Raw genomic sequence first — 112695 nt, forward strand, 5'->3', positions numbered from 1 at the left:
CCGCAAGCGGATGGCGAAGAAGAAGCACCGCAAGCTGCTGCGCAAGACGCGTCACCAGCGTCGCAACAAGAAGTAGAGCATCCGCTCACCGCAAGCGCTCGACCCCGACGGGTCGGGCGCTTTCGCGTTGTCGGGGCACGCGGCGGGGCGGTCGCGCGCGATCGGTGACGGATGCTGCGCTCAGGCCGCGCCGCGCTGCGAGTCGCCGGGCCGGCCGCCGCGCCGCGCCGAGCGCAGCACCTCGCGCGCCTCGCGGCGGATGCGCTTACGGGCAGCGCGGATGCTCGCCGCCCCCGCCGTCAGCACCGGCCAGGCGTGCGCGCGGGCGTGCCGCGCGAGCGCCGAGTCGGGGTTCACGACGACCCGGTTGCCGACGAGCGCCAGCAGCGGGATGTCGTTGCGGCTGTCGCTGTACGCCCAGCAGTCGGCGAGACTCGCCCCGCGCTGGGCCGCGAGCCGCTGGGCGACCTCGGCCTTGTGCTCGCCGTGCATGACGTGGCCGTCGAGCTCGCCCGTGAAGACCCCGTCGACGCTGCGGATGCGCGTGCCGACCGCGCCCGTGAGCCCCAGCCGCTCGGCCATGACCGACGCCATCGCCTCCGGGGTCGCGCTCAGCAGCCACACCTCGTGGCCCTTTGCGCGGTGCTCGCGCGCGAGCGCCACCGTCTCCGGGATGAGCCGCGAGTGGATCGAGCGCTCGTAGCTGTCGACGGCGAGCTGTGCGAGCTCGCCCTCGGTGCGCCCGGCGACGAGCGCGAGGGCCCGCTCGCGCACGCTCAGCTGGTGCTGGCTGTTCTCGCCGACCGCGATGAACCGCGCCTGCGCCCACGCGAAGCGCAGCACGTCGTGCAGCCGGATGAAGCCCTCGCGCCACGCCGCCGTGCCGATGTGGAAGATGCTGGCCCCGCGCATGAGCGTGTTGTCGATGTCGAAGAACGCCAGGATGGGCGTCGTCGAGGGCGGGTCGGCAGCGCTGCCGGGCGTGGTGGACATCCCGTCCAGGATACGTGCGGTCGTAGGCTGAGCGGGTGCCCGCGACGACCGTGACGCTGCTGAGCCGACCAGGCTGCCACCTGTGCGACGACGCGCGCGCGATCGTGGAGCGGGTCGTCGGCGAGGTCGGCGGTGTCGCGCTCGTCGAGCGCAGCATCCTCGACGATGCGGCGCTGCTGGAGCGCTACCGCGACGAGATCCCGGTCGTGCTCATCGACGGCGACGTGCACACCATCTGGCGGGTCGACGAGGCCCGCCTCCGAACTGCGCTGCTGGAGGCATCGTGATCAGGCACACCGTCTGCTGGACCCTGCAGGCCGACACCGACGAGGGTCGCGCCGAGGCGATCGAGGGCATGCGATCGCGGCTCGAGCCGCTCGTCGGCGTGATCCCCGGGCTGCGGTCGCTTGTCGTGCGCGGCGACATCCGGCAGGTCGAGTCGAACTGGCACGTCGTGCTCGTGTCGGAGCACGACGACGCCGAGGCCCTCGCCGCCTACCAGGCGCACCCCGAGCACGTCGCCGTCGGGCCGTACGTGCGCAGCGTCGTCGCCGACAAGGCGTGCGTCGACTACGAGTTCTGACGGTCGGAGGGGTTCGCGATGTGCGGTCGGTACGCCAACACCAAGAGCGGTGAGGAGCTCGGCCGCTACTTCGAGGCCGACGAGGTCGACGAGGTGCGCCTGCCGCCGAGCTGGAACATCAAGCCCACCCAGCAGGTGCCGATCGTCGTCGACACCGTGCCGCGCGACCTGGCCGGCTCGGGCGGCTCGGCGCCGGTCACGCGGCGGGTGACGGCGGCGCGCTGGTCGCTCGTGCCGCGGTTCGCCAAGGAGCTCGCCTCGAAGTACCCGACGTTCAACGCGCGCAGCGAGACCGCCGCCGAGAAGCCGACCTTCCGCTCGTCGGTCGTGCGCAGCCGCGCGATCGTGCCCGCCGACGGGTACTACGAGTGGCTGACGGTCGGGAAGACGAAGACCCCGTACTACGTGACGGACCCCGTCGAGGGCGAGCTCGCCTTCGCGGGGCTGTACTCGTGGTGGCGGGCGCCCGTCGCTGAGGGGGCAGAACCGAGGCCGTGGATGCTGACCGCCACGATCCTGACGCGGGCGGCGGCGGGGCCGGCGGCGCGCATCCACGATCGCATCCCGGTCATGCTGCCGCGCTCCGAGTGGGATACCTGGCTCGACCCGACCATCGCCGGCGACCACGCGCTCGTGCAGCACGCGGTCGCGGCGTCGCAGCCGGTCATCGAGCGGCTCGCGCTGCACGAGGTCGCGCCGCTGCGCGACGACGGGCCGCACCTCGTCGAGCCGGTCAACCCGCTGTGAGCCGGGCCGGATGGGTCTGGGCGCTCGCGGTGCACGGGGCGCTCGCGCTGCTCGGGGTTTCTCGCGTCGCCAGGTGGAGCATGCACCACTGAACACGGCACGCACGGCGCTTCACGGCGTGGGGTGTGCCGTCTTCAGCAGTGCGTGCGAGCCCGGTGCGTGGTCGGAGCGGCGATGGGCCAGCGCAGGGGCGGCGCGGCCCGCGCCCGCGCCAGGGCGCGAGCGCCGCAATGCCCGTCAGGGGGCGGGGCAGGCGCCCCAGAGCCCGCGGCCGGCGTCGCGGGCCGCGCGCTCGGCGGCCTGCAGCTCGGGCCAGTAGCGGTCGTTGGGCTCGACGAGCAGCGCCTCGGCGTAGCCCTGCTCGACGAGGGCCAGGTTGATGAGGGTGCCGTCGGCGGTGAAGAGGTAGAGCAGTTCGCGCTCGTAGCGATCCTGCGGGTCGCGGTCGTAGGCGTACCCGACCTCGGTGCCGGGCGGCGCGAGCGCCTCGAGCGCGGCCGTCGCCTCCGGGCCGTAGCACTCGAGCGGGTCGCGCAGCTCAGGCGTGTCGAGCCCGATGAGCCTGACCCGCAGCTCGCGGCCCTCGACGAGCATCCGCACGGTGTCGCCGTCGGTGATCGAGACGATCGTGCCCGTCGCGGTCGCGTCGCCGGCGGCGGGCGCGAGCGGTGCCGACGGCCCGGCCCCGCTGTCCTGGCGGGGCAGCTCGGCGGGCAGCAGCGAGCAGCCCGACACCGCCGCGAGCGCGAGCAGGGCGGCAGCGGCGCGGGCGGTCGGGCGGGGCACGCTGTGAGGCTACCGGGGTGCATCCGACATCGAGGGCGCCGGTCGTATGCTGACGCCGACGGAAGGACCCGCCGTGACCGACGACCGCTCACAGGGCATCGACCCCCGCTTCCCCGAGGTGTACCAGCGCGCCGGGGCCGACGCCCCCGTGGTGCTGCCCCAGCGCCGCGTCGCGGCCTCCGCCGTGTCGGGCCCGGTGCTCGATGAGGGGATGGCGGCGCCGAGCGCCGCGCCCGGCTCGAGCGACGCGGCGGCGATCGGCTCGACGGCGCGGGTGCCGCGGTCGGAGCGCGGCTTCGAGCTCGTTGTCGTCGGCAACCCCTGGCTGCGCGCACTGTGGATCGTCGGCGGCGTGACGCTGCTCGCCGGCATCGGGGCGATCCTCTACGCGCAGAACGCCTTCCTCGACGCGAGCACCGAGGGCTTCGACCGCGCGGCGCTCGTGCTGCCGACGATCGCGAGCGAGCTCAGCGGGCCGCTCGTCACCGGCGGCGTGCTCGCGCTCATCGCGGCGACGAGCCTGCGCATCGCTGCGTGGCGGCCTCGCGGCTACCGCGAGCTCGCCGCCGTCGAGCCGTCCGGCGCCGCCGAGTAGCGCCGCCGCCCGCCGCTCAGGTCTGGCAGCGCGGGCAGACGAACGTCTGCCGCTCGGTCAGGGCGTCGTCGCCGAGCATCCCCATGCGGATGCGCGTGCCGCAGCGTCGGCAGGGCTCGTGCTCGCGGTGCGCGACCCAGAGCCGGCGCCCCTTGCGGGTGTCGCCCGTCGTGACGCGTTCGACGCGATCGCGGTTGGCGCGGATGAGACGCACGGCGAGGTCGAGCACCGCCGCGGCATCCGTCTGCCCGATGGGGGTCTCGGGCAGGATGCCGCGCAGGAACAGCACCTCGTTGCGGTAGTCGTTGCCGAGCCCGGCGACGGTGCGCTGGTCGAGCAGGGCGAGCCCGATCGGCCGGTCGGGGTCGGCGGTGAGGCGGCGCAGGGCCTCGTCGCGGTCGAAGCTCGGGCCGAGCGGGTCGGGGCCGAGGTAGCCGACGACTTGCTGCTCGTCGCGAGTGGGCACGAGCTCGAGCTCGCCGAGCGCGAAGCCGACGGCCTGCCAGCCGGGGTCGGGTGGGCCCGCCGGGTCAGCGGCGTCGGCGCCTGCGCCCACCGGCGTCCCCACCTCGAGCACCATGCGCGCCTCGAACGCCGGCCGCCGCCACCGGCTGCCCGGCCGGTAGACGTGCCACGAGCCCTCCATCTTGAGGTGCGAGTGCACGGTGGTCTCGCCGATGCGCATGAGCAGGTGCTTGCCGATCGCGACGACCTCGTGCACGCGCTGCCCCGACAGGTCGACGGTCGCGAACGCCGGCACGCGGATGTCGCACCGCGTCACCTCGCGCCCGGCGAGCACCTCGTGCAGGCGCCGTGCGGCGCGATGGACGGTATCGCCCTCGGGCACGCGATCACACCCTCAGTCGCAGGCCCTGCGGCGTCGCGACGAAGCCGGCCTCCTGCAGGGCATCCGCGAAGACCGTGCCGAACACGCTCGCCCCGTTGACCCGTTCGATGCGCAGCGAGCGCAGCCGGGCGCGCACGACGGCGGCGATCTCGCCGGCCGCCGCCGCGAGCGTCGCGGGCTCGTCGGTGAAGGTCAGCACGCTCTTGCCGCCGCGCTCGAGGTAGGCGACGAGGTGCCCGTCGACGAGGGCGACGAGCGCGCCCGCCTTGCGCCCGGGCCGGTGCGCGGGCTGCCCCGCGGCGGGGTCGTCGGCGGCGCCCGGCCAGGGCAGAGCCGCGCCGTAGGGGTTGGCGGGGTCGGTCGCGGCGAGCACGAGGGGGGCCAGGGCGGGGGCCGCATCCGCGTCGCGCGAGAAGGCGCGCAGGCGGTCGACGGTCGCGGGTGTGCCGAACTGGGCGGCGCCGAGGTGCTCGACGAAGTAGCCGCGGCGCACGCGACCCGATTCCTCCATGCGGCTGAGCACCTTGTAGAGCAGCGCGAAGCCGCCGCGCACGCCCTCGGCCTGCACGGCTCCGCGCGTGACGACACCGTGCCGCTCGAGCAGGCTGTCGGCGAGGTGCGCGCCGCGCCGCGTCGGGTCGAGGTCGCGCTCGGGCAGCAGCGACCAGCGCCCGACCGTCGAGGGCGGGCCCGAGCGCGGGGGCAGCGTCGGGCGGGCGTAACCGCGGTAGGCGCGCGGCCGGGGCGCGCGCGCCGTCGCGGCCTTCTTCGCGCCGCCGAGCATCGCGCGCACGGGCGCGAAGGTGTCGTTGGTGATGAGCCCCGCCCAGACGAGCTGCCACAGGTCGTCGGCGAGGCGCGCGTCGTCGGTGGCGCCGGTCGCGTCGGCGAGCTGCCGGAAGAAGAACCCGCCGCCGCTTGCGAGCACCGCCAGGATGCCCTCGTGCCGCTCCGCGCTCTCGGCATCGACGTCGAGCGGCGTCACCTCGCCGAGGCTCAGCGGGGCCAGATGCGGCAGGTGGATGCTCACCCAGCCGTCGCTGCCCGGCAGGTCGCCCGCCCCCGCCCACACCAGCTCGCCGCTCGCGGTGAGCTCGTCGAGCCACGCGGGGGAGTAGTCGCGCACGCGGCTTGGCAGCACGAGGGTCTCCCACGCCGAGGCCGGCAGCGCCACGCCCTGCAGCTGCTCGGCCGCCTGCAGCACCCCGTCGATGCCGCGCAGGGCGCCCCCGCCCCCGCCGCCGCCGGCGCCAGCACCGTGGCCGACGTGCTGCCACGCGGGCAGGAAGCGCCCGAGCGCTCCGGCGCTCACCGGCTCGATCTCGGCGCGCAGCGCGGCGAGGCTGCGCGTGCGCAAGCGACGGAGCACCTCATCGTCGACCCACTCGGTGCCGCTCGACCCGGGGCGGAACTCGCCCTCGATGACACGGCGGTCGCTCGCGAGCCGGCGCAGGGCATCCGTCACGACCGCGATGCCGAGACCGAGCCGGTCGGCGACGTCGTGCGACGTGAACGGACCGTGCGTGCGGGCGAAGCGCGCGACGAGGTCGCCGAGCGGGTCGGGCACCGGCTCGAGGAACGCGCTCGGCACGCCGTGGGGGATGGGCGTGCCGAGGGCGTCGCGCAGGCGCGCGGCGTCTTCGACCACGGCCCAGCGCTCGACGCTCGCGCCGCCCGCGTCGCGCGCCGCGAACCGGAAGACCCGGTTCGCGCGCGCGAGCTCGCCGAGCCAGCCCTCGACCTCGGCGCCGTCGACCGAGCGGGCTTGGAGCTCGTCGACCGCGTGCGGGCCGAGGATGCGCAGCAGGTCGACGACCCCTTCAGCGTCGCGAGCGCGGCGGTCGGGGGCGAGGCGCTGCAGCTCGGCCTCGGTCTGCGCGATCACCTCCGGGTCGAGCACCTCGCGCAGCTCGGCGCGGCCCAGCAGCTCGGCGAGCAGGGCCGAGTCGATGCTGAGTGCGGCCGCGCGGCGCTCGGCGAGCGGGCTGTCGCCCTCGTAGAGGAACGCCGCGACGTACCCGAACAGGAGCGAGCGCGCGAACGGCGAGGGGCTCGGCGTCTCGACCTCGACGGTGCGCAGCTCGCGCTGCTCGATCGCGCGGGCGATGCCGGTGAGGCCGGGCAGGTCGTAGACGTCGCTCAGCACCTCGCGCAGGGTCTCGAGCACGATCGGGAAGCTCGGGAACTCGCGCGCGACCTCGAGCAGCTGACTCGCTCGCTGGCGCTGCTGCCACAGCGGCGAGCGCTGCGAGGGGTTGCGGCGCGGCAGCAGCAGGGCGCGCTGCGCGCACTCGCGGAAGCGCGCGGCGAAGACCGCCGACCCGCCGACCTCGCTCGTGACGAGCGCCTCAAGCTCGGCCGGGTCGAAGAGGAAGAGGTCGGCGCCGGGCGGCTCGGCTTCCGTGTCGGGCAGCCGCACGACGATGCCATCGTCGGCCGCGATGGCCGCGCCGTCGAAGCCGTGCCGCTCGCGGATGCGGGCCGAGATCGCGAGCGCCCACGGCGCGTGCACGCCGAGCCCGAAGGGGGAGTGCAGGATGACGCGCCAGTCGCCGAGCTCGTCGCGGAAGCGCTCGACGACGAGCGCCGCATCCGTCGGCAGCTGGCCGGTCGCCTCGACCTGCTCGCGCAGCAGCGCGTCGAGGTTCTGGATGGCGCGGTCGTCGAGGCCGGCGGCGCGCAGGCGCTCGTGCCGGGCATCCGGTGCTGCCGCGGCGAGCTCGCGCGTCGTCGCTCCGAGCGCGCGGCCCAGCTCGGCGGGGCGGCCGAGGCCGTCGCCCTTCCAGAACGGCACCTTGCCGGGCACGCCGAAGGCGGGGGTGACGACGACGCGGTCGTGCGTGATTTCCTCGATCTTCCAGCTCGTCGCGCCGAGGGCGAAGACGTCGCCGACGCGCGACTCGTAGACCATCTCCTCGTCGAGCTCGCCGACGCGTCGACCCGCGCCTTCGCCGGCGAGGAAGACCCCGAACAGCCCGCGGTCGGGGATCGTGCCGCCGCTCGTGACCGCGAGCCGCTGCGCGCCGGGGCGGCCGGTGAGCTGACCGCTCACGCGATCCCACACGATGCGCGGTCGCAGCTCGGCGAAGCGGTCGCTGGGGTACCGGCCGCTCAGCAGGTCGAGCACCGCCTCGTACGCCGACCGCGGCAGGGTCGCGAAGGGTGCGGCGCGGCGCACGACCTCGAACCACTCGTCGAGGTCGGCGGGGTCGAGGGCGACGTGCGCGACCGTCTGCTGCGCGAGCACGTCGAGCGGATTCGCGGGCACGCTGAGCTGCTCGATGCTGCCGGCGAGCATCCGCTCGCTCGCGACCGTCGCGTGCAGCACGTCGGCGCGATGCTTCGGCACGATGACGCCGCGACTCACCTCGCCGACCTGGTGCCCGGCGCGGCCGAGGCGCTGCAGGCCGCTCGCGACGCTCGGCGGCGACTCGACCTGGATCACGAGGTCGACCGCGCCCATGTCGATGCCGAGCTCGAGGCTGCTCGTCGCGACGACGCAGCGCAGGCGGCCCGACTTCAGAGCATCCTCGATCTCGGCGCGCTGATCCTTGCTGACCGAGCCGTGGTGGGCGCGGGCGAGCAGCGGCTCGGCGCCCGCGGTGCTGCCGGCCTGCGCCATCGTCGCCGCGGGCACGCTCGGCGCGGGCAGCGCGAGCTCGAGTCTCTCGGCGTAGATCTCGTTGAGCCGCGCCGTCAGCCGCTCGGCGAGCCGACGCGAGTTCGCGAACACGATCGTCGACCGGTGGGCGAGCACGCGGTCGACGATGTCCTCCTCGACGTGCGGCCAGATCGACGGGTTCGCGGTGCCGCCCGCCGCCGAGCCCTCGTCGTCGACGGGGCCGACGGGCGGCGGCTGCGTCATGTCGTCGACGGGCACGACGACGCGCAGGTCGAACGTCTTCGCCGCGGGCGGCTGCACGATCGTGACCGGCGCGCGCCCGCCGAGGAACCGCGCGACCTCCTCGACCGGCCGCACCGTCGCCGACAGCCCGATGCGCTGCGCGGGCCGTGCCAGGCGCGCGTCGAGCCGCTCGAGGCTCAGCGCGAGGTGCGCCCCGCGCTTCGTGCCGGCGACCGCGTGCACCTCGTCGACGATGACGGTCGTGACGCCGTCGAGCGTCTCGCGCGCGCTCGAGGTGAGCATGAGGTACAGGCTCTCGGGGGTCGTGATGAGGATGTCCGGCGGCGACTTCGCGAGCGCCCGCCGGTCGGCCGACGGCGTGTCGCCCGATCGCACGCCCACGCTGATCGCGGGCGCGGGCTGCCCGAGCCGCGCCGCGGTCTGCGTCACGCCGATGAGGGGCGAGCGCAGGTTGCGCTCCACGTCGACGCCGAGGGCCTTGAGCGGCGAGATGTAGAGCACGCGCGTGCGCCGGCGCTCGTCCTCCGGCGGCCGCTCGACGGTGAGCCGGTCGATCGACCACAGGAACGCCGCGAGCGTCTTGCCCGAGCCGGTCGGCGCGACGACGAGGGCGTGCTGGCCGCTCGAGATCGCCTCCCACGCGCCGAGCTGCGCCGGCGTGGGCGCCGGGAACGCGCCCTCGAACCACGTGCGGGTGGCCGGGGCGAACCGGTCGAGCACGCGATCGAGGTCGGGCGAGGTCATCGGTTCATTGTGCCGGTGACGGCCGACAGCATCCCCGGCCGGTTCTCAGTCGGCGGCGGGCCGCTCGGCGCCCCCGTAGAACGGGCGCAGGAAGGCGAGCACGTCGGTCAGCTCGGCCTCGTTGATCGCGTGGCCGAGGCCCTCGTAGATGCGGTCGGTGAGGGTCGCGTGGCGCGGCAGCCACTCGTGGGTGTGCTCGACGAGCGGCGGCGCGATGACCTCGTCGAGGGTGCCGCGGCCCCAGAAGACGGGCGGCTGCTGGGCGAGCATCCGGTCATCGGCGGGAGCCTCGCCGGGCACGACGAAGCCAGCGAGACTCACCGCGAAGGCGAAGCGCTCGGGCGCGTGCCGCAGCAGCTGGATCGCCATCGACCCGCCCTGGCTGAAGCCGAGCAGCCCGACGCTCGAGGCGCGCTGCCGGTCGAGCCAGGCGAGGATGCCGCGCGCGGCCGCGTCGGCCTGCGGCGCCCGGTCGTCGGTGATGTCGTACCAGGCGTAGCCGAGGCTCGCGCGCAGCGGAGCGCGCAGGCTCGCGATGACCGGCTGCAGCGGCAGGTACTGGGCGAGGCCGAACAGGTCGCCCTCGTGCGAGTTGTAGCCGTGCAGCAGCACGAGCAGCGGGCGCTCGGCGCGCTCGTGCTCGGGCGCCGACCAGAGGATCGCGGACTCGTCGATGAGCTGGATGCCGGTCATGCGACGAGTCAACACCACGAGGCCGGATGCCCGGCTGGGGTATGAATGAGGCATGGCCTCCACGCGCACCCCCGACCCGAACCCCGGCTGGCTGTCGGACGACGAGCTCGAGCAGGTGCGCCGCCGCCTGCCGCTGCTCTACGTCGAGGCCGTGCCGGTGCGCGTCGACGGGCTCGGGCAGGTGACCGAGGTGGGGGTGCTGCTGCGCGTCAACGCCTCCGGGTCGATCACCCGCACGCTCGTGTCGGGCCGCGTGATGTTCGGCGAGACGCTGCGCGACGCGCTCTTCCGCCACCTCGAGAAGGATCTCGGGCCGATGGCGTTCCCGCAGCTGCCGGCGTCGCCGGTGCCCTTCCAGGTCGCCGAGTACTTCCCGCTGCCGGGGGTGTCGCGCTTCAGCGACGACCGCCAGCACGCCGTCTCGCTCGCCTACGTCGTGCCGGTGACGGGCACGTGCGACCCGCGACAGGACGCGCTCGAGCTGACCTGGCTCACGCCGGAGGAGGCCGCGTCGCAGCGGGTCTCCGACGAGATGGAGGGCGGCCGCGGCGTGCTGCTGCGGGCCGCGCTCGCCTCGGTGGGCGTGCTGCCGTAGGGCGGAGCCGGGCGGGCGGCCGGCGCTGCGCGGCCGGCGCTGCGCGGTGCGCGGTGCGCGCTCAGCGCACCATCCGCGAGCAGTGGGCGTCGTCCCACGGCGCGTACGGATGCCCGAGGCCGTCGAGCGCGAATCCGTGCTTCTCGTAGAAGCGTCGCGCCCGATGGTTCGCGGTGACGATCCACGCGTAGGCGGGTCGGTCGTCGAGCACGCCGTAAAGCAGGCGGGCACCGAGCCCGGAGCCGTGCGTGCTCGCGAGCGTGTAGAGCGAGTCGAGCTTCGTCGGCCGCGGGGCCTCGGGGTCGTCGCTCGGCGCGCTGCGGGCGAAGCCGACGAGCTCGGGGGCGCCACCGGTCGGGCCGCTCGCGAGGTCGTGCCGTTCGGCGACGAGGGCGATCGACCCCGGAAGGGTGGCGTCGGCCGAGCCCGCGGCGAGCATTCCCGCCCATTCGTCGGCGAGGGATCCGGCGCTCGCCGCGGCGAGGAACCGGTCGCTCAGCACGCCGGTGTAGGTCTCGAGCCAGCACGCGTGGTGCAGGCGCCCCAGCGCGGCGGCGTCGTCGAGGGTCGCCGGGCGGATGCGGTACTCGGGCACCCCGAGAGCCTAGGACCAGCGGGCTCGGCGCCCGCTCAGGGCCTTGAGCCCTGGGGGAGCGCTGCGCATCGACCGTGCTCTCCTGTCGTCGAGGCGTGAGGTCCCTCGATCTCGACACTCCTCGATGACGGTCGGAGGTCGGCCGAGGGCGAGGGTCGGCGGCCCCGAGCCCGACCTTCGCGACGCTCACGATGTGGAGGAGTGTCGAAATGCGATTTCGTCATTCCTCCACATCGTGAGTGCGCACACGGTGGAGGGGTTCGGGTCGCGCGGACGCTCAGCGCACCAGGTGGATCTCGATCAGGTTCTCGAAGCGCGGCAGCTGCTCGGTCGTGCCGTCGTGCGCGAACCCGCTGCGCTCGGAGAAGGCGCGCGCTCGAGGGTTGCGATCCGACCACGCTCGAGGATTCGCCAGTACCCGACCGGCCCCGCGAACGCGAGCGCGCCCGCCTCCTGGAGGGGAGACGGGCGCGCGGAGCGTGAACCGGTGCGACTAGCGCCCGCGGCGCTGGCCTCCGCCGTTCGAGCGCACGACCTGGCCGACGCGGATGCCGCCGCCGGCCGAGCCGTTGCCGTGGCCGCCCTGGCCGCCGGCGGGCGCCGAGGCGCGGCGCGAGCCCTGGCGGGTTCGCGGCGCGGCGGGCGACTCGGTGTGACGGTGGGCGTCGGCACGGTGCGGCGCGGCGTCGGTGCGCGGCGCCGACGAGCGGCCTGCGGTCGCCCCCGGCGCGGAGGCCGTCGCGGTCACGGCCGTTCCGGTGCCGGCAGCGGCGCCCTGGCCGCGCCCGCGCCCGCCGCGCCCGCGGCGCGAACGACCCGAACCGGCCGAACCGGTCGAGCCGTCAGCGGCGTTCGAGCCCGAGCGCGCGGCGCGCTTGCGCTGCGCGTTCGCCCCCTGCGAGGAGCCCCCGCCCTGCACGGGCGGACGCAGCACGGCCGGGAGCGCGTCGGCGGCGACGCGGGGCGCGATCTCGCCGATGAGCGCGACGACGGCATCCGATGCGGCGGTCACCTGCTGCGGCTGCACGCGGATGTCGGCCTTCTTCAGCAGCGCGGCGGTGTCGCGACGCTGCTCGGGCAGCACGAGGGTGACCACGTCGCCCTCGGCGCCGGCGCGGGCCGTGCGGCCCGAGCGGTGCAGGTAGGCCTTGTGCTCCATGGGCGGGTCGACGTGCACGACGAGCTCGATGTCGTCGACGTGCACGCCGCGCGCGGCGACGTCGGTCGCGACGAGCACGCGCACGCTGCCCTCGCCGAACGCGGCGAGGTTGCGGTCGCGCGCCGGCTGCGACAGGTTGCCGTGCAGGTCGACGGCGGGGATGCCCTCGGCCGTCAGCTGCTTCGCGAGCTTCTTCGCCTGGTGCTTGGTGCGCATGAAGAGGATGCGGCGGCCGGCTCCCGAGGCGAGCGCCGACACGAGGCGCTTCTTCTCGTCGACGCCCGACACCTCGAACACGTGGTGCGTCATCGCGGCGACGGGCGAGTTCGCCTCGTCGACCGAGTGCAGCACCGGGTTGTGCAGGAACTGCTTGACGAGCTTGTCCACGCCGTTGTCGAGCGTGGCGCTGAACAGCAGGCGCTGCCCGTTCGCCGGCGTCGCCTTGAGGATGCGCGTCACACCGGGCAGGAAGCCCAGGTCGGCCATGTGGTCGGCCTCGTCGAGCACGGTGATCTCGACCGCGTCGAGCGAGACGAAGCCCTGTTGCATGAGGTCTTCGAGGCGGCCGGGCGCGGCGACGACGATGTCGACGCCGCGCTGCAGCTGCTGCACCTGCTTGTTCTGGGAGACGCCGCCGAAGATCGTCATCGCGGTGAGGCCGTAGGCCTTCGCGAGCGGCTCGATCGTGGCGCGGATCTGCGTGGCGAGCTCGCGGGTCGGCGCGAGCACGAGGCCGAGCGGGCGCATCGGGCGCCGCGGGGCGCCGGTGCGCGAGCCGATGCGCGCGACCATCGGGATCGAGAACGCGAGCGTCTTGCCCGAGCCGGTCTTGCCGCGGCCGAGCACGTCGCGGCCGGCGAGCGTGTCGGGCAGCGTGTCGACCTGGATCGGGAACGCCTCGGTCTTGCCCTGCTCCGCGAGAACCTCGACGAGGGGGTACGGAACGCCGAGCGCGCTGAAGGTGGTGTCAGTCATGAAGGTGGTGCCTTTCGAGCATGCGCGACCCCCGGCATCCGCGACCGAGCGGTCAGGATGCGGAGCGCACGCCGTGGGCGCACGCGGTCGGGAATCGAAGTGGCGACGGCGGCGAAGGCCGACATCGTTCGCCGTGAGAAAGTATCGAACCGCGGTGCGCGAGTCGGTGCGCGAGGTGCGGGATGAGTAAGCGTTCTACGACGCGGGCCGGCCGGGTTCAGCCGGGCCTCTGCGTCCACCGTAGCAGGTCGCCCTCTCGGCACCCCGAGGGAGCCTGCCGACCGGTCAGGAGAAGGCCGGGATGCCGGTGATCTCGCGCCCGATGATGAGGGACTGGATGAAGTCGGTTCCCTCGTAGGTGTGCACGACCTCCATGTCGGTGAGGTGGCGCGCGACGTGGTTCTCGAGCAGCAGGCCGTTGCCGCCGAGCAGGTCGCGCGCGTCACGGCAGAGTGCGCGAGCGTGCTGCCCGGTGAACATCTTCGCGAGCGACGCCTGCTCGTTCGTGAGTCGGCCCTGGTCCTGCAGCCCGGCGGTGCGGAACACCAGCAGCTGCATCGCCGTGAGATCGGCGAGCATGTTCGCAAGTTTGTTCTGCACGAGCTGGTAGCTCGCGATCGGCTTGCCGAACTGCACGCGCTCGTGAACGTAGGCCGCCGCGGCCTCGTAGGCGGCGAGGGCGTGGCCCAGCGCCTCCCAGGCGACCGTGCTGCGCGTGCGATTGAGGATGGTGGAGACGTCGCGGAACGACGTCGACTTCGCGAGCAGATTCTCGACCGGGATGCGGACATCCGTGATCTCGATGTGGGCCTGCTGGATCGCCCGCTTGGCGATCTTGCCGGTGATGGCGGTGGCGCTGTAGCCCTCGGGGTAGCCGTCGGGACCCTTCTCGAGGATGAACGCCTTGACCTTCGCGTCGGCCTCGTCGCGCGCCCAGATGATGACGAGGTCGGCGACGTGACCCAGGCCGATCCAGCGCTTGGCGCCGTTGATCACGTACTGATCGCCGTCGCGGCGGGCGGAGGTCTCGAGCTTGACCGAGTCGGACCCGTGGTCGGGCTCGGTCAGCGCGAACGCGCCGAGCTTCCGCAGGGCGGCCATGTCGGGCAGCCAGCGCTGCTTCTGCTCCTCGCTTCCGAGCAGCGAGATGCTGCCCATGGCGAGGCCCGAGTGCACGGCGTTGAAGGTGTTCACGCTGCCGTCGCCACGCGAGAGCTCCATCGCGACGAGCCCCGCCTGCAGCCGTGTCATGCCCGGTGCGCCGTAGCCCTGGATCGCGGTGCCCGCGATGCCGAGCCGACCGAACTCGGGGAGGATCTCGTAGGGGAAGTCGGCCTTCTCCCAGTACTCGTTGATGATCGGCAGCACCTGCCGGTCGACGAAGCCTCTTACCTTCGCGACGAGGGTCCGGTCGTCGTCGTTGAGGTAGTCATCGACGGCGTAGAAATCCGAGTTGATGGTGCGCGCGGTCGTGTCGCTCATGGGTCTAGTCGCCTCGTGTCGGTGCGGTCAGGGTGGAATGCTGCAGGGCCGGCGCAAGCTCGTCGCCGCGCAGCCAGCGACGGATCGCCTCGCCGTGCTCATCGAGCCGGGGAGGGGCGCTGCGGTAGCTCGCGGGCGTGCGCGAAAAGCGCATCGGGTTGCGAACGCCCGGCAGAGCGCGATCGCCGGTGCCGGAGACGACCACGGGGTCGAGCCCGATGCGCTCGGCGAAGGCGAGTCCGGCGCCGACGTCGAGCGACGGGGCGCAGGGGAGTCCGAGCGCGCTCAGGCGCTCGAACCACTCGGTGGCGGGCGCGGCCGCGAGCAGGCCCACGATCACCGGGCGCAGTTCGTCGCGGTGCGCGCTGCGCTCGGCGTTGGTCGCGAAGCGCGGGTCTGTCGGCAGCTGCGGTGCGCCGAGTGCGGCGCACAGTGTGCGGAACTGCGCGTCGTTGCCGATCGCGAGCACGAGGTCGCCGTCAGCCGTGGGGAAGGGCGCGTACGGGTAGATGCTCGGGTGGTCGTTGCCCATGCGCGTCGGCACCCGGCCGCTCAGCAGGTAGCCGCCCGTCTGGTTCACCATGCCCGAGAGGGCTGACGACATGAGGTCGAGCTCGACGTGCTGACCCTGGCCGGTGCGCTCGCGGTGATACAGCGCGGAGGTGACGGCGATGGCCGTGTGCAGGCCCGTGATGACGTCGAACACCGCGACACCCGAGCGGAAGCCCTCGGTCGTGGGCGACCCGGTGAGGCTCATGAGCCCCGAGAGCGCCTGCACGAGCAGGTCGTAGCCTGGCAGATCGGCGCCGCCCGCGGTTCCGAAGCCCGTGATGGAGGCGTAGATGACCGACGGGTTGGCGCGCGCGACCGACTCGTAGTTGAGGCCGTAGCGGGCCAGCCCTCCCGGCTTGAAATTCTCGGTCACGACGTCGGCGCGCGCGGCGAGCTCCTGCGCGAGCTCGAGATCGCCTGCGTCGCGCAGGTCGAGCACGATCGACTGCTTGTTGCGGTTGATCGAGAGGTAGTAGGTCGATTCGCCCTCGTAGGAGGGGGGCATCCAGCTCCGGGTCTCGTCGCCCAGTGAGCTCTCGACCTTGATGACGGTCGCGCCGAGGTCGGCCATGAGCATCGTGCAGTAGGGACCCGCGAGCACACGGCCGAAGTCGGCGACGAGCAGACCCGCGAAGGGTCCGGTGGCGGGGGATGCTCCCTCGAGCTCGCCGCCCGGCAGATGCTGCGCCATCGTCGTCCTCCTACCTCAATCGGCTTCCTCAGGCTGGCAGGCGAGCGTTCATGCCGTCCAATACCTAACGGTGGTGGCACTGATGCGCTAGTGGAATAATCGGGGGATGGACATCCCGCAGATCCGCGCCTTCCTCGCGGTCGCCGACGAGCTCCACTTCGGACGGGCCGCCGAGCGGCTGCACATGGCCCAGCCTCCGGTGAGCCGCAGCATCCAGCAGCTCGAGCGCGACCTCGGGGCGAGGCTGTTCGAGCGCAGCACGCGCAGGGTCACCCTCACCTCGGTCGGGGAGGCGCTCGTGGGCCCGGCGCGCGAGGTGCTCGACGCGCTCGAGCGCGTCGGCACGGTCGCCCGCGCGGCCGGCCTCGGCGAGATCGGACGGGTGCGGCTGGCCTACGCGGGGGCGTCGTCGAACGTCATGGTCGGTCAGCTGGCGCGCGCCGTGAAGCAGAACCACCCGGGCATCCAGCTCGAGCTTCTCAGCCAGAACTTCGCCCAGCCTGCGATGCAGCGGCTCGTGCGCGGCGAGATCGACATCGCGCTGGGTCGCTGGGATCACTTGCCCGACACCGTGCGTGCGCGCGTCATCGCCGTCGAAGAGCTCGTGATCGCCGTCCCCGAGACGCACCGGCTCGCCGACCGCGAGAGCGTCTCGATCGCCGAGCTCGCGGGCGAGCACTTTGTCTCGTTGCCGCGGCAGACGGGGTCGCTGCTGATCGATCGCCTGCGCCACATGACGCGCGAGGCGGGCTTCACCGCCGACATCGTGCAGGATGCTCCCGATTCGTGGACGGTCATGTCCCTGGTCTCGGCGGAGGTCGGATGCTCCCTCACTCTCTCGTCGGTCATCGACAGCATCGCCGACCCGCACCTGCGCTTCCTGCGCCTGTCGGACCCCGTGGAGCCGGTGCTGCTGCGCATGGCGTGGCGCGCCGACAGCGACGATCGGGCCCTGCACGCCGTGCTGCGCCTGTCGGAGGGCGTGCTGCCGACCCCCTCCGGCTGACGGCGGGCGAGCATCCGGGTATCAATAGGGCGGTCATTCGGTATTGGAGAGAATCGGCGGGCGGTGCGACCGTGGTAGCCACGGGATTCATCAACGGCGAGGACACCATGCACGCGTTCGCGATCTTCGAGGGCGACCACAGCGTCACCGACATCGAGCTGCCTACCCCTGAGCCGACGGGGGCCGAGGTGCTCGTGCGCGTCGTGCGCTCCGGGGTCTGCCACACCGACACGCACCTGCGCGAGGGGTACTACGACCTCGGCAGCCGCGGCCGACTCAACCTCGTCGATCGCGGTGTCACGTATCCGCTCGTGCTGGGCCACGAGGTGGTCGGCGTCGTCGAGGCCGTCGGGGCCGATGCGACCGGCGTCGCGGTCGGCGACCGCCGCCTCGTCTACCCGTGGATCGGCGATGGCACGTGCGAGGCATGCCGCGCGGGCGACGAGAACCTCTGCCCGAGCCCCCGCAACCTCGGCGTCGCGCGCCACGGCGGCTACGCGGATCATCTGCTCGTTCCGCACTCCCGGTATCTTCTGGATGTCGCGGGGCTCGACGAGCGCTGGGCCGCCACCCTCGCGTGCTCGGGGCTCACCGCCTACAGCGCGGCGCGGAAGGCCATGCCCGCCGACACCCAGCTGCCGGTCGTCGTCATCGGCGCGGGGGGAGTCGGTCTCATGGCGATCGCATCGCTGCGTGCGCTCGGCCACGAGGCCGTCATCGCGGTCGACCTGCAGCAGCGGAACCTCCAGCTCGCACGCGAGCTCGGCGCCACGGATACGGTCTCGGCGGCCGAGCCCGAGCTCGAGGCGGCGATCCTCGCCCGCGCCGGCGGCCCCGTGGCCGCCGTCATCGACTTCGTCAACAACTCGGTCACCGCGCCCGTCGCCTTCAGCATCCTCCGCAAGGGCGGCACGATGATGCAGGTCGGCCTCTTCGGCGGCGAGCTCGTCATCCCGACCGCCCTGCTCGCGCTCAAGGTCCTCACGATCCGAGGCAGCTTCGTCGGCTCCCTCGGCGAGCTCGGCGAGCTCGTCGAGCTCGCCAGGACAGGCGTCCTGCCGTCGATCCCGATCATCGACGAGCCGCTCACCGCCCACGCGGTCGAGTCGGCGCTCGATCGGCTCGCCGCGGGGGGCGTGCCCGGCCGCATCGTTCTCAGTGCCTAGTCCGCTCGTGCGGGTCGCCGCGCGAACGCGCGATCCTCGGCCGTCGATGGAGGGGTCGGCGCTCTCGTCGTCGGTGGCTCAGGCGCCGTCGGCGTAGTCGAAGAAGCCGCGCCCCGACTTGCGACCCAGCTCGCCTGCCGCGACCTTATCGCGGAGGATCTGCGGAGGTGCGAAGCGCTCGCCGAGGGCGGCGTGCAGGTACTCAGCGATGCCGAGGCGCACATCGAGCCCCACGAGGTCGGTGGTGCGCAGCGGCCCCGTGGCGTGGCGATAGCCCAGCACCATCGCCGCGTCGATGTCCTCCGCCGAGGCGACGCCCTCCTCGAGCATGCGCATGGCCTCGAGCGCGATCACGAGCCCGAGGCGCGAGCTCGCGAATCCGGGAGCGTCGTGCACGACGATCGGCGTCTTGCCGAGAGCGGCCACCCAGCCGCGCGCGGCGTCGGTCAGCTCGGGTGACGAGCGGCTGGTCAGCACGAGCTCGACGAGGGCCGACGGCGGCACGGGGTTGAAGAAGTGGAGCCCGCAGAAGCGCTCGGGCCGCTGCAACCTGTCGGCGAGCCCTTCGACCGAGAGCGACGAGGTGTTCGTCACCAGCCAGGCGGAGGGGGCGATGATCGACTCGGCGCGGGTCAGCGCGTCGACCTTGAGGTCGGTGAGCTCCGGCACCGCCTCGACCACGAGCGCGCAGTCGGTGAGCGACGCGTAGAGGGTCGACACGACGAGCCGCGCGAGCACGACCTCGGCGTCGATCGCAGCATCGCGCGCCGCTGCCTTGGCGACGCCGTCTGCTAGCCGAGCGCGCGCGCTCGCCGCGGCATCCGCGTCGCGCTCGATGACCGTGACGGCGCTGCCGCCCTGCGCGAAGACCTGAGCGATGCCGGCGCCCATGCGGCCGCCGCCGATGACGCCGACGGTGGCGGGTAGGGAGACGGATGCTGCAGTCACGATGACTCCTTCGATCGCGAGAGGAACGCGTCCATGCGGGCGGCCTTCGCCTCGGACTCGAAGAGGATCGCCTGGGCGAGCTCGTCGACGAGCGGGTGGGCGGAGCGAGGCGCGGCGAGCACGCGCTTGGTGAGGCGGATCGCGAGCGGGTCCTGCTCGGCGATGCGGTCGGCGATGGCCTCCGCCGCGGCGAGAAGCTCGTCCGGTGCGTGCAGCGAGGCGACGAGACGGCAGGCGAGCGCCTCCTCTGCCGAGAGACGGCGCCCGGTGAAGAGGATCTCCTTCGCGAGCGGCTCGCCCACGAGTTCGGCGAGGCGCCAGCTGGCACCCGCGGCGGCGAGGATGCCGAGAGCGGTCTCCGGGTTGCCGAACACGGTGCGCGGGGAGGCGATGCGGATGTCGGCCGCGTACGCCAGCTCCGCGCCACCGCCGATCGCGACGCCGTCGACGGCGGCGATCACGGGCATGGGCAGGCGCGCGATGCGGGAGAACAGCTCCGAGTTGATCCCCAGCAGCGCCTCGTCACGGCCGCGAGCCCGGAGCTGGCGGATGTCGGCGCCTCCGGCGAAGACGCCGCGCTCCGGCGTCGAGGTTCCCGTGATAATCAGAATGCGGGGGTTCTGCTCGAGCGCGGCGCAGACCTCATGCAGCTCGGCGACCATGACGTCGTTGATGGCATTGCGTGCCTCGGGGCGATCGAGGGTGACGACGACGCGGTCGCCGGCCTCGCGGATGCGCAGGGTGGTCATTGGCTCAGGCTGACACGCGCGATCCATGCACGTCCAATACCCGATGCGCCCGTGATCCATGCGTCCGGGGCATCGACCCGTGGCCCGATCGGTATTGGACGTCGGACTCGTGCACGACGACGCTGGAGTCAGGACATCCCGCCTCGGGCGCGCACGCGCACGGCCAGACACCGCGACGCCGCGGAGGAGCACGGAGACACCATGGGCGCGTACCGCACCATCAATCCCGCCACGGGCGAGACGCTCGCCGAGTTCCCCGTCGTCGACGATGCCGAGGTCGACGCCATCGTCGCCCGCTCGTTCGCCGCCTACCGCGCCCTGCGCGCGATGCCGCTCGAGCAGCGCACGGGGATCCTGCGGCGCACCGCCGAGCTTCACCGCGAGCGCATCGACGAGTTCGCGCGCATCCTCACCCTCGAGGTCGGCAAGCCCATCACGCAGGCGCGCGGCGAGGTCGAGCTCGTCGCCTCGATCTACGAGTACTACGCCGACCACGCAGCGACCTTCCTCGCCGACGAGCAGCTCGCCATCGTCGGCGGCGGCGAGGCGCTCGTGCGCACCGAGGCCATCGGCCCGCTGCTCGGCATCATGCCGTGGAACTACCCCTACTACCAGGTCGCTCGCTTCGCGGCACCGAATCTCGCTCTCGGCAACACGATCATGCTCAAGCACGCGCGCAACTGCCCGCAGTCGGCGCTCGCGATCGAGCGCGTGCTCCACGACGCCGGGCTGCCGACCGACGCCTACATCAACGCCTTCATCGACAGCAGCCAGGTGCCCCGCATCATCGCCGATGACCGCGTGCGCGGCGTCTCGCTCACCGGCTCCGAGGCGGCCGGATCGGCTGTCGGAGAGGTCGCCGGGCGGCACATGAAGCGCGCCGTGCTCGAGCTTGGCGGCTCCGACCCTTTCATCGTGCTCGACGACGCCGATATCGACGTCGCGGTCGCGGCGGGCGTGCGAGGCCGCGTCGCCAACGCCGGACAGGCATGCACCGCCTCGAAGCGCTTCATCGTCGTCGATTCGGTTTACGAGGAGTTCACGTCGAAGTTCATCGCCGCCATGACCGCGATCACCCCCGGCGACCCCGAGTCGGGCGACACCTTCCTCGGCCCACTCTCCTCCGCAGCCGCCGGCGAGGAGCTCGACGAGTTCGTGCAGGATGCCCTCGCGAAGGGCGCGACAGTGCACGTGGCGCCGGGCGCCCGCCGGTCGGGCGCCTTCTACCCTCCGACGGTGCTCACCGAGGTGACGCCGGGCATGCGCGCGTACAGCGAGGAGCTCTTCGGCCCCGCCGCGGTCGTCTACCGAGTGCCCTCGCCGCAGGCCGCGGTCGAGCTCGCCAACGAGTCGCCCTTCGGCCTCGCCAGCAGCATCTTCACGACCGACCAGGACGCGGCGCGTCGCATCGCCGGGGAGCTCGAGGTCGGCATGGTCTGGATCAACAGCACGAGCCGCAGCGCGCCCGACCTGCCCTTCGGCGGCGTGAAGCGCTCGGGCGTCGGTCGCGAGCTCGCGAAGTACGGCATCGACGAGTTCGCGAACAAAAAGCTCATCCGCACTCCCGCCTGACGGCGACTCAGGCGCTGAGGTCGGTCGTTCCGTCGAGCCCGTACTGCCGCATCTTGCGGTAGAGGGTGGTGCGGCCGATGCCGAGCGACTCCGCGGCGAGCGAGCGGTTCCCGCCCGCGGCGCGCAGCGCGGCGTCGATCGCCTTGTACTCCGAGGCGGCGATGCCGTAGAGCTGACGCGTCTGAGCGCGCATGTCGGGGGTGAGCGCCGAGAGCTCGAGCGCTCCGTGAAGCGAGAGCGCGGCGGCCCGACGCAGCTCGTGCACGAGTTCGGCGACCTCGCCGGTCCACTGCCAGCGCACGAGGGTCTGCAGCACGGCGGGCGGGACCGTCAGACGATGCTGAGCTGCGATCTCCTCCGTGATGGCGACGATGCGCTCCGGGGCATCGACGAGCGAAGGGATGCACACCTCGCGACCGTGCCCCGTGACGAGCGACTGCACCGCGGCGTCGGCCGAGCCGGTGGTGAGCGTCATCGCGAGGATGCCGTCGGGACGAGTATCCGCCGCATCGATCACCGAGCGCAGCCAGGCGCGATCATCGGCGGTCAGCTGCTCGACATTGCGCAGGACGATGGATGCGCCGTCGGCGAGCTCGCGCACCAGGCGGCTGCGCACCGAGGGCCGCCGCACCTCGATCGCGGGCAGCGTTCGGGGTGCGACGCCGTCGCGCCCCGTGAGCCAGGCGGTGGCGAGATGAGCCTTGCCCGAGGCGGCCGGCCCGCTGATCGACACCGCGTGCGATCCGGCCGACGCGGCGTCGAGCACGCGGCACAGCGCGGCCGTCGTGCCGGGGCAGCTGCTGGCCTCGGCGGCCGCCTCGATGGTCTGCTCGAGCTCCACGATGTAGAGGCTCTCGCCGTCGGCCCCGACGAGGCGGCGGGCGATGCCCGTGCGGCCCGACACCGAGACCGAGCGGTGCTGGCCGTTCCAGTCGTTGCCCTGCAGCTCGTCCCAGAGCACCACGTGCGTGCTCGCTGAGAGCAGCGGCAGAGCGCCGGTCGTGCTCATGAGCCCCGAGCGGCTCAGGGCGATCACGGGAACGCGGGGAGAGGTGCCGACGAACTCCGCCAGGAGCGCGCCGAGCCCGCCGGAGGTGGCGGCCTCGGCGATCGAACCCTCGACCTGTCGGGCCGCCTGGCGGGCGATCGCGAGCATGCTGAGGTCAGAGTTGTCGAGAGGAGCGGCGAGAGAGATCGACCCGACGACGCGTCCGGAGACCGGGTCGCAGATGGGCGCCCCCGCGCACGCGAGCGACTGCAGCGACTCGTTGACGTGCTCGGCGCCGCGCACGAAGAGCGCCGCGCGTTCCTCCATGGCCGTGCCGAGGCCGTTGGTGCCGAGCGCGGCTTCCGAGAAGTCGAACCCCTCGGCCGCGTGGGCTCTGTCGAGCTGCCGCGCGTGCGAGCGCTCGCTGACTCGACGGGCGATGATGCGCCCGCTGCGGTCGCTCACGAACAGCGCCACCTGCATGTCGGCGAGAGATTCGTTCCAGCGGTCGAGCACGCCCTCGGAGGCTCGGATGAGCCGCTCGGCCGCCTTGGCGGCGGGTCGCGGGGCGGGCGGGGCCGAGAAGTCGGTTCCGGCGCTCTGCGAGATGGTGCGACGCCAGCTGCGTTCGATCGACTCGGGGATGCCCAGAGAGCGGGGAGCAGGACCACCGGCGCCGAGGCCGCCTTCGAGCAGAAGACGCCGCGCAGCGATGACGCGCTCGGCCGAGTACGTCTGTGGTGACATGGGGTCCTCGCCTCGTCGCAAGAATCGGGATAACTCAGCATCGCCCACCGATTGCGTCGACTCCAATACCAGACGACGGCGCGATCGATGCACTGTTCGCATCAGTGCACATGCCGCGGGCCCGGCTCGAGATGAGCCGGGCCCGCGGGCGGGGTGAGCGAGTCAGGCCGCAATGGCCGCGCGCGGGGCGATGAGCCCCTCGAAGCCCTTCTCCTTGACCTCGGCGAGCACTCCGCGGTACGCCCCCATGCCGGCCAGGTAGAACATCACCGTGTTCTTCTTGCCGGGGATGTTGGCGCCGAAGATCCACGAGTCGGTCTTGGGGAACAGCGTGTAGTCGGCGATCGTGCGGCAGAGTACCGTCCACTCGTCCTCGACCTCCTGCGTCGCCTCGATGACCGAGCCGGTGCGCTCCGCCTCCTCGATGAGCGAGGAGATGAACTCCACCTGCACCTCGAGGGCGGGCACGAGGTTGGTGAACGGGCCGTTGGGGCCGAGCACCATGAACATGTTGGGGAAGCCGGCCGTCGAGATACCGAGATAGCTCGTCGGAGCATCCGCCCAGTGCTCGTCGACCGTCATGCCGCCACGGCCGCGGATGTTCATGCGGCGGTAGTTGCCGTCGACCGCGTCGAAGCCGGTCGCGAAGACGAGCACGTCGAGCTCGTGCTCGACCCCGTCGGCCGTGCGCACGCCCTTGGGCGTGATCTCGACGATCGGGTTCTCCTTGATGGAGACAAGCTTCACGTTCTCCTGGTTGTAGACGTCGTAGTAGTTGTGGTTGCAGAGCGGGCGCTTCGCGTACGGCAGCGTCGGGGTGAGCAGGCGCGCCGTCTCCGGGTCCTTCACCGTCTCCTTGATCTTGCGACGGATGAAGTCGGCCGCGGCCTCGTTCGCCTCCTCGCTGATCGCGATGTCGTTGAAGGTGCCGAACATGAAGTAGAAGCCGTTGCCGCGATCCCAGGCCGCCTGGAAGATGCGCTCGCGCTCCTCGGGGGTGACGTCGGTCGTCGCGATCGTCGACTCCTGGAAACCGAAGGCGACGCCGGAGTTGCGCACCTGCTCCCAGATCTCGGGGAAGCGGCCCTTGACCTCCTCGACCTCGCCGGGCTCGACGGGGCCGTTGCCCGAGGGCACGCTGTACTGCGCATTGCGCTGGAACACCGTGAGGTGCTCCACCTGTCTGGCCGCCGCGACGATGAACTGCGTTCCCGTCGAGCCGGTGCCGATGACGCCGACGCGCTTGCCCTCGATCGACAGGTCATCGGGCCACTGAGCGGTGTGCACGAGGCGACCCTCGAACGTGTCGATACCCGGGATGGCGGGAATGTTCGTCGCCGCGAGCAGGCCGAGCGCGGTCACGACGTAGCGTGTCGTGAACGACTCGCCCGCTGCGGTGCCGATCGTCCAGATCTCGGCGTCCTCGTCGAAGACCATCGAGGTGACCTCGGTGTTCAGCTGGATGTCCTTGCGCAGGTCGAACCGGTCGACGACGTCCTCGAGGTAGGCGAGAATGTCGGGCTGGTTGATGTACTTGCGCGTCCAGTTCGAGTCGGCGAGCAGGCCGTCGTCGAACGAGTAGCGGTAGTACGGGCTCTCGGTGTCCGACATGGCGCCGGGGTACTTGTTCCAGAACCAGGTGCCGCCGATGCCGGAGCCCTTCTCGAACGCGCGCACGCGCATCCCCTGCTTGTCGCGCAGGAGGTGCAGCTGGTAGATGCCGGCGAAGCCGGCGCCGATGACGATCGCGTCAAAGTCCGTGGTGACCGTGTGTGACATGAACAAACTCCTTTGTCTGCTGTGCGGGTGGGTGAGGGTCAGGAGCGCAGCCAGGCGCCGATGCTCTTCAGCTCGGCGTCGACGGCGGCGTCGCGGCCGGCGAGGAACGGGTACACGTGCTGCTGGCCCTCGGCGATGTGGAGGGTCACGTCGACGCCCGCGGCCGACGCGCGCTCGTGCAGGCGGGTCGCGTTGTCGACGAGCGACTCGACGCCGCCCGCGTTGATGTACAGCGGCGGATAGCCCGTGAAGTCGGCGTACAGGGGGTTGGCGATCGGGTCGTTTGGCTCGGTCGCGCCGCCCAGGCGGCCGGCAATCATGCCCTCGAGCAGCGGCACCGTGATGAGCATGTCGGTGGCGTCGTTGGTGACGAGGGTCTCGCCCTTGTTCTCCATGTCGAGCCACGGCGAGAAGGCCACGACGTGACCGGGCAGCGGCTTGCCCCGCGCCTTGAGCGCGAGGGGGATCGCCACCGCGAGGTTGCCGCCGGCCGAATCGCCGATCGTGGTGATGTCCTCGGGGCGAATGCCCCGCTCGACGAGTGCCATGAACGAGGCCACGCCGTCCTCGACCTGGGCCGGGTGCGGGTGCTCGGGGGCGAGGCGGTAGTCGAGCACGAACGTCGTCATGCCGGCGGCCTTCGCGACGTGCGCGGCGAGCTTGCGGTGGCTAGAGGCCGAGCCAACGGCGAAGCCGCCTCCGTGGGTGAAGAGCAGAACCTTGCTGCGGTCGGCACCGGCCGGGAAGGCCCAGATGCCGGGAACGCCGCCGACGGTCTCCTGCTTGTAGGTGACGTCCTCCGGCTCGACGGTCGGCTGGTGCCACTCGTCGAAGATGCTGCGGAAAAGGCGCATCGTGAGCTCGCTGGTCACCATGATGTTCGACCAGTCGGCGTAGAGATCGCGCAACGGGCTCTCGACGATCACGGTCTGAGCGGTGGTGGATGAGGTGGACATGAGGCAACTCCTTCGTCGCGGTGTCGAGGTCGCACGTCGGGGCGGGTGTGACGGTTCCCCGGTGCGTACTCTCACGATGCGGGCCCGCGCGACGGGAGCAGTGTTCCGATATGGAACACGGTCGAGCTCGCCTCAGCTGCGGATGCGTTTCTTCGGGTGGGCTAGGTCCTCGCGCCGGGAATAGAGACAGCGCGGGGGCAGGACCTCGGAGACTGCGGAGCGGGTGAGACGGCTTCGGGCGATCCGCATTTTCAGAAGGACCGCGCGCAGGTCTACAGGTTCACGCGGAGTACGAGGTCGTGCGCTGTCGCGGGCGCTTCCGCTCGATCGACGGCAGCCCGTGGGCGCAGTTCGAGGTGCACCGACGTGAACCCGTCGGCGAACGCGCGCAGCTCCTCCGCCCCGAGCATCGTGTCCCCAGGCGGGCGGGCGATGCCCAGCTCGAGATCGCGGATGTCGTGCAGCACCAGCAGAAGCATGCCTCCGGGCCGCACAGCCGCCGCGAGGCCTCGGTACAGCGGCTCTCGCTGCGAGGGGATGACATGGAGGTACTGACCCGAGACCAGATCGAAGGCCGACTCGGACGGAGGATCGACGGCGAGATCACTTCGATCGAACGACGCAAGGTCGCTGACGCCGAGTCGTGCAGCCTCGGCACGAGAGCGCTCGATTGCTACCGCCGAGAGGTCGTAGCCGGTGACGCGCCAGCCCCGCCGTGCGAGCCACAGGCTGTCGCCGCCCTCGCCGCAGCCGGCATCGAGCGCACGCCCGGCCGTCAGCCGAACGGCCTCCGCCTCGAGCACCGGATTCACGCGCCCGCTCCAGAGCCGCTCGCTCACGCCGTACCGCGCGTCCCAAATCGCGGCCAGTTCATCCGAACTGCCGGCCGCAGCCTTCACGCGAGCACCGCGCGCCCGTCGCCATACCGCTCGCCGACCGGGATCTCGACCTCGACGACGTTGCCGGGCGGCGCGAGCGGGCACGCCCACGCCGGGTCGTACGCGCACGAGGGGTTGTAGGCGAAATTGAAGTCGATGACGACCGACCCGGGCGAGCGCCCCGGCCCCAGGTCGGCGCCCTTCACGGTGTCGAGCACGTAGCGTCCGCCGCCGTAGGTGCCGCCGGCGACGCGCGACAGCGCGTCGCGGACGGGCACGAACAGTCCGCCCCCGTACGAGCGCAGCCGCCACACGTCGAGCGTGCCGACGCCGGCCACGTCGACGAGGCCGATGCGCTCGAACGGCACGACGCCGTCGGTGCCGGTGGGCACGTCGAGCGACGCGGGCGCGGCATCCTCGATCACGCACTCGAACCGCCACGCGCGGTCGTAGGGCTTCACGCGCAGGCCGGTGAAGCGCTCGCGGTCATCGGGCAGCAGGGGTGAGGCGGGGTGCTCGAGGAAGAGCCGGTCGCGCTCGCGCCGCCACAGGTCGTGCGCGGCCTCGAGGTCGGTCGCGCGGCGCACCTTCTCGTAGAGGCGGAAGGTCGCCCGCCGCCAGCTGGCGACGTCGAGCGCGGTGCCCGCGTCGCTCACGAGCGGCCCGCGAACTGCGCGCCCCAGCTCGGCGCGAGCCGCCGGATCTTCGCCGCCCGCAGCTGCCAGAACACGGCGAACCCGACCCAGACGAGCGGCGTCAGCACGCCCGCGCCGACGTCGAGCCGGTCGCGGAACCGCGTGCGCCCGTCGGGCAGCGCCGTGATCGCCATGCGGTGGTGCCAGCGTCGCACGATGCGCATCGGCCCGGCGACGGGTCCGCCGCGGTCGTGCACGATGCGCGCGACCTGGCCGTCGCGGAGCATCCGCGTCTCGTCGCCGAGGTCGATGAGCTGCTCGCCCATCGGCACGAGCCCCAGCAGCGACAGCCGCACCCGGTGGCGACCGCCCGGCCAGCGCTCGGGGAATCCGCCGGGCTCGAGCGACTCGGCGCGCGTCCACGGCCCCGACACCGCGCGGAACACCGCCGGCGAGTGCACCGCCTCCCACGCCGCGTCGGGCGGGCAGTCAAGCACGAGATCGAGCGTCACACGCATGCGCCCAGTCTGGCCTCCGTGGCTACCATCGACCTGTGACCGACCGCCCCGCCGCCGACCCCGCCCGCCCCGACGCGCAGGAGCGCTACCAGGTGCGCTTCGACGTCGGGCTCGACGGCGCTCGCCGCATCGGCGACTCGGCGCACCTGCTGGTCTGGTGCGACGCGATCGCGACCGAGGAGGTGCCGGTAGATGCCCTGCCCCACCGTCTCGAGGTCGTCGACGCGCGCCTCGGCGCGGCCTCCGCGATCGCCCAGCGCCTGCTCGAGCTGCAGGCCGCGCGCGGCGAGCGCACGATGGTCGCGGTCGTCGCGGCGGGAGCCCCGCTGGAGGGTCCCGACGGCTTCCCCGTCGAGGACGTGCTGCTCGCGGGTGCCGTCGTCGACGCGCTCGGCGCGGTCGGCATCGACGCCACGAGCCCCGAGGCGGCCGCAGCGGCTGCGGCGTTCCAAGGTCTGCGCGGCGCCGTCGGCCACATGCTCACCGCGTCGGTCGCCGGTCGCGCCCTCGCCGAGGCGGAGGGCCCGGCCGCGCTGCCCGCCGCCCGGGCGCGCCTCGAGAGCGCCGAGCTGGTCGTCCTGCGGGAATTCAGCCTCTCGGCCTAGCGTTCCTCCGGTCAGGCACCCGCGCCAGCGCTCGCCGCTCGCGCCCGACCGCAGGAGGCACCATGAAGGCCCACGTCAACGGCACCGTCATCGCCGAGGCCGACGAGAGCGAGCTCATCAGGATCGAGGGCAACTGGTACTTCCCGCCGTCGAGCGTGAAGAGCGAGCTGCTCGAGCAGAGCCCCACCCCGTACACCTGCCCCTGGAAGGGCGAGTGCCAGTACTTCACCGTCGTGGTCGACGGCGAGCGCCTGCAGGATCGCGCGTGGAGCTACCCGACCCCGTACCCGAGCGGCATCGAGCGCGTCGGCAAGGACTTCTCGAACTACGTCGCCTTCTGGAAGGAAGTCCAGGTCAGCGAGTAGCGCCTGGGGCGCGGCGGCGGATGCTCGGCGCGAGCGTCACGCCGCCCTGGTGTCGACCCACGCGATGAGGTGCGCCCGGTCGAACCGGCGCGAGCACCGGCCGCACGACAGCGGCTTGGCCGGCCGCCGGAACCGCACGTGCTCGTGCCCGCGAGGGCAGGTGCCGCGCCAGCGCGCGCGCTCCTCGGCGATCGGGCCGGAGTGCGTGCGCCCGCCGACGTAGCCGAGGTCGCGGGCGACCGCGCGCCACTCGGGCCCGTGCCCGGTGCCGGCCCCGGCGAGGGCGTGGGCGACCTCGTGCAGCAGGATCTGGTGGATCTCGTCGTCGTCGAACCGCGCGGCGAGGTGCCGTGAGACGGTGATGCGTCGCCGGGTGTAGTCGCACTGGCCTGCGCGGCGCGTGGCGTGGTCGAAGCCGAAGCTCCACGAGCCGTCGAGGTGCAGGCGCAGCAGGGCCTCGGCCCAGACGCGCACCCGCTCGAGATCGCTCACGCGTTCAGGGTACGAGCCGCCGCCGACAGCGTCGTGCAGCGCGAGCCCGCCCGCCGCAGGGTGCGCGATGTTCGTTTTGCGAATACTGTTCGCTTCGACGGGAATCCCCCAGGGGATGCGCGCCGAACCTCCTCACGGGTACAGTCGCCTGAACCGTGAGGAGGTGTCACATGTCGTTGCATCGCCGCCTGGGCGGAGAAGCGGGCATCGCCGCGCTCGTCGACGACCTCTCGGCACGGGTGAAGGTCGACCCGATCATGGGCCCCTACTTCCGCGACGTCGACGAGGCCGCGCTGAACCGGCACCGCGCGATGTTCCTCTCCGCCTTCCTCGGCGGCCCCGAGTCGTACACGGGCAAGACGCTGCCCGAGGCGCACCACCCCTTCCGGCTCTCCGACCGCGAGTTCGACGCCTTCCTGCGCGTCATGCGCGAGACGCTCGACCACTCGACGGTGTCGTTCCTCGACCGCCGGCGCATCCTCCGCTCGCTCGAGCGCCTGCGCACCGACGTCGTGAGCCGCGGCGTCACGGTGGGCCCCGGCGCGCCGAGCTTCGGCGGCCCGCACGACAGCGTCTGAGCCGCAGCGGCCGCTGGCGCCTCAGTCGCGCCGCGTGAACAGGCTCGTGCTCGGCGCCGGAGAGCGCACCGCCGTCGCGTCGGTCACGACAGGCGCGCCCGCGATCCAGTGCTCGAGCTCGCGGCCGCTCGTGACGGTCGCCGGATGCGGCCCGCGCGCCATGAGCCGGGGCATCCACTCGAGCGGCAGCGCGCTCGGCGAGGCGATGAGCACGACGTTGCCGAAGCGGCGCCCCTTGAGGATGCCCGTCTCGGCCAGCGCTGCGACGTCGTCGAACACCATGCCGAGCGTCGCGGCCTGCCCCCGTGCGAAGGCGAGCCCCGGCCCGTCGGCGATGTTGACCGCGACGATGCCACCCGGGGCGACGAAGCGCGCGACGGCCGAGTAGAACTCGAGGCTCGTCACGTGCGCCGGGATGCGCGCCCCGCTGAACACGTCGACCACGACGAGGTCGACGGCGCCGTGCAGGGCGGCGGGCAGGCGGTCGAGCACGGCCCGGGCATCCCCGTACCGCACCCGGATGCCCGCGCGCCTCGGCAGCGGCAGGTGCTCGCGCACGAACGCCACGAGCTCCTCGTCGAGCTCGACGACCTGCTGACGCGAGCCGGGCCTGGTCGCCTCGATGTAGCGAGGCAGCGTCAGCGCCCCGGCGCCGAGGTGCAGCGCCGTCATCGGCTGACCGGGCTCGCCCCACTCGTCGATGACGTGGCCGATGCGCTGCACGTACTCGAAGAACAGCCGGCTCGGGTCGTCGAGGTCGACGTGCGACTGCGGGGTGCCGTCGACGACGAGCGTGTAGCTGCCGTCGGCCCAGCGGTCGGGTTCGATGACGGCGCGCATGCCGCTGCCGCGCAGCGTCGTCTCGGCGACGGGGGAGGCCATGCCCGCAAGCGTGCCACAGGCTCACGCGGCGGATGCTCGGCTGGACGTGTGGGAGGTGCGCGGTTATAGCGCAGAGGGGCAGATCGGTCAAGAATCCGACTGGACACGGCGGGGCGAGCGCACCTAGTATTGAGGTTTGCGCTCCCCAACAACCTCAGCCGTCATATGGCGGTCGGCTGACGTGCCCCGAGTATAGCGGCGGGGTGGGCCCCATAGGCGGCCCTCAACGGGTTCTTCGCGTGATCACTCGACCGTGTTCATCTGTCGCCGCGGCGACGGTTTTCGGGCTTCGACGCCCACGGAGGTTAGTTCCTTGGCTGCTTCGCGCACCGCTAAGAATTCCCAGTCCCCCCAGAACGGCCGCAACGCATCGCGCCTGTCGTTCGCCAAGATCAGCGACACGCTGACCGTCCCCGACCTGCTGGCCCTGCAGACCGAGAGCTTCGACTGGCTCGTCGGCAACGAGGCCTGGAAAGCGCGCGTCGACGAGGCCCAGGCGGCCGGTCGCACCGACGTGCCGACCCGCAGCGGCCTGGAGGAGATCTTCGAGGAGATCTCTCCCATCGAAGACCTGGGCGAGACCATGCAGCTCTCGTTCACGAACCCGTACCTCGAAGAGCAGAAGTACTCGATCGATGAGTGCAAGGAGCGCGGCAAGACCTACGCCGCGCCGCTCTACGTCGAGGCCGAGTTCATGAACCACATGACCGGTGAGATCAAGACGCAGACGGTCTTCATGGGCGACTTCCCGCTCATGACCGAGCGCGGCACCTTCATCATCAACGGCACCGAGCGCGTCGTCGTGTCGCAGCTCGTGCGCAGCCCGGGCGTCTACTTCGAGCGCGCGATCGAGAAGCTCTCCGACAAGGACGTGTACACGGCGCGCATCATCCCCAGCCGTGGCGCGTGGCTCGAGTTCGAGGTCGACAAGCGCGACCAGGTCGGCGTGCGCATCGACCGCAAGCGCAAGCAGTCGGTGACCGTCTTCCTCAAGGCGCTCGGCATGACCACCGAGGAGATCCGCGAGGCCTTCGCCGGCTTCGACTCGATCGAGCAGACCCTCGAGAAGGACGCCGTCCTGACGAAGGAGGAGGCGCTCAAGGACATCTACCGCAAGCTGCGTCCGGGCGAGCAGGTCGCCGCCGAGGCCGCGCGCGCGCTGCTCGACAACTTCTACTTCAACCCCAAGCGCTACGACCTCGCGAAGGTCGGTCGCTACAAGGTCAACCGCAAGCTCGGCATCGACGCGCCGCTCACCGACTCGGTGCTCTCGGTCGACGACATCGTGGCGACGATCCGCTACATGGTCTCGCTGCACGAGGGCCGCACGACCATGCCGGGCGTCCGCGACGGCAAGCCCGTCGAGCTGCGTCTCGACGTCGACGACATCGACCACTTCGGCAACCGTCGCATCCGTGCGGTCGGCGAGCTCATCCAGAACCAGGTCCGCACCGGTCTGTCGCGCATGGAGCGCGTCGTGCGCGAGCGCATGACCACGCAGGACATCGAAGCGATCACGCCGCAGACGCTCATCAACGTGCGCCCGGTCGTCGCCGCGATCAAGGAGTTCTTCGGAACCTCGCAGCTGTCGCAGTTCATGGACCAGAACAACCCGCTCGCGGGCCTGACCCACAAGCGTCGCCTCTCGGCGCTCGGCCCTGGTGGTCTGAGCCGCGAGCGCGCCGGCGTCGAGGTGCGCGACGTGCACCCTTCGCACTACGGCCGCATGTGCCCCATCGAGACCCCGGAAGGCCCGAACATCGGCCTCATCGGCTCGCTCGCCTCGTTCGCGCGCATCAACGCGTTCGGCTTCATCGAGACGCCGTACCGCCGCGTCGTCAAGGGCAAGGTCACGGAGCACATCGACTACCTGACCGCCAGCGAGGAGGACGACTTCGTCGTCGCCCAGGCCGGCGCGCCCCTGAAGAAGGACGGCTCGTTCGCCGAGGAGCGCGTGCTCATCCGCAAGAAGGGCGGCGAGGTCGAGCTCGTCCCGGCCGACCAGGTCGACTACATGGATGTCTCGCCGCGCCAGATGGTGTCGGTCGCGACCTCGCTCATCCCCTTCCTCGAGCACGACGACGCCAACCGCGCCCTCATGGGTGCCAACATGCAGCGCCAGGCGGTGCCGCTGCTCCGCTCGGAGTCGCCGCTCGTCGGCACCGGCATGGAGGGCTACGCCGCGATCGACGCCGGTGACGTGATCACCGCGACCGCGGCCGGTGTCGTCAGCGAGGTCTCGGCCGACGCCGTGACCGTGCAGCTCGACGAGGGCGGCACGCAGCAGTACTTCCTGCGCAAGTTCGACCGCTCGAACCAGGGCACGAACTACAACCACCGCGTCATCGTGAACGCCGGCGACCGCGTCGAGGTCGGCGAGGTCATCGCCGACGGCCCCGCGACCGAGAACGGCGAGCTCGCGCTCGGCAAGAACCTCCTCGTGGCGTTCATGTCGTGGGAGGGCCACAACTTCGAGGACGCGATCATCCTCAGCCAGAACCTCGTGAAGGACGACACGCTGTCGTCGATCCACATCGAGGAGTACGAGGTGGATGCTCGCGACACGAAGCTCGGCAAGGAGGAGATCACTCGCGACCTGCCGAACGTGAGCCCCGACCTGCTGGCCGACCTCGACGAGCGCGGCATCATCCGCATCGGCGCCGAGGTGCGCCCCGGCGACATCCTGGTCGGCAAGGTCACGCCCAAGGGCGAGACCGAGCTCAGCGCCGAGGAGCGCCTGCTGCGCGCGATCTTCAACGAGAAGTCGCGCGAGGTGCGCGACACCTCGCTCAAGGTGCCCCACGGCGAGCAGGGCACGATCATCGGCGTCAAGGTCTTCGACGCGCAGGATGGCGACGACGAGCTCGGCTCGGGCGTCAACCAGCGCGTGGTCGTCTACATCGCCCAGAAGCGCAAGATCTCCGAGGGCGACAAGCTCGCCGGCCGCCACGGCAACAAGGGCGTCATCTCGAAGATCCTGCCGGTGGAGGACATGCCGTTCCTCGAGGACGGCACCCCCGTCGACATCGTGCTCAACCCGCTCGGCGTGCCCGGCCGCATGAACTTCGGCCAGGTCCTCGAGATCCACCTCGGCTGGGCCGCGTCGCGCGGCTGGAAGGTCGACGGCACCCCGGAGTGGGCCGCGCGCCTGCCCGAGGTCGCCCGTGAGGCCGCGCCCGGCACGAAGGTCGCCACGCCCGTCTTCGACGGCGCGAGCGAGGAGGAGATCGCGGGTCTGCTCGACTCGACGATCCCGAACCGCGACGGCGTGCGCATGATCGACTCCACCGGCAAGGCCCGTCTCTTCGACGGCCGCACCGGCGAGCCCTTCCCCGACCCGATCTCGGTCGGCTACATGTACATCCTGAAGCTGCACCACCTCGTCGACGACAAGATCCACGCGCGCTCGACGGGCCCGTACTCGATGATCACCCAGCAGCCGCTCGGCGGTAAGGCGCAGTTCGGTGGCCAGCGCTTCGGTGAGATGGAGGTGTGGGCGCTCGAGGCCTACGGCGCGGCGTACGCGCTGCAGGAGCTCCTCACGATCAAGTCCGACGACATCCTCGGCCGCGTGAAGGTCTACGAGGCGATCGTCAAGGGCGAGAACATCCAGGAGCCGGGCATCCCCGAGAGCTTCAAGGTGCTCATCAAGGAGATGCAGTCGCTGTGCCTGAACGTCGAGGTGCTCTCGGCCGACGGCACCGCGGTGAGCCTGAAGGACACCGACGACGAGGTCTTCCGCGCGGCGGAGGAGCTCGGCATCAACATCTCCTCCCGCTTCGAGTCCTCGTCGATCGACGAGATCTGATCCGGGTCTCTCCCGAGACACTGACGACTGTTTACGAAAGAGAAGAATCCATTGCTCGACGCAACCACTTTCGATGAGCTCCGGATCGGCCTGGCGACCGCTGACGACATCCGTCGCTGGTCGCACGGCGAGGTCAAGAAGCCCGAGACGATCAACTACCGCACCCTGAAGCCGGAGAAGGACGGCCTCTTCGGCGAGCAGATCTTCGGCCCGTCGCGCGACTGGGAGTGCTCGTGCGGCAAGTACAAGCGCGTGCGCTTCAAGGGCATCGTCTGCGAGCGCTGCGGTGTCGAGGTCACGAAGTCGTCCGTGCGCCGTGAGCGCATGGGCCACATCGAGCTCGCCGCCCCCGTCACGCACATCTGGTACTTCAAGGGCGTGCCCAGCCGCCTGGGCTACCTGCTCGACATGGCGCCGAAAGACCTGGAGAAGGTCATCTACTTCGCCGCGTACATGGTCATCTCGGTCGACGAGGAGGGTCGCCACGCCGACCTGCCCGGCCTCGAGAACGAGCTGCGCCTCGAGATCAAGACGCTCGAGGGTCAGCGCGACTCGATGATCGCCGAGCGCCTGCAGCGCCTCGAGGGCGAGCTCGCCGAGCTCGAGGCCGAGGGCGCCAAGGCCGACCAGAAGCGCAAGGTCAAGGACGCCGGCGAGAAGGAGATGTCGCAGGTCCGCAAGTCGTTCGACGAGCAGATCGCGCAGCTCGAGCGCGTGTGGGAGGACTTCCGCACGCTCAAGGTCGGCGACCTCAAGCCGGAGGACGCGGTCTTCCAGGAGCTGCAGGACCGCTACGGCCTGTACTTCGAGGCGTACATGGGCGCCGAGGCGATCAAGCGCCGCCTCGAGTCGTTCGACCTCGCCGCCGAGAGCGAGCTGCTGCACGAGCAGATCGCGGGCGGCAAGGGCCAGAAGAAGATCCGCGCGATCAAGCGCCTCAAGGTCGTCAACTCGTTCCTGCAGACGGGCAACTCGCCCGCCGCGATGGTGCTCGATGTCGTGCCGGTCATCCCGCCGGAGCTGCGCCCCATGGTCCAGCTCGACGGTGGCCGTTTCGCGACCTCCGACCTCAACGACCTGTACCGCCGCGTGATCAACCGCAACAACCGTCTGCGTCGACTGCTCGACCTGGGCGCGCCGGAGATCATCGTCAACAACGAGAAGCGCATGCTGCAGGAGGCCGTCGACGCGCTGTTCGACAACGGCCGCCGCGGTCGCCCCGTCACGGGCACCGGCAACCGTGCGCTGAAGTCGCTGAGCGACATGCTCAAGGGCAAGCAGGGCCGGTTCCGCCAGAACCTGCTCGGCAAGCGCGTCGACTACTCGGGTCGTTCGGTCATCGTCGTCGGCCCGCAGCTCAAGCTGCACCAGTGCGGTCTGCCGAAGCTCATGGCGCTCGAGCTGTTCAAGCCCTTCGTCATCAAGCGCCTCATCGACCTGGGCCACGCGCAGAACATCAAGAGCGCCAAGCGCATGGTCGAGCGCTCGCGTCCGCAGGTGTGGGATGTGCTCGAGGAGATCATCCGCGAGCGCCCCGTGCTGCTCAACCGCGCGCCCACGCTGCACCGCCTCGGCATCCAGGCCTTCGAGCCGCAGCTCGTCGAGGGCAAGGCCATCCAGCTGCACCCGCTCGTCTGCGCCGCGTTCAACGCGGACTTCGACGGCGACCAGATGGCCGTGCACCTGCCGCTGTCGGTCGAGGCTCAGGCCGAGGCCCGCATCCTCATGCTCGCGTCGAACAACATCCTCAAGCCGTCCGACGGCCGCCCGGTGACGGTTCCGACGCAGGACATGATCATCGGTCTGCACCACCTCACGACCGTCCGCGAGGGCGCCGTGGGCGAGGGCCGCGCGTTCTCGTCGATCGCCGAGGCGATCATGGCGATGGATCAGGGCACGCTGCACCTCAACGCGACCGTGCGCATCCGCCTCTTCGGCGAGAAGTTCGAGAACGGCCGCGAGCTGAAGGAGACGACCCTCGGTCGCGCTCTCTTCAACGAGCTGCTGCCGGCGGACTACCCGTTCATGGAGAAGGTGGCCGACAAGGGCGCGATCTCGCAGCTGGTCAACGACCTCGCCGAGCGCTACCCGAAGGTCGTCGTCGCCGCGACGCTCGACAAGGTGAAGGACGCCGGCTTCCACTGGGCCACGCGCTCGGGAGTGACCGTCGCCCTCAGCGACGTCATCACGCCGCCGACGAAGAAGGAGATCGTCGCCGAGTACGAGAAGAAGGCGGCGAAGATCCAGGGCCAGTTCGAGAAGGGCCTCATCACCGATGAGGAGCGCCGTCGCGAGCTCGTCGCGCTGTGGAGCGAGGGCACGAAGGCCGTCAACGACGCCATGCGCGCCAACTTCCCGGTCGACAACACCATCAACCGCATGGTCACCTCGGGCGCCCGAGGCAACTGGCTGCAGGTCGGCAACATCGCCGGTATGCGCGGTCTGGTGTCGAACCCGCGCGGTGAGATCATCGCGCGCCCGATCATCAACTCGTACCGCGAGGGCCTGTCGGTGGCGGAGTACTTCATCGCCACGCACGGTGCTCGCAAGGGTCTCGCCGACACCGCCCTCCGCACGGCCGACTCGGGCTACCTGACGCGTCGACTCGTCGACGTCGCGCAGGACGTCATCATCCGCGAGGACGACTGCGGCACCAGCAAGGGCCTCGAGTTCGCGATCGCGCACGACGTCGACGGCACCTGGGTGCGCGATGAGAACGTCGAGAACCTCGTGTTCGCGCGCACGCTCGCCTCGGACGCCGTCGCGGCCTCGGGCGAGGTCATCGCCTCGGCCGGCGCCGACGTCGGCGACGTGCTCATCGACCAGCTGGTCGCGGCCGGCGTCAGCTCGATCAAGGTGCGCTCGGTGCTCACGTGCGAGTCGGCGGTCGGCGTCTGCGCCGCCTGCTACGGCCGCTCGCTGGCCACCGGCACGCGCGTCGACCTCGGTGAGGCCGTCGGCATCATCGCGGCGCAGTCGATCGGCGAGCCCGGCACGCAGCTCACGATGCGCACGTTCCACACGGGTGGCTCGGCCTCGGCCGACGACATCACGCAGGGTCTGCCCCGCGTGACCGAGCTCTTCGAGGCTCGCACCCCGAAGAGCGCGAGCCCCATCGCGGAGAGCGCCGGTCGCATCACCATCGAGGACGCCGAGAAGCAGCGCCGCGTCATCCTCACCCCCGACAACGGGGACGAGGAGGTCGTGTACGCGGTCTCGAAGCGCTCGCAGCTGCTCGTCGAGGACGGCCAGCACGTCGAGCTCGGTCAGCAGATCTTCGAGGGCCCGGTCGACCCGAAGGAGGTGCTGCGCGTCAAGGGCGTGCGCGCCGTGCAGCAGCACCTCGTCGAGGGCGTGCAGGGCGTCTACCGCTCGCAGGGTGTGCCGATCCACGACAAGCACATCGAGGTCATCGTGCGCCAGATGCTGCGCAAGGTCACCGTCGTCGACCACGGCGAGACCGAGCTGCTGCCCGGTGAGCTCGTCGACCGCTCGAAGTACAACGAGATCAACCGCGCCGCGCTGGCCGAGGGCAAGAAGACCGCCTCGGCCCGCCAGGAGGTCATGGGCATCACCAAGGCCTCGCTCGCGACCGAGTCGTGGCTGTCGGCCGCGTCCTTCCAGGAGACCACCCGCGTGCTCACGCAGGCGGCCATGGAGGGCAAGCGCGACCCGCTGCTCGGCCTGAAGGAGAACGTGATCATCGGCAAGCTGATCCCGGCCGGAACCGGTCTCGCCGCCTACCGCAACGTCTCGGTCGAGGCGACGGAGGAGGCCAAGGCCGAGCGCTACCCGAACCGGATCTTCGCCGACGACTCGTCGTTCAGCGAGGCCGACCTCTCGTTCGTCGACTTCGACTCGTTCTCGAGCGACGACTACACGCCGGGCACCTACAACTAGGCGCACCGGAGCACTCCACCCGAACGGCCCCCGTCACGCGACGGGGGCCGTTCGGCGTCTCCGGGCACGTCGACCGCGCGGGGCGGGTGGTGAGCGCTCCCCATCGCAGCGATCCGAGCATCGCTCTACGATGACCGGAGCCCTAACGACAGCAGTGACGGAGCACGAGTGCGCGAGAACCCCGAGGCCGAGCAGGCCGACGCGCTCGGCGTCGTCTCGGCAGCGCCCGGCCGCCGCGCCGCCGCCTTCGCCCTCGACGCCGCCGTGTGGGTCGCGCTCAGCATCCCCACGATCGTCGGCGCGGTGCTCGCCCTGCCGCTGCTCGCCGGTGACGCGATCGACGTAGCCCTCCCGGCCCTCCTCGTGGCGATCGGCGTCGGTCTCACCGGGCTGTTCGGCATCGTGCAGCTCGTGCTGCACGGTCGCCGCGGCATCACGCTCGGCAAGGCCGCGCTCGGGCTGCGGTCGGTGCGCGAGGCGACGCTCGGCCCGGTCGGCTTCTGGCGGGTCGTGCTGCGGGCGCTCGTGCTCTCGGCCTCGAGCCTCGCGCTCGTCGTGGTCGGGCCGGCGCTGCTGTTCGCCTCGGGCCTGCGCGACCCTCGGGGCCGCAGCCTGCTCGACCGCCTCGCCGGCGCCCGCGTCGTCGACGCGCGCTCCGGGCTCGACCCCTTCGACGCCCGCGCTCTGCGCCTCGCCCGGCGCGAGCTCGAGCGCCCGACGGGGGTCGCCTCACTCGCGCCCCGCCCGCTCGACTCGCGCGCCGCCCGCCCGTTCGACGTCGGTGCCGCGCGCGAGCGGTCGTCGGCGGGCGTGGTCTCGGTGGCGTCCGCGAGCTGGACGGCCCCGCCGCTGCGCGACGCGGCGCCAGCGGCTGCGGCAGCCCCGACCACCGCGCCGGCCCCTGCCACCGCCCCGCCCCTGTCCCCGGCCGTCCCGCCGCGCACCGTCGTCCTCGAGTTCGACGACGGCACGACCGTGCCCGCCCCCGCCGTCGGCCTGCTCGGCCGCGCGCCCGAGGCCGCCGCGGGGGAGCGCGCCGACCTCCTCCTGCCGCTGCGCGACCCGAGCATGCAGCTGTCGAAGACGCACGCCGCCTTCGGCGTCGACGCCTCGGGGTTCTGGATGCTCGATCGCGGCTCCTCCAACGGCACCGTCGCGCACACCCCGGCCGGCGATCGCGCGCTCACGCCGGGCGAGCGCACGAGCATCCCGCCCGGCAGCACGGTGCTGGTCGGCGGCCGCAGCTTCCGCGTGGTCGCCGCATGACGTCGTCCGCCCCGCGCCCCGCCCCCTGGAGAGGTCGTCCGTGAAGCTCAAGCTCGCCCTGCGTCGCACCGGCGCGCCCGACGTCGACGTCGTCGTGACGGCCGACGCTACGGCGACGGTCGCCGACCTGGCTCGCGCGCTCATCGAGAGCGACCCGTCGGGCGCCTCGCGCGCCGCCGCGACGTCGGCGCTGACGCTCGCGGTGGCGCCGCCGGTCGCCGAGTCGCTCGCCCCGCTCGAGCCGCAGCTGCTGCTCGCCGACGCGCCGCTCGGCAGCGGCTTCCACGCCGCTGTGGTGCCGCACGCGCCCTCGGGGCGCGATCGCTCGGTCGCGGCGATCCTCCGCGTGGTCTCCGGGCCCGATGCGGGGCGCGAGTTCCCGCTCGCCCGCGGCCACAGCGTCGTCGGCCGTGACCCGGCCGCCGAGGTGGTGCTCTCCGACCCGCTCGTGTCGAAGCGGCACGCGCGCATCGAGGTCGAGTCGGGCATCGAGCTAGTCGACCTGAACTCCGCCAACGGCCTCGTCATCGACGGCGGCCGCGTGCCGCGCCTGTCGGTGCAGCCGGGGCAGGTGGTGACGCTCGGCGACTCCGAGGTCGCGTTCACCCGACTGGCCTCGGCCACTGACGACGCGGCGGCGGATGCTGTGCTCGAGCGCGGCGGAGCGCTCCTGTTCAACCGCTCGCCCCGCGTCGAGGTGCGCTACCCGGGCACCGAGTTCCCGCACCCGGCGATCCCGAGCGAGGCAGACCCTCGGCTCTTCCCGTGGCCGATGATCATCGCGCCCGTGCTGCTGGGGCTGGCGATCTTCAGCGCGACGGGCCGGTGGCTGTCGCTGCTCGTCGTGGCGATGGCGCCGATCATGCTGCTCGGCAACTTCCTCGGCCAGAAGCGGCAGCAGGGGGTGAAGCTGCGGCAGGAGATCGAGACCTTCGACGAGCAGATCGAGCGCCTGGAGGACGACCTCGTCGAGCAGGAGGCGATCGAGCGCGAGCGCCGCGACGCGGAGGCGCCGGCGACGGCGACGGTCTTCGACGAAGCCATGCGGCTCGGCCCGCTGCTGTGGACTCGTCGCCCGGAGCACTGGAGCTTCCTGGCGCTGCGCCTCGGGCTCGGGCGCGCCCGCAGCCGCAACTCGATCGCCGCGAGCGCCGACCCGAAGGGCATCGCCCAGTTCTCGCGCCAGGTGCAGGCGCTGCGCGAGCGCTTCGAGGTCATCGACGACGTGCCTATCGTCGAACTGCTGCCGAGCGCGGGCGCCCTCGGCGTCGCCGGCCCCGCCGAGCTCTCCGCCGACGCCGTGCGCGGCCTCGCAGTGCAGCTGTTCGGGCTGCACGCGCCGCACGAGGTCGTGACGGCCGCGATCGTCAGCCCCGCCTGGGCGCGCGAGCTGGAGTGGCTGAAGTGGCTTCCGCACGCCTCGACCGCGCGATCGCCGTTCACCGAGCTCGCTCTCGCCGACAGCCCCTCCGCCGGCACGGCCATGCTGAACGCGCTGGAGGAGCTCGTGCTGCAGCGCTCGAGCGGCACGCCGAGCCGCCGCGGGCCGCTCAAGACCGATGACACCGCGCAGGCGCTCGGCGCTCGAGTGGGCGAGAACCTGCCGCGCGAGCTCGCCGTGCCCGGCGATCTCGCGATCGTGCTCGTCGTCTCCGGCGACGCCCCCGTCGACCGCGCACGGCTGACGCAGGTCATCGAGCGCGGCGCCGACGTCGGCGTGTACGCGATCGTGCTCGCGCCGACCGTCGAGTCGCTGCCCGCTGCCTGCCGCACCTTCGTCGACGTGAGCGGCGGGCTCGACCGCGCCGTCGTCGGCTCGGTGCGCGCTGGCGAGCGCGTCGACGACGTCGCCGTCGAGGGCGTTTCGCGCACCTACGCCGAGCTTTTCGCCCGCCGGCTCTCGCCCGTGGTCGACGCGAGCAGCCTGACCGACGACGCGAGCGACCTGCCGAGCTCGGTCTCGATGCTGACCCTGCTCGGCCCCGAGCTCGCCGCGCAGCCCGCCGCCGCTCTCGAGCGCTGGCATCAGAACGGCTCGGTCATCGACCGCGTCTCGCGCGGGCAGCGTCCTCGCCTGAAGCGCGCGGGCACCCTCAAGGCCTTCGTCGGGCAGGCGAGCCCTGACGCGATGACGCTCGACCTGCGCACGCAGGGCCCCCACGCGCTCGTCGGCGGCACCACCGGCTCGGGCAAGAGCGAGTTCCTGCAGGCGTGGGTGCTCGGCATGGCGGCGGAGTACAGCCCCGACCGCGTCACCTTCCTCTTCGTCGACTACAAGGGCGGGTCGGCATTCGCCGACTGCGTCGAGCTGCCGCACTGCGTGGGCCTCGTCACCGACCTGAGCCCGCACCTGGTGCGCCGTGCGCTGACGAGCCTCCGCGCCGAGCTGCACCACCGCGAGCACCTGTTCAACCGCAAGAAGGCCAAGGATCTGCTCGAGCTCGAGAAGCGACAGGATCCGGAGACGCCGCCCGCGCTCGTGATCGTCATCGACGAGTTCGCGGCGCTCGCCGGCGACGTGCCCGAGTTCGTCGACGGCGTGGTCGACATCGCCCAGCGCGGGCGCTCGCTGGGCATCCACCTCATCATGGCCACGCAGCGACCGGCGGGCGTCATCAAAGACAACCTGCGCGCCAACACCAACCTGCGCGTCGCGCTGCGGATGGCCGACGAGAGCGACTCGAACGACGTCGTCGGCGACCCCGTCGCCGGCACGTTCGACCCGGGCACGCCGGGGCGCGGCATCGCCAAGACCGGCCCCGGTCGGCTCGTGCCGTTCCAGTCCGGATACGCCGGCGGCTGGACGAGCGACGAGCCGGAGGCGGCGGGCGTGCGCATCGCCGAGCTGCGGTTCGGCGCCGCGACCGCGTGGGAGGCCGACACGGCGGGCGGACAGCTCGAGGAGGAGCTCGACCTCGGCCCGAACGATCAGAAGCGCCTCGTCGCCTCGCTCGTCGCCGCGGCGGCCGGCGCGGGCATCCCCGCCCCTCGTCGGCCGTGGCTCGACGAGCTGCCCTCCACCGTCGACCTGCGCGCGCTGCCGCTCGATGGCGACGCGCGCATCCCGCTCGGGCTCGCCGATATCCCGGAGCGGCAGCAGCAGGCGCCCGTGGTCTTCGAGCCCGACACCGACGGGCACCTGCTCGTCTACGGCACCTCCGGCTCCGGCAAGTCGACGGCGCTGCGCTCGATCGCGATCGCCGCCGGTGCGCGCCCGGAATCCGGCGCGACGATCGTCTACGGCGCCGACTTCGGCACCGGCTCACTGCGCTCGCTCGAGGCGCTGCCCCACGTCGGCTCGATCGTCGCCGGCGACGACGCCGAGCGCGTGCAGCGCCTGCTGCGCACCCTGCGCTCGATGCTGGATGACCGCGCGCGCCGCTTCTCGGAGGTCAACGCCGCGAGCCTCAGCGAGTACCGGCGCCTCACCGGGCGCACGCACGAGCCGCGCATCCTCGTGCTCATCGACGGCTTCGGCGCGTTCAAGCAGGAGTGGGAGGCCACGACCGCGCGCGCCCCGTTCTACGGCATCCTGCTGCGGGCGCTCGGCGAGGGGCGGCCGCTCGGCATCCATGTCGTCGCCTCCGCCGACCGCTACGGCGCGGTGCCCACCGCCGTCAGCGCCAACGTCAGCAAGCGCATCGTGCTGCGCCTCAGCGACGAGGCCGCGTACGGCATGCTCGGCGTGCCGAAGGACGTGCTCGACGAGCGCAGCGTTCCCGGCCGCGCCATCGTCGACGGCTTCGAGACGCAGCTGGCCACCATGGGCGGCACCGTCAACGTCGCCGAGCAGTCCGCGGCGACCGAGGCGCTCGCCGCCGAGCTGCGCCGACGGGGGGCGACGGATGCTCCCGCCATCGGCGCACTGCCCACCGAGCTGCGCGCCTCCGACCTGCCCGCGCAGGTCGGAGGGCTGCCCGTCATCGGCATCGCCGACGACGAGCTCGGCCCCACGGGCTTCGAGCCGATCGGCACCTTCGTCGTCGCCGGGCCCCCGCGCAGCGGCCGCACGTCCGCGCTGCGCGCGCTGCTCGCCGCCGTCGAGCGGGCCGAGCCCGACGTCGAGCTGTTCCACATCGGCGGGCGGCGCGCGGCGCTGCGCGACGAGCGCACGTGGGCGGGCGCCGCGTCGAGCATCGACGACGTGCGCACCCTGGCCAAGCAGCTCGCACCGATCGTCGCCGAGGAGGGGGCATCCGCCCGCATCGTCGTCGTGATCGAGAACCTGCCGGAGTTCGGCGACACCGACGCCGAACGGCCCCTCAAGGAGCTCATGCAGGCCATCAACCGCAGCGAGCACCTGCTCATCGGCGAGGGCGAGGTGAGCCTCATGCAGAGCGGCTACGGGCTCATCGGCGAGCTCAAGGCGGGCCGGCGCGGCATCGTGCTGAAGCCCGAGACGTACGACGGCGACGCGATCTTCAAGGTGCCGTTCCCGCGCGTGCAGCGGCACGAGTTCCCGCCGGGGCGCGGCATCTTCGTCGAGAACGGGCGGGCGGTCACCGTGCAGCTGCCGCTCGTGCCGTGAGCGGGCATGGGGAGTGCTGCCGATGTCGCCGGCCGAGCCGAGCTTCTAGCGTGGAGGAGAACATGAGGGAGGGACGAGGATGAGCGCCGACGTCGATCTGGACCTGGACGACCTGCAGGAGACCGTGACGGCACTGCGCGTGGTGGTCGACGACTTCGCGACGATCGCCTCGACCGTCGACGGCGTGCGCAGCGCGATCGGCACGCCGCACGGTCGTGGCGCGCTGCGCGACAGGGTCGGTGACTTCGAGAGCGGCTGGAACGGCAATCGAGAGGTGATCCAGGAGAACCTGCAGGGCGTGCTCGACCACCTGCAGGGGCTCATCGACGGGTTCCGCGAGACGGATGCGGCGCTCGCCGCGACGGGGGAGTGAGGCGACCATGACGTTCAAGCCCGAGACCGGCACGGCCTGGCTGCGTTCGCCCGTGAGCGGACGCCCCTGTCTGACCGTGGAGGGCGACGCCGACGCGATCGAGGAGGCCGGCGAGGCCTTCCGCGCCGTCGGCGCCGCGATGCGTCGAGCCGCGCGCGAGCTGGGAGCCCTGAGCCGGGAGGAGCGCTACGTCGCTCAGGGCTTCGCCGCTATCCGCGACGAGGCGGGTCAGGCGGAGACCGACCTCGAGCGCACCGCGCGCCGCTACGTCGGCGAGGACGGCACAGGGGGCACCGCGAAGGCGCTGTGCGACTACGCCTCCGCGCTGCGCGTCGTCCAGTTCCTCGCCAGCGAGGGGCACGTCGAGGCCATCCGCTCCTCGCACGAGGCGCTCGAGGCGCGACGCGACGAGGCCGCTGCCGCGCGCAGCTCGCTCAACCTGCTCGAATCACCGCTGTCGGCGAGCGAGCCGTCGGAGGGCCAGCTCGCCCGGGCGGAGAACGCCGTCGAGGCGGCTGATCGGGCGGCTTCGGGAGCCGAGTCCCTCCTCGAGGGCCTGTGGGAGAACTTCGACAGCGCGCTCTCCACGTGGGAGAGCGCCTACGACGACGCCGTCGCCGCGATCGACGACGCCATCGACCTCTCCGACATCGACGACAGCTGGTGGGAGGACGCGCTAGACGTCGTCATCACGATCGCCTCCGTCGTCGGCTTCGTGGCGGCCGTGCTCGCGATGATCGTCGCGGCGCCCTTCGCGGCGATCCTCGCGACGATCGCGACCATCGCCGGCCTGCTGGTCCTCGTCGCGACGCTCGTGATGGCGATTGGCGGGCGCCGGAAGGACGGCGTCGACGTCGCGCTCGCGGTCGTCGGTGTGCTGCCCTTCGGCAAGGCGCTCGCGACCGGCCAGGGGTTCCGCGGCGCGCTGGGGCTCACGACCGCCTCCAGTCGCACCGCGGCGACCGCGGTGGCCGGCCGCACGGCGATCGTCGACGATCTCGCGCGATGGCAGGCGCACGGCACTCGGCACGCCGACGTCCTGGCCGGCGTCGGCAACCGCGCGGCTCGCGCCGCGGCGGCCGGGGGACTGGCCGACGACTTCCTCCGCTCGCCGATGCCCGTCTGGACCCAGCGACTGCTCACCGGCATGCGGACGGGGGGCACCGGTTTCGACACCGACGCGTTCCGCATCGCGAGCCTGCTCGACGAGGGCTGGGCGGCCGGCGGTCAAGCGGGGCCGCGAAGCCTCGCCTGGGCCGCGGACAACGCCATGCCCGGCCTGCTGGACCAAGGCGTCAACGTCTGGAACTTCGGCATGGGGGCGCTTGACGTCGCCACGCTCGGAGACGGTCGTGACGTTCTCGACGGCGTCGCCGACGCGGTGACCGGCCGGTGACGGGGCAGGTCGCGCCGACCGCCTGGTCGATCCTCGCTCCGCCCGGGTGGCGCCGGATGCGCGCCGGCGAGCTGCGCCAGGGAGACCCGCTCGGGGAGTTCGTGCGTGCCGCTCGCGAGGCCGGTCGCGCCGACCTCGTGCTGCAGGCGCGCTCGCTCGTCGCCGAGCTGCGCTCGCAGGCGAGCGCGAGTGCGCTCGTCGAGCTCTACCTGCCCGCCACCGCGGAGGCGGCGGAGCTCGCGCCCGCCTCGCTCACCCTCTCGCGCTACCGCACGGAGGAGGGGGTGCAGCCGCGCGCCGCCGCCGTGCGCATGGCGAAATCCCGTCCGGTCGAGGAGGTCGACGACGCCGGGGCGCTGCAGTTCCGCTTCCGCGCGGAGTCCTCGCGTGGCGCTGACCAGGGCGTGCACGGAAGCCACCTGCTCTGCGTGCTGCCGAGGCCGGGCTCCGCCGACGGCCTGCTCGCCACCTTCACCGCGCTGCACGATGGCTCCGGCGCGGATGCCCTGCTCGCGCTCGGCGAGGTCATGCTCTCGAGCTTCACCTGGAGGTCGTGATGCTGCACGCCCCGATCACCGTCGACCGCGACCGGTGGCTCCGCGTCCCGCTCGACTTCACCGATGAACCGTGGCCAGACCAGCTGGCGTGGGCCCGCTGGTTGGCGATCGAGACGCAGCCGGAGGCGCCCGAGCGCCGCGAGCGCATCGAGCGGCTCGCCCTCGCCTTGGCCGCGCTGCCGAGCGCCGGCGTCAGTGCGCGCTACTGGCACTACCCCTGCGACGGCGAGCCCGGCCCGGCGCTCGACGTCGCCGTCTCGCGCCCCGATCCGGTGCGGCTGCTCCGCCCCGTTCCGCCTCGAGCGGTCGTCGAGCCGATGGAGCTGCCGCTCGAGCTGCCCGGCTTCGACGACGCCGCGCGTCGCCGCAGCCTGCTCGCCACGGGTGATCAACCGGATGGCCCCGTGCTCGCCGTCGTCGAGTGGGCCGCGCGGGTCGACGGCGTCGTCGTCGACATGCTCGCCGCCGATACTGACCCGGCGCGGCTCTCGCGCCTCGTGGTCGACGGCGACGCGCTGCTCGCCGGTCTCGACGGTCGCGCCCTCGCGGCGATGGTCGAGGCGTGAGCGAGCGCGACCTCGCGCTCGTCCGCGCTCGCGTCGCCGCGCTGCCGCCCGGCGCGCGCGGCGAGCGCGCTCTCCGACTGGGCCGCGCCATCGCCGCCCGCACGGTGCTGAGGGACGACGACACTCTCGAGCGTCCCGGCGCCCGCACCGACTTCGCGACGACGCCCGCGCGATGGCTCGTGCTCGCAGGCGCTCTGCTCGCGGCGGGCCTCGTCTCCGGCGCCACGCACCTCGGCGGCCGGGGCGGTCGACTCGAACCGGAGCTCGGCGCCGCGATCGGAGCGGGCGCGGCCGTGGTCGCCGCTGCGCTCGCGCTGAGTGCTCGTCGCGTCCGCGATCGGATGCCCGGCGAGGTGCGGCGCATCCTCCGACCGATCCTCGTCACGGCCTCCATCGCGGCGCTCGTGGGCGCGGTGCTCGGCGTCGTGCGGCTCTCGCTCGGTGAGTCGGATGAGCCAGGGCACATGCTCGCGGCCTCCGCCGTGCAGGTCGCGTGCGCCGTGCTGCTCGGCGCGCTCGCCCTGCGCGAGCCTCGGGCATCCCGTCGATCGGGGGCGCAGCGCCGTGGGCTCGACGCGGACGACTGTCGGCGGCTGCGCGAGACCGACCCCGACCGAGCGCAGCGGCTGCGCGACGCGGAGATCCAGGCGCTGCTCGCGCTCGTCGCGCTCGGCCGGCTGAGCCCGGCACAGCGCGACCGAGCGTCGGCTGAGATCGATGCGCGTTGGGGAGCGAGTGGGGAGGGCTCCCCATCGACGTGAGGAAAACTGCGACGTTAGCGTGAACGCACCACAGGCGCCCACGGGGCGGATGACCGACAGAGAGAAGGACGACCATGGCTGACTTCAAGGCCACCTACAGCGAGATGGAGCGCATGTCGAGCCGCCTGGAGGCCGGCCGCGAAGACATCGCCGAGATCCTCCGCCGCCTCCAGAGCGAGGTCGAGGCGCTCACGAGCGACGAGTTCCGCACGCAGCAGGCCTCGGGCAAGTTCAACGACGGCTACCGCGAGCTCACGAACGGCCTCGAGTCGGCCATCGAGGGCATCCGCGACATGGGCGAGTCGCTGAGCAAGATGATGCGCGCCATCCAGGACACGGACGCGGCGCTCGCCGGCAACTGACGCACCGCGCACACACGGAAGGAGTCGGGCGACCTCGGTCGCCCGACTCCTTCCGCGTCTGGGGCCTCTGGCGGAGGCGATCGATGTTCGACGAGCGAACATCTCTCGCCGTCCGCCCCCATCCGGGGACTGCTGGGCGCGGAGTGAAACCGGTTCACTCGAGGTACCTCGACCCGGAGGCCCCGATCATGCCCGAGCTCCTCATCCGCGACCGCGCCACCCTGCGCGCGCCCGTCGCCCTCCAGCCCGCACCGGGCGCGCAGGCCCCCGCGCGCCCGGTGCGCGACCCTGGCTTCACGCTCATCGAGCTGCTCGTCGTCGTCGCGATCATCGGCATCCTCGCGGCGATCGCCATCCCGGTCTTCCTCATCTACCAGGAGGGGGCCCGCGGCAGCGCCGTCGAAGCCGCCCTCGTCACGGCGAAGACGAAGATCGTCGCCGCGGTCGTCGAGGGCGATGGCGCCGAGCCGAGCGCTGCCGACATGACCGAGATCCTCGAGGGCGACGGCGACCCCGCGATCGACGTGCAGCACTTCGGCGACGTCGACGGGTGGTGCCTCGAGGGCACGCACACGCAGGCCAGCGGTACGTGGGCCGTCGACGGCACAGGTGGCGTCGTCGCGGGCGCCGGATGCTCGCCCGCGGGTGCCCTGATCCCACCCGCCTGACCGCCCCGGGCATCCCCTGTTGCTCGTGGGGATGGAGTGACGGGAGTGCTCCTCCCGAACGGGGGACTACTGGCCCCGTGCCCCGCTGACGTACCGTCACTGCGGGGGGCGGCAGCGTCATTGGCGTCCCCACGATCGTGCAGGAGGGGGAGCCGACGGTGCCGTCATTGACCGAGGTGCTGATCATCCGCGGCATCATGCCCATCGAGACGCTCGACGTTATGAGCGATGATCCGCTGGCCGAGGCGCACATCATCCAGATGTTCATGGACGAGGGGCGCGTGACCCCCGGCCAGATCGCCTCCGCGCGCGCCGAGGTCATGGGCCTGTCGTTCGTCGAGCTCAGCGAGTACCCCATCGACCGCACGGCCGTCGCGCTCGTGCCGGCCACCCTCTGTCGCCGCCACAAGGTGCTGCCCATCCACATCGCCGGCGAGATGCTCACCCTCGCGATGGTCAACCCCGACGACGTCTTCGCCCTCGACGACGTGCGCGCCGCCACCCGCATGCGCATCGTGCCGATCGTGGCGGAGGAGAGCGACCTCATGGAGGCGGTGGAGAAGTTCCACCGCGCCGACAGCGAGCTCAACGAGCTGTCGACCGTGCTCGAGGAGGAGAACAAGCCGGAGGACCTCACGGCGGTCGCGATGCGCGACGCCGACGCCGACGATGCGCCGATCGTGCGCTTCGTGAACCTCATCATCGGCCAGGCCATTCAGGACAGTGCCTCGGACATCCACATCGAACCGGGCGAGCACGAGCTGCGTGTGCGATACCGCATCGACGGCGTGCTGCACGAGATGCAGGCCGCGCCCCGCTCGGTCACCAACGGCGTCATCTCGCGCCTGAAGATCATGAGCGACATCGACATCGCCGAGCGCCGCAAGCCGCAGGATGGCCGCATGTCGGTCAGCCACGGCGGCCGCCAGATCGACCTCCGCGTCGCGACCCTGCCGACGGTGTACGGCGAGAAGGTCGTCATGCGCATCCTCGACAACAACGCCACGCGCCGCGACATGAGCGAGCTGCAGCTGCTCGACCACAACTTCGAGGTGTTCAAGAACTCGTACACGAAGCCGTACGGCATGATCCTCGTCACGGGCCCGACCGGCTCGGGCAAGTCGACGACCCTCTACACGACGCTGCACGCCGTCGCGAAGCCCGAGATCAACGTCATCACGGTCGAAGACCCGGTCGAGTACCGCATGGCCGGCATCAACCAGGTGCAGGTCAACCCGAAGGCGGGCCTGACCTTCGCGAGCGCGCTGCGCAGCATCCTGCGCTCCGACCCCGACGTCGTGCTGCTCGGTGAGATCCGCGACAAGGAGACCGCGCAGATCGCCATCGAGGCCTCGCTCACGGGTCACCTCGTGCTCTCGACGCTGCACACGAACGACGCTCCGAGCGCGATCACGCGACTCATCGAGATGGACATCGAGCCGTTCCTCGTCGGCTCGGCGCTCGACTGCGTCGTCGCCCAGCGTCTCGCGCGCCGCCTCTGCGACCGCTGCAAGGCGCCGTACCAGGGCGACACCGAGCAGATGGCGTTCGGCGTGAGCCTCGCGCAGGCCTTCGGCGAATCGGGGATGTCCGCCCCCGGCGCCGAGGAGCGCGTGCCCGGCACCGACCTCGCCTTCGCCTCCGGGCCCACGCTCTACAAGCCGGTCGGCTGCTCGGCCTGCTCGAACACCGGCTACCGCGGCCGCCTCGCCCTGCACGAGGTCATGGCCGTCACCGAGGAGATCGAGCGGCTCGCCGTCGCCCGCGCCTCGGCCGCCGAGATCCAGAAGGTGGCGCTGTCGCAGGGCATGCGCACCCTCCGCCAGGACGGATGGGAGAAGGCCAAGCTCGGCCTCACCTCCGTCGACGAGATCATGCGCGTCGTCGCGTGATGACCGCCCGACGACCCGACGCGCCGTGAGGAGCACCCCATGACCGACAGCCCGATGCACGACATCCCGATGGAGCCCGGCGAGGACGACCTGGCGTTCCTGCGCCGCGTCGCCGCGTCGATGCCGGTGCCGCCGGCTGCTCCGGCTGCCGCGCCGCCCGTCGCGCCGCCGGCCGCGGCCCCTGACTGGGATGCCCTGGCCGCCGCCGCGGGAGCCGCACCCTCCCCGGCCCCCGTGGCCGCGCCGAGCGCCGCCGACATCGTCGCCTCCGCCAGCGCGCTGCCGCTCAACGTGCCCGCGTCGGCCCCGCCGACGATGCCGCCGCCCGGGGCTCCCGTCGCGGGTGCGGCGTTCGACGCGCCGCCGCCGGCCGCTGCCTCGAGCCTGCCCGCGCCCCCGCCCGTCGGGGCAGCGCCGCTCTCGGCTCCGCCGCCTGTCGGTGCGGCCCCGCTCAGCGCGGCCCCGCCGGCCGGGGCGCCGGTGGTCGCGCCTCCGCCATTCGCGGGCGCAGCATCCGCCGCCGCGTCGGTCGAGCCGGTCGTGCCGCTGCCTCCGGCGTCGGCGCGCAGCGATCGCAGCGCCGTCGAGTGGGAGCAGCCGACGACGGTGCGCCACGGCGACCCGAAGGGCGACCCCGAGCTGCTGGCGTGCCTGCACGAGCTCGTCGCGACGCGCGGCTCCGACCTGCACGTGTCGAAGAACGCGCCGCCCATGGTGCGCATCGACGGCACGCTGCGGCCGGTGCAGGCGACCGGCATCTGGGATGCCGACCGCGTCGCGCGCGCCCTCTACTCGATCGTGACGCCCGCGCAGCTGGCGCAGTTCGAGGAGAAGCAGGAGCTCGACTTCGCGTTCCCACTCACTGAGCAGTCGCGCTTCCGCGTCAACTTCTACCGCCAGCGCGGCACGATCGGGGCGGCCTTCCGACTCATCCCGACCGAGATCAAGAAGCTCGACCAGCTCGGCGTGCCCGAGGTCGTCGGCCGCTTCTCGACCCTGCCGCGCGGCCTCGTGCTCGTCACCGGCCCGACCGGATCGGGCAAGTCGACGACGCTCGCCGCCCTCATCGACCTCGTCAACGAGACCCGGGCCGACCACATCATGACGGTCGAGGACCCGATCGAGTTCGTGCACAAGAACAAGAAGTCGCTCGTCAACCAGCGCGAGGTCGGCGCCGACACGCACTCGTTCCAGAACGCCCTCAAGCACGTGCTGCGGCAGGACCCTGACGTGATCCTCATCGGCGAGCTGCGCGACCTCGAGACCATCTCGACCGCGCTGACCGCCGCCGAGACCGGTCACCTCGTCTTCGCGACGCTGCATACGCAGGATGCCGGGCAGACGATCGACCGCATCATCGACGTCTTCCCGCCCTTCCAGCAGGGGCAGGTGCGGCAGCAGCTCGCCGCGACCCTCCAGGGCGTCGTCTGCCAGACCCTCGTCAAGAAGGCGAGCGGGCAGGGCCGAGCGGTCGCGACGGAGGTGCTCGTCGCGACGCCCGCCATCGCGAACCTCATCCGCGAGGGCAAGACCTACCAGATCGGCTCGGCCATGCAGGCCGGCCGCGGGCAGGGCATGCACACGATGGATCAGCACCTCGCCGAGCTCGTGAACGCGGGCACCATCACCATCGGGGCGGCGCGCGAGAAGGCGCACGACCACGACACGCTGCAGCGCCTCGTCACCCGGCAGGACGGCGCGGCGTTCGACCCGGCCGCCGACTTCGAGCGCATGAACGCGGGAGGCAACTGATGAGCATGACCGTCTCCACCTTCACCTACCGGGGGAAGGACGCTGCGGGCAAGAAGGTCAGCGGCACCGTCGACGGAGCGTCGGAGGCGGCTGCGACGATGCGCCTGCGCTCGATGGGCATCCAGCCCGAGAGCATTCGCGCCGCCGGCACGGGCCTCAACAAGGAGATCAACCTCGGCGGGTTATTCCAGAAGAAGGTCGGGCTGAAGGATCTCGCCGTCATGAGCCGGCAGCTCGCGACCATGATCTCGTCGGGCCTGGCGCTCATGCGGGCGCTGTCGATCCTCGCCGAGCAGAGCGAGAACCCGAAGCTGCGCGAGACCATCGACCAGGTGCGGAAGGACGTCGAGAGCGGCCTGTCGCTCAGCGACGCGATCGCCAAGCACGAGCTCATCTTCCCGCCGCTGTTCATCAACCTCGTGCGGGCGGGTGAGACGGGCGGCTTCCTGGAGGACTCGCTCAAGTCGGTCGCCGAGAACTACGAGAAGGAGGTGAAGCTGCGCGGCACGATCAAGTCGGCGCTCACCTACCCGGTCGTCGTGCTCATCATGGCGATCCTCGGCATGATCGGCATGATCGTGTTCATCGTGCCGGTCTTCAAGAACATGTTCGAGGGGCTCGGGGGCGAGTTGCCGCTCCCGACGCAGTTCCTGGTCGTCCTGTCGGAGTCGGCGGTCTTCTGGTTGCCGGTCCTCATCATCGGGATCATCGTCTTCACGGTGTGGTGGGGCCGCAACAAGCACAGACCCGAGGTCCGCAACGTCGTCGATCCCCTGAAGCTCAGGGCGCCCGTCTTCGGCGAGCTCGCCAAGAAGATCGCGATCGCCCGGTTCACCCGGAACTTCGGGACGATGATGAAGTCCGGCGTGCCCATCCTGCAGGCGCTCTCGATCGTCGGTGCGACCTCCGGCAACTACGTCATCGAGAAAGCCCTCGTCAACGTGCAGGAGAGCGTCAGGCAGGGCAAGAGCATCGCGGCCCCGCTGTCCGACGAGCCAGTGTTCCCCTCGATGGTGACGCAGATGATCGCGGTGGGTGAGGACTCGGGCTCGCTCGAGTCGATGCTCGAGAAGGTCAGCGACTTCTACGACGCCGAGGTCGAGTCGACGACCGAGCAGCTCACCGCGCTCATTGAGCCGCTCATGATCGCCTTCATGGGCGTCCTGCTCGGCGGCATGATCGTCGCGCTCTACCTGCCCGTCTTCAACATCTTCACACTCATCAACTGAGTCGTCAGGACGGTCTGTCCTCACAAATGCCGACCCCCGCTCGGGTCACCCCCCTACTGGGGAATGGGCACTGAGGCGGGGAAAGGCGAGAGTTTCACCAAGGGGGGCAGTTTCTCTGGGGGCCCACCTGCTCAATCAGTTCACCTGAACAGGAATGGAAGAAACCATGATCAAGCTTCACGACAAGCTCGCGGAGATCCGCGCAGCGCGCGAAGAGGGCGAGAAGGGCTTCACGCTCATCGAGCTCCTCGTCGTCGTCATCATCATCGGCATCCTCGCCGCGATCGCCATCCCGGTGTTCCTCGGCCAGCAGGAGCAGGCGCGCCTCAGCGCCGTCGAGTCGGCGCTCACCAACGCCAAGACCGAAATCGTCGCGCTGCTCGTTGCCGACGCTGACGGCGCTCTCGCCTCCGCGGACATCGCGCCCGTGCTCACGAAGTACTCGACGGACGGCGTCACCCTCACCGAGGGCTCCCTGACCGCGACGACCTTCTGCATCGACGGTGCCCACGACGGGTCGACCGCAGTTCGCTCCGTGAGCGACTCCGGCGGCGTGAAGGACACCAGCTGCTAGTCGACTAAAACGACTCGCCGTGGGGCGCCGGGGACACCCGGTGCCCCACGATCGATTCTCGAGACAGACGATCCGGACGATCTGGCAGAAAGGGGGGGCGGCTGTGAGGGTCCGCAATTGCAGGTTCGCGTCTGACGAAGACGCCGGCTTCGGCCTCGTCGAGATCGTCGTATCGATGTTCCTTCTCGCTTTGCTCGCCGTCGCCTTCCTGCCGCTCCTCATCGAGTCGCTGCGCGTCACTGTGGTGAACGCCAAGGTCGCCACCGCGACGCAGATCCTGAACGAGCAGCTTGACGCCATCGCGCTCCTGCCGCGTACGTGCGCCGCCTTCAACGCCTACGAGAGTGCCACCATCCCGACCGTGACCGATAGTCGCGGCACCGTCTACCAGGCAGCCCGAGATGTCACCGGTTGTACGCCGGCCTCCTACCCCGCCGCAGTGACGATCACCCTCACGGTGTCCGTCGTCGGGGAGCCGTCCATCGGTTCGCGCGCGGTCACCCGCGCTGTGGTCGAGAGCCTCAACTGATGCGCCGGTCCGAACGTCGCGATGACAGCGGCATCACTCTCGTCGAGCTGCTGATCTACATCATGCTCGCGGTCGTCGTGCTCACGATCGTCGGGTCGATACTCATCAACTCCTTCCGTGCCCAGGCGCAGGTGCGCGACGGCGCTGAGTCCGCCAGCACCGCACAGCTCATCGCCGAGTCGGTCGGCCAAGGCGTCCGCAACGCGAGCGCACTGGAGGTCACCACTCCGAGCGCGGGAACCACCATGCTCCGAACCAGGTCCGTCGACGGATCGGCGAGCGGCACGTGGTACTGCCAGGCCTGGGTCTGGTCAGGAGGCGAGCTCCGCACCTCGCGCTCCTCGACCGCGATCGCGGCGCCCGACGCCGCGACACTGAGCACCTGGACGCTCCTCGCGTCTGGTGTGGCCGCCGTCGGCTCGACCCCCATCTTCTCCGTCGGCACCGACGAGCGCTCCCTCGACCTGTCGCTCACCGTCGCGAACGGCGAGACTGTTCCCATTCTCATCGACTCGGTGATGGTTGCTCAGCAACCCATACCCGCCACCGGAAAGGTGACCGCGCCATGCTTCTGAGCAGGATCAATCGTCTGCGCAGCGAGGAGCGCGGTAGCGCGCTTATCGCGGTGCTGGCTCTCGCTGGCGTCACGGCGATCATCGCCGTCACGGTAGGCAGTGTGTCGGTCAGTAGCCTCCGCTTCAGCAACGACTCCATCGCGATCGTCGAGGCGAGGGCCGCGGCGGAGGCCGGCGTCACGGCGGCCGAGCTCGCGCTCACCACGACGACGGGATGCTCCGCCGCGTCCGGTGTGTTCACCTCCACCACGACGCCGAAGTACCGGGTCGAGGTCTCCTACGACCGCGGTGCCGGCTGGGTCGACGGTTGCCCCACGAACGACGCCACGCAGGTGCGCTTCCTCTCGACCGGCTTCGCGAACCGCACGGTCTTCGACGGCTCGCGCGTGGAGGACGGCCGTGTCGTCGAGGCCGTCTACCAGTTCATCCCCGAGTACGTCGAGGTCCCCGACATCGACCCGGCCGTCTACGCCTACTCGATCGACGGCGTGCTCAAGAAGTTCGTGCTCGACTCCGCTGACCGCTCGATCGCGGCCGACGTGCAGATCAAGACCGGCGACTTCGAGTGCTCGAACAACGCGAGTGTCTCGGGTGACGTCGTGCTCGCCAACGGGGCGGCCGACCTCACCTCCTGCACGATCAACGGAACGCTGCACGTCACGAAGGGCGCCGGCATCGACGGTGCGAGCCTCATCACGGGCGACGTCATCGCGGGCGGCGCCGGCGTCACGGGCACGAACCCGACGGTGCGCATCGAAGCCGGTACACGTGTCAACGGCAGCGTCTTCGCCGGCGGCAACGTCAGCATCCTCAGTGGTTCGGGGTCGACCGTGAGCGGCAACGTGACCGCGACGCGCGACACCAGTACGAGGGTCATCGTCGCGAACGGCTCGACGGTGTCAGGCAACGTGCTGTCCTCCGGCACCATCCAGCGAAATGGCACGATCGGTGGCACGCAGTCGACGGCCGTGACGGGCCTGCAGGCCCCTGTGGCACCGCGCGTGCCCGACTGGACCGACCTGCCATGGAATGTCAGCTCGACCGCCGACTTCCAGTCGACCACCTGGTATCAGCAGGGCTTCACGAACCTTGTCACCTGGCCCGCCGGGGACTGCACGATCGGCAGCGGTGACGCTCGCTGGTCAGCGCTCGGTTCTTACACAACACCGACGGTGGTCGACGCCACCCGGTGCACCAACGGGATCATCACGCGCAACAACCTGTCGCCGAACATCTTCCTGCAGACGAACATCGTCTTCATCGCCGATAAGTTCCAGTTCGACAAGCTCTACTTCGAGTCGTCGGTGGCCTCGACCAACCGCAAGCTGTACTTCATCGTGCCCGACAACACCGCTGACGCCCTGCCGACGTGCACGGGCGAGGCCGGCAACATCTACCTCACGAGCGAGGCCGACATCCGGCCGTCGGTATCGGCGTTCATGTACTCGCCGTGCGAGATCCAGTCCGACCGCAACGGTCTGCGCGGGCAGCTGTACGGGGGTGTCATCAACTTCGACCAGCAGGCGCAGATGACGTATGTACCCACCTCGCCTCCCGGGGTCGACTTCAGCGCGAGCCTTCCGCCAGTGCTCGAACTCGTCGGCGCCTACCTCGGCGACCGCTTGAGCATCCGCGAGGTCGCGTCCGGTGGGTGATGCGGCGGCGGCGCTGCTGATAGGGGGGTCAGCGGCGTTCGGCGCCCTCATCGGTTCCTTCCTCAACGTCGTCATCCACCGCGTGCCCGCGGGCCAGTCGGTCGTGCATCCGCCGAGCGCGTGCCCGCACTGCGGCAACCGCATCCGGCCCTACGACAACATCCCGGTCGTCTCCTGGCTGGTCCTGCGCGGGCGCTGCCGCGATTGCGGCGCGCGGATCCCGGTTCGCTACCCGCTGGTCGAGGCGGGCACGGCGGTCGCCTTCGGTCTCGTCGCCTGGTGGATGCTCAGCCCGCTGAGCGCCGCCAGCGATGTCGTCTCGGCCGCGGGCTCGTGGGGTCTGCTCGCCGGCGCCCTGCTGCTGATCGCCCACCTGTGGCTCGCCGCGGTGAGCATCGCGCTCACGGCGATCGACCTCGAGACGCATCGCCTGCCGAACGTCATCGTGCTGCCCGGCTACGGTGTCGCCGCCGTCGGACTCGGCCTGCCCGCGCTGCTCGCCGGCGACCTCGAGCGTCTGGGGGTCACAGCCGCGGGTGCCGGCATCCTGTTCGCCGCCTACGCCGCCATGGCGATCGCCTGGCCGGGCGGCATGGGCATGGGCGACGTCAAGCTCGCTGGCGTGCTGGGCGCGTTCCTGGGCTTCGCGGGCTGGGCGGCGCTCGCCGTCGGAGCCTTCGCCGCCTTCGTGCTCGGCGGCGTGGTCAGCATCGCGCTCCTGGCGACCCGACGCGTCTCGCGCAAGGGGGGCATCCCCTTCGGGCCCTGGATGATCGCCGGCGCGTGGGTGGGCCTCGTATTGGGGGCATCGATCGCAGCCCTCTATCTGTCATTGTTCGGAATTGAACTCAGCTGAGGGGGGCTTGAGCATGAGCAGTCATGTCGTGGGGGTCGATATCGGCCAGACCGCGATCCGTGCCGTCGAGGCGAAGGCGTCGAAGAGCGGCCCGATCGAGGTGCGCGCCTATCACGAGGCGGCGCTGCCGGACGGTGCGGTGCGCAACGGCGAGATCATGGAGCCGACGGCGGTCGCGACGATCCTCAAGAAGATGTGGGTCGACGCCAAGTTCGGCACGAAGGACGTGCTGCTCGGCATGGGCGACCAGAAGGTGGTCGCGCGCGACCTCGTGATGCCGAAGCTTTCGCACCAGGAGATCCGCGACCTGCTGCCGCTGCGCGTGCAGGAGCTCATCCCGATGCCCGTCGCCGAGGCGATCATCGACTTCTACCCGGTCGCGGATGCTCCGCCCACCGATGAGGGACCCGCCGTGCGCGGTCTGCTCATCGCCGCGTACGCCGACGCCGTGACCACCAACGTCAACGCCGTGCGCCGAGCCGGCCTGCAGGTCGTCGGCGTCGACTTCGTGCCCTTCGCGCTCCAGCGCTCGGTCGGCCTCGCGAGCGAGGGCGTCAGCGCGATCGTCGACGTGGGCGCCACGACCACGAACGTCGTCGTCGCGCACAACGGCGTGCCCGACTTCGTGCGCATCATCCCGGCCGGCAGCGACGACGCCACGCGCGCGCTCGTCACGCAGCTCGAGGTGCCCCGCGACCAGGCCGAGAAGCTGAAGGTCGCGCAAGGGCTCCACCCCGAGATCGTCGCGCCGAACGACGCCAAGAGCGCCGGCATCATCCTCGACGTCACGCGCGAGCTCATGACGAGCATCATCAACACGCTGCGCTACTACTCGACCACGCACGAGAACGCGCGCGTCGAGCAGCTCGTGCTCACCGGCAACGGGGCCCGCCTGCGCGGCCTGCCCGCCGCGCTCGCGCAGTCGACGGGCATCACGCTCGTCGCGCCCGCGCCCTTCTCGCGCGTCAAACTGCCGAAGACGCTCGCGGGCTTCGGTGTCTCCGAAGCGCTGCGCGCCGGCACGGCCATGGGTCTCGCGATGGGGGTGCAGGCATGAGCAAGCAGCAGGTGCAGGAGCTGCAGCTCGGCGGGGTTCCCCGCGCCAACCTGCTGCCCGCGTCCGCGCGCGAGGCGATCCGCCGCCGCCCGATCGTGCGACGTCTCGTGATCGGCGTGATCGGGGTCGCGCTCGTCGTGGCGCTGGCCGTCGCCGCCGTCACCGTCTACGCGTTCACGGCCCAGGCATCGCTCCAAGCGGAGCGCGACCGCTCGAACCTGCTGCTGGCGCAGCAGGCGGAGTTCGCCGAGGCCCGCGCGATCGACGCCGCCCTCACGGAGACGACCAACTCGCGCATCGTGGCGACCGCCGCCGAGATCGACTGGGAGAACCTCATGGCCCAGATCCGCGGCACCCTGCCCGCGGGCGTGCTGCTCGTCTCGGTGGACGGCGAGCTGACGACGCCTGACGCGGTCGGCCCCGGCGGCGAGACTGACGGAGGTGCGGAGGGCGAGCCCGAGCCCCTGCGCCAGGATTCGGTCGCGAGCATCCGCATCAATGCCACCAGCCCGACCGTCCCCGACGTCCAGGCGTGGCTGCGCGACCTCGAGACGGTGACGGGCTTCGCCGGCATCGCACCGCCGACCTCGGTCGTCGGCAGCGAGGGCGCGAGCTACACCGTGACGATCGAGTTCCTCCTCAACGAGGAGGCCTATCTCGGGCGGTACGCGCCCGAAACCGACGAGCCGACGGACGAGTCGGCCGACGCGAGCGAGGAGGGGGAGTAGCCATGTCGATCCTGAGACTGTGGATCATAGGCGCCGCCTTCGTCGCCGCGCTGCTGCTGCTCGGCGGCTGGTTCCTCGGCGTGCAGCCGCGACTGGCCGAGGCCGCCGCGGCGAACACCGAGCGACAGGGCGTCGCGACCGTCAACGCGCAGTACGAGGCCGTGCTCGTCGAGCTCCGCGAGCTCTCCGAGAACCTGCCGCAGCTCGAGCGCGAGCTGGAGGATCTGCGCGTCGAGATCCCCCAGGCGCCGGAGCTCTCGACCCTGCTCGGTCAGCTCAACCAGCTCGCCGAGGCGTCGGGCGTCGCTCTCAACGAGGTGAACGCCGATCCGCCGGTGCTCATCGCGGCCGAGCAGCTCGAGCCGCTCGGCATCACCGATCTCGTCGGCATCCCCGTGCGCGTCGGTGCGATCGGTCCGCCCGAGGGCCTGGCGGAGTTCATGAAGGCGGCGCAGTTCGGCCCGCGACTCATGTGGGTCGGTCGGTTCTCGACCGGCGACGACGCCGACACCGGCAAGGTCACGCTTGAGGGCTACATCTTCGTGCTGCCGGAGGAGGGCGCGGCGCTGCCCGCGGTCGACGCCGGCGCGGTCGAGGGCGAGCAGCCTGCGACCGAGCCCAGCGAGCAGCCGAGCTCCGAGCCGAGCGCCAGCCCGTCGCCGTAGCCTGGGAGGATCGCGCTGACGACGAAAGGCTGACGATGACCGAGCACGACCGCGCCGCTGACGCGACCCCGGAGGTCCCGACCGCACCGGAGTCCGCGCCGCCGGCGGCGTCGGCCGAGCCGGTGGTCGCCGCGCAGCCCGCCGAGGCCGAGCATCCGCAGGAGCCCGCCCGCGACCACGCGGCCGCGCCAGCCGCCGTCACCGACGCGGCCCCGCAGCCCGAGCGCGTCGTCTACGTGCCCGCCCCGCAGCCGCCGCGCAAGCGCGGCTCGCGCGGGTTCGGCGTCGGCGTCGCGCTCGCCTCGAGCCTCGTGTTCACGATCCTGTACGGCGCGCTCGCGGCGCTCTTCATCGGCATCGGCGGGCCGACGGCGCTCGCCGAGCGCGTGCAGGTCTTCGCCACGACGCCCAGCTTCTGGATGCCCGTCATCGCCTTCACCGTCGCCTACGTCGTGCTCGTGCTGATCACCAATCGCGCCGGCTGGTGGGCGCACGTGCTCGGCGGGTTCGTCGTGGCGGCGCTCGTCTACCTCGTCTTCCTGGCCTCCACGGTGCTGAGCGCCGAGGCGACCGGGGCGAGCCCCGCGCAGCTGCAGCAGTTCCTGCTGCTGCAGGTCACGAACCCGCTCGGCTGGGCGGCCGCGATCGCGGCGCGCGAGGTGCCGATCTGGGTGGGCGGGCTCGTCGCCCGCCACGGGCGCCGCGCGAAGGCGCACAACGCGGAGGCGCGCGCCGCCTACGAGCGCGAGCTCGCCGAGGCGAGGGGCACGGTGCCGTCCGTGGCTCCGGCCGTTTGACCCCGCACGGCCCTGCGCCTATTCTTGACTGCGTGTGTGCATTCGCACGCGCTTGTGCTGTGCCGTGAGAGCGGTGCGGGCGGCGCGAGGCGGAGCATCCGCATGAAGGGTCACTGACGACCGCGCCTCTCGCAGCATCGCCCGCGACGCCTCGAGAGCCGTCGAGCCACACCCCCACGGCATGTCCGCCACCGATCCTCATCGATCATCGTCGGATTCCGCGTGAGCCCGTCATCGCCACGGCGAGTCGGGGAACAACCAACCGCAACCGCTGTCACCGTGCAGCATTTCCAAGGAGCAACTTTGCCCACTATTCAGCAGCTGGTCCGCAAGGGCCGCACGCCGAAGGTCGTCAAGACCAAGGCGCCGGCGCTCAAGGCCAACCCGCAGCAGCGCGGCGTGTGCACCCGTGTGTACACGACCACGCCCAAGAAGCCGAACTCGGCGCTCCGCAAGGTCGCGCGCGTGAAGCTCTCGAACGGCACCGAGGTCACGGCCTACATCCCCGGTGAGGGCCACAACCTGCAGGAGCACTCGATGGTGCTCGTCCGCGGCGGTCGTGTGAAGGACCTCCCCGGCGTTCGCTACAAGATCGTGCGCGGCGCGCTCGACACCCAGGCCGTGAAGAACCGCAAGCAGGCGCGCAGCCGCTACGGCGCGAAGATGGAGAAGAAGTAATGCCTCGCAAGGGTCCCGCTCCGAAGCGCCCCGTCGTCGCCGACCCCGTCTACGGGGCGCCGATCGTCAGCCAGCTCGTCAACAAGATCCTCCTCGACGGCAAGAAGGGCCTCGCCGAGCGCATCGTCTACGGTGCGCTCGAGGGCGTGGCCGCCAAGTCGGGTCAGGATGCCGTGGCCGTGCTCAAGAAGGCGCTCGACAACGTGCGCCCCACCCTCGAGGTCCGCTCGCGCCGCGTCGGCGGCTCGACCTACCAGGTGCCCGTCGAGGTCAAGCCGCACCGCGCGAACACGCTCGCGCTGCGCTGGCTCACGAGCTACGCGAAGGCTCGTCGCGAGAAGACGATGACCGAGCGCCTCATGAACGAGATCCTCGACGCTTCGAACGGCCTCGGCGCCGCGGTGAAGCGCCGCGAGGACACGCACAAGATGGCTGAGTCGAACAAGGCCTTCGCGCACTACCGCTGGTAACAGCACGGTGAGGCGGGGGCGGGCCGCACGACGGCCGCCCCCGCCGCCCCGATTCTCTCGACACGACCGGAGGAACCCCCCGTGGCACTTGACGTGCTCACCGACCTGAAGAAGGTCCGCAACATCGGCATCATGGCCCACATCGATGCCGGCAAGACCACCACGACCGAGCGCATCCTGTTCTACACGGGTGTGAACCACAAGATCGGTGAGACCCACGACGGCGCCTCGACGATGGACTGGATGGCGCAGGAGCAGGAGCGCGGCATCACGATCACGTCGGCCGCGACGACGTGCTTCTGGAACGGCACCCAGATCAACATCATCGACACCCCCGGTCACGTCGACTTCACCGTCGAGGTCGAGCGCTCGCTGCGCGTCCTCGACGGCGCCGTCGCCGTGTTCGACGGCAAGGAGGGCGTCGAGCCCCAGTCGGAGACCGTGTGGCGCCAGGCCGACAAGTACGACGTGCCCCGCATCTGCTTCGTCAACAAGATGGACAAGCTCGGCGCCGACTTCTACTTCACCGTCGACACGATCGTGAAGCGCCTCGGCGCGAAGCCGCTGGTCATCCAGCTGCCGATCGGGTTCGAGTCGACCTTCACGGGCGTCGTCGACCTCGTCGAGATGCGCGCCCTCGTGTGGCCCGGCGACGCCAAGGGCGACGTGACCATGGGTGCCTCGTACGAGATCCAGGAGATCCCGGCCGACATGAAGGAGAAGGCCGAGGAGTACCGCCAGGCCCTCCTCGAGACCGTCGCCGAGTCGGATGACGCGCTGCTGGAGAAGTTCTTCGGCGGTGAGGAGCTCACGGTCGCCGAGATCAAGGGCGCCATCCGCAAGATGACGATCGCCTCGGAGATCTACCCGGTGCTCTGCGGCTCGGCGTTCAAGAACCGCGGCGTGCAGCCCATGCTCGACGCGGTCGTCGACTACCTGCCGAGCCCGCTCGACGTTCCCGACACCGTCGCGCACGACCCGCGCGACGAGGAGAAGGAGATCGTGCGCAAGGCCGACGCGAAGGAGCCCTTCGCGGCCCTCGCGTTCAAGGTCGCTGTGCACCCGTTCTTCGGCCGTCTCACCTACGTGCGCGTGTACTCGGGCACGATCGAGTCGGGCGCCCAGGTCGTCAACTCGACCAAGGGCAAGAAGGAGCGCATCGGCAAGATCTTCCAGATGCACGCCAACAAGGAGAACCCCGTCGAGAGCGTGACCGCCGGTCACATCTACGCGGTCATCGGCCTCAAGGACACGACCACGGGCGACACGCTGTGCGACCCGAACCAGCAGGTCGTGCTCGAGTCGATGACGTTCCCCGAGCCGGTCATCGAGGTCGCCATCGAGCCCAAGACGAAGGCTGACCAGGAGAAGCTCGGCACGGCGATCCAGAAGCTCGCCGAGGAGGACCCGACGTTCCGCACCGAGCTCAACCAGGAGACCGGTCAGACGGTCATCAAGGGCATGGGCGAGCTGCACCTCGACATCCTCGTCGACCGCATGAAGCGCGAGTTCAACGTCGAGGCCAACGTCGGCAAGCCCCAGGTGGCCTACCGCGAGACGATCCGTCGCACTATCGAGAAGTACGACTACACCCACAAGAAGCAGACCGGTGGGTCGGGTCAGTTCGCGAAGGTGCAGATCTCGCTCGAGCCGCTCGAGGTCACCCCGGAGACGAGCTACGAGTTCGTGAACGCCGTCACCGGTGGTCGCGTGCCGCGCGAGTACATCCCCTCGGTCGACGCGGGCATCCAGGACGCGATGCAGGTCGGCGTGCTCGCCGGCTTCCCGACGGTGGGCGTCAAGGCGACGCTCGTCGACGGTGCAGCGCACGACGTCGACTCCTCGGAGATGGCGTTCAAGATCGCCGGCTCGATGGCCTTCAAGGAGGCCGCGCGCAAGGCGAACCCCGTGCTCCTCGAGCCGCTCATGGCGGTCGAGGTGCGCACCCCCGAGGAGTACATGGGCGACGTCATCGGCGACCTGAACTCCCGCCGCGGTCAGATCCAGTCGATGGAGGACGCGACGGGCGTGAAGGTCGTCCGCGCCCTCGTGCCGCTGTCGGAGATGTTCGGATACGTCGGCGACCTGCGCTCGAAGACCTCGGGCCGCGCGGTCTACTCGATGACGTTCGACAGCTACGCGGAGGTCCCGAAGGCTGTCGCCGACGAGATCGTCCAGAAGAGCAAGGGCGAGTAGCCACTCGACCTCAACGGGGCTCGCAGAGCCTCGCTACGATAAACACACACCAAATCGCAGAGCATCCGAGACCACGGATGCCTGCAGACGAGTCCTGAGGAGGACCCACAGTGGGTAAGGCCAAGTTCGAGCGGACCAAGCCGCACGTCAACATCGGAACGATCGGTCACGTCGACCACGGCAAGACCACCCTGACCGCCGCCATCTCGAAGGTGCTTGCCGACAAGTACCCCTCGGCGACGAACGTGCAGCGTGACTTCGCGTCGATCGACTCGGCTCCCGAGGAGCGTCAGCGCGGTATCACGATCAACATCTCGCACGTCGAGTACGAGACGCCCAAGCGTCACTACGCTCACGTCGACGCCCCCGGTCACGCCGACTACATCAAGAACATGATCACGGGTGCCGCGCAGATGGATGGCGCGATCCTCGTGGTCGCCGCGACCGACGGCCCCATGGCCCAGACGCGCGAGCACGTGCTGCTCGCCAAGCAGGTCGGCGTGCCGTACCTGCTCGTCGCGCTGAACAAGAGCGACATGGTCGACGACGAGGAGATCCTCGAGCTCGTCGAGATCGAGGTGCGCGAGCTCCTCTCGAGCCAGGGCTTCGACGGCGACAACGCGCCCGTCGTGCGCGTCTCGGGCCTGCAGGCCCTCGAGGGCGACGAGAAGTGGACCCAGTCCATCCTCGACCTCATGGACGCCGTCGACGAGTCCATCCCGGACCCGGTGCGTGACAAGGACAAGCCGTTCCTCATGCCCATCGAGGACGTCTTCACCATCACCGGCCGTGGCACGGTCGTGACGGGTCGCGCCGAGCGCGGCACGCTCGCGATCAACTCCGAGGTCGAGATCGTCGGCATCCGCCCGACGCAGAAGACCACGGTCACGGGTATCGAGATGTTCCACAAGCAGCTCGACGAGGCCTGGGCCGGCGAGAACTGTGGTCTGCTCCTCCGCGGCACCAAGCGCGAGGACGTCGAGCGCGGCCAGGTCGTCGTGAAGCCGGGTTCGGTCACCCCTCACACCAACTTCGAGGGCACCGCGTACATCCTCTCGAAGGACGAGGGTGGCCGTCACAACCCCTTCTACACGAACTACCGCCCGCAGTTCTACTTCCGCACCACCGACGTCACCGGCGTCATCTCGCTGCCCGAGGGCACCGAGATGGTCATGCCCGGCGACACCACCGACATGACGGTCGAGCTGATCCAGCCCATCGCCATGGAGGAGGGCCTCGGCTTCGCCATCCGTGAGGGTGGCCGCACCGTGGGCGCCGGCACGGTCACGAAGATCATCAAGTAGTTCTTCGCACCATCGCGAGCGGGGGTCGGGCTTTTGCCCGGCCCCCGCTTCGTCGTTCCCGGCTCCGTGCGGTGCGGCATCGGGGGCGATATGGTCGCCGCAGAGCATCCGTCATCAGCGGATGCCCGGCGAAAGGCTGATCGCATGGGCGCGCGCATCACGGTCGAGGTCGTCTCGATCCTCCTCATCACGGTGCTCATCGCCGTGCTCGGCTACGCCCTCGTGTTCGGCGCCGGCGAGGGCGACGTCGCCTACCGGCTCGAGGAGGCGCTGCGGTTCCTGCTCGGCCCGACCGGGATCGCCGTCGGGGTGTGGGCGGCGCTGCTCGTCGTCTTCGCGATCGTGCTGCGACGCCGGCCGACGTGGGTGCGGGTGCTCGTGCACCTCGGCTCGCTCGTCGTGGCGAACCTCGTCAACGTCGGCGTGCTCATCGGCATCGCCTCCACCTCGCTCGACTCGTGGTTCGGCCTCGTCGTGGTGATCGCCGCGACCGCCGGGCTCGTCCTCTTCGTCGCCGCCGTGATCGGGGTGCTCGTGACCGAGCTGCTCATCCTGCGGGCGCTGCCTGTGCGCGCGGCACCGGCTCCGGCCGCTGCGGCGACCAGCTAGCGCCCGGTGAGGCGTGCCGTGAGGGCGTCGGCGGCCGCGCGTACCGCGCGGGCGAGTGCGGCCTCGGTGCGAGCATCCACCGCCTCGCCCCGATAGGTCAGGCCGATGCCGGCGCTCGGGTAGCCGCTGCGATCGGTCGCCGCCGCCGCGACGGAGGAGTACTCGGGCGTGATCTCGCCGTGCTCCCCTGCCCAGCCGCGCCCGCGCGCCTCGGCGAGGATGCCGTCGAGCTCCCGCAGCGTCGACGGCCCGATGCCGTGTCGGGTGATGAGCGCGTCGCGGTGCGGGTAGAGCGCGCGCACCTGCGCGGCGGGCAGGGCGGCGAGCATCGCGCGGCCAGTCGCCGTGAGGTGCGCGGGCAGCCGCACGCCGACGCGAGCGACCGTCGTCGGGGCCCGCGGGGCGGAGGCCTGGCCGACGTACGACACGTCGGAGCCGCTCAGCACCGCGAGCTGCGCAACGGTCGGCACGCCCGCCTCGGCGACGAGCCGCTCGATGAGCGAGCCCGCGAGCCGCGCGAGCCGGCTCGCCTGCAGCACGCTTGACCCGATCTCGGCGACGACTCCGCCGAGCCCGTACGCGCGAAGCTCGGGGTAGTGCACGACGTAGCCCTCCTCCTGTAGCACTCGGATGAGCTGGTACGTCGACGACCGGGGCAGCCCGAGGTCGCGCGCGATGGTCGACGCCGGCACCGGGTCACTGTGGTGGGCGAGGTGCGTGACGATGCGCAGCGCGGCGCGCGCGGCGGGAACGTCGGTCACGGCGCCCTCCTCCCCGCGGCGACGGCGTGAACATCGTCTGAAATCTCAGACACTTTATCGCGCGGGGCGCTGACCGCGGCGCGCACGGCCGCGAGCATGGCCCCATGCGCATCACCGTCGGCCATCGACCCCTCACCCGCGACGAGGTCGTCGCCGTCGCGCGCCACGACGCGGCCGTCGAGCTCGCAGCGGATGCCCTGGCCGACATGGCCGCGACCCGTGCGCTCATCGAGGGGCTCGCGCACGACCCCGTGCCCCACTACGGCGTCTCGACGGGGTTCGGCGCCCTCGCGACCACGCACATCCCGCTCGCCAAGCGCGCCGAGCTGCAGCGCTCGCTCGTGCGCTCGCACGCGGCGAGCTCGGGCGCCGAGGTCGAGCGCGAGGTCGTGCGCGCCACGATGCTGCTGCGCCTTGCGACGCTCGCGACCGGCCGCACCGGCGCGCGACCGGTGGTCGCCGAGACCTACGCCGCGATGATCAACGCGGGGCTCACGCCGATCGTGGGGGAGTACGGCAGCCTCGGCTGCTCCGGCGACCTCGCGCCGCTCGCGCACTGCGCGCTCGCCGCGATGGGCGAGGGCTGGGTCCGCGACGCCGCGGGAGACCGCGTGGCCGCCGGCGACGCGCTCGCGGCGGCGGGCATCCGCCCCCTGCAGCTGCAGGAAAAGGAGGGCCTCGCCCTCATCAACGGCACCGACGGCATGCTCGGGATGCTCTGCCTCGCCCTCGCCGACCTCGACGTGCTCGTCGCCACCGCCGACCTCGCCGCGGCCATGAGCGTCGAGGGCCAGCTCGGCACCGACGCCGTGTTCGCGTCGGAGCTGCACGAGCTGCGCCCCCACCCCGGTCAGGCGACGAGCGCCGCGAACCTGCGCGCCGCCCTCGCCGGCTCAGCCGTCGTCGCGAGCCACCGCACCGACGATTGCACGCGCGTGCAGGACGCTTACTCGCTGCGCTGCGCGCCCCAGGTGCACGGCGCCGTGCGCGACACGATGGCGCACGCTGCCCTCGTCGCGAGCCGCGAGCTCGCGAGCGCGATCGACAACCCGGTGGTCACGCTCGACGGCCGGGTCGAGTCGAACGGCAACTTCCACGGGGCTCCCGTGGCGTACGTGCTCGACTTCCTCGCGATCGCCGTCGCCGACCTCGCGAGCATGAGCGAGCGGCGCACCGATCGGTTCCTCGACACGGCTCGCAATGCGGGGCTGCCGCCGTTCCTCGCGCACGACCCGGGCGTCGACTCGGGACACATGATCGCTCAGTACACGCAGGCCGGCATCGTGAGCGAGCTCAAGCGGCTCGCGAACCCGGCGAGCGTCGACTCGATCCCGTCGAGCGCGATGCAGGAGGACCACGTGTCGATGGGCTGGTCGTCGGGCCGCAAGCTGCGCCGCGCGATCGACGGGCTGAGCCGCGTCGTCGCGATCGAGGCGCTCACCGCCGCGCGGGCTCTCGACCTGCGCGGGCTCGAGCCGGCGCCGGCGACGGCCTCAGTCGTCGCCGCCCTGCGCGCCGAGGTCGAGGGCCCCGGCCCCGACCGCTATCTCGCGCCCGAGATCGAGCGCGCCGTCGCCCTCACCCAGAGCGGTGCGCTGCTCGCCGCCGCCCGCTCGGTCGTTCCCGAGCTCGTCTGACCCGTCACGCACGAAAGGCCTCTCATGAGCATCCTGACCAGCACCCCCGCAGGCGGCACCGACGCCGCCGCCGCGACCACCGCATCCGGCCCCCGCCCCGTGCGCGCCCACCGCGGCACGCAGCTGCACACGCTCGGCTGGCAGCAGGAGGGCGCTCTGCGCATGCTGCAGAACAACCTCGACCCGGAGGTCGCCGAGCACCCCGACGAGCTCGTCGTCTACGGCGGCACCGGCAAGGCGGCCCGTGACTGGGCGAGCTTCGACGCCCTGCAGCGCACCCTCGCGACCCTCAAGGGCGACGAGACGATGCTCGTGCAGTCGGGTCGCCCGGTCGGCGTCATGCAGACGCACGAGTGGGCGCCGCGCGTGCTCATCGCCAACTCGAACCTCGTCGGCGACTGGGCGAACTGGGACGAGTTCCGGCGACTCGAGCAGCTCGGGCTCACCATGTACGGCCAGATGACGGCAGGCTCGTGGATCTACATCGGCACGCAGGGCATCGTGCAGGGCACCTTCGAGACCTTCGCCGCGGTGGCCGAGCAAAAGTTCGGCGGCACCCTCGCCGGCACGATCACCCTCACCGGCGGGCTCGGCGGCATGGGCGGCGCCCAGCCCCTCGCCGTCACCATGAACGGCGGCGTCGCCCTGTGCGTCGACGTCGACCCGAGCCGCATCGCCCGCCGCATCGAGCACCGCTACCTCGACGTGCGCGCCGACTCCCTCGAGCACGCGCTCGAGCTGGCGATCCAGGCGCGGGATGCTCGGCGCGCGCTCTCCATCGGCATCGAGGGCAACGCCGCCGCGGTCTTCCCCGCGCTGCTCGCGATGGGCGCCCCCATCGACATCATCACCGATCAGACGAGCGCGCACGACCCGCTCGCGTACCTGCCGCTCGACCACACGATGGACGACTGGCACGCGGCGCGCGAGCGCGACCCGATCGGGTTCGCGGCCGCCGCGCGCGCGTCGATGGCGGTGCAGGTCGAGGCGATGGTCGGGTTCCAGCGCGCCGGGGCCGAGGTGTTCGACTACGGCAACAACATCCGCACCGAGGCTCGCGCCGCCGGGTTCGCCGACGCGTTCGCGTTCCCCGGGTTCGTACCCGCGTACATCCGCCCGCTCTTCGCGCAGGGCAAGGGCCCGTTCCGCTGGGCGGCGCTGAGCGGCGACGCGAAGGACATCGCCGCGACCGACCGTGCGGTGCTCGAGCTGTTCCCCGAGAACGAGAGCCTGCAGCGCTGGATCCCGATGGCGCAGGAGCGCATCCGCTTCCAGGGCCTGCCCGCCCGCATCTGCTGGCTCGGCTACGGCGAGCGCGACAAGGCGGGCGAGCGCTTCAACGACATGGTCGCCTCGGGCGAGCTCAGCGCGCCCGTCGCGATCGGCCGCGACCACCTCGACTCGGGCAGCGTCGCGAGCCCGTACCGCGAGACCGAGGCGATGCTCGACGGCAGCGACGCGATCGCCGACTGGCCGCTGCTCAACGCGCTCGTCAACACCGCGAGCGGGGCGACGTGGGTGTCGATCCACCACGGCGGCGGAGTCGGCATCGGCCGCTCGATCCACGCCGGGCAGGTCGTCGTCGCCGACGGCACGGCGCTCGCCGCGCAGAAGGTGCAGCGCGTGCTGACGAACGACCCGGGCATGGGCGTGATCCGCCACATCGACGCCGGCTACACCGAGGGCGAGGGCGTCGTCGAGCAGTACGGCGTGCGCATCCCGATGCGGGAGGGCGCGTGACCTCACTCGCGCACGACCCGCTCTGGCCCCGCGCGGGCGACTGGCCGGCCTGGGCGGCGGGCGCGCGGGCGGATGCGGTGCTGCTGGGCATCCCCACCTGGCGCACCTCGCTCACGCCGGGCGGGGCGCACACGACTCCGGCGGCGATCCGGGATGCTCTGCGCTCCTACTCCGCCGACGCGCTCGCCCGGCCCGACGGCTCGGCCCTCGTCGTGCTCGACGCCGGCGACGTGCCCGAGCCCGACGGCGAAGGGGAGGCGGCCGCGACCGCACGCGTCGCCGAGGTCGCGGCCACCGCATCCCTCGTCATCGTGCTCGGAGGCGACAACGCCGCGACGGTGCCGACCGCCCTCGGGGCGTGGGGCGACGCGATCGCGACCGCGGGCCTCGTGACGCTGGATGCTCACCACGACCTGCGCGACGGAACCAGCAACGGCTCGCCGGTGCGACGGCTGCTCGAGGCCGGGCTCGCGGGCACTCGGGTGAGCCAGCTCGGCATCGAGCCGCTCGCGAACTCGCGCGCCTACGCGGAGCGCGCCGCCGAGAACGGCGTCACCGTCGTCACCCGGGCCGAGCTGCTGCGCACCCCGATCGAGGCCGCGATGACCGCGGCGCTCGACCGCGCCGCGTCGGCGGGCGGCCCCGTGCACGTCGACCTCGACCTCGACGTCTGCGACCGCAGCGTCGCCCCCGGCTGCCCGGCGAGCGTGCCCGGCGGCCTCAGCGCGATCGAGCTGCGCACGGCCGCGCGGCTCGCGGGCGCGCATCCGGCCGTCACGAGCATCGACCTGACCGAGCTCGACGCCGCGCGTGACACCGCCGACCAGCGCACCGTGCGCCTCGCCGCGCTGTGCGTGCTCGAGGCGCTCGCGGGGCTCGCCGCACGACCGGTCCACGCGTGAGCCGCGCCCGCGAGAGGATGCCCGCATGAGCAGCGTCGTCGTCGCGAACATCGGCGAGCTCGTCATCTTCGAGCCCGAGCGGCCGATCCGCCACGATGCCGCCGTCGTGCTCGTCGACGGCGTCGTGCAGTGGGTGGGTGACGACGCCGACGCGCCGCCCGCCGACGCGCGCGTCGACGCGCGTGGCGGGGCGGTCATCCCCGGATTCGTCGACAGCCACAGCCACCTCGTCTTCGCCGGCGACCGCGCGGCCGAGTTCGAGGCGCGCATGGCCGGGCGGCCGTACATGGCGGGCGGCATCCGCTCCACGGTCGCCGCGACGCGCGCCGCGAGCGACGACGAGCTGCGCACCCGGCTCACGACGCTCGTCGCCCAGGCGCGAGCGCAGGGCACGACGACGCTCGAGATCAAGAGCGGCTACGGCCTCACCGTCGCCGACGAGGCCCGCGCCCTGCGCCTCGCGCGCGAGGTCACCGACGAGACCACCTTTCTCGGCGCCCACGTGGTGCCGGCCGAGTACGCCTCCGACCGTGGCGCCTACGTCGACCTCGTCTGCGGCGACATGCTCGCGGCGTGCGCGCCCCACGCCCGCTGGGTCGACGTCTTCATCGACTCGGGCGCCTTCACCGTCGACGAGGCGCGGCGCATCCTGCTGGCGGGGCGGGATGCCGGACTCGGGCTGCGCGTGCACGCCGGCCAGCTCGCCGCCGACGGCGGAGTCGCCCTCGCCGTCGAGCTCGGCGCCGCGAGCGTCGACCACTGCACGCACCTCACCGACGCCGATGTCGACGCGCTCGCCGACTCGAGCACGGTCGCGACCCTGCTGCCCCTCGTCGAGTTCTCGACCCGACAGCCGTACCCGGATGCCCGGCGCCTCCTCGACGCGGGCGTCGCCATCGCGATCGCGACCGACTGCAACCCCGGCTCCAACTTCTCGTCGTCGATGCCGCTCGCCCTCGCTCTCGCGGTGCGCGAGATGGGAGTCACCCCGCTCGAGGCCCTCGCGGCCGCGACGGTGGGCGGGGCTCGCGCCCTGCGGCGCTCGGATGTCGGGCAGATCACCGTCGGCTCGCGCGGGGGAGTCGTTCTGCTCGACGCGCCGTCGCACGCGTGGCTGGCGTACCGGGTCGGGGTGCCGCTCGTGCGCGAGGTCGTCGGCGGCGTGCGGTAGCCCGGGCGCGTGCGGGCGCCGGCTTCGCCGAGCGCGGGTGCGGGTCGGCTCCGAGTAGCTGCGCCGGCTTCGCCGAGCGCGGTTGCTCGCTGGTTCGGACGTGACGCTCGAGCCGACAACCGGGGGCCGGGACGGCCCCCGGGGCGATGTCGCCGTGGAGGCCAGAAATGGCCTCCACTTTGAGGCGACACGCCCGGGTTGCAGCAGTTTCCTGCCTGTGGCAGACTCTTCTAGTTCCACACGCCGTGCTTCGTCGCACGGCTCACTGCCAGGCAGTGCATAGGACGAGCAGCTCGCAGGTGCGGGCCGCGATGAGCCTAGGCCGCAGGCAGCAGAACACGACTTAAACCGACACCCATTCGACCCGGGGATATCCCTGTGTCCGGCGAGGGCGACACGCCCGAGCGCGGGGGTCGGTGACGAGCAGAGGTCCAACCCAGCGAGGAACCCGGGTCGGGAGCGATCCCGAACCGGCTTGCGGCAGCAGATCGATGTTTGACAGAAGAACAGTGGTGCGACAGCGAGAGCGCTCCGCGCAGATGGGCCCGTCAGGGTGCATCACGTCCAAGAAGGAAGAGAGTTGAGCATGGCGGGACAGAAGATCCGCATCCGGCTTAAGTCGTACGACCACGCTGGTCTCGACGCATCGGCGCGCAAGATCGTCGACACCGTGACCCGTGCGGGCGCCACCGTGGTCGGCCCCGTGCCGCTGCCGACGGAGAAGAACGTCGTCGCCGTCATCCGGTCGCCCCACAAGTACAAGGACAGCCGCGAGCACTTCGAGAAGCGCACGCACAAGCGTCTCATCGACATCATCGACCCGACGCCGAAGGCGGTCGACTCGCTCATGCGCCTCGACCTGCCCGCCGACGTCAACATCGAGATCAAGCTCTAAGGAACCCCCTATGTCTGCAACCAAGACGACCAAGGGTCTGCTGGGCACGAAGCTCGGCATGACCCAGGTGTGGGATGAGAACAACAAGCTCGTTCCCGTCACCGTCGTGGAGATCGCCCCGAACGTCGTGACGCAGGTGCGCACGGTCGAGAACGACGGCTACGCCGCCGTCCAGATCGCCTACGGCGCGATCGACCCGCGCAAGGTCACGAAGCCCCTCACCGGCCACTTCGAGAAGGCCGGCACCACGCCCCGCCGCCACCTCACCGAGGTCCGCACCGCTGACGCCGCCGAGTACACGCCCGGCCAGGAGCTCGCGGTCGACATCTTCGAGGCGGGCCAGCTCGTCGACGTCGTCGGCACGAGCAAGGGCAAGGGCTTCGCCGGTGTCATGAAGCGCCACAACTTCAAGGGCGTCTCGGCTTCGCACGGTGCGCACCGCAACCACCGCAAGCCCGGCTCGATCGGCGCCTCGTCGACCCCCAGCCGCGTCTTCAAGGGCATGCGCATGGCCGGCCGCATGGGTGGCGAGCGCGTGAGCGTCCTGAACCTCAAGGTTCACTCCGTCGACCTCGAGAAGGGCCTGCTGCTCATCAAGGGCGCCGTTCCCGGTGCTCGTGGTCGTCTCGTCTTCGTCCGCAACGCCGTGAAGGGAGCGTAACCGCGATGGCTACCTCGCTCGACGTCGTCGACGCCGCCGGCAAGAAGACCGGTTCGGTCGACCTGCCCGCCGCCGTCTTCGACGTGCAGACCAATGTCCCGCTGCTTCACCAGGTGGTCGTGGCCCAGCTCGCCGCCGCCCGTCAGGGCACCCACTCGACCAAGGGTCGCGGTGAGGTCTCCGGCTCCGGCGTGAAGCCCTTCAAGCAGAAGGGCACCGGCCGCAGCCGTCAGGGCTCGGTGCGTGCGCCCGAGCACCGCGGCGGTGGCATCGTCCACGGTCCGACGCCGCGCAACTACGCGCAGCGCACCCCCAAGAAGATGATCGCCGCGGCTCTGCTCGGCGCCCTCTCCGACCGCGCGCGCGGCGAGCGCCTGCACGTGGTCGAGTCGTTCGGCACCGACGCGCCCTCGACGAAGGCCGCTGCGGCCGTCATCTCCTCGCTCACCGCGGGCCGCAACGTGCTCGTCGTGATCGAGCGCGACGACGAGGTTAGCCTCAAGAGCGTGCGCAACCTCAAGAGCCTCCACGTCATCACCCCCGACCAGCTCAACGCCTACGACGTGCTGGTCAGCGACGACATCGTGTTCACCAAGGGCGCCTATGACGCCTTCGTGAGCGCGAAGACGAAGAAGGAAGAGGTCGGCGCATGAGCATCCACGCTGTCGCTCAGAACAAGGACCCGCGCGACATCATCATCGCGCCCGTCGTGAGCGAGAAGAGCTACTCGCTCATCGACGACGGCAAGTACACCTTCCTGGTGGACCCGCGTGCGAACAAGACCGAGATCAAGCTCGCCATCGAGAAGATCTTCAACGTCAAGGTCGCCTCGATCAACACGCTGAACCGCCCGGGCAAGACCCGCCGCACCCGCTTCGGCATCGGCAAGCGCAAAGACACCAAGCGCGCCATCGTGACCCTGAAGTCGGGCTCCATCGACATCTTCACGGCCGTCGGCTAGGCAACGGAGAGACACAGACATGGCTATTCGCAAGTACAAGCCCACGACCCCGGGTCGTCGCGGCTCGTCGGTCGCCGACTTCGCCGAGATCACCCGATCGACGCCCGAGAAGTCGCTGCTGAAGCCGCTGCCGAAGACCGGTGGCCGCAACAACACCGGCCGCATCACGACGCGTCACATCGGTGGTGGCCACAAGCGCCAGTACCGCGTGATCGACTTCCGTCGCAACGACAAGGACGGCGTCAACGCCAAGGTCGCGCACATCGAGTACGACCCGAACCGCACGGCGCGCATCGCGCTGCTGCACTACGTCGACGGCACGAAGCGCTACATCCTCGCGCCGAACAAGCTGTCGCAGGGCGACATCGTCGAGTCCGGTCCGTCGGCCGACATCAAGCCCGGCAACAACCTGCCGCTGCGCAACATCCCCGTGGGCACCGTCGTCCACGCCATCGAGCTCCGCCCCGGCGGCGGCGCGAAGATGGCCCGCTCGGCCGGCGCCTCGGTGCGTCTGGTCGCGAAGGACGGCCCCTACGCCCAGCTGCGTCTGCCCTCGGGCGAGATCCGCAACGTGGATGCCCGCTGCCGCGCCACGATCGGCGAGGTCGGCAACGCCGAGCAGTCGAACATCAACTGGGGCAAGGCCGGCCGCAAGCGCTGGAAGGGCGTGCGCCCGACCGTCCGCGGTGTCGCGATGAACCCGATCGACCACCCGCACGGTGGTGGTGAGGGCAAGACCTCCGGTGGTCGCCACCCGGTCAGCCCGTGGGGTCAGGCCGAGGGCCGCACCCGTCGCCCCAACAAGGAGAGCGACAAGCTCATCGTCCGTCGCCGCACCGTCGGTAAGAAGCGCTAGTAGGAGTCGAGAAGCATGCCTCGCAGTCTCAAGAAGGGCCCGTTCGTCGACGACCACCTGCTTCGCAAGGTCGCCACGCAGAACGAGGCCAACACCAAGAACGTCATCAAGACCTGGTCGCGCCGGTCGATGATCGTCCCCGCGATGCTCGGGCACACGATCGCCGTGCACGACGGCCGCAAGCACATCCCCGTGTTCGTGACCGAGACCATGGTCGGGCACAAGCTCGGCGAGTTCGCGCCCACCCGCACCTTCCGCGGTCACGAGAAGGACGACAAGAAGGGTCGTCGCCGGTAACCCGGCGGCGTGAAGAGGAGTACAGACATGGTGGAGTCGATCGCCCGCGTGCGACACATCCGCGTGACGCCTCAGAAGGCTCGTCGCGTCGTCGACCTGATCCGTGGCAAGCAGGCCATGGAGGCGCTTGCCATCCTGAAGTTCGCGCCGCAGAGCGCGAGCGAGCCCGTCTACAAGCTCGTCGCGTCGGCCGTCGCCAACGCCCGGGTCAAGGCGGACGCTGCCAACGCCTACCTCGACGAGCAGGACCTCTACGTGGCCCGCGCCTTCGTCGACGAGGGCACGACGCTCAAGCGGTTCCAGCCGCGAGCGCAGGGCCGCGCGTTCCGCATCAACAAGCGCACCAGCCACATCACCGTCGTGCTCGCCACGCCGGATGAGGCCGCTGTCGCGGGCTCGGGCACGAAGAAGAAGGCGAGCAAGTAGTCATGGGTCAGAAAGTCAACCCGTACGGTTTCCGTCTCGGCATCACCACCGACCACGTGTCGCGGTGGTTCTCGGACAGCACCAAGCCCGGTCAGCGCTACGCCGACTACGTGGCTGAGGACGTCAAGATCCGGCGGATGCTCACCACGAGCCTCGACCGCGCCGGCGTCGCCCGCATCGAGATCGAGCGCACCCGCGACCGCGTCCGCGTGGACATCCACACGGCTCGTCCCGGCATCGTGATCGGCCGCCGCGGCGCCGAGGCCGAGCGCATCCGCGCCGACCTCGAGAAGCTCACCGGCAAGCAGATCCAGCTCAACATCCTCGAGGTCAAGAACCCCGAGGCCGAGGCTCAGCTCGTCGCGCAGGGCGTCGCCGAGCAGCTCAGCGCCCGCGTGGCCTTCCGCCGCGCGATGCGCAAGGGCCTGCAGGGCGCGCAGCGCGCCGGCGCCAAGGGCGTCCGCATCCAGGTCTCGGGCCGTCTCGGCGGCGCGGAGATGTCGCGCTCGGAGTTCTACCGCGAGGGCCGCGTGCCCCTGCACACGCTCCGCGCGAACATCGACTACGGCTTCTACGAGGCCAAGACCACCTTCGGCCGCATCGGCGTGAAGGTCTGGATCTACAAGGGCGACATCACCAACAAGGAACTCGCTCGCGAGCAGGCGGCCCAGAAGTCGTCGCGCCCCGAGCGTCGTGACTCGGACCGCGGTCCGCGTCGCGGTGGCGGGCGTCCCGCCGCCGTCGAGGCGCCCGTCGCGGCCGGAGCGGAAGGCTAAGGAACCATGCTGATTCCCCGCAAGGTCAAGTACCGCAAGCAGCACCACCCCAAGCGGAGTGGCGCGGCGACCGGTGGCACCGAGGTCACGTTCGGCGAGTTCGGCATCCAGGCCCTCACGCCCGCGTACGTCACGAACCGTCAGATCGAGTCGGCGCGTATCGCGATGACCCGTCACATCAAGCGTGGCGGCAAGGTCTGGATCAACATCTACCCCGACCGTCCGCTCACGAAGAAGCCCGCCGAGACCCGCATGGGTTCCGGTAAGGGCTCGCCGGAGTGGTGGGTCGCCAACGTCAAGCCGGGCCGCGTCCTCTTCGAGGTCGCGGGCGTCAACGAGCAGCTCGCTCGCGAGGCCATGACCCGTGCTATTCACAAGCTGCCCCTCAAGGCACGCATTATCAAGCGCGAGGAGGGCGACGCGTAATGGCGATCGGATCCAAGGAGCTCGCACCCGCGGAGCTCGACACCTTCGAAGACGAGCGTCTCGTCGACGAGCTGAAGAAGGCCAAGGAAGAGCTGTTCAACCTGCGCTTCCAGGCCGCGACGGGTCAGCTCGAGAGCCACGGCCGCCTGCGCGCCGTGAAGCGCGACATCGCGCGCATCTACACGGTCATCCGCGAGCGCGAGCTGGGCATCCGTGCCACGCCCGCCCCGGTGGAGGCCCCGGCGAAGCCGGCCAAGAAGTCGGCGAAGAAGGCGGAGGCCGCTGAGGCTCCCGCTGCCGAGACGGAGGAGAAGAACTGATGGCTGCCGAGAAGAAGGCCGCTGCCGGCCACGAGTCGGCCGAGCACGACGTTCGCGACGAGAACGCGCGTGGCTACCGCAAGGTGCGCCGCGGCTACGTGACCAGCGACAAGATGGAGAAGACCATCGTCGTCGAGGTCGAGGACCGCGTGAAGCACCCGCTGTACGGCAAGGTCATGCGCCGCACCTCGAAGGTCAAGGCCCACGACGAGCAGAACGGCGCCGGCATCGGCGACCTCGTGCTCATCGCCGAGACCCGCCCCCTGTCCGCCACGAAGCGCTGGCGCCTCGTCGAGATCCTCGAGAAGGCCAAGTAGGCCTTCGCCTGCTTGTCCTTATAGGAGAGAGAAATGCTGCAGCAGGAATCCCGGCTCAAGGTCGCCGACAACACCGGCGCCAAGGAGCTGCTCACGATCCGCGTGCTCGGTGGCTCCGGCCGTCGCTACGCGGGTCTCGGTGACGTGATCGTCGCCACCGTCAAGGACGCGATCCCGGGTGGCAATGTGAAGAAGGGCGACGTCGTCAAGGCGGTCGTCGTTCGCACGGTCAAGCAGACCCGCCGCCCCGACGGCTCGTACATCAAGTTCGACGAGAACGCCGCCGTGATCCTGAAGAACGACGGTGACCCCCGTGGCACCCGCATCTTCGGGCCGGTCGGTCGTGAGCTTCGCGACAAGAAGTTCATGAAGATCGTCTCGCTCGCCCCGGAGGTGCTCTAACCATGGCGAAGATCAAGAAGGGCGACCTCGTCCAGGTCATCAGCGGCGCGACCCAGGCGCGCGGCGGCGACCGCGGCAAGCAGGGTCGCGTCATCGAGGTGCTGACCGAGAAGAACCGCGTCGTCGTCGAGGGCATCAACCTCGTCACGAAGCACGTGCGCGTCGGCCAGACGCAGCGCGGCACGAAGACGGGCGGCATCGAGACGCACGAGGCGCCGATCCACATCTCGAACGTGGCCGTCGTCGACCCCAAGACCAAGAAGCCCACGCGCGTCGGTCACCGTGAGGAGACCGTCGAGAAGAACGGCGTGAAGAAGACCGTGCGTGTGCGGTACGCCAAGAAGTCAGGTGAGAAGCTCTGATGACAACCACCACTGCAGCGCAGGCTGGCAAAATCCAGCCGCGCCTGAAGCAGAAGTACCGCGGCGAGATCAAGGCCGCGCTGACCGAGCAGTTCGGCTACACCAACCCGCACCAGGTTCCCGGTCTCGTGAAGATCGTCGTGAACACCGGTGTCGGTGAGGCCGCCCGCGACAGCAAGGTGATCGACGGGGCCGTCAAGGATCTCACCGCGATCACCGGTCAGAAGCCGCAGGTCACCAAGGCCCGCAAGTCGATCGCGCAGTTCAAGCTGCGCGAGGGCATGCCCATCGGTGCGCACGTCACCCTCCGCGGCGACCGCGCGTGGGAGTTCCTCGATCGCCTGCTGTCGCTCGCGCTCCCGCGCATCCGCGACTTCCGCGGGCTGAGCGACCGCCAGTTCGACGGCAACGGCAACTACACCTTCGGTCTCCAGGAGCAGAGCGTGTTCCACGAGATCGACCAGGACAAGATCGACCGCGTCCGCGGCTTCGACATCACCATCGTGACGACCGCGAAGACGGACGACGAGGGCCGCGCCCTGCTGCGCGCGCTCGGCTTCCCCTTCAAGTCGGCCGACGCCTCCTAAGGCACTCCATCACCGGCCCTCCGGGGCCCCGATCGGACAGGTCCGCGTTCGTGGAACGGGCGCGGAAACCGGACGAGAACAGGAACACTCATCATGACGATGACAGATCCGGTCGCAGACCTGCTGACCAGACTGCGCAACGCCAACTCCGCCTTCCACGAGTCGGTGTCGCTGCCCAGCAGCAAGCTCAAGACCAACATCGCCGAGATCCTCAAGCGCGAGGGCTACATCTCCGACTGGAAGGTCGAGGACGCTCGCGTCGGCTCGACCCTCACCCTGTCGCTGAAGTACGGCCCGAACCGCGAGCGCTCGATCGCCGGCATCAAGCGCGTGTCGAAGCCGGGCCTCCGCGTCTACGCCAAGTCGACCGAGATCCCTCACGTGCTCGGCGGCCTCGGCGTGGCCATCCTGTCGACTTCCTCGGGTCTGCTGACCGACCGCGAGGCGATGCAGAAGGGCGTGGGTGGGGAAGTCCTCGCCTACGTGTGGTGATCTGACATGTCGCGTATCGGACGCATGCCCATCGACATCCCCGGTGGTGTCACGGTCACGGTCGACGGCCAGGCCGTCACCGTCAAGGGCCCCAAGGGCGAGCTGTCGCTCACCGTGGCCAGCCCCATCGAGGTCCAGGTGGAGGAGAACCAGGTTCTCGTCACCCGCCCGGACGACGAGCGCGCCTCGCGCTCGCTGCACGGCCTGACCCGCACCCTCATCGCCAACAACATCGTGGGCGTGACGCAGGGCTACAGCAAGGGCCTCGAGGTCGTCGGCACCGGCTACCGCGTGCAGGCGAAGGGCGAGAGCGTCGAGTTCGCGCTCGGCTTCTCGCACCCCGTCACCGTCAACCCGCCCGCCGGGATCACCTTCACGGTGGAGGGCAACAACAAGCTCACCGTCAGCGGCATCGACAAGCAGGCCGTCGGCGAGGTCGCAGCGAACATCCGCAAGATCCGCAAGCCCGAGCCGTACAAGGGCAAGGGCGTCCGCTACGCGGGCGAGGTCGTTCGCCGCAAGGCCGGAAAGGCTGGTAAGTAATCATGGGTCTCGGAACCAGGGGCAAGAGCAAGTCGGCCGCGAAGGACCGTCGCCACGCCCGTCTCCGCAAGCGCATCGCCGGCACCGCCGAGCGTCCGCGTCTCGTCGTCACCCGTTCGGCGCGCCACGTCTTCGTGCAGATCGTCGACGACACCAAGGGCCACACCGTGGCCAGCGCCTCCACCATGGAGGCCGACCTCCGCACGTTCGACGGCGACAAGACCGCCAAGGCCCGCAAGGTCGGCGAGCTCGTGGCCGAGCGCGCGAAGCAGGCCGGCGTCGAGTCGGTCGTCTTCGACCGCGGTGGCAACCGCTACGCCGGTCGCGTCGCCGCGATCGCCGATGGAGCGCGAGAGGCAGGGCTGAGCCTGTGAGCGAGGCAGAGATCAACAACAAGGAGCAGACCGTGGCGGCAGAGGCCCCCGTGGAGACCGCCGCATCGTCGGAGCCGTCGACCGAGCCTCGCGAGGCCCGTCGCGGCAGCCGCGAGCGCAACCCCAACCGCGACCGCGGTGCGCGCGAGACCGAGAAGAGCCCCTTCCTCGAGCGCGTCGTGACGATCAACCGCGTCTCGAAGGTCGTCAAGGGCGGCCGTCGCTTCAGCTTCACGGCCCTCGTGGTCGTGGGTGACGGCAACGGTCTCGTCGGCGTCGGCTACGGCAAGGCCCGCGAGGTGCCGACGGCGATCTCGAAGGGCGTGGAGGAGGCGAAGAAGAACTTCTTCCGCGTGCCCCGCGTCGCCGCGACGATCCCGCACCCCGTGCAGGGCGAGGCCGCTGCCGGCGTCGTGCTGCTGCGTCCGGCCGCGGCCGGTACCGGTGTCATCGCCGGTGGTCCGGTGCGCGCCGTGCTCGAGTGCGCCGGCATCCACGACGTGCTGAGCAAGTCGCTCGGCTCGTCGAACACGATCAACATCGTGCACGCGACCGTCGAGGCGCTCAAGCAGCTCGAGGAGCCGCGTGCCGTCGCCGCTCGCCGCGGTCGCGACTTCGAGGACGTGGCTCCGGCTCGCCTCGTGCGCGCCGAGGCGCTCGCGGCGCAGGCTGCAGCCGGAAAGGCAGGTGCGTGATGGCCTCGCGTCTGAAGGTGACCCAGATCAAGTCTGTTATCAGCGAGAAGCAGAACCAGCGCGACACCCTGCGCAGCCTGGGCCTCAAGCGGATCGGCGATGTCGTCGTCCGTGAGGACAGCCCGGCCAACCGCGGGTACGTCCGTGCGGTCGCTCACCTCGTCAAGGTCGAGGAGATTGACTAATGACCGAAGAGAAGAAGGACGCGGCGGCGCCCAAGAAGGCGCCCGCCAAGGCCGCCGCTGAGAAGGCTCCCGCGAAGAAGGCTCCGGCGAAGGCCGCTGCCGACAAGGCTCCGGCTGCGGAGAAGGCTCCGGCCAAGAAGGCTCCGGCGAAGGCCGCTGCCGACAAGGCTCCGGCTGCGGAGAAGGCTCCGGCCAAGAAGGCTCCGGCTGTGGAGAAGGCTCCGGCCAAGAAGGCTCCGGCGAAGGCCGCTGCCGACAAGGCCCCGGCCGCCGAGAAGTCTCCCGCTGCCAAGGCTCCCGCCAAGAAGGCCGCGCCCAAGAAGGACGAGTCGACCGAGGTCGCGCGCCCGCAGGTGCTCAAGGTCCACCACCTCCGCCCGGCTCCCGGTGCGAAGAAGGACCGCACCCGCGTCGGCCGCGGTGAGGGCTCGAAGGGCAAGACCGCCGGTCGTGGCACCAAGGGCACGAAGGCCCGCTACCAGGTGCGCCCCGGCTTCGAGGGCGGCAACCTCAACTTCGTGATGCGCCAGCCCAAGCTGCGCGGCTTCACGAACCCGTTCCGCGTCGAGTACCAGGTCGTGAACCTGTCGACGCTGGCCGAGCTCTACCCCAAGGGCGGCGACGTCACCGTGGGTGACCTCGTGGCCAAGGGCGCGGTGCGCAAGAACGAGAAGGTCAAGGTTCTCGGCGACGGCGACATTGCGGTTAAGCTGAACGTGGCAGTCGACAAGGTCTCGCGCTCCGCGGAGCAGAAGATCGTCGCGGCCGGCGGTTCGATCAACTAGCCGCTCGGGCGGCCCCTTCGGGGGCCGCCCGGCTTCGGCCCATCCGGGCCACAGCATCTCGGGCTGCCGCGCGCGGGGTGCTCTTGCTGTTCCTCAACGGGAGGCCTCGTGTTCAGAGCTATCGGGCGGATCTTCCGCACGCCCGACCTCCGCCGGAAGATCGGTTTCACCCTCGGAATCGTCGCGCTCTTCCGTCTGGGTTCGTTCATCCCCGCGCCGTTCGTCGACTTCGAGAACGTCCAGATCTGCCTCCAGGGCAACGCCGACGCGACCGGGCTGTACCAGCTCGTCAACCTCTTCAGCGGCGGAGCGCTCCTCCAGCTCTCGATCTTCGCGCTCGGCATCATGCCGTACATCACCGCGTCGATCATCACGCAGCTGCTGCGCGTGGTCATCCCGCACTTCGACACCCTCTACAAGGAGGGTCAGGCCGGCCAGGCGAAGCTCACGCAGTACACGCGCTACCTGACGATCGCGCTGGCCATCCTGCAGTCGACGACGCTCATCACGGTCGCCCGTGCTGGCGCCCTGTTCCCGACGACCTCGGGCGTCGCGGAGTGCGGCCAGCTCATCACCGACACCAGCTGGTACGCCATCCTGCTCATGGTCATCACGATGACCGCCGGCACCGGCCTCATCATGTGGCTCGGCGAGCTCATCACCGAGCGCGGCATCGGCAACGGCATGTCGCTGCTCATCTTCGTCTCGATCGCCGCGACCTTCCCCTCCGCGCTGTGGGCGATCGCGCAGGCGCAGGGCTTCGACATCTTCCTGCTCGTCCTCGGCCTCGGACTCCTCGTCATGGCGGCCGTCGTGTTCGTCGAGCAGTCGCAGCGTCGCATCCCCGTGCAGTACGCCAAGCGCATGGTCGGTCGCCGCACGCTCGGCGGAAACAACACCTACATCCCGATCAAGGTGAACATGGCGGGCGTCGTGCCGGTCATCTTCGCCTCGTCGCTGCTGTACCTGCCCGCCCTCGTGGCGCAGTTCAACCAGCCGGCCGCCGGTGAGACGGCGCCGGAGTGGGTGGTCTGGATCCAGAACAACCTGGTCTCCGGCGACAACCCGATCTACATGATCGTGTACTTCCTGCTCATCGTCGGGTTCACCTACTTCTACGTGGCGATCACCTTCAACCCGGAGGAGGTCGCGGACAACATGAAGAAGTACGGCGGCTTCATCCCGGGCATCCGCGCCGGTCGCCCCACGGCCGAGTACCTCGACTACGTGCTGACGCGCGTGACGCTGCCCGGCTCGCTGTACCTGGGCCTTGTGGCACTCATCCCGCTCATCGCCCTCGCGACGGTGAACGCGAACCAGAACTTCCCGTTCGGCGGCGCGAGCATCCTCATCATCGTCGGCGTGGGCCTGGAGACGGTGAAGCAGATCGACGCGCAGCTGCAGCAGCGCCACTACGAGGGGCTCCTCAAGTGAGCGCGCGGCTGCTGCTCATCGGCCCGCCCGGCGCGGGCAAGGGCACGCAGGCGGTGCGGCTGCGCGAGATGCTCGGCGTGCCGGCCATCTCGACGGGTGACATCTTCCGCGCGAACGTCCGCGACGAGACCCCGCTCGGCGTGCAGGCGAAGGCCTACATGGACGCGGGCGACAACGTGCCCGACTCGCTCACCAACGATCTCGTGCGCGACCGTCTCGAGCAGGCGGACTGCGCCGCGGGCTTCCTGCTCGACGGGTACCCGCGCACGCTCGACCAGGTCGCCTTCCTCGACGCCTTCCTGGCCGAGCACGGCACGGCGATGGATGTCGTGGTCGAGCTCGTCGCGGATCCTGACGTCGTCGTCGAGCGGCTTCGTCAGCGCGCGCTCGAGCAGGGGCGCAGCGACGACGACGAGTCGGTCGTGCGGCACCGCCTCGAGGTCTACCGCGAGCAGACCGCGCCCCTCATCGGCGTGTACGAGCAGCGCGGGCTGCTCGTGAAGGTCGACGGCATCGGCGAGATCGACGAGGTCACCCAGCGCATCTCCTCGGCGCTCGCCGAGCGCGGCGTGGTCGTCGCGGGCTGAGGTCCGCGCATCCACCGCTCGATCGAGTTGCCCCCGGGCCCCTCTACCACCTAAGCTTGACCCTTGGTGCTTACGGCACGCCTTCGGCGTGTCGACGTGGCGTGTCGCTTGTGCAGTCGACGCGGACCTCCACGGTGCCGGTATGCGCACGACCAGCGAATCCCCAACTTTTAGCGACGAAGAGGCTATGGCCAAAAAAGACGGTGTCATCGAAATCGAGGGCGCAGTGATCGAGGCTCTGCCCAACGCGATGTTCCGCGTTGAGCTGACCAACGGTCACAAGGTGCTCGCCCACATCTCGGGCAAGATGCGCCAGCACTACATCCGCATCCTCCCGGAGGACCGCGTGATCGTGGAGCTGAGCCCCTACGACCTGACCCGCGGCCGGATCGTCTACCGCTACAAGTAAGGGATCGCTGCACAAGGAACGGCCCGGGGAACCACCCGGCGCACGAGGCCAGCGAACCGAATGAAGGAAGAACCATGAAGGTCAACCCCAGCGTCAAGCCCATCTGCGACAAGTGCAAGGTGATCCGCCGCCACGGCAACGTGATGGTCATCTGCGAGAACCCCCGGCACAAGCAGCGCCAGGGCTGATGCGGCGCCGCCCTGCGCGGCCCGCTCCACGAGCTCATAACTGAATATCTCCACTAGGCAGTTCCAGACGCCGCGCGAGCGGCTGACACCTCGGGCGGGAGGCCCGGGCACCGGAGCTGCTCCACACCTCCCCGTTCCTCAGAAGGAGCCGTCATGGCCCGTCTTGCCGGAGTCGACATCCCGCGCGACAAGCGCGTCGAGGTCGCCCTCACCTACATCTACGGCGTCGGCCGCACGCGTGCGACCGAGACCCTCGCCGCCACGGGCATCGACCCGAACATCCGCGTGAAGGATCTGACCGACGACCAGCTCGTCGCCCTCCGCGACCACATCGAAGGCACCTACAAGGTCGAGGGCGACCTCCGCCGCGAGGTCGCCGCCGACATCCGCCGCAAGGTCGAGATCGGCTCGTACGAGGGTCTGCGTCACCGCCGTGGCCTCCCCGTCCGCGGTCAGCGCACGAAGACCAACGCTCGCACCCGCAAGGGCCCGAAGCGCACCGTCGCCGGCAAGAAGAAGGCCGGCCGCAAGTAGCCGACTGCCGGGCGCGCGATCGCCCGGCGCCACGAACTCAGGAGAGAGAAGAACATGGCAGCACCCAAGTCGGCCGCTCGCAAGCCGCGCCGCAAGGAGAAGAAGAACATCGCCGTGGGCCAGGCCCACATCAAGTCGACGTTCAACAACACGATCGTGTCGATCACCGACCCCACCGGGGCCGTCATCAGCTGGGCCTCGTCCGGCGGCGTGGGCTTCAAGGGCTCGCGCAAGTCGACCCCCTTCGCCGCGCAGCTGGCCGCCGAGTCGGCCGCCCGCCAGGCGCAGGAGCACGGCATGAAGAAGGTCGACGTCTTCGTCAAGGGCCCGGGCTCGGGCCGCGAGACCGCGATCCGCTCGTTGCAGGCCGCGGGTCTCGAGGTGGGTTCGATCAGCGATGTGACGCCGCAGGCGCACAACGGCTGCCGCCCGCCGAAGCGTCGCCGCGTCTGACCTCGTGGTGATCCCCGCGGCCATCGTCGCGGGGGTCACGGCGGTGCGCGCCCGTCGCGGCGCGCACCGCGCTCACCGAGGTCAAGCGCGCAGCACAGGACTTCGATAACTCAACACACTCGACGGGCCAGCCACTCGTCGGAAACAAGTGTCATATGGCGGACACTTTGCCGAAAGGAATCCATCGTGCTCATCGCACAGCGTCCCACCCTCACCGAGGAGAGCGTCTCCGACTACCGCTCGCGGTTCATCATCGAGCCGCTCGAGCCGGGCTTCGGCTACACCCTCGGCAACTCGCTTCGCCGCACGCTCCTGTCGTCGATCCCTGGCGCCGCGGTCACGAGCATCCGCATCGACGGCGTGCTCCACGAGTTCAGCACCATCCCGGGCGTGAAGGAGGATGTCACCGAGATCATCCTCAACATCAAAAACCTCGTCGTCTCGAGCGAGCACGACGAGCCGATCACCGCCTACCTGCGCAAGACCGGCGCCGGCGAGGTGACGGCCGCGGACATCTCCGCCCCCGCGGGCGTCGAGATCCACAACCCGGAGCTCGTCATCGCGACGCTCAACGACTCGGCCAAGTTCGAGCTCGAGCTCACGATCGAGCGCGGTCGCGGCTACGTCAGCGCCACCCAGAACCGCAGCGAGTTCAGCGAGGCCGGCCAGATCCCGGTCGACTCTATCTACTCGCCCGTGCTCAAGGTCACCTACCGCGTCGAGGCGACGCGTGCCGGTGAGCGCACCGACTTCGACCGCCTCGTCGTCGACGTCGAGTCGAAGCCCGCCATCACGCCGCGCGACGCGATCGCCTCGGCCGGCCGCACGCTCGTCGAGCTGTTCGGTCTCGCCCGCGAGCTCAACACGCAGGCCGAGGGCATCGAGATCGGCCCCGCGCCGGTCGACGCCGTTCTCTCGACCGAGCTGTCGATGCCCATCGAGGACCTCGACCTCTCGGTGCGCAGCTACAACTGCCTCAAGCGCGAGGGCATCAACACCGTCAGCGAGCTCGTCGCCCTCTCGGAGACGCAGCTCATGAACATCCGCAACTTCGGGCAGAAGTCGGTCGACGAGGTCAAGGACAAGCTCGTCGAGATGGGCCTCTCGCTCAAGGACGCGGTTCCCGGATTCGACGGCGCCCACTACTACGGCGGCAACGAGGACGACTACATCTAAGGGTCCGTCGTCCCCGACAGCCCCGCAGCACCTGACACGAAAGAACACTGATCATGCCTAAGCCCACCAAGGGTCCGCGTCTCGGCGGTGGCCCCGCCCACGAGCGTCTGCTCCTCGCGAACCTTGCCACCGCGCTGTTCACGCACAAGAGCATCACGACGACCGAGACGAAGGCCAAGCGCCTGCGTCCGCTCGCCGAGCGCCTCATCACGTTCGCCAAGCGCGGCGACCTGCACGCTCGCCGTCGCGTCATGACGGTGATCCGCGACAAGAGCGCCGTGCACGAGCTCTTCACGCAGATCGCTCCGCTCGTCGCCGAGCGCGAGGGCGGCTACACCCGCATCACCAAGGTCGGCTACCGCAAGGGCGACAACGCCCCCATGGCCGTCATCGAGCTCGTGCTCGAGCCGGTGAACCCGAAGCCGAAGTCGGCGAAGAAGGCCAAGGCCGCGGAGGCGCCCGCCGCTCCCGCCGCCGAGGAGCCCCAGGTCGACGAGACCGAGGTCGAGTCGACCGACGAGGCCGCCGTGGAGGAGGCCCCCGCGGCCGAGGCGACCGAGGAGTCGACCGAGGGCGACGCCGACTCGAAGTAGTCCCGCACCCCGCGTGCCACGGAGGGCCCCGTCCGAACGGACGGGGCCCTACGCTGTTCCGCATGACGGACGACTCCTCAGCTCCTCTGGCCGCCGCCGACGAGCGACGGCCGCCGCTGCGGCTGCGAGTCGCCGACCCCGGGGAGGTGCGGCTCCCCGAGCCCGAGCCGGGCATCCGCTGGCGCAGGGGCACCCGCGACGACGCCCCCGCGATCACGAGGCTGTTCGAGGCGATGAGCCGCCGCGATCACCCCGACTGGAGCGAGAGCCTCGAGGAGGTGCTCGAGCAGTTCGGCCACTCCTGGATCGACCTCGAGCACGACAGCGCCCTCGCGGTCGACGACGACGGCGCGCCCGTCGCCTGGGGTCTCGTCGTGGAGACCCCCGAGCCCGAATCGATCGTCCGCGTCATCCTCAGTGGCGGCGTGCACCCCGAGCACCGCGGTCGCGGCCTGGGCCGCAGACTGCTGGCGTGGCAGCGGGCCCGCGCCGAGCAGCGTCTGTCGCGCAGCGACAGCATCCTGCCCGCCTGGGTGCTTGCGTACGCGCCCGAGCGCACCCCCGAGCACGGTCGGCTGCTCGAGCACGCCGGCTTCCGCGCCGCCCGCTACTTCACGAGCCTCAACGCCGTGCTCGCGCGGGCCGAGCTCGACCGCCCGCTGCCCGACGGCGTGCGCATCGAGTCGTTCACCCCGCAGCGCGACGAGCAGCTGCGCCTCGCGAAGAACGCCGCCTTCGCCGATCACTGGGGCAGCCAGCCGGCGACCGTCGAGGGGTGGGCGTCGATGCTCGCCCTGCCGAGCGTGCGCCGCGACCTCAGCCGCGTCGCCGTCGTCGGCGACGAGGTGGTCGGCTTCGTGCTCGTCGAGATCAACGAGGACGACTGGGAGCGCCAAGGCTACACGGGCGCCTACATCGGCCTCGTCGGCACGCGGCGCGAGTGGCGGGGCCGCGGGCTCGCCAGCGCGCTGCTCGCCGACAGCATGCGGGCCATGCGCGACCGCGGGCTCGAGCGCGCCGTGCTCGACGTCGACACCGAGAATCCGACGGGAGCCCTCGGCGTCTACGAGCGCCTCGGCTTCGTGGCCACGACGCGGGATGCCGCCTACCGCATCGAGTTCTGACCCTCGCCTCCGCGGGCGACCCGCGGCGCCGCTCAGCTGCGGTCGAGCGGATCCGCGAGGTAGTCCGCGATGCGTGGCAGGGTGGCGAGCCGGGTGAGCGGCGCCTCGAGCGCCTCGGCGTAGACCCGGCCGCCCGTCGGGCCCGGGTGGATCTGGTCGCCAGCGAGCAGGTCGAGCCTCGGCTGGATCGCGCTGCGCCAGTCGCTCAGCTCGACCGCGCGGTACCGATCGGCAAACGCCGTGAGGGCCGCGTTGACGCCGTCCGTCCAGCCGCGCGGCGCCTGCGTCGTCACGAGCACGAGCTCGCGCTCTGGGCCCAGGATGTCGCGCACCTCGTCGAGCGTCGCGGAGTCGATCGGCCCGTTCGTGCCGAGGGCGACGACGACGATCGGGCGCAGCGCGCCGTTCGCGGCATGCTCCCGCAGGATCCGCGGGGCCTCCCGCATCTGTCGCGACACCGCCGCGTCGATCGCGATGCCGGGGAAGCGCTCCTGCAGCGCCGGCGCCGAGGCGAGCATGACGGAGTCGCCGATGGCGAGGATCTCCTCGCCGGACGGAGTCGACGGCGGGGGAGTGGGTGCGGTCGTCACGATCGGCTGCGGCGGCACGGACGGCGCGGGCGTCGCGCTCGGCTCACGCAGCGCCGCCTCGCCCGCGGCGATCGCGGCCGCCGCGCTCGACGAGCCGGGCGACTGCACGACCGCGGCCGCGCCGCCCGCCACGCAGGCGGTGACGAGCGCTCCCGCGACCGCGAGCCGGCGCGTGCGACCCTCCGGGCGCCGGAGGAGGGCGAGACCGTGGCGGCGCACGGGCTGCTCGAGCCAGCGGTACGAGGCCGCCGCGAGGGCGACGCTCGCGGCGAGGGCGACGGCGCCGAGCATCCACCCGCTCGCCCCGGAGCGCTCGACGCCGGGCAGCGCCGCGCCCAGCAGCACGATCGCGGGCCAGTGCCAGAGGTAGAGGCCGTAGGAGCGCTCGCCGATCCAGCGCGGCAGGGGCGCGTCGGCCACCGCCGCGGCGCGGCCGCGCGGGTGGTCGAGCGCCACGAGCAGCACGACGGTGAGGGCGGTGACGGTCGCGATGCCGCCGCGGTAGGCGGCCGCGTCGTCGATCGCCAGCAGGGCGGCGCCGCCGACGACGCCGAGGGCGCTGAGCGCCGCGACGGCGTCCGCCACGGGGGCGGGGATGCGCGCCAGCAGGTCGCGGGTGCTCGACAGCGGCGAGCGCGCGATCGCGAGCGCGGCGCCGGCGAGCAGCCCGAAGCCGTGCGTGAGCGTCGAGTAGTACGCGGTCGACGCCGCGCCGGGGTCGACCGCGGGGTCGCCGGCGAGGAGCGCCATCGCGAGCGCGGAGGTGACGGCGAGCGCGAGTACGACGGCCGTGCGCCAGCGGCGGCGCGGCACGAGCAGCAGGGCTAGGAGCGCGAGCGGCCAGAGCAGGTAGAACTGCTCCTCGACGGCGAGCGACCAGGCGTGGCGCAGCAGTTCGGGGTCGGACTGCTCGAGGTAGCTCGCGCCCTGCGCGATCGCGAACCAGTTGCTGGAGAACGAGGCGGCGCCGAGCAGCTGCCAGCCGATGCCGACGAGCACGTCGCCGCCGATGAGCGCGGCGAGCGCCGCGGAGACGCCGAGCATGACGGCCAGGGCCGGCAGCAGGCGGCGAGCGCGCCGTGCCCAGAACCGCCGCAGGTCGAGGCGACCGTGACGCTCGTGCTCGGCGAGCAGCAGGGCGGTGATGAGGTAGCCGCTGACGACGAGGAAGACGTCCACGCCGACGAACCCGCCCGGCGCGAGGCCCGGGAACAGGTGGTAGGCGAGGACGAGCACGATCGCGAGCGCCCGCACCCCGTCGAGGCCGGGGAGCCGATCGCGCGTGCTCGACACGGCGGATGCGCTGCTCATGTCCCCTCCAGGGTCGCCCGGTGCCGCCGCCGAGGCCAAATCGACCCGCCGTAGACTCGCGACGTGACCGCCGTTCGCCTGCGCCTCGACCTCGCCTACGACGGCACCGACTTCTCCGGCTGGAGTCGGCAGCCGGGCCTGCGCACGGTGCAGGGCGAGCTCGAGGCAGCGCTCGCCACGGTGCTGCGGCACGCCGACGGCGATCCGCCGCAGCTCACCGTCGCGGGGCGCACGGACGCCGGCGTGCACGCCACCGGGCAGGTCGCCCACATCGACCTCTCGCCCGCCCAGTGGGAGTCGCTGCAGAGCCCGCACCGCTCCTCTCCCCGCCGCGCGGCCGCGGTGCACTCCCCGGAGGGCTCGCTCGTGCGGCGGATCAACGGCATCGCGGGGGTCGCGGGCGACCTGGTCGTGCGCTCGGCTCGCGTCGCGCCCGAGGGCTTCGACGCACGCTTCTCGCCAGTGTGGCGCCGGTACGAGTACCGACTGGCCGACGAGCGGGCCGAGCGCGACCCGCGTCGCCGCACGCACACCCTGTGGTACCCGGCCGCCCTCGACGGCGAGGCGATGGATGCTGCGGCGCGCTCGCTCGTCGGCCTCCACGACTTCGGCGCGTTCTGCAAGCCCCGCCCCGGCTCCACGACGATCCGCACCCTGCTCGACTACGCCTGGCGGCGCGACGACGCCGGTGTGCTCGTCGCCGAGGTGCGCGCCGACGCCTTCTGCCATTCGATGGTGCGGGCCCTCGTCGGCGCCGCCGTGGCTGTCGGGCTCGGCCGGCTCGACGCCGAGCGCCTCGTCGCGATCCGCGACGGGGCCGCCCGCACGAGCGACTTCCCGGTGGTCGCGGCCAAGGGGCTCACGCTCGAGGAGGTCGGCTACCCCGCCGAGGGCGAGCTGGCCGCGCGGGCCGAGCAGACGCGGGCCAAGCGCGAATTGACCCCCCGACCCGCGTGACCTAGGCTTGACCCTTGGTGCCCGTCGCCGACGGGCATCCGGTTGAGCCCTCCACCGGGGCGTTCCCCGCGACTCTCGCGCGGAACCACCCACCGGAGCGGGATTCACGAACACCTCGACAGAAAGCACGTACTGTGACGCGCACGTTCAGCCCCAAGCACGCTGACGTCCAGCGCGACTGGGTCCTCATCGATGCAACCGATGTCGTCCTGGGTCGTCTGGCCAGCCACGCCGCCGCCCTCCTCCGCGGCAAGCACAAGCCCACCTTCGCCCAGCACATGGACATGGGCGACTTCGTCATCATCGTCAACGCCGACAAGGTCGCGCTGACCGGCTCGAAGCTCGCGCAGAAGAAGGCCTACCGCCACTCGGGCTACCCGGGCGGCCTCACCGCCACCTCGTACTCCGAGCTCCTGGAGAAGAACCCGGAGCGCGCCGTCGAGAAGGCGATCCGCGGCATGCTGCCGAAGAACAGCCTCGGCCGTGCCCAGCTCAAGAAGCTGAAGGTCTACGCCGGTGCCGAGCACCCGCACGCTGCCCAGCAGCCCAAGACCTACACCCTCGACCAGGTCGCCCAGTAGCGACCGCCTGACGACTTCAAGGATCGATACCGTGGCGAACGACATCACCAACGACGCAGCTCCTGAGAGCTACACGACCGAGTCCCCGGCGGCCGCGGCGCAGACCGCGCCCCGCGCCGTGCTCAACGTCTCGGGCCAGGCCGTGGGCCGCCGCAAGCAGGCCATCGCCCGCGTGCGTCTGGTTCCCGGCTCGGGCACCTACTCGGTCAACGGGCGCACGCTCGAGGACTACTTCCCGAACAAGCTGCACCAGCAGCTCATCAACGACCCGCTGACGGTGCTGCAGCTCGGCGGCGCCTACGACGTGACCGCCCGTATCACCGGCGGCGGCCCCTCGGGCCAGGCGGGCGCCCTGCGCCTCGCCATCGCGCGCGCGCTCAACGAGATCGACCGCGAGAACAACCGCCCCACCCTCAAGAAGGCCGGCTTCCTCACGCGTGACGCCCGCGTCATCGAGCGCAAGAAGGCCGGTCTCAAGAAGGCCCGCAAGGCGCCTCAGTACTCGAAGCGCTAAGCCGCTCCGACGCTCACGCCGATCGACATGGGTCGACTGTTCGGCACGGACGGGGTCCGGGGGCTGGCCAACGGTGATCTCACCGCTGACCTGGCCCTCGGCCTCGCCCAGGCCGCTGCCCTCGTGCTCACGCAGGGCCGTCATGCCGACGAGCTGCGTGCGCAGGGCAAGCGCCCGCGCGCCATCGTCGCGCGCGACCCCCGCGTCTCGGGCGAGTTCCTGACCGCGGCCGTCGCCGCGGGTCTCGCCTCCTCGGGCATCGACGTGCTCGACGCCGGCGTCATCCCGACGCCCGCCGCCGCCTTCCTCGTGGGCGACATCCACGCCGACTTCGGCGTCATGATCTCCGCCTCGCACAACCCCGCGCCCGACAACGGCATCAAGTTCTTCTCCTTCGGCGGCGTGAAGCTGCCCGATGAGGTGGAGGACCGCATCGAGGCCGCCATGGCGGGCGAGAAGCTCGCACCGACGGGTGGCGGCGTGGGCCGCATCCGACGCTTCGCCGACGCGGAGGACCGTTACGTCCTGCACCTGCTCGGCACGCTCGACGTGCGCCTCGACGGCCTGCACGTCGTCATCGATTGCGCGCACGGCGCCGCGGCCGGCATCTCGCCGCAGGTGTTCGCCGACGCGGGCGCGACGGTCACCGTCATCGGCTCCGACCCTGACGGCCTCAACATCAACGACGGCGTCGGCTCGACGCATCTGGAGCTGCTGCAGCAGACGGTCGTCGAGCTCGGCGCCGATCTCGGCATCGCGCACGACGGCGATGCCGACCGCTGCCTCGCGGTGGATGCCCGGGGCCAGGTCGTCGACGGCGACCGCATCATGGCGATCCTCGCGGTCGCCGAACAGCAGCGCGGGCTGCTCGTCGACGACACCCTGGTCGTGACGGTCATGAGCAACCTCGGCCTGAAGCGCGCGATGGCCGAGCGGGGCATCCGCATCATCGAGACCGGCGTCGGCGACCGCTACGTGCTCGAGGCGCTCGCCGAGCACGGGCTCAGCCTGGGCGGCGAGCAGTCGGGCCACATCATCTTCAGCCGGCACGCCACGACGGGCGACGGCATCCTCACCGGCATCCAGCTCGCGGCCGAGATGGCCCGCACGGGCAAGACCCTCGAGGAGCTCGGGCAGGTCATGACCGTGTTCCCGCAGGTGCTCATCAACGTGCGCGGTGTCGACCGCACGGCGCTCGCCGGGCACGAGGGCGTCGCCGCGGCGGTGGCCGAGGTCGAGGCCGAGCTCGGCGACTCCGGGCGCGTGCTGCTGCGCGCGAGCGGCACCGAGCCGATGGTGCGCGTCATGGTCGAGGCGGCGACCGAGAAGGTCGCGCAGGCCATGGCCGAGCGCCTCGCCGACGTGGTGCGCGAGCACCTCGCCGTCTAGGAGGGCGCGCCTCGCCCCTCAGCGCACGCGCGCGACGATCTCGCCGTGCGGCATGAGCATCCAGGCGTCGGGGTGCGCCGCCCAGGCGAGCCACGCCTGCGAGATCGCCTCGAGCTCGTCGCGCGTCGCGAGCCCGTGGCGCACGGCGTCGTCGGCGAACGACGACGACACGACCCGCTCCGCCCACAGCCCGCCCCACCAGGGGCCGTCGCCGTCGGCGGTGAAGAGCCACGTCGACGCCGTCGCGGTGACCTCCTCGAAGCCCGCGGCGTGCGCCCACTGCAGCAACCGGCGGCCCGCCCTCGCCTCGCCCCCGTTCGCGAGGGGGATGCTCACCGACAGCTCGAGCCAGCGCGCGAGCTCCGGCGACAGCGGGTGCAGCAGCACCCCGCCGGCATCCTGGTCGCGCGCCGCGACGACGCCGCCGGGGCGCACGACGCGCGCCATCTCGCGCAGCGCGCCCACCGGGTCGCCCAGGTGCTGCAGCACCTGGTGCGCGTGCGCGATGTCGACTGAGCCGTCGTCGAACGGCAGCGCGTAGAGGTCGCCCTGCTCGAACCGCACGGCCAGCCCGGCCTCCTCGGCGAGCTCGCGGGCGAAGGCCACGGCCGTCTCGGCGCCGTCGAGCCCGACCACGCGGTCGGCGCCGAGGCGGCGCGCGAACTCGAGCGTGATGCTGCCGGGGCCGCTGCCCACGTCGACGAGCGAGGCGCCGGGGGTGAGGTGCGGCTCGAGGTAGGCGGCGGAGTTCGCGATCGTGCGCCAGGCGTGCGCGGCGAGCACGCTCGGGTGGTGACCGTGGGTGTACTTGACCATGCGGGGTTCCTCGGGCCGGGTGTCGGGTCAGATCTTGCGCAGCAGCACCGTCGAGACGGCGTGGTCGCTCTCCTTGCGCAGCACGAGCGAGGCGCGGGCGCGCGTCGGCAGGATGTTCTGCACCAGGTTCGGCTCGTTGATCTCGCGCCAGATCTCGCGCGCCTTCGCGACCGCCTGCTCGTGCGTGAGCGCGGCGTAGCGGTGGAAGTAGCTGCGCGGATCGGCGAAGGCTCCGCGCTGCAGGGCGAGGAAGCGGTCGACGTACCAGGCCTCGATGTCGCTCGTGCGGGCATCCACGTAGATCGTGAAGTCGAACAGGTCGCTCACCGCGAGGGAGGCGCCCGGCCCGGGCGGCTGCAGCACGTTCAGGCCCTCGACGATGAGGATGTCGGGCCGACGCACGACGATCTCGGCGTCGGGCACGATGTCGTAGCTCAGATGCGAGTACACCGGCGCGCGCACCTCGTCGGCGCCCGACTTGATCCGTGAGACGAACCGCAGCAGCGCGCGACGGTCGTACGACTCGGGGAACCCCTTGCGGTGCAGGATGCCGCGGCGGCCTAGCTCCGCGGTGGGCAGGAGGAAGCCGTCGGTCGTGACGAGCTCGACGCGGGGCGTGTCAGGCCAGCGGGAGAGCAGCTCGCGCAGCAGGCGCGCGATCGTCGACTTGCCGACCGCGACCGAGCCGGCGACGCCGATGACGAACGGCGTGCTCGACCCGGGCTCGCCGAGGAACTCGCGCGTCGCGTCGTGCAGTCGCCGCGCGCCGACCGCGTAGAGCGAGATGAGCCGACTGAGCGGCACGTACACCTCGGCGACCTCGCGCAGGTCGAGCTGGTCGCCGAGCCCGCGCAGCTGCACGAGCTCGGTCTCGGTGAGCGGCTGCGGTGTCGAGGGCGCGAGCGCGGCCCAGCGCCGCCGATCGAGCTCGACGAAGGGGGAGTTGTCGCGCGCTGCGCTCGCCTCGGACATCGGCTCCACAGTACTGCCCGGTCAGGGGCCGTTCGGGCCGCGGCGCCGGGGTGCGGGTCGCGTCACTAGACTCGAGCCCATGTGCGGAATCGTGGGATACGTCGGCAGCCGGGGCAGCATCGAGGTGCTCATGGGGGGCCTGAAGCGGCTCGAGTACCGGGGCTACGACTCGGCGGGCGTCGCCGTGCTCGACGGCCACGGCGGCATCGATACCCGCAAGCACGCCGGCAAGCTGGGCATCCTGAGCGACGACCTCGCGGCCACGCCGCTGCACGAGGGCACGACGGGCATCGGCCACACCCGCTGGGCGACCCACGGCGGCCCGACCGACGAGAACGCGCACCCGCACCTCGGCGACGAGGGCCGGCTCGCCCTCATCCACAACGGCATCATCGAGAACTTCGGCGAGCTCAAGGCCGAGCTGCTCGAGCGCGGCCACTCCTTCTCCTCCGAGACCGACTCCGAGGTCGCCGCGCTGCTCGTCGGCGAGGCCTACCGTGAGACCGGCGAGCTCACCGCCGCGATGCTCCAGGTCGTCAACCGGCTCGAGGGCGCGTTCACGCTGCTCGCGGTGCACGCCGACCAGCCCGACGTCGTCGTCGGCGCTCGCCGCAACTCGCCGCTCGTCATCGGGCTCGGCGAGGGCGAGAACTTCCTCGGCTCCGACGTCGCGGCGTTCGTCGCCTACACGCGCTCGGCCATGGAGATCGGACAGGACCAGCTGGTCACGATCCGTCCCGACAGCGTGGAGGTCATCGGCTTCGACGGCCAGCCGGTCGAGGCGAAGACCTTCGAGGTGAACTGGGACGCCTCCGCCGCGGAGAAGGGCGGCTGGCCGAGCTTCATGGCGAAGGAGATCAGCGAGGAGCCGGAGGCGGTCGCGAAGACCATCCTCGGCCGCGTCGACGACAGCGGCCTCGTCCGCATCCCCGAGCTCGACGGGCTCGACGAGGCCACCCTGCGCGACATCGACCGCGTCGTCGTCATCGCCTGCGGCACGGCCGCCTACGCCGGCATGGTCGGCAAGTACGCGATCGAGCAGTGGGCGCGCGTGCCCGTCGACGTCGAGCTCGCTCACGAGTTCCGCTACCGCGAGCCGGTGCTGAGCGAGCGCACTCTCGTCGTCTCGATCAGCCAGTCGGGCGAGACGATGGACACCCTCATGGCGGTCAAGTACGCCCGCGAGCAGGGCGCCCGCACGCTGTCGATCTGCAACACGCAGGGCGCGACGATCCCGCGCGAGTCCGACGCGGTCGTCTACACGCACGCCGGCCCCGAGGTCGCGGTCGCCTCGACGAAGGCCTTCGTCGCGCAGATCACCGCGATGTACCTCTTCGGTCTGCAGCTCGGCCAGGTGCGCGGCACGCTCGACGAGGGTCGAGCGCGCGGCCTCGTGCGCGAGCTGCAGGCCGTGCCCGAGCAGCTCGCCTCGGTGCTGAGCTCGGGCGAGCGCATCCGCGAACTGGCCAAGTGGATGGCCGACACGCAGTCCGTCCTCTTCCTCGGCCGACACGTGGGGTACCCGGTCGCGCTCGAGGGCGCGCTCAAGCTCAAGGAGCTCGCCTACATCCACGCCGAGGGCTTCGCTGCGGGCGAGCTCAAGCACGGCCCGATCGCCCTCATCGAGCCCGGCCAGATCGTGTTCGTCATCGTGCCGAGCCCGCGCGACCCGAACTCGCTGCACGCGAAGGTCGTCTCGAACATCCAGGAGATCCGCGCGCGCGGCGCCCGAGTCATCGCGATCGCCGAGGCGGGTGACGCCGCGGTGCTGCCGTACGCCGACGAGGTCATCCGCATCCCGCTCGCCTCGCCGTTCTTCGAGCCGCTGCTCGCCGTCGTGCCGCTGCACATCTTCGGCATGGAGCTCGCCGCCGCGAAGGGCCTCGACGTCGACCAGCCGCGCAACCTGGCCAAGTCGGTCACGGTCGAGTAGCGCGGACTGCGCGGTGCGGTCGTGATCGTGGGCATCGGGGTCGACGTCGTCGACCTCGCGCGCTTCGAGCGGGCCCTGTCGCGCACGCCTGGCCTGCGCGAGCGCCTCTTCGCCGAAGGCGAGCGCGAGCTGCCGCTGCGCTCGCTCGCGGGCCGCTTCGCCGCCAAGGAGGCCCTCATGAAGGCGCTCGGCGAGACCGACGGCATCCGCTGGGTCGACATGGTCGTGACGACGGATGCCCACGGCGATCCCGATCTCGCCCTCAGTGGGCGGGCGGCCGAGATCGCGTCGCGGCGCGGAATCGACCGCGTGCACGTGTCGATGTCGCACGACGCCGGCATTGCGACCGCCTTCGTCGTCGCCGAGTCGTCGGGGCGTCGACCCGACCTCGGGGAGCGGTCGTGAACAGCCGCCCCTTCCGCGAGGCGCGCATCTCGGTCGACGCGATCGCCCGCAACGTCGTCGAGCTGCGCAGGCTCGCGCCGACGAAGCACCTCATGGCGGTCGTGAAGGCCGACGGCTACGGTCACGGCGCCGTGACCGCCGCTCGTGCCGCGCTCGAGGCGGGCGCCGACCACCTGGGCGTCGCCGACATCCACGAGGCGCTCGAGCTGCGCCGCGCCGGCATCGACGCACCCGTGCTCGCCTGGCTGCACGACCCCGCCGTCGACCTGGCGGTCGCGACCGAGGCGGGCATCGCGCTCGGCGTGAGCTCGCGCGCCGAGCTCGAGCGCGCCGCGGCCGCCGGTCACCGTCCCGTCGTGCACGTCAAGGTCGACACGGGCCTCTCGCGCAACGGCGTCGTCGAGGCCGACTGGGGGCCGCTCGTCGACCGCCTCGCGGAGCTCGTCGCCGCCGGCGCGCTGCGCCTCGAGGGCGTCTTCAGCCACCTGTCGAACACGAGCGCCGACGACGACGCGGCGCAGCTCACCGCCTTCGCGCGGTTCCTCGAGGTGCTCGACGCGGCCGGGCTCGAGCCGGGCATCCGCCACCTGGCGGCGTCGGCCGCCGCGTTCGATCACCCGGCGGCGCGCTTCGACATGGTGCGGGCGGGCATCGCGCTCTACGGGGTCTCGCCCGCGCTGCACCTGCGCGACCTGCCGCTACGCCCCGCGATGGAGCTCAGCGCCGCGATCGTCAGCGTCAAGCGCGTGCCCGCCGGCAGCGGCGTCTCGTACGGCTACCTGCACCGCACCGAGGGCCCGACGACGCTCGCGCTCGTGCCGCTCGGCTACGCCGACGGGGTGCCGCGGCACGCCCTCGGGGCTCCCGTGCTCATCGGCGACACCGTGCACCGCGTCGCGGGGCGCATCGCCATGGACCAGTTCGTCGTCGACGTCGGCGACCAGTCGGTCGCGGTCGGCGAGCGGGCGGTGCTCTTCGGCGACCCGCGCACCGGTGCCCCGACCGCCGACGCGTGGGCCGACGCCGCCGGCACGATCGGGTACGAGATCGTCACGCGCCTGGGCCGTCGCGTCGAGCGCACGTCGGTTCGGCGGTTCTCGTGAGCGAGCGCCTCTCGTGACCGAGCGTCTCACCGTCGCCGATCCCGAGGCGATGGCCGAGCTCGGCGCGCGGGTCGCCGCGCAGCTGCGCGCCGGCGACGTCATCGTGCTGACGGGCGAGCTCGGCGCGGGCAAGACCACCTTCACCCGGGGTCTCGGCGCAGCGCTCGGCGTGCGCGGCACCGTCACGAGCCCGACCTTCGTGCTCGCGCGCACCCACCCGCGCGACGACGGGCCGCCGCTCGTGCACGTCGACGCGTACCGGCTCTCCGACTCGGCCGAGCTCGGCGACCTCGACCTCGACTTCGAGGGCTCGATCGTCGTCGTCGAGTGGGGCGCGGGCCTCATCGAGCAGCTCGTCGACGCGTGGCTGTCGATCGTGATCGAGCGGCCCACGGGCGCGGGGGCATCCGTGACCGACTCGGCCCTCGCCGCCCCCGACCCGGACGATGCGCCCGTCGAACCCCGCCTGGTCACGCTCACGGGCGTCGGCGAGCGCTGGGCCGACCTAGGCTGGCTGCATGCTGCTCGCGATTGACACCTCCGCGGGCACGGCGGTCGCGGCGGTCGCCGACGACGGGCGGGTGGTCGCCGAGCGCTCGAGCGACGACACGCGCCGGCACGCCGAACTCATCGGGCCGTTCCTCGCCGAGGTGATCGCGGCCGCCGAGGTCGACGGCGCACGCCTGAGCCACGTCGTCGCGGGCATCGGCCCCGGGCCGTTCACGGGCCTGCGCGTCGGCATCGCGGCGGCGCGCGCGGTCGCGCTCGCGCGGGGCATCCCGCTGCTGGCCGTGCCCAGCCACGAGGCGGTCGCGCTGCGCCTCGTCGAAGGCGGCGTGGCCGCCGGCCGCTTCGCGGTGATCACGGATGCCCGCCGCCGCGAGGTCGCCGTGACCGTCTTCGCCGCGGGGCTCCCGCTCCCGGCAGTGGTGGAGCCCGCGCACCTGGTCGCGCGCGCCGCGTTCGCGCCTGCCGATGGCGTCACGCCGTACGAGGCGCACGAGATCCCCGCCGCGTCGCTCGCGCACGCAGCGCTCGCCCGCCTCGCGTCGGGCGCCGCGTTCCCCGAGCCGCGGCCGCTGTACCTGCGGGCGCCCGATGTGACGCTCTCGACCCCGAAGCGGGTGAGCTGATGAGCGACGTGGGCGCGACGGCCGGCGGCGGGGGCGGCGCCCCCGCCATCCGCGTGCGCGATGCCGAGCTGGCCGACCTCGACGCGATCATGCGGCTCGAGTCGGCGACGTTCCCGGGCGACGCCTGGAGCCGCGACATGATGGCCGCCGAGCTCGCGAGCCCGCACACGACCTACGTCGTCGTCGAGTCGGGCGACGAGCTCGTCGGCTACGCGGGCCTCAGTGCGCCGGCCGGCGCGGGGCAGGGCGACATCCAGACGATCGCGGTCGACGCGACGCACCGTCGGCTCGGCATCGGCACCGTGCTCATGCAGCAACTGCTCGGCGCGGCGCGCACTCGCGGGGCGCGCGAAGTGTTCCTCGAGGTGCGCGCCGACAATCCCGGCGCCGAGGAGCTCTACCGGCGGCACGGCTTCGAGCGCGTCGGGGTTCGGCCGCGGTACTACCAGCCCGACGACGTCGACGCGATCGTCATGCGGCGGGAGGAGCGAGCGTGAGCGGGCAGCCCTTGGTGCTCGGCATCGAGACGAGCTGCGACGAGACCGGCGTCGGCATCGTGCGCGGCACCGAGCTGCTCGCCAACGTCATCGCGAGCTCGATGGACGAGCACGCCCGCTTCGGCGGCGTCGTACCGGAGATCGCCGCGCGCGCCCACCTCGAGGCGCTCGAGCCGACCCTGCGTGAGGCGGTCGCGCGCGCGGGCATCGACCTGACCGACCTCGACGCCGTCGCCGTCACGAGCGGGCCGGGACTCAGCGGGGCACTCATGGTCGGCGTCGGTGCTGCGAAGGCGCTCGCCCTCGCGCTCGGCACGCCGCTCTACGCCGTCAACCACCTCGTCGGGCACGTCGGCGCCGACATCCTGCACGATGCGGGCGCGGTCGACCGCGGCGAGCTCGAGCTGCCGACGGTCGCCCTGCTCGTCTCGGGCGGCCACACGAGCCTGCTGCTGGTGCGCAGCCTCACCGACGACGTCGAGCTGCTCGGCGAGACGATCGACGACGCCGCGGGCGAGGCCTTCGACAAGGTCGCGCGCCTGCTCGGCCTGCCCTACCCCGGCGGCCCGCAGATCGACCGCGCCGCCGCCGAGGGCGACCCGCACGCGATCCGCTTCCCGCGCGGGCTGACCCTGCCGAAGGATCTCGTCGCCCACCGCTACGATTTCTCGTTCTCGGGCCTGAAGACCGCCGTCGCGCGTCACGTCGAGAAGCTGCGCGACGCGGGGGAGGAGGTGCCCGTCGCGGATGTCGCGGCGAGCTTCCGCGAGGCCGTCGCCGACGTCCTCACCGCGAAGGCGATCGCGGCGTGCGTCGATCTCGGCGTGCCGCGGCTCCTGCTCGGCGGAGGAGTCGTCGCCAACGCGCGGGTGCGCACCCTCGCCGCCGAGCGCGCAGAGGCCGCGGGCGTGAGCCTGCGCATCCCGCCGCTGTCGCTCTGCACCGACAACGGCGCGATGATCGCCGCGATCGCCGCCCAGCGCATCATGGCCGGCCACGGCCCCTCCGAGCTCGGCATCGGCGCCGACTCGACGCTGCCCGTCACGGTCGTGCAGGCGTGACCGCGCGCGGCGCGCGTCGTTGACACCTCCTCACCCCGCTGGCACAGTGGCGGATGCCCCGCTCGCGCCTCCGCGGCGGCGCCACCCCCACGACCAGGAGCCCACAGCCATGACCGACGCCCCGCCGCCTCCCGCGCCCGACTACCCCCACCAGCCGGCGCAGGCCGCGCCCAACCCCTACGCCGCGCCCACCGCGACGCCGTACGGCTCGGCCAACCCCTACGCGCCCGCTCCGCAGCAGAAGACGAACACGCTCGCGATCGTCTCGCTCGTGCTCGCGTTCGTCGTCTCGCTCGGCGCCGTCATCTGCGGCCACATCGCCCTCAGCCAGATCAAGAAGACCGGCGAGCAGGGCCGCGGGCTCGCGATCGCCGGCCTCGTGCTCGGCTACATCGGTCTCGTCGCCGGGCTCATCTGGATCATCGCCGTCATCGCGCTCTTCGCGACCGCCGGGGTGACGAGCTACTCGACCTACTGAGCCGCTCGCGCTCCTCGACGGCCCGCCCGCGCCTCGTGCGTCGGCGGGCCGTCGTGCGTACGCTGGCGGCATGCAGCCCGACGAGACCGCGCCCGCCGAGACCGAGCCCGAGGCGACGCGCGAGTTCCCGTCCGTCGCCCCGGCGCCCGCCCCCGTCGACGCCGGGGCATCGCGGCAGACGCTCGGCATCCTCTCCCTGATCTTCGGCGTCGTCGGGCTGCTCGCCTCGGCGGTCGCGGCGGGCCTCGTCTTCGGCGTCGCCGCGGCGATCCTCGGCCACCAGTCGCTGCGGCGCGAGCCGGCGGCGCGCGCCATGGCGATCGCGGGCCTCATCACCGGCTACGCGGGCATCGCGATCTCCGTCGTGTGGGGCATCATCCTGCTCGCGACGGTGCTGATCCCGCTCTTCGCGGTCGGGCTGTTTGTCGGCACGGGCTCGTTCGGTCCCTGATCGCGCCTCGCGCCCAGCCCGCCGCCCGCGGCGTCAGTCGGCCCGCTCGGCGAGCAGCGCCACGCGCTCGCCGCCGACGCGGGTGAGCACGAGCGTCGCCGCGTTCGGCCGCTGCGGCTTGAGCTGCTTCCGCAGCGCGGCCGGGTCGACGTCGACGCCGCGCTTCTTGATCTCGATCGTGCCGATGCCGCGCTGGCGCAGCTCGCGCGCGATGCGCTTCACGTCGAGCGGCCACCGCTCGAGCACCCGGAAGGCCCGCGCGAACGGCGTCGGCTCGAGCCGGTCGGCGGTGACCCACGCGATCGTCGCGTCGAGCATCCGGCCCTCGAGGCGTCGGGCGAGGTCACCGATGAGGCGCGCCCGGATGACCGCGCCGTCGGGCTCGTACAGGTACGCCCCGAGGGGCCCGGCTTCGACGTCGGGCGCATCGTCGGGCGCGACGAGCTCCGCGGCCCCCTGCGGGCCGATGACGAGCGCGGCGCGGCGCACCCCGGGCCGCGCGAGGGCGCCGCTCCACAGCACGACTTCGACGACCTCGCCCCCGTCGCTCACCCACTGGGCCTCGACGTCGTCGGGGATGAGCGCGCGGTCCATCCCGGGGGCGAGCTTGATGCCGGCGGGCCGCCGTCGCGCGATCGCGAGCGCGGCGTCAAGCGGGGGCGACCAGTCGTCGGGGGAGGAGAGTCGGCGGGCGCCCGCGCGCCGGGCCGGGTCCATCCAGACGGCGTCGACCCGGTCGAGGTCGAACCGCTCGGCGTCGCCCAGCTCGACGCTCGCGCCGGCCCACGGGGCGAGGTTGTAGGCGGCGAGGGCCGCGGTGGGCTCGTCGCGCTCGACGGCGACGACCTCGAGGTCGAGCGCCGCGAGCGCGAGGGCGTCGCCGCCGATGCCGCAGCCGAGGTCGGCGACGCGCGTGAGCCCGGCGGCGGCGAAGCGCCCGGCGTGCTGCGCGGCGACGCCGAGCCGAGAGGCCTGCTCGAGCCCCGCCTCGGTGAAGAGCATCCGCTCGGCGAACGGGCCGAACTTGGCGACCGCCCTGCGTCGCAATCGGTACTGCGTGAGCACGGCGGCGACGCGAGCGGGCGGATGCCCGGCCGACCGCAGCCGGCTGACGAGACGCACGGCGTCGGTCGCGGTGTCGCTCGGCGGCAGGCTCGCGAGCAGGTCGAGCGCCTCGGGCGTCAGCAGCTCGCGCACTTCGTCGACGTCCACCGCTCGATCCTCCCACGGGTGCCGCGCACCCGCTCGGCGCTGCTGGCACTCGGATTGCATGAGTGCTAAACGCTTCGGTACAGTGGTCACTGGCACTCGCAGGGCGAGTGTGCCAATCCCCTCAACGTCTTAGGAAAGAAGAGGTCAACCGTGTCGGTCTCCATCAAGCCGCTCGAAGATCGCATCGTCATCAAGCAGGTCGAGGCGGAGCAGACCACCGCTTCGGGTCTCGTGATCCCCGACACCGCCAAGGAGAAGCCCCAGGAGGGCGAGGTCGTGGCGGTCGGCCCCGGCCGCATCGACGACAACGGCAACCGCGTTCCGCTCGACGTCGCCGTCGGCGACCGCGTCATCTACTCGAAGTACGGCGGCACCGAGGTCAAGTACGACGGCCACGAGTACCTCGTGCTCTCGGCCCGCGACGTGCTCGCGGTCATCGTCCGCTAGGCCGCACTGCGTTCGCCGCGGCGCCAGCCCGCGGCACCCCGGCCCCCGTTCCGCCCCGGCGGACGGGGGCCGTTCGCGTCCGAACAAGGGGATGCTCGGGCGTACACTGACGCGGTGCCCGACTCCCGCGCCTCCCGCTCCGGGCTCCTGCTCGCGTTCGGGGCCTACGGGCTCTGGGGCTTCCTGCCGGCCTACTTCCTCCTGCTGACCCCGAGCGGTCCGATCGAGATCGTGGCCTGGCGCGTCACGCTGTCGCTGCTGTTCTGCGTGCTCCTGCTCGTGCTGACGCGAGCGGTCGGCGCGTTCATGCCGCTGCTGCGCGACCGGCGCATCATGCTCCTGAGTGCCGGGGCGGGCATCCTCATCGCCGTCAACTGGGTCGTGTACGTCTACGGCTCGACGAACGGCTTCGTCGTCGAGGCCTCGCTCGGCTACTTCATCAACCCGATCGTCACGGTCGCCCTCGGCGTGCTCGTGCTGCGCGAGCGACTGCGTCCCGCGCAGTGGGTCGCCGTGGGCATCAGCCTGCTCGCCGTGCTCGTGCTCGCGATCGGCTACGGGCAGCCGCCGTTCATCGCCCTGACCCTCGCGCTGTCGTTCGGCTTCTACGGCCTGCTGAAGAACCGCATGGGGCCCCGGGTGTCGGCCGTCGCGAGCCTCACCCTCGAGACCGCGTGGCTCACGCCGATCGCGATCGTCGTGCTGGTCGTGCTCGGCGTGACCACGGGCATCACGATGGGCGCCGAGGGCACCGCGCACGCCGTGCTGCTGAGCCTCGCGGGCATCGTGACGGCGGTGCCGCTGCTGCTGTTCGGTGCGGCCGCGCGTCGCCTGCCGCTCAGCGTGCTGGGTCTCGTGCAGTACGTCGCGCCGATCCTGCAGTTCGCCTTCGGCGTCGTGGTCATGCGCGAGCCCATGCCGCCCGAGCGGTGGCTCGGCTTCGCCCTCGTCTGGGTCGCGCTCATCGTGCTGACGACCGACGCGCTGCGGCATCGGCGGCGCACCGCCGCGCTCGCCGTCGAGGGCTCGACCGGGGGATAGGGTTCGGCCGAGCCCCGCACTCGGAAGGACCCTCATGCCCCGCGCACTCGCCGCCCTGGCTCTGCCGCTCGCCGTCGCCGCGCTCGTCGGCTGCACCGCGCTGGAGCAGACCGCGACGCCGTCGCCGGTGCCCTCGAGCGCCCCGGCCTCGCCGCCGCCGCCCTCGGGCGACGGCGTGCTGCGCATCGGCACGCTCGCGCCGCTGACCGGCGCGCAGGCCTCGCTCGGTCCCGTGCAGGTCGCCGCGGTCGAGGTCGCGGTGCGGCAGATCGACGCGGCCGGCGGCGTGCTGGGCGCCCCGGTCGAGGTCGTGCACCGCAACGCCGCCGACGCGTCGAGCCAGCAGGCCGAGGCCGCCTTCGCCGACCTCGTCGAGCGCGGTGTCGACGTCGTGATCGGCCCCTCCGAGCCGGCGCTGCTCGAGCGGCTCGTGCCCCTCGCCGCCGAGGCGGGCGTCGCGCTGCTCGTGCCCGGTGCGGGCACGGCGGCGGTCGGAGCGCTCGATGAGACCGGCGTGCTCGTGCGCGTCTCCCCGCCCGCAACCGCGCAGGCCGCTGCCGTGGCGCGCTCCCTCGTGGCCGACGGCGTCGACTCGCTCGCGGTGCTGACCGGCGCCGACGACGAGGGCGCCGCGATCGTCGCCGCCGTCGAGGCCGCGCTCGAGGGCACCGAGGTCGACGTCGTCGTCCCCGAGCCGCTCGCCGCCGCGACCGACGTCGACCAGCTCGCGACCGCGCTGCTCGAGCCGGAGCCCGGCGACGGCGAGGAGGCCGCGCCCGACCCGGTCGACGCGGTGCTGCTCGCTCCCGGCCCCGACGCGCTCGTCGTCGCTCGCGAGGCCGCGGTCGCCCTCGTCGACCCCGGACTCGACGCCGAGGGCGTCTGGGCTCTCGCTCCCGACGTGAGCTCGCTCACCGCGATACTCGCCGCCGCTGAACTCGAGGGCGCGAGCGGCGTGCGCCCCGGCGTGCCGGTCGACGACGCCTTCCGCGCGCTCCTGCGTCAGTCGGATCCGGGCATCGCGACGACGATCTTCGCCGCCGAGGTCGCGGACGCCGTCGCGCTCGTCGCGGTCGCCGCGGAGCTCGCCAGCGACGACGGCGCCGCCTCCCTGCTGCACTTCCTGCCCGCCGCAGCCGCCGACGGGGTGCCGTGCACGAGCTTCGGCGCGTGCCTCGACGTCATCCAGCAGGATCGCGACCCCGATCTCGACGGACGCAGCGGTCTGCTGACGCTGAACGCCGACGGCGATGTGGTGGATGCCCGGCTGCAGCACCTCATCGTGACGAGCACCGGCGAGCTCGCGCCGGAGGGCTCGCTCGGCGACTGAGGCCGCAACGCCCCGTTCCGACGGCACTTCGGATTCGTGCGCCCACGCCGGTCGTGCTCGCCGATTTCCGTGCCGCGCGGCGATCGTGACGACGTTTCGCGACGTTACAGGGCTGTAATCCCAACGTATTGTGCGCGCTCCCGCTCTCACCTACCGTGGCAGGACGGCGATGGTGCATGCGCACTGTCGTCTTCCTGAACACATTCGAACTACGCAAGGAGCAACATGGGCGTATTCACCACGGCTTCGGCCGGCCGCTCGCGGTCCCTCACGGCGACGCTGAGCGGTCTCTCGCTGCTCGGCGCCAGCGCGCTCATCCTGAGCGGCTGCGCGGCGCCTGCCGCGGAGGAGCCGGAGGAGACCCAGGGTCCTCGTGAAGACCTGACTCTCACGATCGGCACGATCCTTCCGCAGTCCGGCGCTCTCGCCTTCCTCGGCCCGCCCGAGATCGCGGGCGTCGACCTCGCCGCACAGGAGATCAACGACGCCGACCTCGGCATCGAGGTCGAGGTCATCCACCGTGACTCCGGCGACACCACGACCGACACCGCGACCGTCTCGGTCACCGACCTCCTCTCGCAGGATGTCTCGGCGATCGTCGGCGCCGCCTCCTCGGGCGTGTCGTTCACGGTCATCGACCAGATCACCGGCGCTGGCGTCGTGCACTTCTCGCCCGCGAACACCTCGCCCGACTTCACCAACTACGAGGACGACGGCCTGTACTGGCGCACCGCCCCGAGCGACCTGCTCCAGGGCGAGGTGCTCGGCAACGTCATCGCCGGTGACGGCAAGGAGACCCTCGGCCTCCTCGTCCTCAACGACGCGTACGGCACCGGCCTCGCGGCCGCGCTGACGGAGTCGTTCGAGGCCGCCGGTGGCGAGGTCGTCGAGGAGCAGCTGTTCAACGAGGGCGACACGAGCTTCGACGCTCAGATCTCCGCGCTGACGGCCGCCAACCCCGACGCGATCGCGGTCATCACCTTCGACCAGGCCAAGGTCGTCGTCCCGGCGCTCGTCGGTGCCGGCTACCCCGGTGAGAACCTCTACTTCGTCGACGGCAACCTGGCTGACTACAGCGCCGACTTCGAGGCTGGCCTCATCGAGGGCGCCAAGGGCACGCTGCCCGGCCCGGCCATCGAGGACGACTTCCGCGAGCGCCTGCTCGAGGTCGACCCCGAGCTGACCGACTTCTCGTACGCCGCTGAGTCGTACGACGCCGTCATCCTCATCGCGCTCGCCGCGCTCGCGGCGAACTCGACCGAGGGTGCCGACATCGCGTCGTTCCTCCAGGAGGTCTCGGGCGGTTCGGGCGATGGTGAGAAGGCGACCGACTTCGCGTCGGCCGCGCAGATCATCCTCGACGGCGGCACGGTCGACTTCGACGGTGCGTCGGGCCCGGTCACGTTCGACGAGAACGGCGACCCGACCGAGGCGACGATCGGCATCTACCAGTACGGTGCCGACAACACCTACAGCCGCATCAACTAGCTCCGGCTGATGCGGTGCGGAAGGGCCCCGGCGGGAACGCCGGGGCCCTTTCCCGTTCGCGGATGCCCGTGGCCCGGTCACCGGCGCGGCTGCGGCCCGGCGGGCCCGCGCCCCGGAGCCCCGCACGCGGAACGGCCCCCGGGACGAGCATCCCGGGGGCCGTTCGCGGCGGTCGCGCGGCTGCTACTCCTGGCCGAGCGTGCCCAGGTACAGCCCGATGACCTTCGGGTCGTTGAGCAGCTCGCGGCCGGTGCCCTCGTAGGCGTCCTTGCCCTGGTCGAGCACGTAGCCGCGGTCGCAGATCTGCAGGCAGCGTCGCGCGTTCTGCTCGACCATGATGGTCGTGACGCCCGCCTTGTTGATCTCGCGCACGCGGATGAACGCCTCGTCCTGGCGCACGGGCGACAGGCCGGCGCTCGGCTCGTCGAGCAGGATCACCTCGGGGCTCATCATGAGCGCGCGGCTCATCGCCACCATCTGGCGCTCACCGCCCGAGAGCGAGCCCGCGCGCTGCGGCAGGCGCTTGCCGAGCTCGGGGAAGATGCCGGTGACGAAGTCGAGCCGGTGCTGGAACTCCTTGGGCTTCAGGAAGATGCCCATCTCGAGGTTCTCGCGGATCGTCAGCGTCGGGAAGACGTTGTTCGTCTGCGGCACGAAGCCGACGCCCTTCGCCACGAGCTTGTTCGCCTTGAGGTTCGTGATGTCGTCGCCGTAGAGGGTGATCCTGCCCTCGCGCACCTTCACGAGGCCGAAGATCGCCTTCAGAAGCGTCGACTTGCCGGCGCCGTTCGGGCCGATGATGCCGATGAGCTCACCGGCGTGCGCCTTCAGCGAGCACTGGTTGAGGATGTTGATGCCCGGCAGGTAGCCCGCGGTGACGGTGTCGACGTGCACGACGACCTCGCGGGTCTCCTTCGCCGAGGCGGCCGCGCCGGCCTCAGTGCTTGGACTCGTCGGCATCGTCATCAGCCAGCTCCTTGATCGCGGTCACCACGCCGGTGTCGGGGTCGCCCAGGTCCTGGTCGTGGTGCGATCCCAGGTAGGCGTCGATCACGGCGGGGTTCGCCATGACCTCGTGCGGGTCTCCTTCGGCCACGACGCGGCCCTCGGCCATCACGACGACCCAGTCGGCGATGTGCCGCACCATGTGCATGTCGTGCTCGACGAAGAGCACGGTCATGCCCTCCTTCTTGAGGTCGAGGATGTGGTCGAGCAGCGACTGCGTGAGCGCCGGGTTCACGCCGGCCATCGGCTCGTCGAGCATGACGAGCGTCGGCTGGCTCATGAGCGCGCGGGCCATCTCGAGCAGCTTGCGCTGCCCGCCGGAGAGGCTCGCGGCGTAGTCGTCCTTCTTCGCGTCGAGCTTGAAGCGCGTGAGCAGGTCGATGGCGCGCGCCTCGATCTCCTGCTCCTCCTTGCGCCAGAACCACGGGAACAGCGCGCGCGCGAGGCTCTCGCCGCTCTGGCCCTTGGCGCCGAGCTTCATGTTGTCGAGCACCGTCAGCAGGCCGAGCGCCTTCGTGAGCTGGAAGGTGCGCACCTGGCCCTTGCGGGCGACGCGGAAGGCCGGCACGCCGGAGATCGACTGGCCGTCGAAGGTCCAGGTGCCCTCGTTCGGCTTGTCGAACCCGGTGAGCAGGTTGAACAGCGTCGTCTTGCCGGCGCCGTTGGGCCCGATGAGCGCCGTGATGGCGCCGCGCGGGATCTCCAGGTGCTCGACGTCGACGGCGGTGAGGCCGCCGAACTGCCGCTTGATGCCGTCGGCGACGATGATCGGATCGACCTTCTTGACGCCGGGAGCGGGCTCGCCGACGTGCAGGCCGGTGGACTTGACGGGGGCGCCGTTGGCGCCGGCGCTACTTGACAAAGGCCAGCTCCTTCTTGTTGCCGAGGATGCCCTGTGGTCGATAGATCACGATCAGCATGATCGCCACGCCCACGAGGATGAAGCGAAGCTGACCGGCCTGGACGCTCGACATGAACGGCAGCCAGCCCGCCTCGACGGCCCGGGCGACGAAGCCCGAGAAGAACGACAGCAGCACCCAGAAGACGACCGAGCCGAGGATGGGCCCGAGCACCGTCGCGGCGCCGCCGAGCAGCAGGATCGCGTAGATGAAGAAGGTCAGCGACGTCTGGTAGTTCGACGGCACGACCGCGCGCGGCAGGATGAAGATCATGCCGGCGAGCGAGCCGAAGACGCCGCCGATGATGAGCGACTGCATCTTGTAGAAGTAGACGTTCTTGCCGAGCGCGCGCACAGCATCCTCATCTTCACGGATGCCCTTGATGACGCGCCCCCACGGGCTCTTCATCAGGCGCCAGGTGATGAGGGCGGCGAGGGCGACGAGGCCCCAGCCGAAGATGCGCACCCACCAGTCGTACTCGTTGTAGACCCACGGGCCGAAGCCGTAGGTGCCCGCCGGGATGGGGTTGAGGTCCTCGAAGCCGCCCTTGTAGCCCTGCAGGCCGTTCGCCGAGCCCGTGACGGGCTCGAAGGTGTTCGTGGTGAACAGCAGGCGCAGGATCTCGGCGGCCGCGATCGTCACGATCGCGAGGTAGTCGGCGCGCAGTCGCAGCGTCGGAACACCGAGGATGAGCGCGAACACGATCGAGGCGACGATGCCGAACAGCACCGCCCCCCACACCGGCCAGCCGAAGGTGAGCGTGGCGATGGCGTAGCCGTAGGCGCCGAGCGCCATGAAGCCTGCCTGGCCGAAGTTCAGCAGACCGGTGAATCCGAAGTGCACCGCGAGGCCGAGCGCGGCGAGCGCGTAGGCGGCCGTCGTCGGGGAGATGATCTCCTGCGCGGCGTTGGAGAAGAGAAGAAGCCAGTCAATCATGAGCGCTCCTAGCCGATCCGCTCGCGACGGCCCAGGATGCCCTGGGGCCGGATGAGCAGGACGATGATGAGGATGACGAGGGCGCCGACGTACTTCATGTCGGACGGGATCCACAGCGTCGAGATCTCGACGAACATGCCGACGACGAGCGAGCCGACCAGGGCGCCGAAGGCGGTGCCGAGACCGCCGAGGGTGACGGCGGCGAACGTGAGCAGCAGGATCTGGAAGCCCATGTCCCAGCTCACCCCGGGGCGGAAGTAGGCCCAGAGGATGCCCGACAGGCCGGCGAGCGCGCCCGACATGATCCACACGATGCGGATCACGCGGTCGACGTCGATGCCACTCGCGGCGGCGAGGGCCGGGTTGTCGGAGACCGCGCGGGTCGCCTTGCCGATGCGGGTGCCCAGCAGGAAGTAGGCGACGCCCAGCAGAACGACCACGGAGACCGCCATGCTCGCGACGTCGACCCAGGTCAGCCCGAACAGGCCGACCGAGTTGGTCGTGTCGGTCGCGCCCGGCAGCTGCGAGGTGCCGCCGCCGATGAAGTACTGGTAGACGTA

The 112695-nt window shown here is 71.4% G+C and carries 118 protein-coding genes (2 of these 118 cut by a window edge); 90 read left to right on the top strand and 28 right to left on the bottom strand.

Annotated features, from left to right (window positions below; translation table 11 throughout):
• On the top strand, positions 1–76 hold the 3' portion of the coding sequence (locus ID804_RS00805) for a 30S ribosomal protein bS22 (RefSeq protein ID WP_003792170.1). 23 nt of this gene lie to the left of the window's left edge; only the last 76 of its 99 coding nucleotides appear in the window; its start codon lies beyond the left edge, outside the window; the stop codon is at positions 74–76.
• Positions 77–180: 104 nt separating this feature from the next.
• On the opposite strand, the gene ID804_RS00810 is transcribed toward ID804_RS00805, so the two are convergent.
• Positions 181–993, bottom strand: a complete 813-nt coding sequence (locus tag ID804_RS00810; protein WP_169077074.1) for an HAD family hydrolase — start codon at positions 991–993, stop codon at positions 181–183.
• A gap of 35 nt (positions 994–1028) precedes the next feature.
• Here ID804_RS00810 and ID804_RS00815 point away from each other — a divergent pair, with 35 nt between their 5' ends.
• From ID804_RS00815 to ID804_RS00825, 3 genes are read left to right on the top strand one after another with little or no spacing between them, the layout of a single operon-like run.
• Positions 1029–1280 (top strand): glutaredoxin family protein, encoded by a 252-nt coding sequence (locus ID804_RS00815; protein ID WP_169077075.1) that lies wholly within the window; start codon positions 1029–1031, stop codon positions 1278–1280.
• The gene (locus ID804_RS00820; RefSeq protein WP_169077076.1) at positions 1277–1576 is read left to right on the top strand and encodes a Dabb family protein; all 300 of its coding nucleotides are present in this window, start codon (positions 1277–1279) and stop codon (positions 1574–1576) included. The genes ID804_RS00815 and ID804_RS00820 overlap by 4 nt, the downstream gene beginning before the upstream one ends.
• A gap of 18 nt (positions 1577–1594) precedes the next feature.
• Positions 1595–2323: an SOS response-associated peptidase gene (locus ID804_RS00825; protein ID WP_169077077.1), complete on the top strand. Its 729-nt coding sequence runs from the start codon at positions 1595–1597 to the stop codon at positions 2321–2323.
• A 237-nt stretch (positions 2324–2560) separates the two neighbouring features.
• On the opposite strand, the gene ID804_RS00830 is transcribed toward ID804_RS00825, so the two are convergent.
• The gene (locus ID804_RS00830; RefSeq protein WP_169077078.1) at positions 2561–3109 is read right to left on the bottom strand and encodes a thermonuclease family protein; all 549 of its coding nucleotides are present in this window, start codon (positions 3107–3109) and stop codon (positions 2561–2563) included.
• A 73-nt stretch (positions 3110–3182) separates the two neighbouring features.
• On the opposite strand from ID804_RS00830, the gene ID804_RS00835 reads away from it, so the two are divergent.
• Positions 3183–3704 carry a hypothetical protein gene (locus tag ID804_RS00835; RefSeq protein WP_169077079.1) on the top strand — a complete coding sequence of 174 codons (522 nt, stop codon included), beginning with the start codon at positions 3183–3185 and terminating at the stop codon, positions 3702–3704.
• Between the two features lie 16 nt (positions 3705–3720).
• Here the strand turns inward: ID804_RS00835 and ID804_RS00840 are convergent, their stop codons facing one another.
• From ID804_RS00840 to ID804_RS00850, 3 genes are read right to left on the bottom strand one after another with little or no spacing between them, the layout of a single operon-like run.
• The gene (locus tag ID804_RS00840; RefSeq protein WP_169077080.1) at positions 3721–4551 is read right to left on the bottom strand and encodes an Fpg/Nei family DNA glycosylase; all 831 of its coding nucleotides are present in this window, start codon (positions 4549–4551) and stop codon (positions 3721–3723) included.
• A 4-nt stretch (positions 4552–4555) separates the two neighbouring features.
• Positions 4556–9160 carry an ATP-dependent helicase gene (locus tag ID804_RS00845; RefSeq protein WP_169077081.1) on the bottom strand — a complete coding sequence of 1535 codons (4605 nt, stop codon included), beginning with the start codon at positions 9158–9160 and terminating at the stop codon, positions 4556–4558.
• 45 nt (positions 9161–9205) lie between these two features.
• Entirely contained in the window at positions 9206–9853 is a 648-nt protein-coding gene (locus ID804_RS00850) for an alpha/beta hydrolase (RefSeq protein ID WP_169077082.1), read from the bottom strand.
• 52 nt (positions 9854–9905) lie between these two features.
• Between ID804_RS00850 and ID804_RS00855 the strand changes: the two genes are divergently transcribed.
• A complete protein-coding gene (locus tag ID804_RS00855; RefSeq protein WP_169077083.1) occupies positions 9906–10448 on the top strand; it encodes an NUDIX hydrolase family protein in 543 nt (180 codons plus the stop codon).
• 61 nt (positions 10449–10509) lie between these two features.
• Here the strand turns inward: ID804_RS00855 and ID804_RS00860 are convergent, their stop codons facing one another.
• The 4 genes from ID804_RS00860 to ID804_RS00875 all read right to left on the bottom strand — a co-directional run bounded on the left by ID804_RS00860 (position 10510) and on the right by ID804_RS00875 (position 15902).
• Entirely contained in the window at positions 10510–11043 is a 534-nt protein-coding gene (locus ID804_RS00860) for a GNAT family N-acetyltransferase (RefSeq protein ID WP_169077084.1), read from the bottom strand.
• A gap of 493 nt (positions 11044–11536) precedes the next feature.
• Positions 11537–13177 (bottom strand): DEAD/DEAH box helicase, encoded by a 1641-nt coding sequence (locus ID804_RS00865; RefSeq protein WP_169077085.1) that lies wholly within the window; start codon positions 13175–13177, stop codon positions 11537–11539.
• Between the two features lie 285 nt (positions 13178–13462).
• Positions 13463–14659, bottom strand: a complete 1197-nt coding sequence (locus ID804_RS00870; protein ID WP_169077086.1) for an acyl-CoA dehydrogenase family protein — start codon at positions 14657–14659, stop codon at positions 13463–13465.
• 4 nt (positions 14660–14663) lie between these two features.
• Positions 14664–15902: a CaiB/BaiF CoA transferase family protein gene (locus ID804_RS00875; RefSeq protein WP_169077087.1), complete on the bottom strand. Its 1239-nt coding sequence runs from the start codon at positions 15900–15902 to the stop codon at positions 14664–14666.
• A 106-nt stretch (positions 15903–16008) separates the two neighbouring features.
• On the opposite strand from ID804_RS00875, the gene ID804_RS00880 reads away from it, so the two are divergent.
• Positions 16009–16908 (top strand): LysR family transcriptional regulator, encoded by a 900-nt coding sequence (locus ID804_RS00880; RefSeq protein WP_169077088.1) that lies wholly within the window; start codon positions 16009–16011, stop codon positions 16906–16908.
• A 71-nt stretch (positions 16909–16979) separates the two neighbouring features.
• Positions 16980–18074 (top strand): alcohol dehydrogenase, encoded by a 1095-nt coding sequence (locus ID804_RS00885; RefSeq protein WP_317451125.1) that lies wholly within the window; start codon positions 16980–16982, stop codon positions 18072–18074.
• 78 nt (positions 18075–18152) lie between these two features.
• Here the strand turns inward: ID804_RS00885 and ID804_RS00890 are convergent, their stop codons facing one another.
• Positions 18153–18965, bottom strand: a complete 813-nt coding sequence (locus tag ID804_RS00890) for a 3-hydroxyacyl-CoA dehydrogenase family protein (RefSeq protein ID WP_211160923.1) — start codon at positions 18963–18965, stop codon at positions 18153–18155.
• Between the two features lie 53 nt (positions 18966–19018).
• Positions 19019–19771: an enoyl-CoA hydratase/isomerase family protein gene (locus ID804_RS00895; protein ID WP_169077089.1), complete on the bottom strand. Its 753-nt coding sequence runs from the start codon at positions 19769–19771 to the stop codon at positions 19019–19021.
• Positions 19772–19972: 201 nt separating this feature from the next.
• Between ID804_RS00895 and ID804_RS00900 the strand changes: the two genes are divergently transcribed.
• Positions 19973–21343, top strand: a complete 1371-nt coding sequence (locus ID804_RS00900; RefSeq protein ID WP_169077090.1) for an NAD-dependent succinate-semialdehyde dehydrogenase — start codon at positions 19973–19975, stop codon at positions 21341–21343.
• Positions 21344–21350: 7 nt separating this feature from the next.
• Here the strand turns inward: ID804_RS00900 and ID804_RS00905 are convergent, their stop codons facing one another.
• The 6 genes from ID804_RS00905 to ID804_RS00930 all read right to left on the bottom strand — a co-directional run bounded on the left by ID804_RS00905 (position 21351) and on the right by ID804_RS00930 (position 27844).
• Positions 21351–23078 (bottom strand): helix-turn-helix domain-containing protein, encoded by a 1728-nt coding sequence (locus ID804_RS00905; protein ID WP_169077091.1) that lies wholly within the window; start codon positions 23076–23078, stop codon positions 21351–21353.
• A 162-nt stretch (positions 23079–23240) separates the two neighbouring features.
• On the bottom strand, positions 23241–24857 hold the full coding sequence (locus ID804_RS00910; protein WP_169077092.1) for a flavin-containing monooxygenase: 1617 nt from the start codon (positions 24855–24857) through the stop codon (positions 23241–23243).
• 38 nt (positions 24858–24895) lie between these two features.
• Positions 24896–25813: an alpha/beta hydrolase gene (locus tag ID804_RS00915; RefSeq protein ID WP_169077093.1), complete on the bottom strand. Its 918-nt coding sequence runs from the start codon at positions 25811–25813 to the stop codon at positions 24896–24898.
• Between the two features lie 272 nt (positions 25814–26085).
• Positions 26086–26796: a class I SAM-dependent methyltransferase gene (locus ID804_RS00920; protein ID WP_188219132.1), complete on the bottom strand. Its 711-nt coding sequence runs from the start codon at positions 26794–26796 to the stop codon at positions 26086–26088.
• Positions 26709–27347 carry a DUF1684 domain-containing protein gene (locus ID804_RS00925; RefSeq protein WP_169077095.1) on the bottom strand — a complete coding sequence of 213 codons (639 nt, stop codon included), beginning with the start codon at positions 27345–27347 and terminating at the stop codon, positions 26709–26711. The genes ID804_RS00920 and ID804_RS00925 overlap by 88 nt, the downstream gene beginning before the upstream one ends.
• Positions 27344–27844 carry an SRPBCC family protein gene (locus tag ID804_RS00930; protein WP_169077096.1) on the bottom strand — a complete coding sequence of 167 codons (501 nt, stop codon included), beginning with the start codon at positions 27842–27844 and terminating at the stop codon, positions 27344–27346. The genes ID804_RS00925 and ID804_RS00930 overlap by 4 nt, the downstream gene beginning before the upstream one ends.
• 35 nt (positions 27845–27879) lie before the next feature.
• Between ID804_RS00930 and ID804_RS00935 the strand changes: the two genes are divergently transcribed.
• Both ID804_RS00935 and ID804_RS00940 read left to right on the top strand, forming a co-directional pair.
• Positions 27880–28449: a hypothetical protein gene (locus ID804_RS00935; RefSeq protein ID WP_169077097.1), complete on the top strand. Its 570-nt coding sequence runs from the start codon at positions 27880–27882 to the stop codon at positions 28447–28449.
• Positions 28450–28511: 62 nt separating this feature from the next.
• Positions 28512–28814: a DUF427 domain-containing protein gene (locus ID804_RS00940; RefSeq protein WP_169077098.1), complete on the top strand. Its 303-nt coding sequence runs from the start codon at positions 28512–28514 to the stop codon at positions 28812–28814.
• A 36-nt stretch (positions 28815–28850) separates the two neighbouring features.
• Here the strand turns inward: ID804_RS00940 and ID804_RS00945 are convergent, their stop codons facing one another.
• Positions 28851–29306, bottom strand: coding sequence for a SprT-like domain-containing protein (locus ID804_RS00945; protein ID WP_169077099.1), 456 nt, complete (start codon positions 29304–29306; stop codon positions 28851–28853).
• Positions 29307–29476: 170 nt separating this feature from the next.
• On the opposite strand from ID804_RS00945, the gene ID804_RS00950 reads away from it, so the two are divergent.
• The gene (locus tag ID804_RS00950; RefSeq protein ID WP_169077100.1) at positions 29477–29884 is read left to right on the top strand and encodes a truncated hemoglobin; all 408 of its coding nucleotides are present in this window, start codon (positions 29477–29479) and stop codon (positions 29882–29884) included.
• 21 nt (positions 29885–29905) lie between these two features.
• Here ID804_RS00950 and ID804_RS00955 read toward each other — a convergent pair whose 3' ends face one another.
• The gene (locus tag ID804_RS00955) at positions 29906–30766 is read right to left on the bottom strand and encodes a spermidine synthase (protein ID WP_169077101.1); all 861 of its coding nucleotides are present in this window, start codon (positions 30764–30766) and stop codon (positions 29906–29908) included.
• 313 nt (positions 30767–31079) lie between these two features.
• On the opposite strand from ID804_RS00955, the gene rpoB reads away from it, so the two are divergent.
• From rpoB to ID804_RS01095, 28 genes are all read left to right on the top strand, one after another.
• Positions 31080–34574: a DNA-directed RNA polymerase subunit beta gene (gene rpoB / locus ID804_RS00960; RefSeq protein ID WP_169077102.1), complete on the top strand. Its 3495-nt coding sequence runs from the start codon at positions 31080–31082 to the stop codon at positions 34572–34574.
• 51 nt (positions 34575–34625) lie between these two features.
• Positions 34626–38474 (top strand): DNA-directed RNA polymerase subunit beta', encoded by a 3849-nt coding sequence (gene rpoC / locus ID804_RS00965; protein ID WP_169077103.1) that lies wholly within the window; start codon positions 34626–34628, stop codon positions 38472–38474.
• 168 nt (positions 38475–38642) lie between these two features.
• Entirely contained in the window at positions 38643–39740 is a 1098-nt protein-coding gene (locus ID804_RS00970) for an RDD family protein (RefSeq protein ID WP_169077104.1), read from the top strand.
• Between the two features lie 40 nt (positions 39741–39780).
• Positions 39781–44268 (top strand): FtsK/SpoIIIE domain-containing protein, encoded by a 4488-nt coding sequence (locus ID804_RS00975; RefSeq protein WP_169077105.1) that lies wholly within the window; start codon positions 39781–39783, stop codon positions 44266–44268.
• 79 nt (positions 44269–44347) lie between these two features.
• On the top strand, positions 44348–44641 hold the full coding sequence (locus ID804_RS00980; protein ID WP_169077106.1) for a hypothetical protein: 294 nt from the start codon (positions 44348–44350) through the stop codon (positions 44639–44641).
• Between the two features lie 7 nt (positions 44642–44648).
• The gene (locus tag ID804_RS00985; RefSeq protein ID WP_169077107.1) at positions 44649–46037 is read left to right on the top strand and encodes a hypothetical protein; all 1389 of its coding nucleotides are present in this window, start codon (positions 44649–44651) and stop codon (positions 46035–46037) included.
• Entirely contained in the window at positions 46034–46594 is a 561-nt protein-coding gene (locus ID804_RS00990) for a hypothetical protein (protein WP_169077108.1), read from the top strand. Before ID804_RS00985 ends, ID804_RS00990 begins: the two co-directional genes overlap by 4 nt.
• Complete coding sequence (locus ID804_RS00995; protein ID WP_169077109.1) at positions 46594–47160, top strand: hypothetical protein; 567 nt, start codon at positions 46594–46596, stop codon at positions 47158–47160. The genes ID804_RS00990 and ID804_RS00995 overlap by 1 nt, the downstream gene beginning before the upstream one ends.
• Positions 47157–47921 (top strand): hypothetical protein, encoded by a 765-nt coding sequence (locus ID804_RS01000; protein ID WP_169077110.1) that lies wholly within the window; start codon positions 47157–47159, stop codon positions 47919–47921. The genes ID804_RS00995 and ID804_RS01000 overlap by 4 nt, the downstream gene beginning before the upstream one ends.
• A 74-nt stretch (positions 47922–47995) precedes the next feature.
• A complete protein-coding gene (locus ID804_RS01005; RefSeq protein WP_169077111.1) occupies positions 47996–48283 on the top strand; it encodes a WXG100 family type VII secretion target in 288 nt (95 codons plus the stop codon).
• Between the two features lie 188 nt (positions 48284–48471).
• On the top strand, positions 48472–48951 hold the full coding sequence (locus ID804_RS12385; protein ID WP_282433167.1) for a prepilin-type N-terminal cleavage/methylation domain-containing protein: 480 nt from the start codon (positions 48472–48474) through the stop codon (positions 48949–48951).
• A 158-nt stretch (positions 48952–49109) separates the two neighbouring features.
• Positions 49110–50843: a GspE/PulE family protein gene (locus tag ID804_RS01015; RefSeq protein ID WP_169077112.1), complete on the top strand. Its 1734-nt coding sequence runs from the start codon at positions 49110–49112 to the stop codon at positions 50841–50843.
• Positions 50844–50882: 39 nt separating this feature from the next.
• Complete coding sequence (locus ID804_RS01020) at positions 50883–52595, top strand: type IV pilus twitching motility protein PilT (protein WP_282433168.1); 1713 nt, start codon at positions 50883–50885, stop codon at positions 52593–52595.
• Complete coding sequence (locus tag ID804_RS01025; protein ID WP_188219133.1) at positions 52595–53824, top strand: type II secretion system F family protein; 1230 nt, start codon at positions 52595–52597, stop codon at positions 53822–53824. Before ID804_RS01020 ends, ID804_RS01025 begins: the two co-directional genes overlap by 1 nt.
• 166 nt (positions 53825–53990) lie before the next feature.
• Entirely contained in the window at positions 53991–54398 is a 408-nt protein-coding gene (locus tag ID804_RS12390; protein WP_169077113.1) for a prepilin-type N-terminal cleavage/methylation domain-containing protein, read from the top strand.
• Positions 54399–54501: 103 nt separating this feature from the next.
• Complete coding sequence (locus ID804_RS01035; protein WP_169077114.1) at positions 54502–54927, top strand: hypothetical protein; 426 nt, start codon at positions 54502–54504, stop codon at positions 54925–54927.
• Positions 54928–54989: 62 nt separating this feature from the next.
• Complete coding sequence (locus tag ID804_RS01040) at positions 54990–55502, top strand: hypothetical protein (RefSeq protein ID WP_169077115.1); 513 nt, start codon at positions 54990–54992, stop codon at positions 55500–55502.
• Complete coding sequence (locus ID804_RS01045) at positions 55493–57157, top strand: bactofilin family protein (protein ID WP_169077116.1); 1665 nt, start codon at positions 55493–55495, stop codon at positions 57155–57157. Before ID804_RS01040 ends, ID804_RS01045 begins: the two co-directional genes overlap by 10 nt.
• Positions 57150–58013 (top strand): prepilin peptidase, encoded by an 864-nt coding sequence (locus ID804_RS01050; protein ID WP_317451127.1) that lies wholly within the window; start codon positions 57150–57152, stop codon positions 58011–58013. The genes ID804_RS01045 and ID804_RS01050 overlap by 8 nt, the downstream gene beginning before the upstream one ends.
• Positions 58014–58026: 13 nt before the next feature.
• On the top strand, positions 58027–59070 hold the full coding sequence (gene pilM, locus ID804_RS01055; RefSeq protein ID WP_169077117.1) for a type IV pilus assembly protein PilM: 1044 nt from the start codon (positions 58027–58029) through the stop codon (positions 59068–59070).
• A complete protein-coding gene (locus ID804_RS01060; protein ID WP_169077118.1) occupies positions 59067–59798 on the top strand; it encodes a hypothetical protein in 732 nt (243 codons plus the stop codon). Before pilM ends, ID804_RS01060 begins: the two co-directional genes overlap by 4 nt.
• A gap of 2 nt (positions 59799–59800) precedes the next feature.
• Positions 59801–60463 (top strand): type 4a pilus biogenesis protein PilO, encoded by a 663-nt coding sequence (gene pilO / locus ID804_RS01065; protein WP_169077119.1) that lies wholly within the window; start codon positions 59801–59803, stop codon positions 60461–60463.
• Positions 60464–60498: 35 nt separating this feature from the next.
• Positions 60499–61260 carry a hypothetical protein gene (locus ID804_RS01070; RefSeq protein WP_169077120.1) on the top strand — a complete coding sequence of 254 codons (762 nt, stop codon included), beginning with the start codon at positions 60499–60501 and terminating at the stop codon, positions 61258–61260.
• 303 nt (positions 61261–61563) lie between these two features.
• Positions 61564–61938 carry a 30S ribosomal protein S12 gene (gene rpsL, locus ID804_RS01075; protein WP_055964941.1) on the top strand — a complete coding sequence of 125 codons (375 nt, stop codon included), beginning with the start codon at positions 61564–61566 and terminating at the stop codon, positions 61936–61938.
• Positions 61938–62408, top strand: coding sequence for a 30S ribosomal protein S7 (rpsG, locus tag ID804_RS01080; RefSeq protein WP_047561485.1), 471 nt, complete (start codon positions 61938–61940; stop codon positions 62406–62408). Before rpsL ends, rpsG begins: the two co-directional genes overlap by 1 nt.
• An 81-nt stretch (positions 62409–62489) precedes the next feature.
• On the top strand, positions 62490–64604 hold the full coding sequence (fusA, locus tag ID804_RS01085) for an elongation factor G (RefSeq protein ID WP_169077121.1): 2115 nt from the start codon (positions 62490–62492) through the stop codon (positions 64602–64604).
• Positions 64605–64714: 110 nt separating this feature from the next.
• On the top strand, positions 64715–65908 hold the full coding sequence (gene tuf, locus ID804_RS01090) for an elongation factor Tu (RefSeq protein WP_169077122.1): 1194 nt from the start codon (positions 64715–64717) through the stop codon (positions 65906–65908).
• A gap of 144 nt (positions 65909–66052) precedes the next feature.
• Complete coding sequence (locus tag ID804_RS01095) at positions 66053–66517, top strand: hypothetical protein (RefSeq protein WP_169077123.1); 465 nt, start codon at positions 66053–66055, stop codon at positions 66515–66517.
• Here ID804_RS01095 and ID804_RS01100 read toward each other — a convergent pair.
• Entirely contained in the window at positions 66514–67278 is a 765-nt protein-coding gene (locus ID804_RS01100; protein ID WP_169077124.1) for an IclR family transcriptional regulator, read from the bottom strand. The two genes, ID804_RS01095 and ID804_RS01100, sit on opposite strands and share 4 nt — an antisense overlap.
• A 104-nt stretch (positions 67279–67382) precedes the next feature.
• Here ID804_RS01100 and hutH point away from each other — a divergent pair, with 104 nt between their 5' ends.
• From hutH to ID804_RS01265, 33 genes are all read left to right on the top strand, one after another.
• The gene (hutH, locus tag ID804_RS01105; protein ID WP_169077125.1) at positions 67383–68915 is read left to right on the top strand and encodes a histidine ammonia-lyase; all 1533 of its coding nucleotides are present in this window, start codon (positions 67383–67385) and stop codon (positions 68913–68915) included.
• A gap of 24 nt (positions 68916–68939) precedes the next feature.
• Entirely contained in the window at positions 68940–70655 is a 1716-nt protein-coding gene (gene hutU / locus ID804_RS01110; protein ID WP_169077126.1) for a urocanate hydratase, read from the top strand.
• On the top strand, positions 70652–71557 hold the full coding sequence (locus tag ID804_RS01115) for an arginase family protein (protein WP_169077127.1): 906 nt from the start codon (positions 70652–70654) through the stop codon (positions 71555–71557). Before hutU ends, ID804_RS01115 begins: the two co-directional genes overlap by 4 nt.
• A 25-nt stretch (positions 71558–71582) precedes the next feature.
• Positions 71583–72728, top strand: coding sequence for an imidazolonepropionase (gene hutI / locus ID804_RS01120; protein ID WP_169077128.1), 1146 nt, complete (start codon positions 71583–71585; stop codon positions 72726–72728).
• A 586-nt stretch (positions 72729–73314) separates the two neighbouring features.
• Positions 73315–73623, top strand: coding sequence for a 30S ribosomal protein S10 (gene rpsJ / locus ID804_RS01125; RefSeq protein WP_096420529.1), 309 nt, complete (start codon positions 73315–73317; stop codon positions 73621–73623).
• A 10-nt stretch (positions 73624–73633) separates the two neighbouring features.
• Complete coding sequence (rplC, locus tag ID804_RS01130) at positions 73634–74284, top strand: 50S ribosomal protein L3 (RefSeq protein ID WP_169077129.1); 651 nt, start codon at positions 73634–73636, stop codon at positions 74282–74284.
• Between the two features lie 5 nt (positions 74285–74289).
• Positions 74290–74937: a 50S ribosomal protein L4 gene (gene rplD, locus ID804_RS01135; RefSeq protein WP_169077130.1), complete on the top strand. Its 648-nt coding sequence runs from the start codon at positions 74290–74292 to the stop codon at positions 74935–74937.
• Positions 74934–75245: a 50S ribosomal protein L23 gene (rplW, locus tag ID804_RS01140; protein WP_169077131.1), complete on the top strand. Its 312-nt coding sequence runs from the start codon at positions 74934–74936 to the stop codon at positions 75243–75245. Before rplD ends, rplW begins: the two co-directional genes overlap by 4 nt.
• Positions 75246–75264: 19 nt before the next feature.
• Positions 75265–76101, top strand: a complete 837-nt coding sequence (gene rplB, locus ID804_RS01145) for a 50S ribosomal protein L2 (RefSeq protein WP_169077132.1) — start codon at positions 75265–75267, stop codon at positions 76099–76101.
• A gap of 15 nt (positions 76102–76116) precedes the next feature.
• Entirely contained in the window at positions 76117–76398 is a 282-nt protein-coding gene (gene rpsS, locus ID804_RS01150) for a 30S ribosomal protein S19 (RefSeq protein WP_169077133.1), read from the top strand.
• A 27-nt stretch (positions 76399–76425) separates the two neighbouring features.
• Positions 76426–76824, top strand: a complete 399-nt coding sequence (rplV, locus tag ID804_RS01155; protein WP_169077134.1) for a 50S ribosomal protein L22 — start codon at positions 76426–76428, stop codon at positions 76822–76824.
• A gap of 2 nt (positions 76825–76826) precedes the next feature.
• Positions 76827–77600 carry a 30S ribosomal protein S3 gene (gene rpsC, locus ID804_RS01160; RefSeq protein ID WP_169077135.1) on the top strand — a complete coding sequence of 258 codons (774 nt, stop codon included), beginning with the start codon at positions 76827–76829 and terminating at the stop codon, positions 77598–77600.
• A gap of 6 nt (positions 77601–77606) precedes the next feature.
• Positions 77607–78026: a 50S ribosomal protein L16 gene (gene rplP, locus ID804_RS01165; RefSeq protein ID WP_169077136.1), complete on the top strand. Its 420-nt coding sequence runs from the start codon at positions 77607–77609 to the stop codon at positions 78024–78026.
• Positions 78026–78346: a 50S ribosomal protein L29 gene (gene rpmC / locus ID804_RS01170; protein ID WP_169077137.1), complete on the top strand. Its 321-nt coding sequence runs from the start codon at positions 78026–78028 to the stop codon at positions 78344–78346. The genes rplP and rpmC overlap by 1 nt, the downstream gene beginning before the upstream one ends.
• Positions 78346–78663: a 30S ribosomal protein S17 gene (gene rpsQ, locus ID804_RS01175; RefSeq protein ID WP_169077138.1), complete on the top strand. Its 318-nt coding sequence runs from the start codon at positions 78346–78348 to the stop codon at positions 78661–78663. Before rpmC ends, rpsQ begins: the two co-directional genes overlap by 1 nt.
• Before the next feature lie 33 nt (positions 78664–78696).
• Positions 78697–79065: a 50S ribosomal protein L14 gene (rplN, locus tag ID804_RS01180; RefSeq protein WP_169077139.1), complete on the top strand. Its 369-nt coding sequence runs from the start codon at positions 78697–78699 to the stop codon at positions 79063–79065.
• Between the two features lie 2 nt (positions 79066–79067).
• The gene (gene rplX / locus ID804_RS01185; RefSeq protein ID WP_169077140.1) at positions 79068–79427 is read left to right on the top strand and encodes a 50S ribosomal protein L24; all 360 of its coding nucleotides are present in this window, start codon (positions 79068–79070) and stop codon (positions 79425–79427) included.
• Positions 79427–80014: a 50S ribosomal protein L5 gene (gene rplE / locus ID804_RS01190; protein ID WP_169077141.1), complete on the top strand. Its 588-nt coding sequence runs from the start codon at positions 79427–79429 to the stop codon at positions 80012–80014. Before rplX ends, rplE begins: the two co-directional genes overlap by 1 nt.
• Positions 80015–80107: 93 nt before the next feature.
• Complete coding sequence (gene rpsH / locus ID804_RS01195) at positions 80108–80506, top strand: 30S ribosomal protein S8 (RefSeq protein ID WP_169077142.1); 399 nt, start codon at positions 80108–80110, stop codon at positions 80504–80506.
• 6 nt (positions 80507–80512) lie between these two features.
• Positions 80513–81049: a 50S ribosomal protein L6 gene (gene rplF / locus ID804_RS01200; RefSeq protein WP_169077143.1), complete on the top strand. Its 537-nt coding sequence runs from the start codon at positions 80513–80515 to the stop codon at positions 81047–81049.
• 2 nt (positions 81050–81051) lie between these two features.
• A complete protein-coding gene (gene rplR, locus ID804_RS01205) occupies positions 81052–81423 on the top strand; it encodes a 50S ribosomal protein L18 (RefSeq protein ID WP_169077144.1) in 372 nt (123 codons plus the stop codon).
• Positions 81420–82118 carry a 30S ribosomal protein S5 gene (rpsE, locus tag ID804_RS01210; protein ID WP_169077145.1) on the top strand — a complete coding sequence of 233 codons (699 nt, stop codon included), beginning with the start codon at positions 81420–81422 and terminating at the stop codon, positions 82116–82118. The genes rplR and rpsE overlap by 4 nt, the downstream gene beginning before the upstream one ends.
• The gene (gene rpmD / locus ID804_RS01215; RefSeq protein ID WP_055859200.1) at positions 82118–82303 is read left to right on the top strand and encodes a 50S ribosomal protein L30; all 186 of its coding nucleotides are present in this window, start codon (positions 82118–82120) and stop codon (positions 82301–82303) included. Before rpsE ends, rpmD begins: the two co-directional genes overlap by 1 nt.
• Entirely contained in the window at positions 82303–83088 is a 786-nt protein-coding gene (gene rplO / locus ID804_RS12140; RefSeq protein WP_169077146.1) for a 50S ribosomal protein L15, read from the top strand. Before rpmD ends, rplO begins: the two co-directional genes overlap by 1 nt.
• 108 nt (positions 83089–83196) lie before the next feature.
• Positions 83197–84522, top strand: coding sequence for a preprotein translocase subunit SecY (secY, locus tag ID804_RS01225; RefSeq protein ID WP_169077147.1), 1326 nt, complete (start codon positions 83197–83199; stop codon positions 84520–84522).
• The gene (locus ID804_RS01230; protein WP_317451128.1) at positions 84519–85109 is read left to right on the top strand and encodes an adenylate kinase; all 591 of its coding nucleotides are present in this window, start codon (positions 84519–84521) and stop codon (positions 85107–85109) included. The genes secY and ID804_RS01230 overlap by 4 nt, the downstream gene beginning before the upstream one ends.
• A 187-nt stretch (positions 85110–85296) precedes the next feature.
• Complete coding sequence (infA, locus tag ID804_RS01235) at positions 85297–85518, top strand: translation initiation factor IF-1 (protein ID WP_055857193.1); 222 nt, start codon at positions 85297–85299, stop codon at positions 85516–85518.
• Positions 85519–85592: 74 nt separating this feature from the next.
• Positions 85593–85706: a 50S ribosomal protein L36 gene (rpmJ, locus tag ID804_RS01240; protein WP_047561540.1), complete on the top strand. Its 114-nt coding sequence runs from the start codon at positions 85593–85595 to the stop codon at positions 85704–85706.
• A gap of 153 nt (positions 85707–85859) precedes the next feature.
• Entirely contained in the window at positions 85860–86240 is a 381-nt protein-coding gene (rpsM, locus tag ID804_RS01245) for a 30S ribosomal protein S13 (RefSeq protein ID WP_169077148.1), read from the top strand.
• Positions 86241–86294: 54 nt separating this feature from the next.
• Positions 86295–86693: a 30S ribosomal protein S11 gene (rpsK, locus tag ID804_RS01250; protein ID WP_169077149.1), complete on the top strand. Its 399-nt coding sequence runs from the start codon at positions 86295–86297 to the stop codon at positions 86691–86693.
• 186 nt (positions 86694–86879) lie between these two features.
• Positions 86880–87869, top strand: coding sequence for a DNA-directed RNA polymerase subunit alpha (locus ID804_RS01255; RefSeq protein WP_169077150.1), 990 nt, complete (start codon positions 86880–86882; stop codon positions 87867–87869).
• Between the two features lie 53 nt (positions 87870–87922).
• On the top strand, positions 87923–88462 hold the full coding sequence (gene rplQ / locus ID804_RS01260; protein WP_169077151.1) for a 50S ribosomal protein L17: 540 nt from the start codon (positions 87923–87925) through the stop codon (positions 88460–88462).
• Positions 88463–88524: 62 nt separating this feature from the next.
• The gene (locus ID804_RS01265; protein WP_169077152.1) at positions 88525–89586 is read left to right on the top strand and encodes a GNAT family N-acetyltransferase; all 1062 of its coding nucleotides are present in this window, start codon (positions 88525–88527) and stop codon (positions 89584–89586) included.
• 32 nt (positions 89587–89618) lie between these two features.
• Here the strand turns inward: ID804_RS01265 and ID804_RS01270 are convergent, their stop codons facing one another.
• Positions 89619–91487 (bottom strand): acyltransferase family protein, encoded by a 1869-nt coding sequence (locus ID804_RS01270; RefSeq protein ID WP_169077153.1) that lies wholly within the window; start codon positions 91485–91487, stop codon positions 89619–89621.
• Between the two features lie 63 nt (positions 91488–91550).
• Between ID804_RS01270 and ID804_RS01275 the strand changes: the two genes are divergently transcribed.
• The 4 genes from ID804_RS01275 (at position 91551) to glmM (ending at position 94928) form a co-directional block, all read left to right on the top strand.
• Complete coding sequence (locus tag ID804_RS01275; RefSeq protein WP_169077154.1) at positions 91551–92444, top strand: tRNA pseudouridine synthase A; 894 nt, start codon at positions 91551–91553, stop codon at positions 92442–92444.
• A gap of 134 nt (positions 92445–92578) precedes the next feature.
• Complete coding sequence (rplM, locus tag ID804_RS01280) at positions 92579–93025, top strand: 50S ribosomal protein L13 (protein ID WP_169077155.1); 447 nt, start codon at positions 92579–92581, stop codon at positions 93023–93025.
• A 31-nt stretch (positions 93026–93056) separates the two neighbouring features.
• Positions 93057–93539, top strand: coding sequence for a 30S ribosomal protein S9 (gene rpsI / locus ID804_RS01285; RefSeq protein ID WP_396789589.1), 483 nt, complete (start codon positions 93057–93059; stop codon positions 93537–93539).
• Positions 93540–93566: 27 nt separating this feature from the next.
• Positions 93567–94928, top strand: coding sequence for a phosphoglucosamine mutase (gene glmM / locus ID804_RS01290; RefSeq protein ID WP_169077156.1), 1362 nt, complete (start codon positions 93567–93569; stop codon positions 94926–94928).
• Between the two features lie 18 nt (positions 94929–94946).
• On the opposite strand, the gene ID804_RS01295 is transcribed toward glmM, so the two are convergent.
• A complete protein-coding gene (locus ID804_RS01295) occupies positions 94947–95744 on the bottom strand; it encodes a methyltransferase domain-containing protein (protein ID WP_169077157.1) in 798 nt (265 codons plus the stop codon).
• Between the two features lie 27 nt (positions 95745–95771).
• The gene (coaA, locus tag ID804_RS01300; RefSeq protein ID WP_169077158.1) at positions 95772–96716 is read right to left on the bottom strand and encodes a type I pantothenate kinase; all 945 of its coding nucleotides are present in this window, start codon (positions 96714–96716) and stop codon (positions 95772–95774) included.
• 79 nt (positions 96717–96795) lie between these two features.
• On the opposite strand from coaA, the gene glmS reads away from it, so the two are divergent.
• The 9 genes from glmS (at position 96796) to ID804_RS01345 (ending at position 103777) form a co-directional block, all read left to right on the top strand.
• A complete protein-coding gene (gene glmS / locus ID804_RS01305) occupies positions 96796–98649 on the top strand; it encodes a glutamine--fructose-6-phosphate transaminase (isomerizing) (RefSeq protein ID WP_169077159.1) in 1854 nt (617 codons plus the stop codon).
• Between the two features lie 21 nt (positions 98650–98670).
• Positions 98671–99054, top strand: a complete 384-nt coding sequence (locus ID804_RS01310; protein ID WP_169077160.1) for a holo-ACP synthase — start codon at positions 98671–98673, stop codon at positions 99052–99054.
• The gene (gene alr / locus ID804_RS01315) at positions 99051–100157 is read left to right on the top strand and encodes an alanine racemase (RefSeq protein WP_169077161.1); all 1107 of its coding nucleotides are present in this window, start codon (positions 99051–99053) and stop codon (positions 100155–100157) included. Before ID804_RS01310 ends, alr begins: the two co-directional genes overlap by 4 nt.
• A gap of 13 nt (positions 100158–100170) precedes the next feature.
• Positions 100171–100692, top strand: a complete 522-nt coding sequence (gene tsaE, locus ID804_RS01320) for a tRNA (adenosine(37)-N6)-threonylcarbamoyltransferase complex ATPase subunit type 1 TsaE (RefSeq protein WP_317451129.1) — start codon at positions 100171–100173, stop codon at positions 100690–100692.
• Complete coding sequence (tsaB, locus tag ID804_RS01325; protein ID WP_169077162.1) at positions 100676–101290, top strand: tRNA (adenosine(37)-N6)-threonylcarbamoyltransferase complex dimerization subunit type 1 TsaB; 615 nt, start codon at positions 100676–100678, stop codon at positions 101288–101290. The genes tsaE and tsaB overlap by 17 nt, the downstream gene beginning before the upstream one ends.
• Positions 101290–101787, top strand: coding sequence for a ribosomal protein S18-alanine N-acetyltransferase (rimI, locus tag ID804_RS01330; protein WP_169077163.1), 498 nt, complete (start codon positions 101290–101292; stop codon positions 101785–101787). The genes tsaB and rimI overlap by 1 nt, the downstream gene beginning before the upstream one ends.
• Positions 101784–102848, top strand: coding sequence for a tRNA (adenosine(37)-N6)-threonylcarbamoyltransferase complex transferase subunit TsaD (gene tsaD, locus ID804_RS01335; RefSeq protein ID WP_169077164.1), 1065 nt, complete (start codon positions 101784–101786; stop codon positions 102846–102848). Before rimI ends, tsaD begins: the two co-directional genes overlap by 4 nt.
• A 109-nt stretch (positions 102849–102957) precedes the next feature.
• Entirely contained in the window at positions 102958–103326 is a 369-nt protein-coding gene (locus tag ID804_RS01340; protein WP_169077165.1) for a DUF4190 domain-containing protein, read from the top strand.
• 70 nt (positions 103327–103396) lie between these two features.
• Positions 103397–103777, top strand: coding sequence for a DUF4190 domain-containing protein (locus ID804_RS01345; protein WP_169077166.1), 381 nt, complete (start codon positions 103397–103399; stop codon positions 103775–103777).
• A 33-nt stretch (positions 103778–103810) separates the two neighbouring features.
• On the opposite strand, the gene ID804_RS01350 is transcribed toward ID804_RS01345, so the two are convergent.
• Positions 103811–104989: a THUMP-like domain-containing protein gene (locus ID804_RS01350; RefSeq protein WP_169077167.1), complete on the bottom strand. Its 1179-nt coding sequence runs from the start codon at positions 104987–104989 to the stop codon at positions 103811–103813.
• A gap of 150 nt (positions 104990–105139) precedes the next feature.
• On the opposite strand from ID804_RS01350, the gene groES reads away from it, so the two are divergent.
• From groES to ID804_RS01370, 4 genes are all read left to right on the top strand, one after another.
• Complete coding sequence (groES, locus tag ID804_RS01355; RefSeq protein ID WP_169077168.1) at positions 105140–105436, top strand: co-chaperone GroES; 297 nt, start codon at positions 105140–105142, stop codon at positions 105434–105436.
• A 114-nt stretch (positions 105437–105550) separates the two neighbouring features.
• Positions 105551–106477, top strand: coding sequence for an EamA family transporter RarD (gene rarD / locus ID804_RS01360; RefSeq protein WP_169077169.1), 927 nt, complete (start codon positions 105551–105553; stop codon positions 106475–106477).
• Between the two features lie 34 nt (positions 106478–106511).
• Positions 106512–107807 (top strand): ABC transporter substrate-binding protein, encoded by a 1296-nt coding sequence (locus ID804_RS01365; RefSeq protein WP_169077170.1) that lies wholly within the window; start codon positions 106512–106514, stop codon positions 107805–107807.
• A 225-nt stretch (positions 107808–108032) separates the two neighbouring features.
• Positions 108033–109295: an ABC transporter substrate-binding protein gene (locus ID804_RS01370; RefSeq protein WP_169077171.1), complete on the top strand. Its 1263-nt coding sequence runs from the start codon at positions 108033–108035 to the stop codon at positions 109293–109295.
• Positions 109296–109478: 183 nt separating this feature from the next.
• On the opposite strand, the gene ID804_RS01375 is transcribed toward ID804_RS01370, so the two are convergent.
• The 4 genes in view from ID804_RS01375 to ID804_RS01390 are tightly spaced (at most 11 nt apart) and all read right to left on the bottom strand, a layout consistent with a single transcriptional unit that may run on beyond the window.
• Positions 109479–110255 (bottom strand): ABC transporter ATP-binding protein, encoded by a 777-nt coding sequence (locus ID804_RS01375; RefSeq protein ID WP_169077754.1) that lies wholly within the window; start codon positions 110253–110255, stop codon positions 109479–109481.
• The gene (locus ID804_RS01380) at positions 110233–111162 is read right to left on the bottom strand and encodes an ABC transporter ATP-binding protein (protein WP_169077172.1); all 930 of its coding nucleotides are present in this window, start codon (positions 111160–111162) and stop codon (positions 110233–110235) included. The genes ID804_RS01375 and ID804_RS01380 overlap by 23 nt, the downstream gene beginning before the upstream one ends.
• Positions 111152–112132, bottom strand: a complete 981-nt coding sequence (locus ID804_RS01385) for a branched-chain amino acid ABC transporter permease (protein WP_317451168.1) — start codon at positions 112130–112132, stop codon at positions 111152–111154. Before ID804_RS01385 ends, ID804_RS01380 begins: the two co-directional genes overlap by 11 nt.
• Before the next feature lie 11 nt (positions 112133–112143).
• A protein-coding gene (locus ID804_RS01390; protein WP_169077174.1) for a branched-chain amino acid ABC transporter permease crosses the window boundary here: on the bottom strand, positions 112144–112695 show its final stretch. It continues 768 nt past the right edge of the window; 552 of the gene's 1320 nt are visible here — the last part of the coding sequence; its start codon lies beyond the right edge, outside the window; it ends in the stop codon at positions 112144–112146.

Origin of the sequence: Microcella alkalica (assembly GCF_014595885.1) — a bacterium.
Lineage (GTDB): Bacteria > Actinomycetota > Actinomycetes > Actinomycetales > Microbacteriaceae > Microcella > Microcella alkaliphila_B.

Coding starts and splice junctions, on each gene's coding strand:
- ID804_RS00810 (WP_169077074.1), bottom strand. CDS start 993: ATGTCCACCACGCCCGGCAGCGCTGCCGACCCGCCCTCGACGACGCCC.
- ID804_RS00825 (WP_169077077.1), top strand. CDS start 1,595: ATGTGCGGTCGGTACGCCAACACCAAGAGCGGTGAGGAGCTCGGCCGC.
- ID804_RS00845 (WP_169077081.1), bottom strand. CDS start 9,160: ATGACCTCGCCCGACCTCGATCGCGTGCTCGACCGGTTCGCCCCGGCC.
- ID804_RS00850 (WP_169077082.1), bottom strand. CDS start 9,853: ATGACCGGCATCCAGCTCATCGACGAGTCCGCGATCCTCTGGTCGGCG.
- ID804_RS00855 (WP_169077083.1), top strand. CDS start 9,906: ATGGCCTCCACGCGCACCCCCGACCCGAACCCCGGCTGGCTGTCGGAC.
- ID804_RS00865 (WP_169077085.1), bottom strand. CDS start 13,177: ATGACTGACACCACCTTCAGCGCGCTCGGCGTTCCGTACCCCCTCGTC.
- ID804_RS00870 (WP_169077086.1), bottom strand. CDS start 14,659: ATGAGCGACACGACCGCGCGCACCATCAACTCGGATTTCTACGCCGTC.
- ID804_RS00875 (WP_169077087.1), bottom strand. CDS start 15,902: ATGGCGCAGCATCTGCCGGGCGGCGAGCTCGAGGGAGCATCCCCCGCC.
- ID804_RS00880 (WP_169077088.1), top strand. CDS start 16,009: ATGGACATCCCGCAGATCCGCGCCTTCCTCGCGGTCGCCGACGAGCTC.
- ID804_RS00890 (WP_211160923.1), bottom strand. CDS start 18,965: ATGGGCGCCGGCATCGCTCAGGTCTTCGCGCAGGGCGGCAGCGCCGTC.
- ID804_RS00895 (WP_169077089.1), bottom strand. CDS start 19,771: ATGACCACCCTGCGCATCCGCGAGGCCGGCGACCGCGTCGTCGTCACC.
- ID804_RS00900 (WP_169077090.1), top strand. CDS start 19,973: ATGGGCGCGTACCGCACCATCAATCCCGCCACGGGCGAGACGCTCGCC.
- ID804_RS00905 (WP_169077091.1), bottom strand. CDS start 23,078: ATGTCACCACAGACGTACTCGGCCGAGCGCGTCATCGCTGCGCGGCGT.
- ID804_RS00910 (WP_169077092.1), bottom strand. CDS start 24,857: ATGTCACACACGGTCACCACGGACTTTGACGCGATCGTCATCGGCGCC.
- ID804_RS00915 (WP_169077093.1), bottom strand. CDS start 25,813: ATGTCCACCTCATCCACCACCGCTCAGACCGTGATCGTCGAGAGCCCG.
- ID804_RS00930 (WP_169077096.1), bottom strand. CDS start 27,844: ATGCGTGTGACGCTCGATCTCGTGCTTGACTGCCCGCCCGACGCGGCG.
- ID804_RS00940 (WP_169077098.1), top strand. CDS start 28,512: ATGAAGGCCCACGTCAACGGCACCGTCATCGCCGAGGCCGACGAGAGC.
- ID804_RS00950 (WP_169077100.1), top strand. CDS start 29,477: ATGTCGTTGCATCGCCGCCTGGGCGGAGAAGCGGGCATCGCCGCGCTC.
- ID804_RS00955 (WP_169077101.1), bottom strand. CDS start 30,766: ATGGCCTCCCCCGTCGCCGAGACGACGCTGCGCGGCAGCGGCATGCGC.
- ID804_RS00980 (WP_169077106.1), top strand. CDS start 44,348: ATGAGCGCCGACGTCGATCTGGACCTGGACGACCTGCAGGAGACCGTG.
- ID804_RS00985 (WP_169077107.1), top strand. CDS start 44,649: ATGACGTTCAAGCCCGAGACCGGCACGGCCTGGCTGCGTTCGCCCGTG.
- ID804_RS00995 (WP_169077109.1), top strand. CDS start 46,594: ATGCTGCACGCCCCGATCACCGTCGACCGCGACCGGTGGCTCCGCGTC.
- ID804_RS01005 (WP_169077111.1), top strand. CDS start 47,996: ATGGCTGACTTCAAGGCCACCTACAGCGAGATGGAGCGCATGTCGAGC.
- ID804_RS12385 (WP_282433167.1), top strand. CDS start 48,472: ATGCCCGAGCTCCTCATCCGCGACCGCGCCACCCTGCGCGCGCCCGTC.
- ID804_RS01020 (WP_282433168.1), top strand. CDS start 50,883: ATGACCGACAGCCCGATGCACGACATCCCGATGGAGCCCGGCGAGGAC.
- ID804_RS01025 (WP_188219133.1), top strand. CDS start 52,595: ATGAGCATGACCGTCTCCACCTTCACCTACCGGGGGAAGGACGCTGCG.
- ID804_RS12390 (WP_169077113.1), top strand. CDS start 53,991: ATGATCAAGCTTCACGACAAGCTCGCGGAGATCCGCGCAGCGCGCGAA.
- ID804_RS01040 (WP_169077115.1), top strand. CDS start 54,990: ATGCTCGCGGTCGTCGTGCTCACGATCGTCGGGTCGATACTCATCAAC.
- ID804_RS01045 (WP_169077116.1), top strand. CDS start 55,493: ATGCTTCTGAGCAGGATCAATCGTCTGCGCAGCGAGGAGCGCGGTAGC.
- pilM (WP_169077117.1), top strand. CDS start 58,027: ATGAGCAGTCATGTCGTGGGGGTCGATATCGGCCAGACCGCGATCCGT.
- ID804_RS01060 (WP_169077118.1), top strand. CDS start 59,067: ATGAGCAAGCAGCAGGTGCAGGAGCTGCAGCTCGGCGGGGTTCCCCGC.
- pilO (WP_169077119.1), top strand. CDS start 59,801: ATGTCGATCCTGAGACTGTGGATCATAGGCGCCGCCTTCGTCGCCGCG.
- ID804_RS01070 (WP_169077120.1), top strand. CDS start 60,499: ATGACCGAGCACGACCGCGCCGCTGACGCGACCCCGGAGGTCCCGACC.
- rpsG (WP_047561485.1), top strand. CDS start 61,938: ATGCCTCGCAAGGGTCCCGCTCCGAAGCGCCCCGTCGTCGCCGACCCC.
- ID804_RS01095 (WP_169077123.1), top strand. CDS start 66,053: ATGGGCGCGCGCATCACGGTCGAGGTCGTCTCGATCCTCCTCATCACG.
- hutH (WP_169077125.1), top strand. CDS start 67,383: ATGCGCATCACCGTCGGCCATCGACCCCTCACCCGCGACGAGGTCGTC.
- hutU (WP_169077126.1), top strand. CDS start 68,940: ATGAGCATCCTGACCAGCACCCCCGCAGGCGGCACCGACGCCGCCGCC.
- hutI (WP_169077128.1), top strand. CDS start 71,583: ATGAGCAGCGTCGTCGTCGCGAACATCGGCGAGCTCGTCATCTTCGAG.
- rpsJ (WP_096420529.1), top strand. CDS start 73,315: ATGGCGGGACAGAAGATCCGCATCCGGCTTAAGTCGTACGACCACGCT.
- rplC (WP_169077129.1), top strand. CDS start 73,634: ATGTCTGCAACCAAGACGACCAAGGGTCTGCTGGGCACGAAGCTCGGC.
- rplD (WP_169077130.1), top strand. CDS start 74,290: ATGGCTACCTCGCTCGACGTCGTCGACGCCGCCGGCAAGAAGACCGGT.
- rplW (WP_169077131.1), top strand. CDS start 74,934: ATGAGCATCCACGCTGTCGCTCAGAACAAGGACCCGCGCGACATCATC.
- rplB (WP_169077132.1), top strand. CDS start 75,265: ATGGCTATTCGCAAGTACAAGCCCACGACCCCGGGTCGTCGCGGCTCG.
- rpsS (WP_169077133.1), top strand. CDS start 76,117: ATGCCTCGCAGTCTCAAGAAGGGCCCGTTCGTCGACGACCACCTGCTT.
- rplV (WP_169077134.1), top strand. CDS start 76,426: ATGGTGGAGTCGATCGCCCGCGTGCGACACATCCGCGTGACGCCTCAG.
- rpsC (WP_169077135.1), top strand. CDS start 76,827: ATGGGTCAGAAAGTCAACCCGTACGGTTTCCGTCTCGGCATCACCACC.
- rplP (WP_169077136.1), top strand. CDS start 77,607: ATGCTGATTCCCCGCAAGGTCAAGTACCGCAAGCAGCACCACCCCAAG.
- rpmC (WP_169077137.1), top strand. CDS start 78,026: ATGGCGATCGGATCCAAGGAGCTCGCACCCGCGGAGCTCGACACCTTC.
- rpsQ (WP_169077138.1), top strand. CDS start 78,346: ATGGCTGCCGAGAAGAAGGCCGCTGCCGGCCACGAGTCGGCCGAGCAC.
- rplN (WP_169077139.1), top strand. CDS start 78,697: ATGCTGCAGCAGGAATCCCGGCTCAAGGTCGCCGACAACACCGGCGCC.
- rplX (WP_169077140.1), top strand. CDS start 79,068: ATGGCGAAGATCAAGAAGGGCGACCTCGTCCAGGTCATCAGCGGCGCG.
- rplE (WP_169077141.1), top strand. CDS start 79,427: ATGACAACCACCACTGCAGCGCAGGCTGGCAAAATCCAGCCGCGCCTG.
- rpsH (WP_169077142.1), top strand. CDS start 80,108: ATGACGATGACAGATCCGGTCGCAGACCTGCTGACCAGACTGCGCAAC.
- rplF (WP_169077143.1), top strand. CDS start 80,513: ATGTCGCGTATCGGACGCATGCCCATCGACATCCCCGGTGGTGTCACG.
- rplR (WP_169077144.1), top strand. CDS start 81,052: ATGGGTCTCGGAACCAGGGGCAAGAGCAAGTCGGCCGCGAAGGACCGT.
- rpmD (WP_055859200.1), top strand. CDS start 82,118: ATGGCCTCGCGTCTGAAGGTGACCCAGATCAAGTCTGTTATCAGCGAG.
- rplO (WP_169077146.1), top strand. CDS start 82,303: ATGACCGAAGAGAAGAAGGACGCGGCGGCGCCCAAGAAGGCGCCCGCC.
- infA (WP_055857193.1), top strand. CDS start 85,297: ATGGCCAAAAAAGACGGTGTCATCGAAATCGAGGGCGCAGTGATCGAG.
- rpmJ (WP_047561540.1), top strand. CDS start 85,593: ATGAAGGTCAACCCCAGCGTCAAGCCCATCTGCGACAAGTGCAAGGTG.
- rpsM (WP_169077148.1), top strand. CDS start 85,860: ATGGCCCGTCTTGCCGGAGTCGACATCCCGCGCGACAAGCGCGTCGAG.
- rpsK (WP_169077149.1), top strand. CDS start 86,295: ATGGCAGCACCCAAGTCGGCCGCTCGCAAGCCGCGCCGCAAGGAGAAG.
- rplQ (WP_169077151.1), top strand. CDS start 87,923: ATGCCTAAGCCCACCAAGGGTCCGCGTCTCGGCGGTGGCCCCGCCCAC.
- ID804_RS01265 (WP_169077152.1), top strand. CDS start 88,525: ATGACGGACGACTCCTCAGCTCCTCTGGCCGCCGCCGACGAGCGACGG.
- ID804_RS01270 (WP_169077153.1), bottom strand. CDS start 91,487: ATGAGCAGCGCATCCGCCGTGTCGAGCACGCGCGATCGGCTCCCCGGC.
- glmM (WP_169077156.1), top strand. CDS start 93,567: ATGGGTCGACTGTTCGGCACGGACGGGGTCCGGGGGCTGGCCAACGGT.
- ID804_RS01295 (WP_169077157.1), bottom strand. CDS start 95,744: ATGGTCAAGTACACCCACGGTCACCACCCGAGCGTGCTCGCCGCGCAC.
- coaA (WP_169077158.1), bottom strand. CDS start 96,716: ATGTCCGAGGCGAGCGCAGCGCGCGACAACTCCCCCTTCGTCGAGCTC.
- glmS (WP_169077159.1), top strand. CDS start 96,796: ATGTGCGGAATCGTGGGATACGTCGGCAGCCGGGGCAGCATCGAGGTG.
- tsaB (WP_169077162.1), top strand. CDS start 100,676: ATGCTGCTCGCGATTGACACCTCCGCGGGCACGGCGGTCGCGGCGGTC.
- rimI (WP_169077163.1), top strand. CDS start 101,290: ATGAGCGACGTGGGCGCGACGGCCGGCGGCGGGGGCGGCGCCCCCGCC.
- ID804_RS01340 (WP_169077165.1), top strand. CDS start 102,958: ATGACCGACGCCCCGCCGCCTCCCGCGCCCGACTACCCCCACCAGCCG.
- ID804_RS01345 (WP_169077166.1), top strand. CDS start 103,397: ATGCAGCCCGACGAGACCGCGCCCGCCGAGACCGAGCCCGAGGCGACG.
- ID804_RS01365 (WP_169077170.1), top strand. CDS start 106,512: ATGCCCCGCGCACTCGCCGCCCTGGCTCTGCCGCTCGCCGTCGCCGCG.
- ID804_RS01370 (WP_169077171.1), top strand. CDS start 108,033: ATGGGCGTATTCACCACGGCTTCGGCCGGCCGCTCGCGGTCCCTCACG.
- ID804_RS01375 (WP_169077754.1), bottom strand. CDS start 110,255: ATGCCGACGAGTCCAAGCACTGAGGCCGGCGCGGCCGCCTCGGCGAAG.